The organism is Streptomyces sp. NPDC041968 (assembly GCF_055589025.1).
On the sequence record NZ_JBVJCB010000012.1, the window covers coordinates 108,088 to 220,966 of the forward strand.

Genomic DNA, 112,879 nt, shown 5'->3' on the forward strand with positions numbered 1-112,879 from the left:
GAGGCGCTCACCGCCGGTCCGCGCGCCGGCCGGCGGCGTCCTCGCGGGCAGCCGGGTCCTGGCGGGAGGCCGGGCCCTCGCGGGAGGCCGGAGCCTCGCGGGAGCCGGGGCCCGCGTCCTTGCGGGCGGTGCGGGCGGCCGCCACCTGACGGGGCCGGTGGGAGCGTTCGCTGGACCGGGACGGCTCGCCCGGCAGCTCGCGCACCCGGACCACCGCGCCCTCCGTGACCGGGGGCCCGGCGTCGTACTCCGGGAAGGCGGGGAAGGGCACGGTCACCACCAGGTCCAGGGACGGTTTCAGCTCGCCGCCGAGGGCGGACCAGATCTCCGCGAGGGAACGGGACTCCGTCTGGGTCCCCGCCACCGTCAGGGGCATGGACAGTTCCAGGGCCCGCAGGCCGGGCGGGAGTTCGGCGGGCGCCAGGACCTCGCGCGGCAGCAGCGTCGCCAGTACGGCGGACAGCAGCCGGTGCTCGTCCTGCGGGGTCTTCGTCCAGGCGGTCAGGAGGTACGACAGCTTGAACCAGCGCGGTGGCCGTCGGCGCCGTACCTCGATGTCCCGCTCGTCGCGCACCGACACCCGGCCGCTCTGCCGCCGGGCCACGTCCTCCCGGATGTCGTACAGGTACGCGTTGACCACCGGAGCGTTGCGCCGGGCCGCCCAGTCACGGGTGGGCGCCTCGAAGGACACGTCGATGCCCGAACCCGTCAGGGCCCCGCCGCCGAGGAGGCCCTTGAGGACCTCGTCCACCTCGTGGATCACCCGTGCGCTCCCGCCCTGCCGTCTCGCCCACCGCCCTGCGTCACCGATCGTGCCCCGGGCGCCGCCCGGCCCACAGGCGCACCAGGGACGGCGGCCGGGCACCCCGCACTGCCCGCGCGGCCCCAAGGGACCGCTTTCGCTTGCCCGTTCGGTCAGATGTAGCCTTCCCGCAGGGCATAGGCCACGGCGTGCGCGCGGTTGCGCAGATGGAGCCGGGTGGTGAGTCCGTGCATGACGTTCTTGACGGTCCGTTCGGAGTAGGACAGCTTGCCGGCGATCTCACCGGTGTCGAGGCCCTCGGCGACCAGTCGCAGGACGTCCACCTCGCGGGGTGCGAGCCCCAGCGAGGGGGCGCCGGGGCGGCCCGCCGCGCCCCGGTGCAGCGTGCCCACCTGGCTGATGAGCCGGCCGAGCAGGTCGGCGGGCAGGTCCCCGTCACCGCGGGCGGCGGCCAGCACCGCCTGCACCAGCCGGTGGGCGGTGGCCTCGTGCCGCCAGACGATGGCGCCCACGCCGCACTCGACGACGTCCAGCAGTTCGCTCTCCCGGATCGTGCCGACCACCAGCACGGCACGCGCGCCCTCGCTGCGCACGAGTCGGCGAAGCCGGGTGAGCGTCGCCTCGTCGAGCGTGTCCGCGATGAGGAGGGCCACCGTGCCGGGGCCGGACTCCTCGCGCAGGTCGATCTCCGGGTGGCGGCGCAACTGGCTGACCGCGCCCTCACGGCTGATCGGGTCCGGAGCGGACACCGCCACCGGGACGCGCCGGTCGGTGACACCGGCGGTCCCGCCGGCGCCGAGGGCGGACGTGGTGATGGTCCGGGGTGAGTTGAGCAACCGTTTCCCCCTGTTCAGAAGCCCGCCGTCCGGCGTGGACCGGGGGCGGATGAGCATCTTCCACACTTCTGGGACTGTTGGGGCGAGCGCAATCGTGGAGGACCACGAGGCGCACCACGAGACCAGCGCGGCCGGTGCGGCGGGCGGGTCACCGGGTGGGCGTCGCAGCAGGTCAGCGCCGTGGCGCAAGAGCGGGGGAGGGCCCGCGGTGCGGGTGAGGTGGGCCACTTCACACCACCAAGGGACCGTATGGCACGTCTCACCCACCGGGGGAGCATCATCCAGCACGGGAGGCAGCGATGACCGGACCGCTCCGCGAACGCGACGACGCTCTCGCGCTGCTCGCGGCCGAGACCGAACGAGCCCGGGCCGGCACCGGCGCCCTCGTCCTGCTGCGCGGTGCCACCGGCACCGGCCGGACCGCCGTCCTGGAGGCCGCCGCCCGGCACGCCGCCGACCGCGGCCTGCGGGTGCTGCGGGCCCGCTGCTCGCCCGAGGACACCGGGGTGCCGCTCGCGACGGTCCTGCATCTGCTGGGCCCGGTGGCGGAGTTCACGGACCTGGCGCCCGGCGGCGACGACCGCGGCAGCGCGGCCCGGCTGTGGCGGCTGCTGCGTTCGTACGCGGACGAGGGGCCCCTGATGCTGGCCGTGGACGACGTCCACCTGGCCGACGACTCCTCACGCCGCTGGCTGGTCGAGGCCGCCCGGCGCGTGGACCGATTACCGGTGCTGCTGGTGGTCACCGAGCGCAGCCAGTACGACATCGACCCGCGGCCCGCCGGGCTCACCCAGGCCCTGTCCCCCTCCCTCGTGCGCACCCACACCCTCGGCCCGCTCTCCGACGCGGCGGCGGCCGCCCTGGTCCGCGCCGCCTTCCCCGCGGCCGGCGCGCGCTGGACGGCGGAGTGTGTACGGGCGGGCGCCGGCAGCCCCCTCCTGCTGCACGCCCTCCTCGACGACCTGCGCGGCATCCCGCCCACCGAGGGCGACTCGCACGGTGGGGGCGACCCTTGGGTCGGGGGTGACGTGCAGGCCAGGGGCGGTCCGTACGCCGGGGGCGACATGCGCGCCGCCGGGGATGCGTACGCCGGAGGCGACCCGTATGCCGATGGTGACGTGCGCGCCACCGGGGGCGATTCGCACGCCGGGGACGACGTGCGCGCCACGGGGGGCGATTCGCACGCCGGGGACGACGTGCGCGCCGCCGGAGGCGATTCGCACGCCGGGGGCGACGTGCCCGCCGCAGACGATCCGCGCGCCGGGGGCGGCCCGCACGCCGGGCGTGTCCCGCCCGCCCGGGGTGTCCCGTCGCTGCCCGACAGCTCGGCCGCGCTGTACCCGGGGGCCTACCCGGCGGCCGTCTCCTGGTGGCTGAACAGCGCCGGTGACGCCACCGCCGACGTGGCCCGTTGCCTCGCGACGCTGGAGCAGGCCTGGCCGCCGGGCCGTCGGGACGCCCCGCCCGCTCCGCCGGCCGCACGCGCAGCGGCCCGCCCCGCTCCACCGCCCCCGGGCGGCGGTTCCGTCCCCGCGTCCGAGCACCCGCCCCCGTACCCGCATCGCACCGACCGCGACCGGGACGCCGGAGGCGCGGGCGGCGAGCCGCACGCGCGGCACCACCTGCTCGCCGAGGCGGCCGGCGCCGACCCGGCCCGGGTCGCCGGGTGGCTCGCCGCCATGACCCGGCTGGGCCTCCTGCGCCCGGACGCCACCGGTCAACCCCGATACGCGCACCCGCTGCTGCGCGACGCCGTGCTCACCGGCTGGCCGAGGTCCCGGCGGGAGGCGGCGCACCGGGTCGCGGCGGAGGCGATGCTGCGCCGCGGCGACCGGGTCGAGGCGGTCGCCCGGCACCTCCTGCGGACGCCGGCCGTCGGCCTGCCCTGGGCACTGCGCGTCCTGCGCGACGCGGTCACGGTCGCCGTGCACGACGCCCGGCCCGACGACGCCGTCGGCTATCTGCGCCGGGTGCTGGACGAACCGCTGCCGGACGACCTCCGCCAGCGGCTGCTGACCGAACTGGGGTCACTGGAGTACGCGTCGGCCGACACCCCGGCGGCCATCGCGCGGCTCGCCGAGGCGCAGCACCTGCCGGCCGACCCCCGCAACCGGGTCCGGACCGCCGTGGCCCTCGGCACCGCCCTGGCCGGCCGCGGCGAGATCCGTACCGCCATGGAGGTGCTGCGCCGCACGGAGGGCCGGCTCTCCGGCCACCCCGGCCTCACCCGCACCGTGCAGACCGCCGTCGCGCTGCTGTCCGACCAGGACCTGGCGACCCGTCAGGAGGTGTACCGGTCGCTGTGCGAGGCCGGCGCGCGGTCCCCGGAGATGCTGGGCACCGCCGGACAGGCCCTGCTCGTGCGGTACGCGGCGACGGCCGCGCTGATCTCGGCCGAGGAGGCGATGACCCGCCTGCGGGCCCTGCTGGCGCAGCCCACCGACCCGCTCGCCGAGCCCTTCCTGCTGGGCACGGCCGCCGCGGTCGCCCAGTGGGCCGACGAACTCGACGAGGCGGACCGGCTCGTGGAGCGCGGCCTCGCCGGGCAGCACCCCGCCCTGCTCCACCCGATGCAGCACGCGCTCCTCAACACCCGCGCGGACATCGCCGGGGCCCGCGGGGACCACGCCCGGCTGCTCGCCGCCGATGGCGAACCGGGGGGCCCGACGCCGTTCCGCACCGGCCCCTCCAACCGGGACGCCCACGTCCTGATGGCGCTCGTGCACACCGGCCGCACCGAAGAGGCGCGGCGCTTCGCCGACCGGTTCGACCTGCGCGCGGTGCCGGAGAACTGGGAGCTGAACCGCTTCCTGTACGCCCGCGGCGTGCTGCGCGCCGCCACCGGCGACCCGGCGGGCGCGCTCCACGACTTCCTGGAGTGCGGACGGCGCCAGACCGCCCGCGAGGTCGTCAGCCCGGTCGTCACCCCGTGGCGGACGGCGGTCGCGGAGTGCCGGCTGGCGCTGGGCGGCGGTCAGGAGGCGCTGGCCCTGGCCACGGAGGAACTGCGGCTGGCCCGCGTGTGGGACACCCCCCGCACGGTGGGCCGCGCCCTGCGCGTGCTGGGCACCGCGACCGGTGGGCGACGCGGTCTGGAGCTGGCCGAGGAAGCCGTACGGACGCTGCGGAAGGCGCCCGCCGACGCCGACATGGAGCTGATCCCGGCGCTGCTCGCCCAGGGCCGTCAGCTCACCGCCGCCGGGGAACGCGGCCGGGCCCGCGACTGCCTGCGCGAGGCGGCGGAGCTGGCCGAACGCAAGGGCGCCCAGCGGCTGCTCACCCTGGTCGGAGAGGCGCTGCGCGCAGGCGGCGCCCGGGGCCCGGCGACGGCCCGGACCGGCTCGGGCGCACTGACCGGCAGCGAGCGCCGTATCGCCGAACTGGCCGCCGACGGCCGTACGAACACGGAGATCGCCGACCTGCTGCACCTGGCCCGGCGCACCGTGGAGACCCACCTGACCAGCACGTACCGCAAGCTGCGGATACGCCGCAGGACGGAGCTGCCGGACGCGCTGGGCCAAGGCCGGAGCCGCGCCGCGCCCCCCGCTCCCCCCGACGACGCCGGTCCCGCCGACCGCGCTCAGGAGTGACGAGCAGCCACCCCACGCGTCACCCCGTCCGCAGCAGCCGTCCGATCTCCAGCTGCGGGGTCTCCAGCGGGTCGCCGTCCTCCACGTTCCACAGGCTGTTCTGCAGGACGCGGCCGAGGGACCAGGCGCGGGCCCGTTCCCGGTCCAGGCCGAGGACGTCGGTCATGGCGTCGAAGCGCCACCGCGTCTCCGCCGGGTCGTAACGGTTGTCGAGCGCCGGCAGCAGGTCGAAACCGGGGTCGCCGGCCAGCGGCTTGGGGTCGATGGCGAGCCAGGGCGCGCGGTCGGAGCCGAGGACGTTCTCGTAGTGCAGGTCCCAGTGCAGCAGCCGGTCACCGGGCTGGTCCGCGACCTCGCGCAGGGCGGCGGCGCAGTCGGCGACCAGGCGCCGGTCCGCCGGGTCCGGGATGCGGTCGAGGGCCCACCGCGTCCGCTCCAGCATGCCCCGCGCGATGTCGCCGAGGCGGCGCACGCCGGGCGGCGCGGGGGTGGCGGTGAGGTGGGCGAGCAGCCGGGCGAGGGCGAGGACCGCCTCGCGGGAGTCCTCGACGTGGGCGAGCGTCCGGTGCGGGTCCAGTCGTTCCAGGAGCATGGTGCCGGTGGCCGCGTCGTGGTCGAGCAGCCGCACCGCCCCGTCCCCGTCCCACCGCCGCAGGGCCACGGGCTCCCCCTCGGTCTCCTCGTCGAGGAGCTGGAGCTTCAGCGCCGCCGGTGTGCCGTCGCGGCGCACGACGGGCAGCACCAGCGCCGCCCAGCCGTGCATGGACGGTCCGTCAAGACGGAGTTCCCAGCGGTCCAGGAAACCGGCCGCCAGCGCGGGCAGCCCCGCGACGAAGGCGCGGCCCGCCTCCCCGTTGTACTTCGCCTGTGACACAGCCAGCGCTTGCGGTACGTCGATCACATCGGCCGACGCTACCGGGGACACGGCACGGCGGGCACGCGATATTCGGCTCCCCGCTGCTCCCGACGCCCTCGGCGGGGCGAAGCCGATGGTTCTCAGGCCACCGGTTCCGGCACCGGCCGGTCGGCCGGGGCGCCGTGGCCCGGGGCCTTGGCGGTCACCAGCAGGCCCGCCACCAGGCCCGCCACCAGCATGATGCCGGCGGCCACCCAGATGGCGACGGTGTAGCCGTGGACGACGCCCTCCCGTACCACCTGCGCCCGCCCGGACGGGTCGGCGAGGTGGGAGGTGATGTAGGACGCGCTGGTGCTGGTCGCGATCGTGTTCAGCAGCGCCGTGCCGATCGAGCCGCCCACCTGCTGCGAGGTGTTGACCGTCGCCGAGGTGACGCCGGAGTCCCGCGGGGCGACCCCGGCGGTGGCGGTGGAGAAGACCGGCATGAAGGTCAGGCCCATGCCGAGACCCATCAGCAGCAGGGCGGGCAGGATCTCGGTGGCGTACCGGGAGTCCACCGTGAGCTGCGTGAGGATCACCATGCCGCCGGAGGCGAGGAGCATGCCGGGGACCATCAGCATGCGCGGGCCCACGCGGCGCAGCAGCCGGGCCGAGATCTGGGTGGACCCCACGACGATCGCGGCGGTCATCGGCAGGAACGCCAGACCGGTCTTCACGGGGGAGTAGCGGAGGATCTCCTGGAGGTAGTAGGTCATGAAGAGGAACAGCCCGAACATGCCGATGACGGCGAGCATCATCGTCAGGAAGCAGCCGGCCCGGTTGCGGTCGCGGACGATGTGCAGCGGCAGCAGCGGGCTCGGGGCGCGGGTCTGCCACCACACGAAGACCGTTAGCAGCACGATCCCCGCCGCGAACAGCGCCAGCACCAGCGGGTCGGTCCAGCCGCGGGGCTGCGCCTCGCTGAGGCCGTAGACGAGGACGACCAGGCCGCCGCAGCCGAGGAGCACGCCCGGCACGTCGAGGCGGGCGCCGGTGTGGCCGGGGCGGTCGTGCAGCAGCACCAGGGCGCCGACGACGGCGGCGACGGCGATGGGGACGTTGACGTACAGGCACCAGCGCCAGTTCAGGTACTCCGTGAGCACACCGCCGACGATGAACCCGACGGCCGCGCCGCTGCCGGCCAGCGCGCCGTAGATGCCGAAGGCCTTGCCGCGTTCCCTCGGGTCGGTGAAGGTCGTCGTCAGCAGGGAGAGCGCGGACGGCGCGAGGAGGGCCGCGAACACGCCCTGCAGGGCCCGCGCGCCGAACAGCATCGCCGGGGTGGTCGCGGCGCCGCCGAGCGCCGAGGCGGCGGCGAAGCCGATCAGCCCGATGACGAAGGTGCGTTTGCGGCCCACCAGGTCCGCCACCCGGCCGCCGAGCAGCAGCAGACCGCCGAAGGCGAGGGTGTAGGCCGTGATCACCCACTGCCGGTTGCCGTCGGACATGTCCAGGTCGCGCTGGGCCGAGGGCAGCGCGATGTTCACGATGGTCGCGTCGAGGACGACCATCAGCTGTGCCAGGGCGATCACGACCAACCCCCACCAACGGCGGGGGTCGGAGTGCGTGGGCGCGGCCGGCTCACCTGTCCGGGGGCCACTCATCTGGCCAGAAGACCATGAATCGGGGCATACCGCATCCTGTTGAGGTGGCACCGTCCGGCGGCTCGTGGGCCGGGTTGTCAGTGGCGGGGTGCAGCATGGGGCCATGGCGAGGAGAGCGGTGGGCGGCGGCGGTACGGCGAAGGTACGGGCGGCGCTCCGCCCCGAGCTGCGGCTGCCGCCGCTGGAGCCGTACGACGGCGGCGGGCTGGAGGCGGACGGGGACTACGACGGGCTGGAGTTCCGGGAGCGCGACCTCGCCGGGCAGGACGGCGCGGGCGCCCGCTTCATGGACTGCGCGCTGACCGGGTGCGCGCTGGACGAGACGTCCCTGACCCGGGCCCGGGTGCTCGACTCGGTCCTCACCGGCGTCCGGGGCGTCGGTACGCGGCTGTCCGAGGCGACGCTGCGCGACGTCGAGCTGGTCGACGCCCGCCTGGGCGGCACCCAGCTGCACGGTGCCGTGCTGGAGCGGGTCCTGGTCCGCGGCGGCAAGATCGACTATCTGAACCTGCGCCGGTCCCGGCTCAAGGACGTCGTCTTCGAGGGCTGCGTCCTGGTGGAGCCGGACTTCGGGGGCGCCCGCCTGGAGCGGGTCGAGTTCGTGGACTGCGCCCTCAAGGGGGCGGACTTCAGCGCGGCGGCCCTCACCGACGTCGACCTGCGCGGCGCGTCCCCGCTGGAGCTGACCCGGGGCGTGGACCGGCTCTCGGGCGCGGTGATCAGCCCCGCCCAGCTCCTGGACCTGGCGCCGGTGCTGGCGGCGGAGCTGGGCGTGCGGGTGGTCGCGGACGAGTAGGGGCGCCGCCGGGGCAGCCCGCCGCCCGCTCCCCGGCCGTCAGGAGACCCGCGGGAAGCGGGCCTGGAGGGTCCAGATCGCCGGGTTCTCCGCCAGGTCGTCGTGCAGGTCGACGAGGTCCGCGAGCAGGTCGTGCAGGAAGTCCCGCGCCTCCCGGCGCAGCTCCGCGTGGGAGAAGGACAGCGGCGGCTCGGTCGCCGGCAGCCACTCCGCCTCGATGTCGACCCAGCCGAAGCGGCGCTCGAAGAGCAGGCGGTCGGTGGACTCGGTGAAGTCCAGCTCCGCCCGCTGCGGCCGGGCCGCCCGGGAGCCCGCCGGGTCCCGGTCGACGCGCTCCACGATGTCGCACAGCGCCCAGGCGAAGTCGAGCACGGGCACCCATCCCCAGGCTGTGGACAGCTCCCGGTCCGCCTCGGTGTCCGCGAGGTACACGTCCCCGCAGAACAGGTCGTGCCGCAGGGCGCGCACGTCCGCCCGGCGGTAGTCCGTCTGCGGCGGGTCGGGGAAGCGGTTGGAGAGGGCGTAGCCGATGTCGAGCACGCAGGTGATGGTGTCACGGCGGCCGGGCAGCGCGCCGCCGCGGGCCGGTCCGGCCGCCCCGGGCGTCGGATAGGTTGCCCCCGTGATCCTCGGCCGCCTCCCGCTCACCCCCGACCGGGACATCCCGGGCCCCCTGCTCACCGAGCTGACCGCCCTGTACGTCTCCCACCGCGCCTTCCACGCGCTGAGCGGCGACTTCCCCGACCCGGACGACATCCGTCCGGAGCAGGTGGCGGCGGCGCTGGCCGAGGAGCTGGCGCGGCCGGGTGCCGAGGTGCTGCTCGCCCGGGACGCGGGCCGGCTGGTCGGGTGCGCGGTCACGCTCGCCCGGCATCCCGACCCGGCCGACCCGGACCCGTGGATCGGGCTCCTGATGGTGGACGCGGGCCTGCGACGGCAGGGGTACGGCAGACGGCTCGCCTCCCTCGTCGAGGACCGCTTCCGCGCCGACGGCCGCACCGCCGTGCGGCTGGCCGTCCTGGACGGCCACACCGACGCGCTCGCCTTCTGGACCGCCCTCGGCTACACGGTCGTCGACCACCGCCCGGACCTGGGTCGCGGCCGCCCCTGCGCGGTGCTGCGCAAACCGCTGGACGGCCCGCGCGAACCGCTGGACGGGCCGGCCCGCACCCCGCGCCGCGCCGCCCGCGTGGCGGTGCTCGACCCCGAGGGCGCGGTCTTCCTCTTCCGGTACGACAACGTCGAGGTCGGCGTGCACTGGGCGATGCCCGGCGGCGGCCTGGAGGCGGACGAGGGTCCGCGCGAGGGTGCCCTGCGCGAGCTGCGCGAGGAGACCGGCTGGACCGACCTGGAAACCGGCCCGCTGCTCTGCACCTGGGAACACGACTTCACCCACCTGAGCGTCGGCCCCGTCCGGCAGCACGAGCACGTCTACGTCGCCCGGGGCCCGCGCCGCGAACCGACCGGCCCCGGTCTCGCCGCCGCCCACGCCGCGGACGGCATCCTCACCTGGCGCTGGTGGACCCGGAAGGAACTCGCCGGGGCCCCCGAGCCGCTCTGGCCCCCGGACCTGGCCCGGCTGCTCGACGCGTTCGACCGCTCGGGCGCGTCGGAGGACTGAGGCGGCCGACCGGGAGGAGGTGCCCCACGGCTCACGGGCTGTCCGGCCTGCCGTCCCCGTACAGCCAGTCCTCCCAGATCTCCGCGAAGTCCTCGTCCGGCGCCGACTTCTCCACGTACGCCGTGAAGTCCGCGGTGTCCGCGTTGCCGTGGCGGTGGGCTGCGGCCCAGCCCCGCAGCAGGGCCGGGAAGGCGTCGTCGCCGACCGTCTCGCGGATCTTGTGCAGCACCATCGCGCCGCGCTGGTAGACGGGGCTCGCGGAGATGTGCTCGGCGTCGGGCGGGTCCGCGGGCGGGAAGGCCCAGACCGATTCGTTGGCGTCCTCGTCGGGGTAGTAGGAACCCTCGTAGAGCGCGTCGAAGGTCTCCTGCGCGGTGTCGCCGCCCTCGTCCTCCTCCCACAGCCACTCGGCGTAGGTGGCGAAACCCTCGTTGAGCCACATGTCCCGCCAGCTCTTCGGGCTGACGGAGTTCCCGTACCACTGGTGGGCGAGTTCGTGGACGAGCAGGACGGTGTCGGGGGCGCCCGGGAAGTAGGGGCGGTTCTGGGTCTCCAGGGCGTATCCGGCGTCCTCCACGCGGTCCACGATCGCGCCGGTGGAGGAGAAGGGGTACGGGCCGAAGTTCTCCCGCGCCCACGCCATGACCTCGGGGATCCGCCCCAGTACCTCGCGGCTCGCGGCGGCCTGCTGCGGGTCGACCGCCGTGTACACCGGCAGACCGTCGTCCGTGGTGGAACGGCCGGTCTCCCAGTCGCCGACGGCGACGGTGACGACGTGGCTCGACATCGGCTCGGCGGAGTGCCAGGTGGACGTCGTACGGCCGTCCCGCGTCGTCTCGTCCGTCAGCTCGCCGTTGGAGACCACCCCGAAGCCCTCCGGAACGGTCACCGCGAGGTCGTACGCGGCCTTGTCGGAGGGGTGGTGGCTGCCCGGGAACCAGGCCATCGAACCCGTCGGCTGACCGAGCGCGACGGCGCCGTCCTCGGTGGGCAGCCAGCCCTCCTCGGAGCCGTCGGGATCGGTGATCGTCACGGGCTCGCCGGAGTAGCGGACGGTCACCCGGAACGTCTCCCCGTCGCGCAGCTCGTCCGCCGGCCGGACGGTCAGTTCCTGCCCGGCCCGGTTGAAGCGGGCGGCCCGGCCCTCGACGGCGACCTTCTCGACGTCCAGGCCCTTGAGGTCCAGGTTGAAGGCCGACAGGTCCCGGGTCGCGCGGGCGGTGATCGTCGCGGTGCCGTCGAGGTGCTCGGCGTCCGGGTCGTAGGCCAGGGTCAGGTCGTAGTGGCCGACGTCGTAGCCGCTGTTGCCCGCCTTCGGATAGTAGGGGTCCCGCACGCCCGAGCCACCGGGAGTGCCCTCGACCGAGCCGCCACCGCTGCACGCCGCGAGGGCGGTGACGGTGGCGGCGGCGACGAGCAGACGGGCGGTGCGCACGTCGTGATCCTATGGGGCGTTTCACGTGAAACGCCCGTTGGGCCCGGCTGTTGACCCCGCCGCCGGCTCGGCTGCCGGGCCGGCGGCAGGGGAGCGGGTCCCCGCTGCGTCTAGTTCAGGGCCGCCGCGCCCGCCTGCGCGAACCTCTCGTCCAGGGCGCCGGACGGCGCACCCGCCACGCCGATGCCGGCGATCGGCGCCTTGTCGACGGTCACCGGGACGCCACCGCCCAGGAACAGCGTGCCCGGAATGTCCTTCAGGTTCGGCGCGTTCTCCAGACGGCCCTCCAGCTCGCTGGTCGGGGCGTTCCAGGAGACGGCGGTGAACGCCTTCCTCTCGGCCGACTCGTACGACTGCGGGCCGGCGCCGTCACCGCGCATCGTCAGGATCGTGTTGCCGTTGCGGTCGACGACCGCGACCGTGATCCGCTGGCCCTCCTTCTTGGCGGCCCTCAGCGCGGCCTGCGCCGCCTCGGTCGCGGCGTCGATCGTCAGGTGGGTGGAGGTGGTGGTGTCGCGCTTGCCGGCCGCGGCGGCGGGAGCGGCGGCCATGGCCGCGTCACGGGCGGCGTCCGGCGCGGAGGCGTTCGCCGCCACGGTGCCGAAGGTGCCGGCCGCGACGGCGGCGAGGACGGTGCTGCCGGTGGCGATGCGGGCGCGTCGCGAGAGCGTCTTCTTCATGGTGGTCTGCTCCTGGTGTCGGGTGGGTCGGGGCCACGGGCGGTCCGAGCCGGTCGGGTCCGGTCGGGTCCGGTCGGGGCCGAGGGTTCCGGTTCGGACGGAGGGTGCCGGTCGGGACGGAGGGTGCCGGGCCGAGGTGGTCGGGCCGCCTCCTTCCGCCGCTCTCCACCCTCCGCCCCGCACCGGGGGAGCACGGTCGCCGGTCCGGCTCCTCCCGGGCGACGGAACGGGCGACGGCGGGGTCGTCCGATCGGCTGACCCGGAGACCCCCCACAGAGGGCACCATGGAAGTGTTCGCGCAGCTCAGCGGTCACCTACGACACGTTGGGGGGTGACAGGACCGGAAGGAGGGGCGCGGGATGACCAAGCCGTACGACCCGGACACCCGGTGGCTCGGCGCCGTGATGCACGCGGCGTTCCTCCTGCTGCTCGGCGGCGCGCTGGCCCGCTTCCTGCTGCGCCACCCCGGCGAGCCTCGCACCCCGTGGGTCCTCGCCCTGTCCCTGGCCCTCGCGGTGCTGCACCTGCTCGGGCCCGCGCTGAGCGGCCCGACCCCGCGGCCGACCCCGCGGCGCCTGGTCTGGCTGGGCGCGGTGGTGGCGGTCTGGATGGTGCTGGTCGTCCTCGCGCCGAGCTTCTCCTGGTGCGCGGTGCCCCTCTTCTACACCGGTCTGCGCACCCTCCCGGCCCGGGCGGCGCTGGTGCTGGTGACCGTCCTGACGGTCTTCGTCGTGGCCGCCCAGCTCCGGCTCGCCGGGCGTTTCGATCCGAACCTGCTGCTCGCGCCGCCCGCCGTCGCCGCCATCGCCGCGGCCGTGTTCCTGCACACCGAGCGGCAGACGGCCCGGCAGCGCGCCCTGATCGACGACCTGATCCGCACCCGCCGCGAACTCGCCGCCTCCGAGCGCCGCGAGGGCACCCTCGCCGAACGCCAGCGGCTGTCCATGGAGATCCACGACACCCTCGCCCAGGGGCTGTCCAGCCAGCGCATGCTGCTCCAGGCGGCCGAGCGGGTCTGGGAGTCCGATCCGGGCAAGGCCCGCACCCACGTCCGGGGCGCCGCCGCCGTCGCCGAGCACAACCTGGCCGAGGCCCGCCGCTTCGTCCACGACCTCGCCCCGGCCGACCTCGCCCGCGGCGGCGGCCTGGAGGCGGCGCTGCGCACCCTGGCCGCGCGGGAGTCCGGCGACCACCTCACCGTCCGCGTCCACGTCGACGGCGGCACCCGCCTCCCGCCGCTGCCCGATCGCGTCCAGTCGGCCCTGCTGCGCATCGCCCAGGGCGCCCTGGCCAACGTCCGGGAACACGCGGGCGCCTCCACCGCGGCGCTCACCCTCACCCTCCTCGACGACCAGGCCGTCCTGGACGTCACCGACGACGGGCACGGGTTCGACCCGGCCGCCCTGCCCGAGACCCCCGCCGGGGTGCGCGGACACGGGCTGCCCGCGATGCACGCCAGGCTGCGCCAGCTCGGCGGCACGCTCACGGTCGAGTCCGCCCCGGGCGAGGGCACCGCCCTGTCCGCCGCCGTGCCCCTGGAAACACCCCGGACCGACCCCGCCGACCCGCAGGAGGCACCCCGATGACCGACCCGGCCGGCCCCGGCCCCGCCCCGGCCCCCGTGCGCATCCTGGTCTGCGACGACCACGTCGTCGTACGGGCCGGGCTGCTCGCCCTGCTCGACAGCGCCCCCGGCATCGAGGTGGCCGGCGAGGCGGGCACCGGTGAGGAGGCCCTCGCGCTCGCCGCGCGGCTGGCGCCGGACGTGGTGCTGATGGACCTTCAGCTCGGCGAGGGCATCGACGGCGTGGAGACCACCCGCCGCCTCACGGCCGGCCCGGGCGCGACGCCGCACGTGCTGGTCCTGACCACGTACGACACCGACGCCGACATCACCCGCGCCATCGAGGCGGGTGCGACCGGGTACCTGCTCAAGGCCGAACGCCCCGAGGAGCTGTTCGCCGCCATCCACGCCGCCGCCCAGGGCCGCACGTCCCTGTCCGGGCCCGTCGCCAGCCGGGTCATGGCCAACCTGCGCAGTCCCCGCCCCTCGCTCACCGACCGCGAACGCGACATCCTCGCCCAGCTCGCCACCGGCCTCGGCAACCGGGAGATCGCCCGGGCCCTGTTCATCAGCGAGGCCACGGTCAAGACCCATCTGCGCCGCGTCTACGACAAGCTGGGCGTCGAGACCCGCGCGGGCGCGGTCGCCGTGGCCAAGGAGCGGCGCCTGCTGCCGTGACACCCCGCCCTTCGGACCGGGCCGCCCCGTCACCGGGCACGCCGAAGGCCCCCCGACGCACGACCGGGGGGCCTTCGTACGGAACGCACGGGCGAGTGAACGTCAGACGTTCACACCGAAGTCCTGGGCGATGCCCACGAGGCCCGAGGCGTAGCCCTGGCCGACGGCGCGGAACTTCCACTCGGCGCCGTTGCGGTACAGCTCGCCGAAGACCATGGCGGTCTCGGTGGCCGCGTCCTCGGACAGGTCGTAGCGCGCGATCTCGGCGCCGCCGGCCTGGTTGACGATGCGGATGTAGGCGTTGCGCACCTGGCCGAAGTTCTGCGAGCGGTTCTCCGCGTCGTAGATCGACACCGGGAAGACGATCTTCTCGATGTCGGCCGGCAGACCGGCGAGGTTGACGTTGATCGCCTCGTCGTCGCCCGCGCCCTCGCCGGTGCGGTTGTCACCGGTGTGGACGATGGTGTTGTCCGGCGTCTGCTTGTTGTTGAAGAACACGAAGTGGGCGTCGGAGTAGACCTTGCCCTGCGTGTTGACCGCGATCGCGGAGGCGTCGAGGTCGAAGTCGGTACCGGTGGTGGTGCGGACGTCCCAGCCGAGGCCCACGGTGACGTCGGTCAGGCCCGGTGCCTCCTTGGTGAGCGAGACGTTGCCACCCTTGGACAGGCTTACAGCCATTGTTGGGAGTCCCTTCCCTCGTTTACGTACGGCAAGAAAGCTACAGCTACCCCCATCAACGACGAGAGGGGTGCGCAAGGTTCCTGCTCTCTTTACTTTCTTTACCGAGTGACCGAGGCCGAGGATATTCGGGTGACGTGGACCGCACGGGGACGGGAACATGGACGGCATGTCCGGTCCCCATGTCATCCGCGGCTCCGTCTCCCTGCCCGAGGCCGAGCTCGTCTGGCGTTTCTCGCGCTCCTCGGGGCCCGGCGGGCAGCACGTGAACACCACGGACACGGCGGTGGAGCTCCGCTTCGACCTGGCGCGCACCGAGGCGCTGCCCGAGGTGTGGAAGCGGCGGGCGCTGGAGCGGCTGGCCGGACGTCTGACCGACGGCGTCGTCACCGTCCGCGCCTCCGAGCACCGCTCCCAGTGGCGCAACCGCGAGACCGCCGCGGTCCGCCTGGCCGCCCTCCTCGCCGAGGCCACCGCGCCCCCGCCCAAGCCGCGCAGACCGACCCGCATCCCACGCGGCATCAACGAGCGCCGGCTGCGGGAGAAGAAGCAGCGCTCCCAGACCAAGCAGGGCCGTTCCCCGAAGAGCTGGGACTAGCCCGGCGGCGGGCAGCGGGCGGCGGCTACCGGTCCAGCGCCAGCACGCCCACCGTCTCCCCCTCGCTCGTCTCCCCGTTGGGGTGGAAGCCGAGGCCCAGGTAGAAGCCCTCCGGGCCGTGCGGACCGGTGTGCCAGGTCACGTAGCACTCCTGGCCGCCGCGGCGGCGGACCTCCGCGGCCACCGACTCCACGGCGAAGCGCCCGTAGCCCCGGCCCTGTTCCCCGGCCGCGATGTTCAGCCGCCACAGTCCGGACCGCCGGACACGGCCGTCCCCGTACCAGTCGATGTCCAGGAAGGCCATGAGGAAGCCGACGGGACGGTCCCCGTCCACGATCAGCCGCGGCCAGGCGACGTCGGCGTGCGCGTAGGCCTCCGCCAGGGACTTCACCACCGGCGAGACGGCGAACTCCTGCTCCGGGCGCACCCGGATGTCCAGGGCTGCCTCGATGTTCGCGGGAGTGATCTCCTCCAGGCGGAGCGTGCTGCTCGTCATGCGCGCACCCTAGGCGGGTGTCCCGCGCCGGACGAACGAATTACGTGCTACCCCAACTGCCGGTAGCGCCCCTTGAAGTACGCCAGCGGCCCCCCGTCCGCGCTCGGCAGCGAGGCGGTCAGCACCCGGCCGATCACCAGGGTGTGGTCCCCGGCCGGCACCCGCTGCTCGGTACGGCACTCCAGCGTGGCCAGGGCCCCGCCCACCAGGGGCACCCCGGTCGCCTCGCCGCGCCGGTAGGGGATGTCCGCGAAGAGCAGCCGGTCGCTGACGCGGCCCTTCATGGCGAACCGTCCGGCGATGTGGCGCTGGCTCTCGGAGAGCACGGAGACCCCCCACAGCGGCTGTTCGTCCAGCAGGTCGTCCATGCGGGAGCCCTCGCGCAGGCTCACGAGCACCAGCGGCGGGTCCAGCGACACCGACATGAAGGCGGTGGCCGTCATCCCGACGTCCTCGCCGCGCGGCGCCTGCGGGTCGTCGGGGTCCAGCGGCGACTCCTGGGCGGTCACCAGGACCACACCCGAGGCCAGCCGGGACATGGCGGCACGGAACTCGTCGTTGCTCACCCCCTCAGCATGCCCGGCGGCCGGTGACGGCAGCGGCAACCCGGTGGACGTGAGGGGCGCGGGGGACGTGAGGGAGGGAGTGTTCGGCACCCCGCCACGCTAATCTCCGGGCCGTCGGCGCGGCATCGGGCCCCGGTCCGAACCGGGACCTAGGACCACGGAAGGAGAGCCCGCGGAGGTCTCGGGGGAGACGTGCGCATACCTACAAACTTTGCGTTCAGTAAACGCACAGGGAAAACGCAGAAACCCCACTCAATTGTTCATCTTTCGCTGTGACTTGAGTCACAAGGAGCGGTAATTGTTGACCCTGTGTACCGAGTGGGGAGCGCGCTGTGATTCAGTGGCGGAGAACCTGCAAGGGCACCATCAGTGAAGGCGCCGAAGGGAACCCTTGATTCGCTGCGAGGTCTCGGGGGGAGGGCGAGCATGGAGACCGAGTCGGAGCCCTACGTCCGTCTTGCGTCCCTGCGGCAGCTGCACCAGGTCATGGCCGACATGAACAAGGCCCGCAGCCTGGCGGACACCCTGCAGGCCGTCGCCGACGGCGTCGTCCAGGCCCTCGGGTACGAGCTGGCGTGCGTCAACCTGGTCCGGCCCGACGGTGACCTCGTCGTCGCCGCCTTCTCCGGCAACCAGGCCGCCGAGGCGCTGATCACCGGCCGGGCGGGCTCCCGCGAGTCCTGGGACCGCCGCCTGAACATGGGCGAGCAGTGGGGCGACCTGATCTTCATACCCCACACCGAGGGCTGGATCCTCGACGACGACGACGTCCCGCAGTGGTACACCGACGGGCCCGCCCCCCGCTTCGAGGACGAGTGGCACCCCTCGGACCGTCTCTTCGCCCCGATGTACGCGCCCGGCCCGCAGGGCGGCGGCAACAGCGGCGAGCTGATCGGCGTCCTGTCCGTGGACCGGCCGCGCAACGGCCGCCGGCCCGGCGCCTGGGGCCGCGAGGCTTTGCAGATGTACGCGTTCCAGGCCGCCATCGCGATCAGCAACGCCCGGCTCCGCTCCAACATGCAGCGCGCCCTGGTCCGCCTGGAGCGCGACCAGCAGGCCCTCAGGGCCAGCGAGGAGAGCTTCCGGCAGGCCTTCGAGTACGCCCCCTCCGGCATGGCCATCGCCGAGATGGGCGGCGACCAGCACGGCCGCATCCTCAGGACCAACGACGCGCTCTGCCGCCTGCTGGGCCGTCCCGCCTCCGCGATGCGCCGCTACGCCTTCTCCGACCTCGTCCACCCCGAGGACATCGGCACGCTGCTGCGGACCTCCGCCGAGGGCGGCCGGGCCGAGCTGCGCCTGGGCCGCCGCGACGGCACCTACGTCTGGGTCTCGCTGCGCAACAGCGTCGTCGCCGACGCCGCCGACGGGCCGCGCTTCCTGCTCACGCACGTCGAGGACATAGAGGAGCGCAAGCGCCGCGAGCTGCAGCTCGCCCACCGCGCCTCCCACGACTCCCTCACCGGCCTGCCGAACTCCGCCGAGCTGCGCTCCCGCCTCTCCGCCCGGCTGTGCCGGCGCCCGCAGTCCTCGCACGCGGCCGTGGTCGACGCCATGGACGCGGCCTACGGCCACCCCGCCGTGACCGACTCCGGCGGCCACACCTTCGACTTCGGCGCGACGCCCGAGCCCTACGGCGCCTACGACCACCACGTGCACGCCGTCGCGCCCGCGGACGGCCGGGACGACGGCACCAAGGGGCTCGCGGTCCTCTTCTGCGACCTGGACGGCTTCAAGTCGATCAACGACCGGTTCGGGCACAACGCCGGTGACGCCGTGCTCATCGAGGTCGCCCGCAGGCTCAGCGGCGGCGTCCGCGACGGCGACACGGTGGCCCGGCTCGGCGGCGACGAGTTCGTGATCCTCGCCAACGGGCTCGGCCTGGCCGACGCCCAGGACCTCGCCGTACGGCTGCGCAACGAGATCATCCAGCCGATCCGGGCCGAGGGACGGGCCGTGCGCGTGGGGGCCAGTTTCGGCATCGGATGGGCGCACTGCGGCATGACGGCGGACGAGGTGCTGAAGTCAGCTGACGAACGGATGTACGTCGAGAAACGATCTCGTCCCAAACAACATCGCCGAGCCGGATGATCGCCAGGTCAGAGCGTTGATGCGGTCTGAGTCACCCGTTCGGGTCAGTCGGAGCGGGTAGGCTCGCCCTCTCACACCCATACCGCACACGCACCGCATCTGGTTAGGAGACCAAGGGATGACGCCCGGCAACAACGGCGCGAGCACGCCCGAGGACGACGACCCCTTCGGCTACCTCTACGCCGACGGGCAGGCCAACGGAGCCCAGCCGCCCTCCGGTGGCTACGGCTACCCGAACTCCGTCAACCGGGTGCGTCCCGTCGGCGCACGGCAGTACGGGGCACCGCAGGGCCAGGCCGCCCAGACCGCCGCCTACGGCCAGGCGGCCCCGCAGCAGCAGGGCGCCTACGGCCGGTCGAACGCGCACTACGCCGCGCCGGAGACCTTCCCCGGCGGCGGTGCCCCCACCGCCCCGCAGCAGTCGGCGCACGGCGGGGGCGGCGGACGCCGCGGTCCCAACACCAAGGGCCTGCTGATCGGCGCGGTCGCCGTCGTCGCCGCGGTCGTCATCGGCATCGCCGTGGCCATGACCAGCAGCGGCTCGGACGACGACAAGGGCGGCGACGAGGCGGGCGGCGGCACGGCCCCCACCCAGTCCCAGACCACCGACCCGAGCCCGTCGTCGAGCGAGGGCGCCGAGGACGAGGTGAAGCTGCCGTCGATCGACGCGAAGGCGCTGCGGTTGTCGCCCGGCGTGACCACGGCCTCCGACATCGAGGGCGCCCGCTCCGACGGCGGCGTCTACGTGGGCAATCTCAACCAGCCCGGCGCCTCGGTCACCTGGACCGTGGACGGCATCCCCGAGGACGGCCTCTACACCCTCTTCGCGGGCTACAGCGCGGCCGGTGAGGACCAGTCGATGACCCTGACGGTCAACGGCAAGGCGTTCGGCAGCAAGCTGAACCTGGGCAACTTCGCGAACGCCGAGGACGGCGACTTCGCCAAGGGCTGGACCAAGACCTACGCCTGGCCCACCCTCAACAAGGGCACCAACACCATCTCGCTGTCCTGCGCCGATGGTGACAAGTGCAACGTCCTCTTGGACCAATTCTCCTTGAAGCAGGGGAAGGTGAAGGATTAACGAGATCGTGCACGGTAAACGGTGAGACGTGAAACTTGCCTTGATCAGGGCCAGGCGGAAGGGAACTCGACGAGTGCGGTCGCTGAACTCGTCGGAGAGGTCGGCCCTGGAGGCAGGAGCGAAACGCCCAACTTTCGTTGACCGACTCCTGGCCACGCCGGTCCAGCTTCATGGCGTCCTCCATGGCGTGCTGGCCTGCAGCTTCGATGTAGACCGCTCTATGAATCCCTGGGCCATCATTCAGGTGGTGCGGTCTCTGCTCGCCATGGAGGCTGCACTCTCAGTCCCGACGTGATGCTGCGATCTCTGGCCGGAATCGTCTAGGCGCGAGCGAAACGACCGGCATCATCGATGGAACACGGCGGGATCGCCGTAGTAGTTGCCCCTCAAGATGAGCGAAGATGCGTTCGGCGAGGGCCCGTAATTGTTGTAATCGCGGTCGAACCACTGGTTCTCTACGAGTTGTCCGCAGGAGTGGTACTACGGCAGTGGAAAGTGGCGCCACCGCGTACAGGACCAAGCGAGGCTCCTCGGGCGAAGCGTTGTGCGTAGACAACGCCACCGCGACGATCAGGAGCCTCGCCTCGTCATGCCACCCTGCTGTCCTGCTTCATCATCCCTGCAGGGCCGATTGGAAGGTGTTCAGCCAGGTTGAAGTGGGCTAGGCCCATTTGGTGCATGAGTTCAGCATGGTGCCCCCCTCAAACCTTGCTACCTGCACGCCCATCTCGTGAAGTCCACGGTCGTCGTACGCCGTGGTGCTCCATTCCTTGGTGGTGCCAGCGCCGCTGGTGTTCTTGCGCCAGGACCAATTGACCCGCTTACCGTCGTATTGCTGGCTGATGACTCTGATCTGGACGTGATGTCCGTCAGAGGATGTGTCCGTAAGGTCAATCGATATGCCTACATTGGCCCCGGGATTGGACCAGTTCGTTATGCTGATGCTGCCAGAGGCTCCGGTGGTTGAGCAAGCGACGTATTCGCTGGCGTTAGCGGGGGCCGCGCTGATTGCCGTTGCCGCGAGTGCAGCGATCGTTGCGATTGCCGCTCCGAGCTTCTTCTTCAAGATTTCCCCTCCGTTGGTTCAACTTGGAGGTGACTCTAGGTGGGTGAGCTGGTCAACTCAACGCTCGATTCGGAATTCGCTGTCGGACTGGCTTGAATGGTGCTCTTCGAAAGTCAGGGAAACATTCCCGGCGACGCGGTCCAGCAGCTCCTCGTACGCCCCCCGGTCGAACTCGCCCGCCACCGGTGACAGCACCGTCGCCGCCGACAGGGCGACCGCGCGGGCCAGGCGGTCCGGCCAGGGGAGGTGCTCGACCAGGCCCGACAGCAGGCCCGCGACCGCCGAGTCGCCCGCGCCGGTCGGGTTGCCGCGGACGTGGGCGGGCGGGGCGGCGCGCCAGCGGCCCTCCGGGGTCACCGCGAGCAGCCCCTCCGCGCCGAGCGAGGCGACCACGGACCGGGCACCGCGCCGCCGGGCGGCCTGGGTGGCCCGCAGCGGTTCGTGCGAGCCGGTCAGCTCGGCCAGTTCGTCGGCGTTCGGCTTGATCAGGTCCGGGCGGGCGGCGACCCCCCGGCGCAGCGGCTCCCCGCTGGTGTCCAGCAGCACCGGCACGCCCGCCGCGCGGGCGGTGCGCACCAGACCGGCGTAGGCGCCCACCGGGACGCCCGGGGGCAGGCTGCCGCAGAGGGCCACGGCCGAGGCGGCGGCGACCAGGGGCCCGTACGCCTCCTGGAAGGCGTCCCACTCGGCGCGGGTGACGGCCGGGCCCGGTTCGTTGAGCTGGGTGGTGTCGCCGGTGCGCTCGTCGACGACGGCTATGGTGCGCCGGGTGGCCCCGGCGACGGGCACGAGCGCGTCCGTCACCCCGCGCACACCGGTGAGCCCCGCGCGCACGACGTCCCCGGTGCCGCCGCCCGCGAAGCCGGTGACCGTCACCTCGTGGCCCAGGGCCGCCAGCACCCGGGCCACGTTCAGCCCCTTGCCGCCGGGGCGCTCCGTCACCGCGGTGACCCGGTGGGAGGCGTGCGGCCGCAGGCCCGGGACGCGGTAGGTGATGTCGAGAGCGGTGTTCAGCGTGACGGTGAGGATCACCCGGGCCGGCCTCCCCCGATCGTCTGCGGCTTTCCGTGCGCCCCCGGCGACGTGCTCCGGGGGACACGATCATGCCAAACGGACGGCGGTGCGCCCAGCCCCCGGTCCGGCCATCGGGCGCCGGTCCGGGAGCGTACGGGGGGACGGATCAGCCCAGTTGGGGATCGACCACCCATGCGCCGCGTCGCATCACGCCCACCAGGTCGAACGCGGCGTCCAGGACCACCAGGTCGGCGTCCTTGCCGGGCTCCAGGGAGCCGATCCGGTCGTCCATGCCGAGCAGCCGCGCCGGGTTGGCGGAGATCGCCGCGACGACGTCCTCGACGGGCAGCCCGTCCACCGTCACCGCGCGCTTGAAGGCACGGTCCTGGGTGAGCGTGGAACCCGCGATCGAGCCGCCCTCCACCAGCCGGGCCACGCCGTCCGCCACCTCGACCTCCAACGGGCCGAGCAGGTAGCGGCCGTCGCCGAAGCCGGCCGCGTCCATCGCGTCGGTGATGAAGGCGACCCGGGCGGCGCCCGCGTGGTGGAAGGCCAGCTGGAGCGCGGCCGGGTGCAGGTGGGTGCCGTCGTTGATCAGCTCGACGGTGATCCGTTCGTCCTCCAGCAGCGCCGCGATCGGGCCGGGGGCGCGGTGGCCGAGCGGCGGCATCGCGTTGAACAGGTGCGTGGCGACCGTGGCGCCCGCGTCGATGGCCTGGAGCGTCTGCTCGTACGTCGCGTCGGTGTGCCCGACCGCCGCGATCACGCCGTGCTCCGCGAGCAGCCGTACGGAGTCCAGTCCGCCCGGCAGCTCGGTGGCCAGCGTCATCATCTTCGCGTGCCCGTGCGCGGCGTCGACGAGCTTGCGGACCTCGGCCGGGTCGGGGTCGCGCAGCAGCTGCTCGTCGTGCGCGCCCTTGCGGCACGGGGAGATGAACGGCCCCTCGAAGTGGATGCCCGCGATGTCGCCCTGCTGGGCGAGTTCGGCGAGCATCCCGGCGTGCCGGGCGAGGAAGTCCAGGTCACCGGTGACGGCCGAGGCGACCACCGTGGTGGTGCCGTGCCGGCGGTGGGTGGCGACGCCCTTCAGGACGTCCTCGGCGGTGCCGCCGGCGAACGACGCTCCGCCACCCCCGTGGTTGTGGAGGTCGACGAAGCCCGGGACCACCCAGTGGCCCGACAGGTCGACGACCTCGGCCTCGGGGGAGGCGGCGGAGGCGATCCGCGTGCCGTCGACGATCACGCGGCCGTCGTCCACGGTCCCGGTGGGCAGTACCACCCGGGCACCGGCGAGAACCTTGCTTGGGGCCATCAGGTGGTTACCTCCGGGGGAGTCGCGGTCGTCGGGGTGGTGCCGTTCGGGTCGGTGCCGAGCAGGTCCCAGGCCATCAGCCCGGCACCCAGGCAGCCGGCGGTGTCTCCCAGCGCGGCGGGGACGATCTCCGGCAGCTTCTGGAAGGTGACGCGCCGCCCCACGGCCTCCCGCAGCGGTGTGAACAAGGTTTCCCCCGCCTCGGCCAGGCCGCCACCGATGATCAGGACCCGCGGGTCCAGCAGAGTGAGCGCGGTGACCAGTCCGTCGGCGAGCGCGTCCACGGCGTCCTGCCACACGGCGAGTGCGCGGGCGTCCCCCGAGGCGACGGCCTTGGCGCAGTCGGCGGCGTCCGCGCCCGGGTCCCCGCAGGCCTCGGCCCACGCCTGGCTGACGGCCGACGCGGACGCGAACCGCTCCAGGCAGCCGCGCTGCCCGCACGGGCACGGGGTGCCGCCGGGGCGCACGACGACATGGCCGATCTCGCCGGCGAAGCCGTGGGCGCCCGACTCGACCCGGCCGTCGATGCCGATGGCGCCCGCGATGCCGGTGCCCAGCGGCACGAACAGGAACCGGTCCGCGCCGCGGCCGGCGCCGATCCTCCCCTCGGCGAGCCCGCCGGTGCGCACGTCGTGGCCCAGGGCGACCGGGATGGAGCCGAGCCGTTCGGCGAGCAGCGTCCGCAGGGGCACGTCGCGCCAGCCCAGGTTGGCCGCGTAGACGGCGGTGCCATGCTCCTCGTCGACGATGCCGGGGACGGCGACCCCCGCCGCAAGGGCGGGCTCGCCGAAGCGGTCGGCGCCGTGGGCGCGCAGTTCGGCGGCGAAGTCCAGGATGCCGGCGATCACCGCCTCGGGCCCGCGGTCGCGGCCGGTGGCCCGGCGGGCCTCGTGGAGCAGCTCGCCCCCCGGTCCCGCGAGGGCGGCCTTCATCCCGGTGCCGCCCACATCGAGGGCGATGACATGTCTCACGGGGACAGTGTGGCCCGTCGACCCGGGAGAGGTCTAGTCCACTGCCGTGGTGTAGACCTTGATCCGTTAAACGGACAAGCGAACAAGCGCGTGCGTGTGATCGACGAACGCCGGCAGGGTTGGGGAATCAGGGTGCAGCGGCACAGGACAGGAACGGTCGCGGCGGTGTCCGCGCTGGGCATGGTGGCGGTCCTCGGCGGCTGCGGACTCACCGGTGACTCCGGCGAGGTGACGCTGAGGCTGGTCGCCGCCGACTACGGCGACAGCGAGGCCAACGGCTCGAAGGAGTACTGGGACGAGCTGGCCAAGGCCTACGAGGCCAAGCACCCCGACGTGACCGTGGACGTCACCGTCCACTCCTGGAACGACGTCGACCGCGAGGTCCGCGAGATGGTCGACGCCGGTGAGGCGCCCGACCTGGCGCAGATCGGCGCCTACTCCGACTACGCGGACAAGGACCTGCTGTACCGGGCCGACGACGTGCTCTCCATCCCGGTCCAGGCCGACTTCGTCTCCCAGCTCGCCGGCGCGGGCCAGGTCAACGGCGTCCAGTACGGGCTGCCCTTCGCCGCCTCCACGCGCGTGCTCTTCTACAACAAGACCCTCTTCAACGAGGCCGGCATCACGCCCCCCAAGAGCTGGGACGACCTCGCGGACGCCGCCGAGGCGCTGAAGGCGGAGGGCGTGAAGTACCCGTACGCGCTGCCGCTGGGCCCGGAGGAGGCGCAGGCCGAGACCATGCAGTGGATGCTCAGCGGCGACGGCGGCTACACCGACGACGTGGGCACCTACTCCGTCGACTCGCCGCAGAACGTCACCACCTTCACCTGGCTCCGGGACGAACTGGTCGGCAAGGGCCTCACCGGCCCGGTCGCCCCCGGCAAGCTGAACCGCGCCGCCGCCTTCGCCGCCTTCGCGAACGGCGAGGTCGGCATGCTCAACGGGCACCCCTCGCTGATGAAGATGGCGTCCGACAAGGGCGTGAAGTACGGCATGGTGACCACCCCCGGCGCCGAGGGCGAGAGCCGGAACACGCTCGGCGTCACCGACTGGATGACCGCCTTCAAGGCGGGCGGCCACCAGGAGGAGATCGGCGACTTCCTCGACTTCGTCTACAGCGACGAGAACGTCCTCGACTTCTCCCGCCGCTACGACCTGCTGCCGGTGACCACCTCCGCGTCCCAGGTCATGAGCACCGCGGAGGAGGACAAGGCCCTGCGGCCCTTCCTGGACGAGCTGCTGCTCTCGGAGCTGTACCCGGTCGGCAAGACCTCCTGGGCCTCGGTCAGCGCGGACGTCAAGAAGCTCATCGGCCAGGCGGTCGCCCCCGGCAACAGCCCGTCGGAGGTGCTCGGCCGGATCCAGGCGACGGCGATGCGGGCGGGCAGCGCGGAGTAGCGGGGCTGTCGGTGGCGGGCGCTACGGTGCCGTACATGGACCTGGGACGGCTCGGACAGAGGGAGCGGAACATCCTCGCGCTGGAGCGCCGCGGCTTTCCCGGCCCCGGCGCGAAGGAGCGGGCGATCCGCGAGGAACTGGGCCTGGCCCCCGTCCGCTACTACCAGCTCCTCAACGCCCTCCTGGACGACCCCCGCGCCCTGGCCGCCGACCCGGTGACGGTCAACCGCCTGCGCCGGGTGCGCGAGACGCGGCGCGGGGAGCGGTAGGCCACCGGCCGGACGCACGGGCCGGAGCACCGGCCGGATGCGCGGGACAGGCGTGCGGTGCGGGTCCGCGGGATAGGTTCGCGGTATGGGCAGCCACCAGGAATCCACCCGAGACGACTCGCCGGACCACCTGCCGACGCCCGCGACGGAGGCCGGACGTGCGGGGCTCGACGCCCTGCTCGCCCGCCCCGCCCGCGCGGTCGTCGCGCTCGACTTCGACGGCACCCTCGCGCCGATCGTGCCCGACCCCGACCGGGCCCGCGCCCACCCGGACGCCGTACCGGCGCTCGCGGCCCTCGCGCCGAGGGTCGCCTCCGTCGCGGTGATCACCGGCCGCCCGGCCGAGGTCGCCGTCCGCCACGGCGGCTTCGCCGACGCCCCGGGCCTGGAGCACCTCGTCGTCCTCGGCCACTACGGCGCCGAGCGCTGGGACGCCGCCACCGGCACCCTCACCGCACCCGAACCGCACCCCGGCGTCGCCGCCGTCCGCGCCGAGCTGCCGGAGCTGCTGGAGCGGTCCGGCGCCGGGCCGGGCACCTGGGTCGAGGAGAAGGGCCACGCCGTCGCCGTCCACACCCGCCGCGCCCCCGACCCGCAGGCGGCCTTCGACGCGCTGCGCGCCCCGCTCACCGGCCTGGCCGCCCGCCACGGACTGATCGTCGAGCCGGGCCGCATGGTCCTGGAGCTGCGCCCGCCCGGCATGGACAAGGGCGCCGCGCTGCGGGCACACGCCCGGGACGTCGGCGCCGAGACCGTCGTCTACGCCGGCGACGACCTCGGCGACCTCCCCGCCTTCGCGGCCGTCGACGCCCTGCGCGCGGAGGGCACCCCCGGCCTGCTGGTGTGCAGCGGCAGCGACGAGGTCCCCGACCTCAGGAAGCGGGCGGACGTGGTGGTGGACGGCCCGGCGGGAGTCGTACGGCTGCTGCGCGCCCTGGCGGACCGGCTGGCCTGAACCACGGCCCCCCTGCACGGAGAGGCCGAAAGCGGGTGCGGGGAGTCTCCCCGCACCCGCTCCCCGCATCCGCTTCCGCGAGACCCGCCGGTCACCCGGTGGTCAGGACCTCAGCGCGTCCAGCTGCTCCAGGAACCACCGCGCCGGAGGCAGCGCCGTGCCCGCCGCGGCCAGCCGCTTCGACCGCTCCGCCCGCTCCCCGGCACCCACCGACAACGCCTCGTGCAGCGCCCGGGCCGTCCCCGACACGTCGTACGGATTCACCACCAGCGCGTCCTCGCCCAGCTCCTCGTACGCCCCCGCCTCCCGCGACAGCACCAGCACGCACCCCTCGTCGGAGACGACCGGCACCTCCTTGGCGACGAGGTTCATGCCGTCCCTGATCGGGTTGACCAGGGCCACGTCGGCCAGCCGGTACGCCGCCAGCGACCGCGCGAAGTCGTCCTTCACGTGCAGCACGACCGGCGTCCACCCCGCCGTCCCGAACTCCACGTTGATCGACTCCGCCACCCGCTGCACCTCCGCGGTGTAGTCCCGGTACACGGCGAGGTCCTGCCGCGACGGGTAGGCGAACGCCACGTGCACGACCCGCTCGCGCCACTCGGGCCGGTCGGTGAGCAGCTGCCGGTAGGCCAGCATCCCCCGCACGATGTTCTTGGACAGCTCGGTCCGGTCCACCCGCACGATCGTCCGGCGTCCCTCGCCGATCTCCGCCCGCAGCGCGGCCATCCGCTCGTCCACGTCGGCCTCGTGCGACCGCTTGCGCAGGAAGTCCGCGTCCGCGCCCAGCCCGTGCACGCCGATCTCGGTGCCGCCGGTCCCGCCCACCAGCGCGTCGCAGCACGCGGTGAACGCGTCGGCCCAGCGCCGGGTGAGGAACCCGAGCCGGTCGGCGCCCAGCATGCCGCGCAGCACCTGCTCGGCGATGTCGTCCGGCAGCATCCGGAAGTAGTCCACCGGCGCCCACGGCGTGTGCGAGAAGTGGCCGATGCGCAGGTCGGGCCGGAGCGCGCGGAGCATCCCCGGCACCAGCGTCAGGTGGTAGTCCTGCACGATCGCGACCGCGCCCTCGGCGGCCTCCTCGGCCAGCGCCTCGGCGAAGGCCCGGTTGTACGCCTCGTAGGAGGCCCACTGGCGCCGGAACTCCGCGTCGAAGACGGGTTCCACGGGCGTCTGGTACAGCATGTGGTGCACGAACCACAGCACGGAGTTCGCGATCCCGTTGTACGCGTCCGCGTGCACGTCGGCCGGCACGTCCAGCATCCGCACGCCGTCCTCGCCCACCCCGCGCCGCACCGCCTCGCGGTCGCCGTCGCTCAGGGCGGAGCACACCCACAGCGCCCCCGCGTCCGGCCCGATGGCCGACAGTCCCGAGACCAGCCCGCCACCCCCGCGTTTCGCGTGCAGCGAGCCGTCCTCGCGCACCTCGTACGAGACGGGCCCCCGATTGGAGGCGACCAGCACCTGAGCAGCACCGAACCTTGAAGCCATACGCCTCAACCTAGCCCGGCCCCCGAACCCTCAAACGTGGACCGCCGGCCCTTCGGCGCGCGTCCGGCCGAGATTCACGCCACCCTCCGGGCCGCGTACTCCGCGATCTCCGTCATGGGGGGCCGTTCCTCCGTGTCCACGGTGTACGTGCGCGGCTCGAAACCGGCGGGGCCCCGCTCGAACTGGGTGAGGGCCGGCCGGACCAGGTGGCCGCGGGCCAGCCGCAGCTGGGCGGTGCGGTAGATCGCCGCGGACATCCGGCCCAGGGCCTGGCCGTCCTGGTGGCGGTGCCTGCGGACCCCGACGTCGACCTGCGCCAGGCCGTCCAGGCCCACCAGGTGCAGGGCGTCGACCAGCATGCCCAGCTCGACGCCGTACCCGACGGGGAAGGGCAGCCGTTCGAGCAGCGAGCGGCGGGCCGCGTACTCGCCGCCCAGCGGCTGGACGAAGCCGGCCAGCCGCGGCCAGTGCATGTTGAGCAGCGGGCGGGCCATCAGCTCGGTGACCCGGCCGCCCTGTCCGGGAGCCGCGCCGAGCGGACGGTCGTACATGGCCTTGACGAGGTGCACGTCCGGGTCGGTGAGCAGCGGGCCCACGATCCCGGAGACGAAGTCGGCCGAGAACTCCCGCAGGTCGGCGTCGACGAAGCAGACGATGTCGCCGCCGGTGACCAGCAGCGAGCGCCACAGCACCTCGCCCTTGCCGGGGACGGCCGGGATGCGCGGGAGGATCGCGTCGCGGTGCACGACCCGGGCGCCCGCCGCCGCGGCCACCGCCGACGTCCGGTCGCGCGACCCGGAGTCCACGACGACGACCTCGTCGACGAGCGGGTCGCGCCCCATCAGCTCCCGCCGGATCACCGTGACGATGTCGCCGACCGTCGCCTCCTCGTCCAGCGCGGGGAGCACCACGCTCACCGTCTGCCCGGTGGCGTGCTTGGCGGTCAGCAGCTGCTGGACGGGCCGGTCCGTCACGGACCAGGAGCGTGCGCCCAGCCAGCGCTCGACTTCTTCCAGCACGGTCGGTGGCTCCTCTGTGATCCATCTCGCGGTACGGACGACTGTCTCGACCGCCCTGGCCTTCGGTTACAGTCTTGAACAACGCGTGGGACCACCGCATGCCGGGGTCGCCGCGCGCACCGCACAACAATCGAATACCGCTCATCCAGAGGGGCAGAGGGATACGGCCCGTTGAAGCCCCGGCAACCCTCCAGTCGGTTCTTGTCACGCAGACGTGGCGAGGCTCCCGGCTAGGGAAGGTGCCAAATCCGTCTCACGGCGAGATGCGTCGTGAGGAAGATGAGGAGAAAGGGCCTCGCCTCCATGGCTGTGCAGACCGCCGAAAGCACCACCACCCCCTCCGCCGCCCCCGCCGGCTCCGTCGATCTGGGCCCCGCCGCGGCGCTCTCCTGTCGCGAGTGCGGTCACCGCGTGCCGCTCGGCCCGGTCTTCGCCTGCGAGGAGTGTTTCGGCCCGCTGGAGATCGCCTACGACTTCTCGGCCTACGACACCGAGGAGCTGCGCAAGCGCATCGAGGCGGGCCCCGCGAACATCTGGCGGTACGCCCCGCTGCTGCCCGTCCCCGCCGACGTGGCCGACAAGCCGAACATCAACCCGGGCTGGACCAAGCTCGTCAAGGCCGACAACCTCGCCCGCGAGCTGGGCGTCACCGGCGGCCTCTACGTCAAGGACGACTCCGGCAACCCGACGCACTCCTTCAAGGACCGTGTCGTCGCCCAGGCCATCGAGGCCGCCCGCGCCTTCGGCTTCACCACCCTCTCCTGCTCCTCCACCGGCAACCTCGCGGGTGCCGTCGGCGCCGCCGCCGCCCGCGCCGGCTTCCGCTCCTGCGTGTTCATCCCGCACGACCTGGAACAGGGCAAGGTCGTCATGGCCGCTGTCTACGGCGGAGAGCTCGTCGGCATCGAGGGCAACTACGACGACGTGAACCGCTTCTGCTCCGAGCTGATCGGCGACCCGGCGGGCGAGGGCTGGGGCTTCGTCAACGTCAACCTGCGGCCGTACTACGCCGAGGGCTCCAAGACGCTGGCCTACGAGATCTGCGAGCAGCTCGGCTGGCGGCTGCCCGACCAGCTCGTGGTCCCGATCGCCTCCGGCTCCCAGCTCACGAAGATCGACAAGGGGCTGCAGGAGCTGATCAGGCTCGGTCTCGTCGAGGACCGGCCGTACAAGATCTTCGGCGCCCAGGCCGCCGGCTGCTCGCCGGTGTCCACCGCCTACAAGGCCGGCCACGACGTCGTACGCCCGCAGAAGCCGGACACCATCGCCAAGTCCCTCGCGATCGGCAACCCGGCCGACGGGCCGTACGTCCTGGACATCGCGCGCCGCACCGGCGGTGCCGTCGAGGACGTGACGGACGAGCAGGTCGTCGACGCCATCAAGCTGCTCGCCCGCACCGAGGGCATCTTCGCGGAGACGGCGGGCGGCGTGACGGTCGGCGTCACCAGGAAGCTGATCGAGGACGGCGTCCTGGACCCGTCGCTCACCACCGTCGTCCTCAACACCGGCGACGGCCTGAAGACGCTGGACGCGGTGGCCGGCACCGGACTCACCACCACCATCCGCCCGAACCTGGACTCCTTCCGAGAGGCTGGCCTCGCATGAGCGTGACCGTTCGCATCCCCACCATCCTGCGCACCTACACCGGTGGACAGGCCGAGGTCGCCGCCGACGGTGCGAACCTCGGTGAGGTCATCGCCGACCTGGAGAAGAACCACACCGGCATCGCCGCCCGCGTCCTGGACGACCAGGGCAAGCTGCGCCGCTTCGTCAACGTCTACGTCAACGACGACGACGTCCGCTTCGAGCAGGGCCTGGAGACCGCCACCCCCGACGGCGCGGGCGTCTCCATCATCCCGGCGGTCGCCGGCGGCTGACCCGCCTCGTCGTTACCATCGGTAATTGAGGTAACGCAGCGTTCATCGAATTGCCCCCTCCGTGAGAGAAGCGGAGGGGGCAATTCCATGGGATTGAGCGCGGTAGAGTTGGGGAACGCGCTCCCGACCCAAAGATCGGGAATCCCGAATTCCTGCCCGGCGCCCGACAAGATGTAGCCAAAGTGTGGGCGTATTTCGCGGCTTTTGTGCCCTTTGCGTGCCCCGACTTGACCCGAATTCAGGCGAATTCTCGCCACATTGCGGACCTGGTGCGTCCAGATTTCTCGTCCGATTGACCTGTTGCAGACGGCAGTTGGACAGATACATTCAGCCGCGGTCGACGCGTTCCGGCGCACGCCCCCAGTCGTGGGGGGCGAGGTCTGACCCGGGTCCGCGAAGTGCGGATCTGTGCAAGGGCCAGTAATAGGGGAGTTAGGCATGGCTCAGGGCACCGTCAAGTGGTTCAACGCGGAGAAGGGGTACGGCTTCATCGCGGTCGACGGTGGTGCGGATGTTTTCGTCCACTACAGCGCGATTCAGATGGACGGTTACCGCACCCTCGAAGAAGGCCAGCGGGTCGAGTTCGAGATCTCGCAGGGTCAGAAGGGCCCGCAGGCCGACATGGTTCGCCTCAGCGCCTGAGACGTCCGGCCACCGCAAGCGAACGGTTCTTCTCCGAAGGGCCCGCACCTCGGTCGAGGTGCGGGCCCTTCGGCTTGCCCGCGCCGGGCCGCACCGGTGTTCGCCGGGGGCTGAGCGGCCGGGCCGATCCCCCGAAGGCGCTTGCACTCGATGGGGGCGAGTGCTAATCATTGGCGTTAGCACTCTGAAGGTGAGAGTGACAACGAAGGACCGGGTCGGTGAGGCCCGCAGGCCGGGTGGGGAAGGAACCACAAGGCCGGCGAGCCGTCCGTCGCGGGCGCGGGCGCGGTCCGAAGGAATCACCCCCAGTCCTGGAGGGACCACTTCACATGGCCAAGATCATCGCGTTCGACGAGGAGGCACGGCGCGGCCTCGAGCGCGGCATGAACCAGCTCGCGGACGCCGTCAAGGTGACGCTCGGCCCCAAGGGCCGCAACGTCGTCCTCGAGAAGAAGTGGGGCGCCCCCACGATCACCAACGATGGTGTCTCCATCGCCAAGGAGATCGAGCTCGAGGACCCGTACGAGAAGATCGGCGCCGAGCTGGTCAAGGAAGTCGCCAAGAAGACGGACGACGTCGCCGGTGACGGTACGACCACCGCGACCGTTCTCGCCCAGGCCCTGGTCAAGGAAGGCCTGCGCAACGTCGCGGCCGGCGCCAACCCGATGGCCCTGAAGCGCGGCATCGAGAAGGCCGTCGAGGCCGTCTCCGCCGCCCTGCTGGAGCAGGCGAAGGACGTCGAGACCAAGGAGCAGATCGCCTCCACGGCCTCCATCTCCGCCGCCGACACCCAGATCGGCGAGCTGATCGCCGAGGCCATGGACAAGGTCGGCAAGGAAGGCGTCATCACCGTCGAGGAGTCCCAGACCTTCGGTCTGGAGCTGGAGCTCACCGAGGGTATGCGCTTCGACAAGGGCTACATCTCGGCGTACTTCGCCACCGACATGGAGCGTATGGAGGCGTCGCTCGACGACCCGTACATCCTGATCGCCAACTCCAAGATCGGCAACGTCAAGGACCTGCTGCCGCTCCTGGAGAAGGTCATGCAGTCGGGCAAGCCGCTGCTGATCATCGCCGAGGACGTCGAGGGCGAGGCCCTGTCGACCCTGGTCGTCAACAAGATCCGCGGCACCTTCAAGTCCGTCGCCGTCAAGGCCCCGGGCTTCGGCGACCGCCGCAAGGCCATGCTCGGCGACATCGCCATCCTCACGGGTGGCGAGGTCATCTCCGAGGAGGTCGGCCTCAAGCTGGAGAACGCGACCCTGGACCTCCTGGGCCGCGCCCGCAAGGTCGTCATCACCAAGGACGAGACCACCATCGTCGACGGCGCCGGCTCGACCGACCAGGTCAACGGCCGCGTCAACCAGATCCGCGCCGAGATCGAGAACAGCGACTCGGACTACGACCGCGAGAAGCTCCAGGAGCGCCTGGCGAAGCTGGCCGGCGGCGTGGCCGTCATCAAGGCCGGTGCCGCCACCGAGGTCGAGCTCAAGGAGCGCAAGCACCGCATCGAGGACGCCGTTCGCAACGCGAAGGCGGCCGTCGAGGAGGGCATCGTCGCCGGTGGTGGCGTGGCCCTGCTCCAGGCCTCCCAGGTCTTCGAGAAGCTGGAGCTGACGGGTGACGAGGCGACCGGCGCCAACGCCGTGAAGCTCGCCCTGGAGGCCCCGCTGAAGCAGATCGCCGTCAACGGTGGTCTCGAGGGCGGCGTCGTCGTGGAGAAGGTCCGCAACCTCACCGTCGGCCACGGCCTGAACGCCGCGACCGGTGAGTACGTCGACATGATCGCCGAAGGCATCATCGACCCGGCGAAGGTGACCCGCTCTGCCCTGCAGAACGCCGCCTCCATCGCCGCGCTGTTCCTCACCACCGAGGCCGTCATCGCCGACAAGCCGGAGAAGGCCGCCGCGGGCGGCGCCCCGGGCGGCATGCCGGGCGGTGACATGGACTTCTGATCGGCTCCGGTCGATCAACCGTCCTACGGACCGAGGGCGGCACTCCCCGACAGGGGGTGCCGCCCTCGGGCGTTTTCCGCTCCCGACCCCTCCCGGGCAGATGTGACCTGGACCACTCCTGACGGCCCGTCGGAATGCGGACGACGAGCGGGCCTGTTGGCGCCGGTGGGTGCATGCGCATGCACATACTGACCGGTACCCCCCAAGGAGCCCCCACGTGACCGTCACCGCCTCCGACACCGCCTCGCGCGCCGCGCAGGTCCTCGCCCGGCCCGTCACCGTCAACGGCCTGACCGTGCCGAACCGGATCGCCATGGCCCCGATGACCCGGATGTTCTCCCCGGGCGGCGTCCCCGGTCCCGACGTGGCCTCCTACTACGCCCGCCGCGCCGCAGCCGGGGTCGGTCTGATCGTCACCGAGGGCACCTACGTCGGCCACGCCTCCGCCGGGCAGAGCGACCGCGTGCCGCGCTTCCACGGCGAGGAGCAGCTGGCCGGCTGGGCGAAGGTGGCCGAGGCGGTACACGCGGCGGGCGGCACGATCGTGCCGCAGCTGTGGCACATCGGCATGGTCCGCAAGCAGGGCGAGCCCCCCTTCCCCGACGCGCCCGCCGTCGGACCGTCCGGCCTGCGCATCGGCGAGGACGAGGTCACCGGCACGGCGATGACGCAGCGCGACCTGGACGACGTGATCGGCGCCTTCGCCGAGGCCGCGGCCGCCGCCGAGCGCATCGGCCTCGACGGCGTGGAGATCCACGGCGCCCACGGCTACCTCGTCGACCAGTTCCTGTGGGCCGGCACCAACCGCCGCACCGACGCCTACGGCGGCGACCCCGTCTCCCGCACCCGGTTCGCCGCCGAGATCGTGGCCGCCGTGCGCGACGCGGTCTCGCCCGCCTTCCCCGTCATCTTCCGCTACTCGCAGTGGAAGCAGGAGGCCTACGCCGCCCGTCTCGCCGAGACGCCCGAGGAGCTGGAGGCGATCCTCGCCCCGCTCGCCTCGGCCGGCGTCGACGCCTTCCACGCCTCCACCCGCCGCTACTGGCGCCCGGAGTTCGACGGCTCCGACCTCAACCTGGCCGGCTGGACCAAGAAGCTGACGGGCAGGCCCGCCATCACCGTCGGCTCGGTCGGCCTCGACGGAGACTTCACCAAGTCCTTCCTGGGCGAGGGCGCCCCTGTGGGCAGCCTCGACAACCTCCTCGACCGCATGGAGCGCGACGAGTTCGACCTCGTCGCCGTCGGCCGTGCGCTGCTCCAGGACCCCCAGTGGGCCGAGAAGGTCCTCGCCGGCCGCTTCGACGCGCTCGCCCCGTACGACGCGGCGTCGATCAAGACCCTCAGCTGAGCGCCGTGCGCACCACGGCGTAGGGTCCGTGAATCACCAACTGGCGTACGGCCTGCGGTAACCAGTGAGGAGTGACCGATGAGCACGACCGGACCCGTGGTGCGCACCGTCAGCGGCGCGGTGCGCGGACAGACCTCGGACGGCCTGACCCTCTTCCGCGGCATCCCCTTCGCCGAGGCCCCGGTCGGGCCGGCCAGGTTCGCCGCCCCGCGCCCCGCCCGCCCCTGGGACGGCACCCGCGACGCGTACGCCTTCGGCCCGCCGCCCCCGCAGGACCTGGGCCTGGCGGGCCCGGCCGGCACCCACTCCGGGGGCGACGACTGGCTGACGGTCAACGTCTGGACCCCCGAGCCCGACCCGGCCGCCCGCCGCCCGGTGATGGTGTGGATCTACGGCGGTGCCTACAAGCTCGGCCACTCCGGCAGCCCCGGCTACGACGCCCGCCGCATAGCCGTCGACGGCGACCTCGTCGTCGTCACCTTCAACTACCGCGTCGGCATGGAGGGCTTCGCCCACATCGAGGGCGCCCCCGCCAACCGGGGCCTGCTCGACCAGGTGGCCGCGCTGGAGTGGGTGCGGGACAACATCACCGCGTTCGGCGGCGACCCGGAGCGGGTGACCGTCTTCGGCGAGTCGGCGGGCGCCGGATCCGTCGCCTCCCTGCTGGCCATGGACCGCGCGGCCGGCCTCTTCCGGCGGGCCGTTGCGCAGAGCGTGCCGGGCACCTTCTTCTCCGCCGAACTCGCCCGTGACATCGGCACCGCCCTGGCCGCCGAGCTCGGCCTGCGCCCCACCGTCGCCGACCTGGCGGCCGTCGACCCCGATCAGCTGGTCAAGGCGGGGCAGTCCCTCGCCCCGAAGATGCCCGGCCAGGTGGCCCGCTGGGGCCAGGCCGCGCCCACCGTCACCCCGTACTCGCCGGTCGTCGACGGCGAGGTGCTGCGGGTCACGCCGTGGCAGGCGCTGGCGTCCGGCGCGTCCCGGGACGTCGACCTGGTCGTCGGCCACAACCGCGACGAGAACCGCCTGTTCACCGCGATGGCGGGCAAGCTCGGCCGGATCGGCGACGAACGGGCGAGCGCCGCCCTCGCCCTGTACGCGCCGGGCGGCGAGGCGGCCTACCGGGCCGCGTACCCCGACGCGTCCGCGAACGACCTGTACGAACGCGTCCAGACGGACTGGCTGTTCGGCATGCCGTCGCTGCACCTGGCCGAGGCGCACCTCGCGGGCGGTGGCCGGGCGCACGTCTACGAGCTGACCTGGGCGGCCCCGGGCAGCGGCGGTGCCTTCGGCGCCTGTCACGCCCTGGACGTCCCCCTCCTCTTCGGCACCTTCGAGGCGGACCTGGGACTGCTGCTCTTCGCCGGCGCGGAACCGTCCTCCGAGGCGCTGGCCCTGTCGTCCCGTTTCCGCTCCGCATGGACGGCGTTCGCGCGCACCGGCGACCCGGGCTGGCCGGCGTACGACACCGAGCGGCGCCTGGTCCAGGTCCTGGACGCGGAGCCGGCCGTCGTGCCGTACCCGGAGGAGACGTCGCGTCGCCTGTGGGAGGGGTACGAGTTCGCGGCGCTGCCGCTCGTCCACGGGGCCTGAGGCCTCCGACGGGGAGGAGGGCCCACCCGCCGTCCGGGCGAAGCTCGCCACGGACCCCCGGCCGGGCGGACGGGGTGCCCGAGGGGTCGCCGCGGTGGTGGCCTTCCTCGCCTCGGCTCAGAGGCCGCCCATCGGCTCGACGTCCACCCGCACCGGCGTCCCCCACACCCGCAGCACCTCGTAGTCCGTGAACTCGTGGACGAGCCGGTACGCCCTCGCCGCGCGGGGCGCGCGCAGTTGGGCCGCGATGTACAGCTCGGCCTCGCGGCGGTCGCGGCGCGGGGTGCCGCACAGCTGCCACGCCTGCCCGTTCCACAGCTCGGGCAGCCAGCGCTGCTGGGGCTGCGGCCGGTCGCCGCGCGTCCCGTACCGGGACGGGACCGGCTCGGTGGGCCGCGCGGGCAGCGGGCCGCCGTTGTACTCGGCGCGGCGGGCGGCGCGGCGCCGGGTCTCGCAGAGCAGGCAGAGATCGGGGGCGGCCTGGTCCACCGGCCCGTTCGGGTGCTCGGGGCAGCGGGTGCTGGGAGCCGCCGTCGTGACACTCTCCTCCAGCTGGTCCAGCGCGCGCTTCAGGTCGGCGCGGACCTCGTGCAGCTTGGCGTCCGGCGTGTCGGCGGTGAGGGCCTCGCCGTGCTCACCGAGGAGACGCAGGGCGCGGCCCAGGGCGGTCAGCTGGGCGTGGTTCATGCTCCCCAGCGTCGCACACGGCGCGGCCGGCGCCCTCGTCCAGACCGAAGAAGTACGTCGCCGCGAACCCGACCACGTACCCGGTGAGCAGCCCGCCCCCGTACACCCCCGCCGTCGCCGCCCAGCCCCCGCCGCCCGCCAGGAGCGGGAACAGCGCCCAGCCGGACGGGCCGATCGCCGTCGCCCCCACCTCGGTGCCGAGCATCGCGAACAGGCCGACGAAGGCGCCGCCCGCCGCTCCGCCCACGCAGGCGGTGAGGAAGGGGCGGCCGAGGGGCAGGGAGACGCCGTAGATCAGGGGTTCGCCGACGCCCAGCAGGCCGGCGGGGAGCGCCGACCTGATCGTCGTCCGCAGGGACGTGTCGTGGCGCAGCCGGACGTAGACCGCCGCGGCCGCGCCGACCTGGCCGGCCCCGGCCATGGCCAGCAGGGGCAGCAGGACGGTGTGGCCCTGCTGCTCGATGAGGGTCGTGTGCAGGGGGATGAGGGCCTGGTGCAGGCCCAGCATCACCAGGGGGAGGAAGAGGCCGCCGAGGACGAGGCCCGCCAGGGCGCCCGTCGTCGCCAGCAGCCAGGTCGCGGCGGCGCCGACGGCCGTGGCGACCTCGCCGGCCGCGTACATGAGGACGTACAGGGTGACCAGGCCGGGGACCAGGACCGTCAGGGTGGGGGTGAGCAGGACGTCCAGGGTGCCGGGGAACCGGTCGCGGCACCACTTCTCGACCCGGGTGCCCAGCAGGGCCGCCGCCAGCGCCCCGAGGACGCCGCCCTGGCCGGGGGCGAGCGCGGCGCCGAACACGGTCACCTTCGCGACGCCCGGGTAGACGACGACGGCGGCGACCGCGCCGCCCAGCACGGGCGTGCCGCCGAACTCCTTGGCCGTGTTGTGGCCGACGAACACCGCGATCAGCGCCATGAACCCGGAGGCGACGGCGGTCAGGGCGGGGGTGAGGCCGGGCAGCAGCCCCAGGTTGCTGAGCAGGCCGCCGACGCCCGCGACGATCCCGCAGCCGATCAGCGCCGGGATGAGCGGGACGAAGATGTCCGCGACGCGGCGCAGGGCCGTCCGCAGAGGCGTCGCGGCCCGCTCCCGCTGACGCTCCTTCAGCGCGGCGCCGCGCCGGGCGAGGACGTCGGCCGTGCCGCCGCCCCCGGCCGCCAGCAGTGTCTCGAACGCCTCCGTCACCCGCCCGACCACCCCGGGGCCCAGCACCACCTGGTACGAGTCGCCGTCCTCCACGACCCCGAGCACACCGGGCAGGGCGCGCAGCGCCTCGTCCTCCACCCGGGACCGGTCGGCCAGGCCCAGGCGCAGGCGGGTCATGCAGTGGGCGACGGAGACGACGTTGGCGCGGCCGCCGACCAGGGGGAGCAGCGCGGCGGCCGTGGAGTGGGGGTCCTTGTGCACCCCCCGAGCGTGCGGTCAGCCCCGTCCGGTCGCCAGCGCGGCGCGCAGGTGGCCGCCGGAGTCCTCCAGAAGGCGGGCGGCCGTCGGGCCGTCCACGTCGGCCAGCAGGGTCAGGATCGCGTGCTTGACCTCACCGCCGGTGGCGGTCAGGGCGCGCTCGATCTCGTCGTCGGCGGCTCCGGTGGCCAGCGCGACGATCCGGCGGGAGCGGGCGCGCAGCTTCTCGTTGGAGGCGCGCACGTCCACCATCAGGTTCCCGAAGGTCTTGCCGAGACGGATCATCGTGATCGTCGACAGCATGTTCAGGACCAGCTTCTGCGCCGTGCCGGCCTTCAGGCGGGTCGACCCGGTGATCAGCTCGGGACCGGTGACGACCTCGATGCCGTGCTCGGCGGCGGCCGCCAGGGCACTGCCCCGGTTGCAGGCGAGGCCCACGGTCAGGGCGCCGAGCGCGCGGGCGTGCTCGACGGCGCCGACGGCGTACGGGGTGCGGCCGGAGGCGGAGACGCCGACCACCGCGTCGTCGGCGGTGAGACCGAGGGCGTCCAGGTCGGCACGGGCCAGCTCGGCCGAGTCCTCGGCGCCCTCGACGGAGTTGACCATGGCCTCCGGGCCGCCCGCGATGAGGCCGACGACCTGTCCGGGGGCGGTGTTGAAGGTGGGCGGGCACTCCGAGGCGTCCAGCACGCCGAGGCGGCCTGCCGTGCCGGCGCCCGCGTAGACCAGCCGTCCGCCGCGCGCCATCCGGGCGGCCACCGCGTCGATCGCGGCGGCGATCTCGGGCAGCCGCTCGGCGACGGCGGAGGGCACGGTCAGGTCCTCGCCGTTCATCGTCCGCGCGATGTCCAGCGTGGCCAGCTGGTCGATCTCGGCCAGCTCGGGCCGGAACGCCTCGGTGGCCAGGGTCTCCAACTGGGAGCGGAGTTCGGGGTGGTGGGGGGTGGAAGTCATCAGGAAGCGGCTCTTTCCGACGTCGGTCTCTGTACTGCCCCAGGGCGCGGGACGTAGCGATGTGCGGCTCCGCCGCGCGGGCGCGACCGGCCCCGACGGACCCGCGGCCGCCCACGAGGATCAAGCCCTACGGTCTCCCGCGCGACCCTCCGTGTCGATGCGCGAGCGCCTCGTAGGACGCCGCCAGCGCCGGTGCCGCCGACTCGTACGTCCGCTGCGCCACGCCCACGAACAGACAGTCCACCACCAGCAGCTGACTGGTCCGGGACGACATCGCCGCCGGCCGCAGCTCGCTCTCCCGCGACGTGGACGTGGTCAGTACGTGGTCGGCGTACTGCGTGACGGGGCTGTCGGGGCGGCCGGTGATGGCGACGGTCGTCGCGCCGCGTTCGAAGGCCACCCGCAGCGGCTCGATGACGTCCCCCGTCGACCCGGAGTGGGTGATCGCGAGGGCGACGTCCCCGGCGCGCAGCTGCACCGCGTTGGTGACGGCGAGGTGCGGGTCGCCGGGGGCGTGCGCCATCAGCCCTATCCGCAGCAGCTTCTGGGTGAGGTCCTGGGCGACCAGGCCGGAGGCGCCGATGCCGTACACGTCGGTGCGGCGGGCGGCGGCCAGCGCGGTGACGGCCGCGCCGAGCTGGACGGTGTCCAGTCCGGCGGCGGTGTCGGCGAGGGTCTGCTGCTCGTCGTAGGCCAGCTTGGCGACGACGTCGGCCATCGGGTCGTCGACCGCGATGTCGGTCGTGATGGCGGGCGCGCGGCCGGACTGCTGCTGGGCGGCGAGTCCGGCGAGCGCGAGGCGCAGATCGCGGTAGCCGGGGTAGCCGAGGAGCCGGGCCGTGCGGACGACGGTCGCCTCGCTGGTGCCGGTGAGCTCGGCGAGGCCGGTGACCGTGAGGGCCGCGCAGCCGGCCGGGTCGTTCGCGACGGCCTCGGCGACCCGCTGCATGGACCGCGTCATCGAGGGCGCCAGCGTGCGCACCTTGGCCGCGAGGGCACCGGGCGCGGGCGGTGTGCCGCCGCTTCCGGCACCGCGACGGCCGGCGGACGCGGTGCCGCCCGCCGCCCTGCCGCCCGGACTGCCGAAAGTTTCCTTCACTTCATCGGTCACTCATGAAAGATATTTTCGTTTCGGTCCGCGGGTCAAGAGTGCGCACAATGGGTGCATGGACCCCATCAGCCCCCTGGAGCAGACGCTGCATGCCGCGCGCGCCCTCGTCCTCGCCGACCTGGTGGCGGGCCAGGTCGCCGAGCCCGACGTCGTGTCGCTGGTCGAGGAGTCCGTCGCGCAGCGCCGCTGGTGGGTCGAGCAGTGGCCCGAGGGCGCGGAGTTCGTCGCCGGGCTGGTCGCCCAGGACGTGCAGGACGCCCTGCTGGAGCGGTACGGCCGCTGGCCGCTGTGCCCGGTGTGCGGCTCGGGCGACCCGCACGCGCTGGACGTGGAGCCGGAGCTGGGTCCCGACCCGCACTGGGTCTGCGGCAAGGCGGGCGTGAAGGTCGCGGCGGTCGGCTCGCTGGGCGTCGGCGCGCCCGAGTCGTGAGGCCGGGCCGGTGACCGTCTACATCGACCCGCCGACCTGGCCCGGCCACGGCCGGATGTGGTCGCACCTCGTCAGCGACGTCTCCTACGCCGAACTCCACGCGTTCGCCGAGACCCTGGGCGTGCCGCGTCGCGCCTTCGACCGCGACCACTACGACCTCCCCGCCCAGCGGTACGCCGACGCCGTGTCCGCCGGGGCGCTGGAGGTCAGCAGCCGCGAGGTGGTGCGGCTGCTGCACGGTGCGGGGCTGCGGCGCCGGAAGGGCGGGGCTCAGTCGCGCAGCTCGTAGGCGAGCAGCTTCTCGTCCTCGGCGACCAGGCGGTAGCCGGCGCGGGTGACGACGGCCTGCGAGCGGACGTTGTCCCGGTCGATCTTCGCGAGGAGGGTGGTGCCGCCCTCACGGGCCGGCGGCCAGGCCGACAGTGCGCGCAGCGCCTCGGTGGCGTAGCCCTGGCCGCGGGCGTCCTCCGCGAGGTCGTAGCCGATCTCGGCCCGGCCCTCCTCGTCCGGCGGCCCGTGGAAGCCCATGGCGCCGACCGCGCGGCCGTCCTCGACCCGCACGAGCACGAACACGCCCCACTCCGGCCGGTGCACCCCCGCCTCGTACGCCTTCCACAGCAGTCCGGCGCCCTCCCGTGTGCCCTGGAAGGGCCCGCTGTCGGTCCACACGAAGCCACCGTCGCCACCGGCCGCCAGATCGGCGGCCGAGGCCGGGGTGAGGCCCACGAGGGTGAGCCGTCCGGCGGGCAGGGTCAGGTTGTTCTTCCAGCGCCACTCGGTCAGCGGGGCACGCCCCGGCAGCTCGCCGCGCCCGGTGGCCCACAGCAGGGTGCGCCAGGGGTCGGTGCCGGGCTGGACGTGCGGGAAGATCCGGGCGAGGACGTCGGCGCACAGGGCGGCGGGCGGCTCGTACGCCAGGCCGAGGCCCTCGGCGATGTCGTGCGTGTGCACCAGCACCTCGGTGATCCCCATCGCCGCGAACCCCTCGCGGTCCGCGCTGCGGAAGGGGAACGGGTGGAAGGCGCGGACCTCGCGCGGGGTGGTGCGGACGGTGGCGGCGAGCAGGGCGCCGGTCGTCCCGATCACCTGGAGCACGCCCTCGTTGCCGGTGCCCTCGTCCAGGGTGAGCTCGAAGGGCACGTAGGCCTCGGTGGCGCGTCCGGCCAGCTGGCCCGCGTAGGCGATGAGGTCGCCCGCGACGTGCTCCGCCGTGTACCGGCAGCTCCACTCCAGCCGGCCGGCCCGCGCCCCCTCCCAGTCCCGGTCCGTCACCGTCCGCAGCAGCGCGACGGCGCCCGCGACGGCCTCCTCCACCTGTTCCCCGCCCATGGTCCGCATGCCGGGCAGGCTACGGTGCGCGGCCCCCGCCGGGCGACAGCATTTCCAGCTCGCCGGTCAGGTTGTACCGGGCGGTCGCCTCCCACGCGCGCCGCCCGTGCGGGGTGTGGAACAGCCGGGGCAGGGCGAGGAGTTGGCGGAGCACCGCGGCGCGCCCCTCGCGGAAGGCGTCGTCCGGCACGAAGTGGTACTCCTCGCGCACGGCCGCCGTGTACGCGGCGTACGCCGACGGCGGCGAGGCCAGCACGGCCAGGTCGGCGTCGCACAGCACCTGCCCGTCCCGGTCGTCGCCGGCCGGGGCGTGGGTGACGGTGAGCCGCACCAGCCGGACCACCTCGGCGGTCCTGGCCGCCGGCACGCCCGCCTCGGTCAACGCCCGTTCGGCCAGGCGGGCCGACCGCTCCTCGTTCTCGGACCGCTCGGGCCGGTACACCGCGTCGTGGAACCACGCGGCCAGCCGGACCGCGGCCGGGTCGGCCGCGTACTCCTCCAGCACGTCGACGTGGTCCAGGACCGCGGTCAGGTGGGCGAGCGTGTGGTACCGCCGCTGGGGCTCGGACCACCGGCGCAGCAGGTCGTCCGCGTACCGGTCCGGGTCGGGATGACCGGCGCCCTCGCGGGCCGGGAGGAGGGCGTGCAGCCAGCGGGAGCGCAGGGCGTCGAGGTCGGCCATGGCGGCCATTCTTCCAGCGGGGCCGGACCGCCGGGCCGGTCCGTGCGGTCCGGGTCCGTGCGGTCCGGGGCCCGTGGTGTCCGAAGTCCGTGGTGTCCGGGACCCGTGCTGCTGACCTCGGAGCGGGGCCGCGCCTACCGTGGGGCCATGACGACTCCTGCAGACGTGCACGACGTACGCGACCCCGAGCGGCCCGGACGGCTGCTGGCCCTCGAGCGGGACGAGCTGGTGCCGCTGCTGCGCTCCCGGGCGGACGGGGACTTCGCGCTGCCGGTGGCCGCGTGCCCGGGGTGGACCGTGCGGGACGTGCTGGCGCACTGCTCCGCCGCGCTGGTCCGGGTGGTGGAGAACCGCTTCGAGGACGGCGTCTTCTCCCCGGAGTCCAACGACCGGGACATCGCCGAGCGCGCCGACTGGACCCCTGCCCGGGTCGTCGACGAGCTGGAGCGGGGGATGACGGAAGCCGGTCCGGTGATCGCCCGCGCCGACGGTGCGCTGGACGGGATCGCGCTGGGGGAGTGGGTGCACGCGGGCGACGTGCGGGACGCCCTCGGCGAGCCGGGGGCGTACGCGGGGCGCGGGCTGCCGGAGGCGCTGGCGCTGCTCGGCTCCCTCACCCGCGACCGCGGCCACGTCCCGCTCCACGCCGACCTCGACGACGTGGACGAGCCGCTGAAGCTGGGCGCGGTGAGCGGCGAGCGGCCGCCGGGGCGGTACATCGGGGACGCCGCGACCCTCGTACGGCTGTACGCCGGCCGGCCCGTGCACGACACGGCCGGCGCGGACGGCGCGGCCGGGTACGAGCTGGCCGGGGTGCGGGCGGCGGAGCTGAACCTCTTCGGCGGCTGAGCGGGCCGAGGCGGGCCGAGGCGGGCCGAGCGGTCGAGCGGCCGGTGCCGAGCGCCGGTGCCGAGCGGCCGGCGTCGAGCGCTGAGCGGGCGCGTGTGCGGGGGTGAGGGGGAGCCCGGCCCGGCCGTCTGGGCGTAGTCTTGGATTGGACTAGACCTGTAGCAGGCCGACGAATGGGGTCCCATGAGCAAGCGTGCAGTCCTGGAGGTGATCGCTCTCGACGTCGAGGACGCGGTCGCCGCCCAGGCCGGAGGCGCGGATCGCCTCGAACTGGTCACCGACATGGCGGCCGACGGCCTCACCCCGTCGTCCGCGACGGTCGCCGCGATCCGCGGGGCCGTCGACATCGACCTGCGGGTGATGCTGCGGCTCGCGGACGGGTTCGCCGCCGGGGACGTCGAGCGGCTGGTGCGGCTCGCCGCGGAGATGCGGGAGGCCGGGGCCACGCAGTTCGTGCTCGGCTTCCTCGACGCGCACGGCGACGTGGACCTCGTCGCCGTGGAGCGGGTCGCCGGGGCGCTGGACGGGTGCCCATGGACCTTCCACCGCGCGATCGACCGCGCCGCCGACCGGGACGCCCTGCGCAAGCAGCTCGCGGACTTCCCGGGGCTGGACACCTACCTGACCGCCGGGTCGGCGGCCGGGGTGGACGACGGGCTGCCCGTCCTGCTCGCCGAGGCGCGGCGGCGGGGCGAGCCGGGGTACGAGCAGCGGCTGCTGGTCGGTGGCGGTCTGCGGCTGGACCACGTACCGGGTCTGCGGGACGCCGGGATCGACGGCTTCCACATCGGCGGCGCGGCGCGGCCCTCCGGGTGGACCGGCCCCGTGTCCGCGCAGGCCGTGGCGCGGTGGCGCCGGGCACTGGACGCCTAGGGCCTGTCCCTCCCGCACCCCCGCGGCCGGGGGTGGTGGTCGTGCCGCCCCGGTGGCACGGCCGTCCGCCGCCGGGGCGGCTGCGCGGGCACGGTACGGCGCTACCGGGCCAGCTGCGCGGGCAGGTCCGTGCCGTGGGTCACGATCAGGCCCGATACCGCGCGGGTCAGCGCCACGTACAGCCGCCGCAGCCCGGTCCGCTCGTCCGGCTCGCCGTCGACCACCGCCCGCGGCTCGTCCAGGACCACGTAGTCGTACTCCAGGCCCTTGGCCAGGGAGGCCGGGACCAGGGTCAGGCGGGTGGCGCGCGTGGTCTCCTCGCCGGGCCCCACGAAGCCGAGCCCGGCCGCCCCGAGGGCCGCCGCCAGCTCCGGCACCCGCGCGTCGGCGGCGATCAGGCCGACCGAACCCTCCCGTTCCAGCAGCTCGCGGCAGGCCGCCAGCACGTCCGCCGTGCCCGCCGTGCCCGGCGACGTCGGGCGGATGTCGAAGAAGCCCGGGTTCTCGCGGATCGACGCCACCGGCGTCAGGCCCGGCGCGATGTGCGGCAGCAGCCGGGAGGCGTACGCGATCACGTCCGTCGGCACCCGGAAACCGGCCGTCAGCTCCTCCACCACGGCTTCGCCCTTGCCCAGGTGGGCCAGCGCCTCGGACCAGCTGCGGGTCGCCCACGGCGTGGTCCCCTGCGCCAGGTCCCCGAGGACGGTCGCCGAACCGGTGGTGCAGCGCCGGCCCACCGCGCGGTACTGCATGGGGGACAGGTCCTGCGCCTCGTCGAGCACCACGTGCCCGAGGGAGTGGGTGCGCTCGACCAGATCGGTGGCCTCGTCGATCAGCACGGCGTCGGCGGCCGACCACCTGGCCGCCCGCACCGAGCGGGCCGGCTTCACCCACAGCACCGCCTTGCGCTCCTCCTCGGTGAGGACACCCGCGGAGTGCTCCGCGAGGAAATCCGCGTCCGACAGGAGGCGCAGGACCAGCTTCGCGGGCTCCACCTGCGGCCAGACCTGCTTCACCAGCGCCTTAACGGCGGCGTTGCGGGCCACCGCGTTCTGCACCCGGTCGTCCGGCGCCTCGCCGGCCCGCTCCATCTGCACCAGCACCGAGTGCGCGATCCGCTGGGGAAGGGCCTCGCGGGCGGCCCCGTAGCGGATGTCGCGGGCCAGCAGCTCGCGGACGATCTCCTCCAGCTCGTACGCCGCCACCCGCCAGCGCCGCGAGCCGCGCACCACGACGACGCCCTCGGTGGGCAGGGTGACGTGCGAGTAGAGGGCCCGGCGCAGCACCTCCGCCATCCGCGCGTCGCCCTTGACCACCGCCGTCGCCGCCTCGTCCGCGCCCCGCACCTCGACGTGGGCCACCAGGTCGTCGACGGTGGCCTGGCGGACCGTCAGCTCGCCGAGGGCGGGGAGCACCTGCTCGATGTAGTGCAGGAAGGACCGGTTCGGCCCGATGACCAGGGTGCCGGTGCGGGCGAGGCGCTCGCGGTGCGCGTAGAGGAGGTAGGCGACCCGGTGCAGGCCGACGGCGGTCTTCCCGGTGCCGGGGCCGCCCTGCACACAGACCGAGCCGGACAGTCCGGCGCGCACGATCTCGTCCTGCTCGGGCTGGATGGTCGCCACGATGTCGCGCATCGGACCGACGCGGGGCCGCTCGATCTCCCGCTGGAGCAGCCGGCTGGTGACCGCAGCCTCCGCCGGGTCGGACAGGTGCTCGTCCTCGTACGCCGTCAGCTCGCCGCCGGTGTAGCCGAAGCGGCGGCGCAGCGCGATGTCCATCGGGTCCTTCTTCGACGCCCGGTAGAACGGCTGCGACACCGGCGCCCGCCAGTCGATCACCATCGGGTCGCCGTCCGCGTCGTGCACGTGCCGGCGCCCGATGTAGAAGCTCTCCCCCTCCGCGCCCTCGGCCCCTTCCGCGCCCGGGGAGTGCAGGTAGTCGAGCCGGCCGAAGAACAGCGGGGTGTCGCTGAGGTCGGCGAGCGCCTTGATGCGCTCCTCGATCTGGCTCTCCAGCACCGCGGCGTTGACCCAGTTCGCGGTGACGTCGGTGATGTCGAGGGCCTCCACGTCGGCGCGCATGGCACGCAGGGCGGCACGGGACGCGGCGAGGTGCGAGCGCTCGCGGGTCAGGGGGTCGTCGTGGGCGGGCGTGGACAAGGGAGTGCCTCCGGGTGACCGTCGTGGGCTGGGGCGCGGGTGCGCGCGAGGGGCCGACCGGTTTCCGTCCGGAGGGCGGCACTCCGCGAGGGAGGCGGGCAAGAGCGGAGAGTGTAGGGGAGCGGGGACCGCGGGGGCCAACCGTTTTCCCGGCCCCGGCCCCGGCCCGGCGTGCCACCGACCTGCGCCCCGCCCCGCCGCGCCGCGCCCCGCCCCCCCCTCGTCCCCTAGGGGACGCGCCCTCCTGCCCGAGGGTGCCGGGTCCCCCTGAAGGGGGACGGTTCGGGCGACGGGGTTGGGTCCATGGACCGATGCCGGACCGGGGTCGGCGGTCGCACCATGGAGACATGAGCGCAGCAACCATCTCCCCCGCCCCGGCACCGGGCCGCGCGTCCGGTGCCACGCCCGTGGCCGGCAGCCACCGGCACCGGCTCGGTGACGCCCTGCGCGCCGTCAGGGTGTTCGCGGGCGCCGCCTTCGACGTGGTCGTGCTCGGCGAGTACGGCGAGGAGGCCGGTGTCCGCCGCAGGTGAGCGCCCCGGGAGCCGGACCCGGCGTCAGCTCTCGGTCAGCAGCTCGTCCGCGTCCATGATCCGGTACGCGTAGCCCTGCTCCGCCAGGAAGCGCTGGCGGTGCGCGGCGAAGTCCTGGTCGAGCGTGTCGCGCGCGACCACGGAGTAGAAGTGCGCCTGGTGGCCGTCGGACTTCGGGCGCAGCACCCGCCCGAGACGCTGCGCCTCCTCCTGCCGGGACCCGAAGGTGCCCGACACCTGGATGGCGACCGTGGCCTCCGGCAGGTCGATGGAGAAGTTCGCGACCTTCGACACCACGAGGACGCTGATCTCGCCCTGGCGGAAGGACTCGAAGAGCTTCTCCCGCTGGGCGTTGGACGTCTCGCCCTTGATGACCGGCGCCCCCAGGTGCTCACCCAGCTCGTCGAGCTGGTCGATGTACTGGCCGATGACGAGGATCTGCTGCCCGGCGAAGCGCCGGACGATCGCCTCCGTCACCTTCCGCTTGGTCGCGGTCGTCGCACAGAAGCGGTACTTCTCCTCCGTCTCGGCGGTGGCGTACGCGAGCCGCTCGGAGTCCGTGAGGTTGACCCGGACCTCCACGCAGTCGGCGGGCGCGATGTAGCCCTGCGCCTCGATCTCCTTCCACGGCGCGTCGAACCGCTTCGGGCCGATCAGGGAGAACACGTCCGACTCGCGGCCGTCCTCGCGCACCAGCGTCGCGGTCAGGCCGAGCCGCCGCCGCGCCTGGAGGTCGGCGGTGAACTTGAAGACCGGCGCCGGCAGCAGGTGCACCTCGTCGTAGACGATCAGGCCCCAGTCCCGGGAGTCGAACAGCTCCAGGTGCGGGTAGACGCCCTTGCGGCGGGTCGTCAGCACCTGGTACGTCGCGATGGTGACGGGCCGGATCTCCTTCCTCGTCCCGCTGTACTCGCCGATCTCGTCCTCGGTGAGGGAGGTCCGCTTCACCAGCTCGTGCTTCCACTGCCGGGCGGAGACGGTGTTGGTCACCAGGATCAGCGTCGTCGACTTGGCCTGCGCCATCGAACCGGCCCCGACCAGGGTCTTGCCCGCGCCGCAGGGCAGCACCACGACGCCGCTGCCGCCGTGCCAGAAGTTCTCCACCGCCTGCTTCTGGTACGGGCGCAGCGCCCAGCCGTCCTCGGCCAGCTCGATCGGGTGCGCCTCGCCGTCGACGTACCCGGCGAGGTCCTCGGCGGGCCAGCCCAGCTTCAGCAGCGTCTGCTTGATCTGCCCGCGCTCGGAGGGGTGCACGGCCACCGTGTCCGGGTCGATGCGGTTGCCGACCAGCGGCGCGATCCGCTTCGACTTCAGGACCTCCTCCAGCACCGGGCGGTCCGTGGTCGTCAGGACCAGCCCGTGCGCCGGGTGCTTGGAGAGGGTGAGGCGGCCGTAGCGGTCCATGGTCTCGGCGATGTCGACGAGCAGCGCGTGCGGCACCGGGTAGCGGCTGTACTCGACGAGCGCGTCCACGACCTGCTCGGCGTCGTGGCCCGCCGCCCGCGCGTTCCACAGGCCCAGCGGGGTCACCCGGTAGGTGTGGATGTGCTCCGGCGCCCGCTCCAGTTCGGCGAACGGCGCGATGGCCCGACGGCATTCGCCGGCCTGCTCGTGGTCGACTTCGAGGAGCAGGGTCTTGTCGGACTGGACGATCAGCGGACCATTCACGGGCGGCACCCTTTCGCGCGCTACGGCCGACCGCGACGGGACGGATCGGCCAAACATCCAGTGTGCCTGATCGCGCGGACCGGCTACCTGAGACTGATGTTGTTGATCAGCGGTCCCTCGACGGTGACACCCTCCGTGAGCAGGGGTTCGACGCCGGCGACCGGCAGGGGCAGCGGCAGCGCGGTGGCCTCGGGGGCGAGCGCCCCGAACAGCGCGGCGGCGGTGATCAGGGCGGCGACGGAGACGGCGACGGCGGAACGGGTGGCGGAGCGGCAGGGATCGGCGGGCTTGGCGCGCATGCGGGTCCTTTCGGGGAGACCGGGAGACCGGCGGGGGAGGGGGAGGAGATCCGGAGCGGGCCGGGCCCAGGGGACTGGGACCCGGCCCGCCGAAGGGGACGCCGAACGCCCGGATCAGAGGGTGACGCCTCCGCCGAGGTCGATGCCGATCGCCGCGGCCTCGGCGGCGAACGCCGCGACCAGGGCGGCGGTGGAGGTCAGGACGGTGGCGACGCGACGAACGGCACGCATCAGGTGGTTCCTTTCGGTTCGGTTCAGGACAACCGGTGGCTGCCCGAGCGCCGAAAGTTCGATGCGGATTATGAAAAAAGCTCCCTCGCAGGTGCTAATCACCCGGCGTGGCGTGCATGAACCGGCCCGTACGCTCGAAAGAGGGGCCCTTCACAGCGCGTCGTCGACGAGTTCGGCCACGCCGGTGATCCGGTGCAGCGGGTACGTGCGCACCTCGTCCGCCGTGTGGTCGTACGCCGTGACGAAGCCGCCCTCGACCCGGATCGGGGCCACGACCCGCTGGCTGGCGGCGCCCTCGGCGTTCACGTAGCCGATCCACAGCGCCTCGCCGGTCATGACCGCCGCCTGCATGGTGGCGAGGGTCTCGGCGGCGCCGGTGCGGGGCAGCTCGCCCGCGGCCGGTGCCCCGCCCTCACCGGGTCCCGGCTTGCGCGGGGCGGTCGAGGCCAGGTCACCGGCCCGGACGGCGCGGATGGCCGCCGTCAGCAGCGTGTCGTCGGGGACCGGCGGGCCCTCCGGGACCGGTACCGGGGGCGTACGCGGCGGAGTGCGGTGGGCGTCGGCCCGGGCGATCAGCACGTCACCCGCGGCGGACTCCGCGGCCGGCGCGAAGCCGATCGCCCGCAGCCCCTCCAGCAGCGCCGCCGGGTCGGCCTGCGCGGCCAGCACGGTCGGTGCGAGACGGCGCAGCCCCAGGCCGGCGGCCCGCTTGTCGGCGAGGATCTCGTCCAGCGTGGCGTCGTCGTCGCAGCGCACGTACGCCGAGGCGGCGCCCACCCGCAGCAGCCCGTGCCGCCGGGCCACGTCGTCGATCAGGTACGTGAGCGGCTGCGGCACCGGCGTGCGGGAGTGCCGGGCGAGGACGGCGTGCAGGTCCGCGGCGGTCCGCCCCGCGTCCAGCGCGCGGCGCACCGAACCCGGCGTGAACCGGTACACGGTCGCCCCGCCCTTGGACTCCACGTCCGCGAGCACCCCCAGCAGGTCGGCCAGCGGACGCTCCAGCGGGCCCGGCGCCACCGCCGTCAGATCGGCCTGGAGCAGCACGTGGTTCAGCGGTTCGGGGAAGAGCGGTGCGATCAGCCGGGCGGCGGCCGCGGTGGCGGCGGCCTGTTCGGCGGGCGTCGCGGGAAGCGGTGAGGGAAGGGCGCGGTGGTGGACGGGGAGCTTGTCGCCGGGCCCCTCGGACTCCGCGGCCTCCGGCGCCGGACGCACCGGCTCGGGCGCCCCGATCAGGGCCCGTCCGGGCGCCGCCAGCGCACCGCGCCCGGTGACGCCCAGCAGCTCCGCCTCGGACAGCGTCCACCGGGCGAGCCTGCTGCGCAGGTCCTCCTCACGCGGCTCCCGTGTCTCCCGCTGCGGTCCGCGCAGGGGGCGTTCCCAGCGCAGCCGCGCCAGCACCGACTCCTCGGTGGGCGAGGCGCCCTCGGGCAGCCCGGCGAGCAGCGCCAGCACCCGCTGCCGTACCTCCGGCGCCGCCGAACGGTCCAGGTTCGGCCCCAGCGCCGAGAGCGTACGGTCCTTCGCGTCCCGCCCGCCGACCACACCCGGGGTGCGCGTGGCCGTCAGCCACGCCTCGGCCAGCCCCGCCCACCGCTCGGCGGTGGGCAGCTCCCGCCACTCGTCGTAGGCCGGCGTCGCCGCGTACCGCTCGTCGGCCTGGCCGTCCGCGGCGATCAGCCCCGCCGCGTAGGCCAGTTCGACCCAGAAGGCGGCCACCGGCTCGGTCACGTCCAGGGCGACGGCCGTCCGCTTCAGGTCCCGCACGCTCAGCCCGCCGGCCCGCAGCACCGCCGGGCCGCCCTCGTCCCATTCCTTGAGCAGTTCCTCGACGGTCGCCAGCGCCGCCAGGGCCTGCCCGGCCGCGGTGGCGTCCACGACCCGCGGACGGTGCGCCGCCGCGGCCTCCACCGGCGGCGGCACCGGCTCGGGCGCGCGGTGCGCGCGCCCCTCCCGCAGGTGCAGGGCGACCTCGCGGGGCAGGACGACCGTGCCCGGCGCGGTCGGCAGCAGCAGGCCGCGGTCGAGCAGCGCCCGCAGGTGCGGCGCGGGATCGTGGGTGACCTGGCCGTACGGCGGCCCCCACACCAGCCGGGCCAGCACCTCCCGGGACTCCTCGGGCAGCGCGGCGAGCAGCTCCGTCATCCGCGGCCGGTCGGTGAAGAGGGTGCCGAGCGCGGACACGGCGGAGACCGAGTCGTGGGTCGAGGGCAGACCGACGGCGGCGAGGAGTTCCTGGATCCGGCCCGGCGACATCCCCGCCGTCGCCTCCCGCACGGTGGGGCCGAGCCCGGTGGGCGACGGATGCTGCGGGGAGGGCGCGAGCAGCTCGCGAGCGGTGCGCACCAGCCGCAACCGGTCGTCGGCGCCCCACACCAGCGCCTGTTCGCGCAGCACGGCCAGGGACCGGGGCAGGGCTGCGGCGACGGCCGGGTCGGTCGCGGGCCCGGGGTCGCCCGCCATGAGCCGGAGCAGCTCGTCGTAGGGCGCCGGGTCCGCGGCCACGGCCAGCGCCTCCGCCGTCTGCAACGCGAACCGGTCCAGCCGCTCCAGCGCCCGCACGACCGAGGCGCGGGTGGCGGCCCGGGTGGCGAGCTGGGTGAGGTCCGTGGGCACGGGGGTGATGAGGTCGGGACGGCTGCGCAGGAGGGCGGCCAGCGAAGCGTCGTCCCTGACGCGGAGCGCCTCCGCGAGGGACCGGGGGGTCGCGGACTTCTCCTCGGTGCTCATCCGGCCCACGGTAGCGGGTGGGTACGACGGTGGGGCGGCGTGTGCGCCGGTGCCGTGCGCGGGGTGTCCGCCCCGCGCGCGAGGATTGGGTACCTTCGTCCCGCGGGATACCGGCGGCACACCACAACACACCGCCCCGGAGGGGTTCGTGGGGATCGAGAGCGACCAGGTCGTCTACGAGTATCTGAGCCGCGTCGGCGACGTGGCCCAGCAACGGCAGCTGCCGTCGGCCACCCGGATGCGGCTGGTCTCCGAGCTGCGCGACGAGATCGACCGGCGCCGCGCCGGCACCACCGTCGACAGCCCCGCGGCCGTCCGCCGCATCCTGGACCGGCTGGGCAGCCCCGACGACGTCGTCGGCGCGGCCGGGGGCACGAGCGGTGCCCCGCAGTCCCCGGCGCCGCCGCCCACCGCGGTGCCCGTGCAGCGGGAGGGCCGGCAGCGGGAGGGCGAGCGGCGCGGGACGGAGCGGCTCAAGGGGCTGCGGCGCGCCGCCGCCCCGCGCCCCCGCCCGGCCGGGTCCGAGGCCGGACCGGCCCCCGCGCCGGCCCCCGCATCGCCGCACCTGGCGAGCGCCCACGAACTGGGGGAGAGCGCCGTGGGCCGGCAGGACTGGTGGCGGGTGGACAACGGCCCCTTCGGGGGCGTGGGCGACAGCGTGCCGGGATTCGTCGGCGGTGTGGAGATCCCGGAGCTGCTCAAACCGCCGCCGAGGGAGGGGGACGAGGCCGGCAAGGCGCCCCGGGCCGCCGACGGGCCCCTCGGGAAAGCGGCCGTGGAGGCGGCCGCGGAGCCTGCCGAGCCGGTCGCCGGGAAGCCGGGCCGCGCCGCGCGCCGGCACCTGCGCCGACTGTGGCCCGAGGGCGGCCGGCCCAACCCCCTGCTGCTGCTCGCCGCGGCCCTGCTGATCGCCGGTGCCGTGCTGGGCAGCCTCGTCCCGCTGGGCCTGGGCTGGCTGATCGCCTACCTCTCCCGCCGCCTCACCCCCGCCCAGACCAAGTGGGCGGTCCTGGGGCTGCCCGGCACGGTCGCCGCCGCCGGCGTCGTCTGGCTGTGGGGCCGCGCGGAGGGCCGCTGGGGCGACCCGATCGCCGAGGGCCGCATGAACGACGCCGTCACCGACACCTGGCCCTGGGTGCTGCGCACCGCCGCCGTCGCCACCGCCCTCTACCTCCTGTGGCGCTCCCGCCGCCCCCGGGGCTGACCCGGGACCGTCCGGCCGGCGCGGCGACGGCGCCCGGCACAATGGGCCCCATGGCCTCCTCGACCCGCCCCGCGCCCACCGTCGGCTTCGATCTCGACATGACGCTGATCGACTCGCGGCCCGGCATCCACGCCTGCTACCGCGCGCTCACCGAGCGGACCGGGACGTACGTCGACGCCGACCTGGCCGTGACGCGGCTCGGGCCGCCGCTGGAGGAGGAGCTGGCCCACTGGTTCCCGGCCGAGGAGATCGCGGCCACCGCCGAGCTGTACCGCGCGATGTACCCCACGTACGCCGTCGCCGCCACGCCCGCGCTGCCCGGCGCCCGGGAGTCGGTCGAGGCGGTGCGGGCGGCCGGCGGACGGGCCCTCGTCGTCACCGCGAAGTACGAGCCCAACGCCAAGCTGCACCTGGCGCACCTCGGCATCGAGCCGGACGCCGTCGTCGGCGACCTGTGGGCCGAGCAGAAGGCCGTGGCGCTGCGCGAGCACGGCGCGCACGTGTACGTCGGCGACCACCTCGGCGACGTCCGCGGCGCGCGCGCCGCCGGCGCCCACTCCGTGGCCGTGGCCAGCGGCCCGTGCAGCGCCGAGGAGCTGCGCGCGGCCGGCGCCGACGTCGTCCTCGCCGACCTCACGGAGTTCCCGGCGTGGCTCGCCGGCTACCGCGACGGCGACGGGCCGGCCCCGGCGCGCGCCTGACGCCGGCCCGCCGCGATCGACCGGAACACCCCCGCGCCGGCGATCAGGAAGCCCACTCCCATCAGCATGCTCAGCAGGAACATGAAGGTGGGGAAGGGCGTCGTCCCCAGCAGCAGCGGGGCCACCGTGACCAGGGTGGCCACGGTGCCGACGAGGAAGACGATCGCACCGGCGCGGATCAGTCGGTCACCGGGCGCGGCGGAATTCGTTTGGGTTTGTTCACGCACTCGACCAGGGTAGTTCCCAGGCCTGGGGAACGACCGGGGGACGTCTTGTCACCGGCCCGAACCCCATTAGCCTTGGTACCGGCGGGTCCGGACGACCCGCCCAAGTGCTATCAGAAGCCGTTTTCCGAGCAGTTTCCCGACGAGTACGAGGACGAGGACAGACGTGCCCACCGGCAAGGTCAAGTGGTTCAACAGTGAGAAGGGCTTCGGCTTTCTCTCCCGTGACGACGGCGGTGACGTCTTCGTCCATTCCTCGGTCCTCCCCGCCGGAGTCGAGGCCCTGAAGCCGGGGCAGCGCGTGGAGTTCGGCGTGGTCGCCGGGCAGCGCGGCGATCAGGCCCTGTCCCTGACCCTGCTGGACCCGGCGCCCTCGGTCGCGGCCGCGCAGCGCAAGAAGCCCGACGAACTGGCCTCCATCGTCCAGGACCTGACGACGCTCCTGGAGAACATCACCCCGATGCTGGAGCGGGGCCGCTACCCCGAGAAGACCGCCGGCAAGAAGATCGCCGGCCTGCTCCGCGCGGTGGCCGACCAGCTGGACGTCTGACCCCCCGCCGCTCGCCCGTCCTTCACACCTCACGTCTCACGTCTCACGGAAACGCCAGCGCGTCCGGGCCGAGGGCCGGTACCAGTCCCTCGGCCGCCGCGCGCGTCAGCAGGCCGCGGATCGCCGCGTACCCGTCCTCGCCGAGGTCGGCCGTGAACTCGTTGACGTAGAGCCCGATGTGCTGGTCGGCGACGGCCGGGTCCATCTCCTGGGCGTGCGCCATGACGTAGGGCCGGGAGGCCTCCGGGTCGTCCCAGGCCGCCCGCACCGAGGCACGGACCGAGTCGGCCAGGTGCGTCAGCGTCCCCGCGCCGAGCGACCGCTTGGCGATGATCGCGCCGAGCGGGATGGGCAGCCCGGTGGTCTCCTCCCAGTGCTCGCCCATGTCGGCGAGCTTGTGCAGCCCGTAGTTCCGGTACGTGAAGCGCGCCTCGTGGATCACGAGTCCCGCGTCGACCTTCCCGTCCCGCACGGCCGGCATGATCTCGTGGAACGGCATCACCACGATCTCGCCGACCCCGCCCGGCACGGTGTCCGCCGCCCACAGCCGGAACAGCAGGTACGCCGTCGACGTCTCGCTCGGCACCGCGACCGTGCGCCCGCGGAGGTCGGCGTCCGCCTCCCGGGTCAGCACCAGCGGCCCGCAGCCCCGGCCCAGCGCACCGCCGCAGGGCAGCAGGGCGTACTCGTCGAGGACGTACGGCAGCACGGCGTACGACACCTTCAGCACGTCGAACTCACCGCGCTCGGCCATGCCGTTGGTGAGGTCGATGTCCGCGAACGTCACGTCGAGGGCGGGTGCCCCGGCGACGCGGCCGTGCGCGAGGGCGTCGAAGACGAAGGTGTCGTTCGGGCAGGGGGAGTAGGCGATCTGCAAGGTCTCAGCGCTCATGGGGGTTCCAACTCCTGAGGACGGGTGCGAGCTTCCCGAAGGCGTCCGTCAGCGCCGTCAGCGCCTCCGCGATGCGCCAGGCGGCGCGGTCGCGCGGGCCGACCGGATTGGAGACGGCGCGCAGTTCCAGCACGGGCACCCCGTGCGCGGTGGCGGCCTCGGCGACGCCGAAGCCCTCCATGGCCTCGGCCAGGGCCCGCGGGTGGCGGGCGCGCAGCAGTGCGGCGCGTTCGGCGGTGCCGGTGACGGTGGACCCGGTCAGGACGGTGCCGGTGCGGGCCCCGGTAGCGGCGGCGACGGCGCTCACGAGGCCGGCGGGCGGGTGGTGGGTGACGGTGCCGAAGCCGAGGTCGGTCACCGGCAGGAATCCGTCGGCGGTCTCGGCGCCCAGGTCGGCCGCGGTGATCTCGTCGGCGACGACGAGCGAGCCCACGGGCGCGTCCGGTGCGAAGCCGCCGCCGATCCCGGCCGAGACGACCAGGTCGTAGGGCGCGGAGTCGAGGGCCGCCGCGGTCAGGGCGGCGGCGGTCGACGCGGCGGCGAGGGCGGGGCCGACGCCGGCGGCCAGGAGGTCCCAGCCGCCCGGGAGCCGGTGCAGGACCGTGCCGGGCCGGGGCACCTGCACGGCCGCTTCGGGGCCCGTCTCCGGGAACGCCCGAGCCACCGCGTCCCGTTCGACGGGGACCGCGGTGGCCACGAGAACACGCACGGAGGACGTGGTCAGTCGTCCTTCTTCAGCTTGAAGGACCACAGACCGGTGGCCTCCTCGCTGGCGTCCTTGCCGTCGCCGGCCTTGATGGTGACGAGCGTCGAGTCGCCCTGGGCGCCGTACTGCTCGTTGAAGAAGACGCTGCCCGGCACCGTGCGGTAGGTGTTGTCCGTGTCGTCGGTCAGCTGCTGACCGTTCATCAGGATCGTCCAGCGCTGGTCGGCGACCTCCGGGTCCACACCGAAGCGCACCGTGTCGTCGGCGCCGACCGTGATGGACTTGACGTCGTCGTCCTGGAGGCACTTCTGGATCTCGGCGTTCTCCAGGGCCTTGTCGTGCCCGCCGCAGGTGGCCTCGGAGCTGACCGAGTCACTGCCGACCGTGACGGTGCCCATGGGCGTCGGCTTGTCACAGGCTGACAACAGGAGCAGTCCGGCGGATACGGCGCCGGCGGCGGCGACGGCGCGGCGGCGTCGCACTACGCCGTGTCCGATAGCGGCGGTGCCGCGGGGCAACGTGGTCATGGGCGAAGGCTATACGGCGCTTGTCGCCCGCTCCCCACCTGGGTACGGCGTGGCGTGGTCACGCCACCCTCGGCCGGGCCCGTCCCCCGCGCCGGGCCGAGCCGATCAGCCCCCGTACGGTCGTCAGCCACCCGGCGGCGATGATCGCCGCGGCCACCGACAGACCCAGCGTCCCGTTCAGCGGCAGCACGATCCCGACCGCCCCGCCGAACACCCAGGAGACCTGGAGCAGCGTCTCCGAGCGCGCGAACGCCGAGGTGCGGACCTGCTCGGGCACGTCCCGCTGGAGCAGCGCGTCCAGGGACAGCTTGGCCAGCGCCTGCGCGAACCCCGCCACCGCGGCCAGGCAGGCCACCAGGACGGTGCTGAAGAACACCGCGGCCGTGACCGCCGCGCCCAGCACCACCGCGACGACCGTCACGATGATGACCTCCGGCGCCCGCGAGCGCAGCCACGCCCCGACCGCCGTGCCCAGCGCGTTGCCCGCGCCCGCCGCCACGCCCACGATGCCCAGCGACACGGCCGCGCTCTGCCCGGACAGCGGGTGCACCCGCAGCAGGAAGGCCAGGAAGAAGATCAGGAAGCCGGTCAGGCAGCGGATCGCGGCGTTGGCGGCCAGCGCGTGCGTCACCGCCGGACCCACCGTGCGCAGCCCGGGGCGCTTGACCGGCTTGCGGTGCGGGCCGTGCAGGTGCCGCTCGTCCGCGGCGAGCAGCGCCCGGTCCTCGCCCCGCGCCGAGTCGACCTTCGGCGGCAGCGTGAACGACAGCACGGTCCCCGCGACGAAGATCACGAAAGCGCCGTACAGCGGCCAGCGCGGCCCGACCTGCTGGAGGCCGGCCGCGACCGGCGCGGCGACCCCGGTGGCCAGCAGCCCGCACAGCGTGACCCGCGAGTTGGCCTTCACCAGGGAGAAGCCGGGCGGCAGCAGCCGCGGCACGACGGCGCTTCTGACCACGCCGTACGCCTTCGAGGCGACCAGCACACCGAGCGCCGCCGGATACATCCCGATGCTCCCGCTGACCACCGCCCCCGAGAGCACCAGCGCGAGCAGCGCCCGGGCACCCATCGCGACGGCCATCGCGGCCCGGCGGCCGTGCGGCAGGCGGTCCAGCAGCGGCCCGATCACCGGCGCGAGGAGGGTGAAGGGGGCCATGGTGATGGCCAGGTAGAGCGCGACCCGGCCGCGCGCCTCGTCGGTGGGGACGGAGAAGAAGACGGTGGAGGCCAGGGCCACGGTGATCATGACGTCGCCGGCGCCGTTCACCCCGTGCAGCTCGATCAGCTTGCCGAGGCCGGACTCGCCGGCGCCGTGCGCGTGCGTCGCCTTGCGGATGCCGCGCGCGGTACCCGTCACCGGCAGGCGCAGCGCCCGGCCGACCGCACGGAACCGGGAGCCGGGGCCGCGCTCCCGGCTCCCGCCCTTGAACTCAGTCCGTGCGGCTGCCACCCCGTCATAGTGCCCCGAGAGCGGGGGCTATAGCGTCGATACGGCGCGGATGGCGGTGATCGAGTCGGGTGACACCACCGGGGAACGCGGTACCGTACACCGCCGAAACTCCCGTCGGTGTAGGCCCAGCGCACATGAGCAGGTAGCGTGCCTAGCGCGCCGTGGCGAACGCTCTCGGCCGCGCGCCTTACGGCCATCCCGCAGAATGGATGGAGTAGGTGTGCCCGAGCGCGATCGGGCGCGGACGTCGACGCGGTCCACAGGTCCGCTCCGTTCGCCCCTCGCAGGCAGCGGCGCACTCGTGAGACGGCGTATGGAGAGAAGCGATACCTGTGAGCGCAGCGACAACGCGAAGCCGCACCCCTGACCGTCTGTGCGCCGAGGCCGTCGACCTCGCCCGCGCCGCAGCCGAGGAGGCCGCCGCCCCCGGCGTCGTCGGCGAGCACGAGGGGACGGTGTCGGAGGGCGACCGGGTCGTCACCCACTTCTTCGCCTGCAAGGAACTCGGGTACCGCGGCTGGCGCTGGGCCGTGACCGTGGCCCGCGCCTCCCGCGCCAAGATCGTCACGGTGGACGAGGCGGTGCTGCTGCCCGGCCCCGACGCCCTCCTCGCGCCCGAGTGGGTGCCCTGGAGCGAGCGCCTGCGCCCCGGCGACATGGGCCCCGGCGACCTGCTGCCCACCGACGCCGAGGACCTGCGGCTGGAGCCCGGCTGGACCGGCGAGGACGAGCCGCCGCCCAACTCCGTCGTCTCCCACGAGATGGCCGACCTGGTCGAGGCCGAGGACGCCGAGGTCGCCGCCGGGCCCCCGGCCGAGCTGTCCACCGTCCCGGCCCGCGGCACGATCTCGGCGGTCGCCGAGGAACTGGGCCTGCGCCGCACCCGGGTCCTGTCCCGGTACGGGCTGCACGTCGCCGCCGACCGCTGGGAGGACTCCTACGGCCCGAAGACCCCGATGGCCCAGGCTGCCCCCGCCTCCTGCGTGAGCTGCGGCTTCCTGGCCCGCATCGGCGGCTCGCTGGGACAGGCCTTCGGCGTGTGCGCCAACGAGTTCTCCCCGGCGGACGGCCGGGTCGTGTCGCTGGCCTACGGGTGCGGGGGGCACTCCGAGGCGGCGGTGATGCCGAGGCCGCCGCAGCCGGCTCCGCCGGTGATCGACGAGACGCGGGTCGACCCGTTCCCGCTGCGCCCGGCGGCGGATTCCGGATCGGTCCCCCCGGCCGAGGACGAGGCGTCGGCGGACCTGGGGCACTCGTAGGGCGGCGGCCCCCCCCGGGGCTCCCGAGGGCCCCGGCCCGGCGTCCGGACCGGTGGGGCCGGGTCCTCGCGGTACCTTCGTGGCCCGTCGATGAGGAGAGTCACCGTGAGCATGTTCGTGCAGCCTGCCTCCGAGGGCGCCGATCCGTTCGGCACGGCACGTCTGCGGCGCGGGGTGCTGGACGCCTGGGCGACGAGCCCCGCCCGGTTCCGTGAGGACGCCAACGCGGAGGAGGATCTCGTCCTCGGCGGCTACCGCGACCGGCTGGTCGTCGAACTCGCGCAGAACGCCGCCGACGCCGCCGCCCGCGCCGGCGTGCCCGGCCGGCTCCGGCTCACCCTGCGCGACGGCGTCCTCGTCGCCGCCAACACCGGCGCCCCGCTGGACGCGACCGGCGTCGAGTCGCTGTCCACCCTGCGCGCCTCCGCCAAACGGGACGCCGGGGACAGCGCGGTCGGCCGGTTCGGTGTCGGCTTCGCCGCCGTCCTGGCCGTCACCGACGAGCCCGCCGTCGTGGGCCTGCACGGCGGGGTGCGCTGGTCCCTGGCCGAGGCGCGCGGCCTGGCCGCCGACACCGCCCTGCACAGCCCCGGCCTCGGCGACGAGGTCCGGCGGCGCGACGGGCACGTCCCGCTGCTGCGGCTGCCGTTCCCCGCCGAGGGCAGCGCCCCCGGCCCGTACGACACGGCCGTCATCCTCCCGCTGCGCGACACGGCCGCCGCCGACCTCGCTGAGCGGCTCCTGCACGCCGTGGACGACGCCCTGCTCCTCGCCCTGCCGGGTCTCGAGGAGGTCGTCGTCGAGGTGGCGGACGACGTGCGCACGCTCTCCCGCCGCACCGAGGGCCCGCTGACCGTCGTCGAGGACTCCCGGGAGGGCACCACCCGCTGGCGCACCGCCGCCGCGCACGGCCCGCTCACCCCCGACCTCCTCGCCGACCGGCCGGTCGAGGAGCGGCTGCGTCCGCACTGGTCGGTGACCTGGGCGGTGCCCGTGGACGCCGACGGCGCTCCCGCACGCCCCCGCACCAGCCCCGTCGTGCACGCCCCCACCCCGAGCGACGAGCCCCTGGGCGTGCCGGCCCTGCTCATCGCCTCCTTCCCGCTGGACTCCACCCGCCGGCACGCCGCGCGCGGCCCGCTGACGGACTTCCTGACGGAGCGGGCGGCGGACGCCTACGCCGGGCTGCTCGACGACTGGCGGCCGGTCGGCGCCGGCCTGATCGACCTGGTTCCCGGCCCGCTGGGCAAGGGCGAGCTGGACGGCGTGCTGCGGCAGGCGATCCTTCAGCGGCTGCCGCGCACCTCCTTCCTGCCGCCCGCCGTCGAGCCGCGCGAGGACGACCCCGACCTGCCCGAGTCCCTGCGGCCCCGCGACGCCGAGGTGGTCGAGGGCGCGGGCGCCGACACCGTGCGGGTCCTCGCGGAGGTGCTGCCGACGCTGCTGCCCGCCGGCCTGGAGCGCCGCGCGGAACTGCGCGCGCTGGGCGTGGCCCGGGTGCCGCTGACCGACGCGATCGACCGGCTGGCCGGGCTGGAGAAGGACCCTGGCTGGTGGCGGCGGCTCTACGACAGCCTCGCCGGGGTCGACCCGGACCGGCTGACGGGGTTGCCGGTGCCGCTCGCCGGGGGCACCTCCCAGGCTTTCGGCACTGGCGGAAGCCGGACGACCATCGGACCCCGGCAGGTGCTCCTGCCCTCCGCGGACGCCGCGTCCCTCGACCCCGAGGTCCTCACCCGTCTCGGCCTGAAGGTCGTCCACCCGGACGCCGCCCACGGGCTCCTGGAGAAGCTCGGCGCCCTCCCGGCCACCCCGCGAGCCGTGCTCACCACCCCGCAGGTACGGGCCGCCGTCGCCGCGTCCCTGGCGGACGAGGGCGGCGCGAACTGGGAGGAGGACACCCTCGACGCCGACGAACTGGCCGACACGGTCCTCGGCCTGGTCCGCGACGCCGGGCTCGACCCCGGGGACGAGCCCTGGCTCGGCGCGCTCGCCCTGCCCGACGAGGACGGCGAGTTGTCCCCGGCGTGCGAACTCGTCTTCCCCGGCGGCCCGTTCGCCGAGGTCATGCGCGCGGACGAACTCGCCGCCGTGGACGCGGAGCTGGCACGGAAGTGGGGGCCGGAGCCCCTGGCGGCCTGCGGCGTGCTCCACACCTTCGCCCTGGTGCGGGCGACCGACGTCGTGCTCGACCCCGACGAACTGGAGCCCCGCGAGGGCGACTTCGCCGAGCCGGACGACGCGGGCCTGCTGGACGCCGTGGACGTGTGGAGCGAGGACGTCCTCGACCGCTTCCCGGATTCCCCCGTGCCCCCGGTCGCCACCGAGATCGTCGCCGTGCGCGACCTGGACCTCGTGGACGACGACCGGTGGCCCGAGGCCCTCGCCCTGCTGTCGCGGCCGCCGCTGCGCGACGCGCTCGTGCAGCCCGTGCGCGTCCTCCTGCACGACGGCACGCACGAGGTCGTCCGGCCGTACACCGCGTGGTGGCTGCGCGGGCACCCGGTGCTCGGCGGGCGGCGCCCGGCGGGTCTGCGCGCGGCGGGCGGCGACCCGTTGCTGCGAGGCCTGTACGACGAGACCGACGCCACCGGTTTCGAGGACGAGCAGGTGCTGCGGGCGCTGGGCGTGCGCACGTCGGTCGCCGCCCTCCTCGACGAGCCCGGTGGCGGGGCCGAGCTGCTGGACCGCCTCGCCGACCCGGACCGTCCGGTCACGGCCGCCCAACTGCACGCCCTGTACGGCGCGCTGGCCGAGCTGGACCCGGAGCAGGTGACCCTCCCGGACGAGGTGCGGGCCGTGGTCGACGGACGCGTGGAGGTGGTGGACGCCGCCGACGCCGTGGTGGTCGACTCGCCGGACCTGCTGCCGTTCACGTCGGGTGTGCCGCTGCTGCCCGTGCGGCCGGCCCGTGCCGCCGAGCTGGCGGAGCTGTTCCAGGTGCGGCGGCTGAGCGAGTCGGTCACCGGCCGGGTGCACTCCGAGGGCGTCGAGCACGACGTGCCGGAGCCGGTGCGGGTGCTGCTGGGGGCGCGGACCCCGGCGTCGTACGTGGAGCACGAGGAGCTGGTCGTCGACGGCGTGGAGGTCGACTGGCGGCTGGCGGACGACGGCACGCTGCACGCGGCGACCCTGGAGGGCGTCGCCGCGGGGCTCGCCTGGGCGGCGGGGCAGTGGCCGCGGCGGTTCGAGGTGGCGGCGCTGCTGGAGGACGAGTCGCGCACGGAGGAACTGGCCCGGGACCGCTGGTTCGACTGAGGTAGCTCCGAGAACAGGTGAACGGTCGAGGGGGAAACGTCCTCGGTGCGCTCTTGTGAGCGCACCGAGGACGTCCAGGGGCGAGATGCTCACGCTTTTCGGGAAGACCTCACATCGGAAGCCGCCGGTCGACCCACCGCCACGCCAGCTCCAGCACGCCCGCCGCCACCGCCGCGATGCCGACGGCGGCCCACGGCATCGTCACGCCCACCAGCTTCAGCGCGAAGAAGTCCTGGAGCCACGGCACCGCCAGCACCACCAGGAAGCCCGCGCCCATCGCCGCCACCAGCACCACGCGCCACCAGGTGTAGGGGCGGGCGATGATCGCCAGCACCCACATCGAGATCAGGAACAGGGTCAGTGTCGCCACGCTGGTCTCCGCGTCCAGCGCCCCCGGCCCGGAGTAGTGCTGCCGGGCCACGAGGTACGTCACGAAGGTCGCCGTGGCGGCCACCACCCCGCCCGGGACGGCGTAGCGCATCACCCGCCGCACGAAGTGGGGCTTGGCCCGCTCCTTGTTCGGGGCGAGCGCCAGGAAGAAGGCCGGGACGCCGATGGTCAGCGTGGAGAGCAGGGTGAGGTGCCGGGGCAGGAACGGGTACTCGACCTGGGAGCAGACCACCAGGATCGCCAGCAGCACCGAGTAGACGGTCTTCACCAGGAACAGGGTCGCGACCCGGGTGATGTTGCCGATGACCCGGCGGCCCTCGGCCACCACCGACGGCAGCGTGGCGAAGCTGTTGTTGAGCAGCACGATCTGCGCGACGGCCCGGGTGGCCTCCGAGCCCGAGCCCATCGCCACCCCGATGTCGGCGTCCTTCAGCGCCAGGACGTCGTTGACCCCGTCGCCGGTCATCGCGACCGTGTGGCCGCGTGACTGGAGGGCGCCCACCATGTCCCGCTTCTGCTGCGGGGTGACCCGCCCGAAGACCGTGCCCTCGTCGAGCGCCCCGGCCATCTCCTCCCGTCCGGCGGGCAGCCGGCGCGCGTCGACGGTGGTGCCGGACAGCCCCAGCTTGGCGGCGACCGCCCCGACCGACACCGCGTTGTCGCCGGAGATGACCTTGGCGCGGACGTCCTGGTCGGCGAAGTAGCGCAGGGTGTCGGCGGCGTCCGGACGCAGCCGCTGCTCCAGGACGACCAGGGCGACGGGCGTGGCGCCCTCGGCCACCTCGGGGTCGTCGAGCGCGCGGACGGCGCGGGCGAGCAGCAGGACCCGCAGCCCCCGCTCGTTGAGCCGCACCGTCTCGGCGAGGGCCGGGGCGTCCTCGGCGAGCAGCACGTCGGGTGCACCCAGCAGCCAGGTGCCGGAGGTTCTGTCGCCCTCGCCGAAGGTGGCGCCGCTGTACTTGCGGGCGGAGGAGAACGGCAGCGACTCCGTGCAGCGCCACTCCTCGGCGGGTTCGGCGGCCGGGTAGGTGTCGATGATCGCCTGAAGGGACGCGTTCGGGCGCGGGTCGGACGCGCCGAGGGCGCCGAGCACCGTGCGCACGTACCGCTCGTCGGCGCCGTCGAGGGTGCGCAGCTCGGTGACGTCCATGCCGCCCTCGGTGAGGGTGCCGGTCTTGTCCAGGCAGACGGTGTCGACGCGGGCCAGGCCCTCGATGGCGGGCAGTTCCTGGACGAGGCACTGCTTGCGGCCGAGCCGGATCACGCCGATCGCGAAGGCGACGGAGGTGAGCAGGACCAGGCCCTCCGGCACCATGGGCACGATGCCGCCGACCGTCCGCGCGATCGAGTCGTCCAGCGCGTCGTCCTTGGCGAGCAGCTGGCTGAGGATCAGGCCGGTCGCGGTCGGGACCATCATCCAGGTGACGTACTTCAGGATGGTGGAGATGCCGGAGCGCAGTTCGGACTGGACCAGGGTGAAACGGGAGGCCTCCTCGGCGAGCTGCGCGGCGTACGCCTCCCGCCCGACCTTCGTCGCCTGGAACGCGCCGCCGCCGGCGACCACGAAGCTGCCGGACATGACCTGGTCCCCCGGCTGCTTGACGACCGGGTCGGCCTCGCCGGTCAGCAGCGACTCGTCGATCTCCAGCCCGTCCGCCTCGACGCACACCCCGTCGACGACGACCTTGTCCCCGGGCCCGATCTCGATGACGTCGTCGAGCACGATCTCCGAGGTGCCGATCTCGGCCGCCGCCCCGTCCCGCCGCACGGTCGGCCGTGCTTCGCCGATGACGGCCAGGGAGTCGAGGGTCTTCTTCGCCCGCCACTCCTGGATGATCCCGATGCCGGTGTTGGCGAGGATCACGAAGCCGAAGAGGCTGTCCTGGATCGGCGCCACGAACAGCATGATCACCCAGAGCACGCCGATGATGGCGTTGAAGCGGGTGAAGACGTTGGCGCGGACGATGTCGGTCAGCGAGCGGCTGCTGCGCACCGGCACGTCGTTGACCTGACCGCGCGCGACCCGTTCGGCGACACCGGCCGCCGTCAGCCCGGTGGCCGGTGTGGGGGCGTGGACGGAGTGCGCGGGGGCGAGTCCCTCGTCCGCGTCGAGATGCGTCATGCGTTCGACGGTACGTGCCGTTTTGGGGCGCCACCCGCCGAATGCGCGGAAGATCCGACCGGGGGAGGAGGGGCACGCCGCCGAGTGGTGCCGTAGTACTACGAGGCCGCCACGAGACCCGTACCGCGGACCGCCCGGGTGCGGGTCAGGCGGCGTCCCGCTCGGCCCGCCGGAGCGCGGCGTCGCGCTTGCGCACGTACCAGATGCCGATCAGTCCGAGCCCGGCTCCGGCCAGGCAGGTCCACACCCACCAGGCGTGGCCGCGCTCGTCGAACCAGCCGTAGAAGGGAAGCTGCACGAGGAAGAGGACGAACCAGAGGACGGTGCCGCCGACGACGGTCGGGACGACGGGGCCCTCCAGGGGTGGCGGCGCCTCGTGCGTGGGTGTCCACTTCTTCATGCGTACAGCTTACGAGGAGGGCACCGGACGGGTGACGGCGCGGCGCCACCGGGGTCTACGCGCGGAGATAGCGATCCGTGCCTCATACCTTCATACTGAATTCGTTTGTCTCTGACCACTTTCATTCGTAGGAAACACCAATAAGGCCGTGGGGGAACCTGTTGGTGATGAGGTCCACGCATGCCCACCTCGGCCTCCGCCAAGGTCCCCCCGTCCCCCGGGTCGCCCGAAGACCGGCAGCCCCCGCAGAACGCGCTCGACCGCTACTTCAGGATCTCCGAGCGCGGCAGCACGCTGCCGCGCGAGATCCGCGGCGGTCTGGCCACCTTCTTCGCGATGGCCTACATCATCGTGCTGAACCCGATCATCCTGGGCAGCGCGAAGGACATGTACGGCCACCAGCTCGACAACGGTCAGCTGGTCACCGCGACCGCGCTGACGGCGGCGTTCACCACGCTCCTGATGGGTGTCATCGGCAACGTGCCCATCGCCCTGGCCGCCGGCCTCGGCGTGAACTCCGTGGTCGCCCTCCAGCTCGCCCCGCGGATGTCCTGGCCGGACGCCATGGGCATGGTGGTGCTGGCCGGATTCGTCGTGATGCTGCTGGTCGCCACCGGCCTGCGCGAGCGCGTGATGAACGCCGTGCCCTACGGCCTGCGCAAGGCCATCGCCATCGGTATCGGCCTGTTCATCATGCTGATCGGGCTCGTCGACTCCGGGTTCGTGACCCGGATGCCGGACGCCGCCCAGACCACCGTCCCGCTCCAGCTGGGCACCGGCGGTCACCTGCTGGGCTGGCCGGTGCTGGTCTTCGCCCTCGGGGTGCTGCTCACCCTGGCCCTGATCGTCCGCAGGACGCCCGGTGCGATCCTGATCTCCATCGTGGTGATGACCGTCGTCGCGATGATCATCAACGCGATCGCCGACATCCCCTCCTGGGGTCTGACCACCCCGGAGTGGCCCGGCAACCCCGTCGCCACCCCCGACTTCGGTCTGGTCGGTGAGGTCAGCCTGTTCGGCGGCTTCGAGAAGGTCGGCGTGCTGACCGGCGTGCTGTTCGTCTTCACCGTCCTGCTCTCGTGCTTCTTCGACGCGATGGGCACGATCATGGCCGTCGGCGACGAGGCGAAGCTGACCGACGGCGAGGGCCAGATGCCGGGCATCAACAAGGTCCTGTTCGTCGACGGCATCGCGGTCGCCGCGGGCGGCGCCAGCTCCGCGTCGGCGACGACCTGCTTCGTGGAGTCCACGGCGGGCGTCGGCGAGGGCGCGCGCACCGGCTTCGCGAACATCGTCAGCGGCGCGCTCTTCGCCGTCGCCCTGTTCCTCACGCCGGTCGCCACGATGGTGCCGTCCCAGGCGGCCACCCCGGCACTGGTCGCGGTCGGCTTCCTCATCCTGGCCGGCTCCATCAGGGAGATCGACTGGAGCGACTTCACCATCGCCGTCCCGGCCTTCGTGACGATGCTGATGATGCCGTTCAGCTACTCGATCACCAACGGCATCGGCATGGGCTTCATCACCTTCTCGGTGCTGCGCCTGGCGGCCGGACGGGGCCGGGAGGTGCCGGTCACCATGTACGCGGTGTCGGCGGTCTTCGCCTTCTACTACCTGATGCCGGCCCTGGGTCTCACCTGACCGGTGGGGTTCAGGTGACCCCGTAGAACCGTTCCGTCTCCTCCACGGCGGACTGGAACCGCTCGTCGAAGTCATCCCGAATGAGCGTCCGGACGACATAGTCCTGGACGCTCATTCCCCTTTTCGCCGCATGGTCCCGGAGCCGGTCGAGCAGCTCCCCGTCCATCCGCAGGCTGAGCACGCTGGTCCCCATGCGGACGAGGGTCGCCCTCGTCGGCCGGGTGATGCTCCGATTTCCGTACACGGCTCACTCGTACGGGTGAACTGCCGGTTTCAGTGGCGGGTGTCACGGGCACGCGGGCGGTTGTGCGGTGGTACTTCGCCAGACTAATGAGTTACGCTAAGGAACATGCCGGACCTCAAGCATGGCGACGACGCCGCCGCCGTGAACTCCCTGCGCTCCGCCGTGATGCGGCTGTCCCGTCGCCTCAAGCACCAGCGGGTCGACGAGTCGCTCAGCCCCACCGAGATGTCGGTGCTCGGCACCCTGTCCAACTGCGGCAGTGCGACCCCGGGCGAGCTCGCCCGCAAGGAACACGTCCAGCCGCCCTCGATGACCCGCATCGTGGCGCTGCTGGAGGCCAAGGGACTGGTCCGGCTGGAGCCGCATCCGGAGGACCGGCGCCAGAAGGTCGTGACGCAGACCGAGCAGGCCGTGGTCATGCTCGAGGAGAGCCGCCGCAAGCGGAACGCGTTCCTGGCCACGCTGGTCGAGGGCCTCGACGAGGACGAGTGGGCGAAACTGCGCGCCGCCGCCCCCGTGCTGGAGAAGCTCGCCCACCTGTAAGCGGCGCAGACGAGGAGGCGAACCCTTTGAGTACGGGACCCGGAGCAGCTTCCGCCCCCGCACCTGACGGCCACGACGAGACGCCCACCCCCGACGCCCCCCGCAAGACATCGATGTTCGCCTCCCTGAAGGTCAGGAACTACCGCCTGTTCTTCGCGGGCCAGGTCGTCTCCAACATCGGCACCTGGATGCAGCGCATCGCCCAGGACTGGCTGGTCCTCAGCCTCACCGGCTCCTCGGCGGCCGTCGGCATCACCACGGCCCTCCAGTTCCTGCCGATGCTGCTCTTCGGCCTCTACGGCGGAGTCCTCGTCGACCGCCTGCGCAAGCGCCCCACGCTGCTGGTCACCCAGTCCGCGATGGCCCTGACCGCGCTCTTCCTCGCCGTCCTCACCCTGACCGGCCACGTCCAGGTCTGGCACGTCTACCTCGCCGCCTTCGCGATGGGCCTGGCCACCGTCGTGGACAACCCGGCCCGCCAGTCCTTCGTCTCCGAGCTGGTCGGCCGGGACCAGCTGCAGAACGCGGTGAGCCTGAACTCGGCCAACTTCCAGTCCGCCCGGCTGGTCGGCCCGGCCGTCGCCGGCCTGATGATCACCGGCGTGGGCACCGGCTGGGCCTTCCTCGCCAACGGCCTCTCCTTCGTCGCGCCGCTCAGCTGCCTGCTGCTGATGCGCGCCCGCGAACTGCACGCCGTCCAGCGCGCCCCGCGCGGCAAGGGCCAGCTGCGCGAAGGGCTGCACTACGTCGCCGGGCGCCCCGAGCTGATCTGGACCATCGTGCTGGTCGGCTTCATCGGCACCTTCGGCTTCAACTTCCCGGTCTTCCTGTCCGCCTTCGCCGACGACGTCTTCGACGCGGGCGCCGGCGCCTACAGCCTCTTCAACACCCTCATGGCCGTCGGCTCGGTGACCGGCGCCCTGCTCGCCGCCCGGCGCGGCACGGCCCGGCTGCGCATCCTGATCGCGGCGGCGCTGGGCTTCGGCGCCCTGGAGATCGCGGCGGCGACGGCACCGGAGCTGTGGCTGTTCGCGCTGCTGATGGTCCCGATAGGCGTCTTCAGCATGACGGTCAACGTCACCGCCAACACCAGCATCCAGATGTCCACCGACCCGGCCATGCGGGGCCGCGTCATGGCCCTGTACATGATGGTGTTCCTGGGCGGTTCCCCGGTCGGCGCCCCGATCGTCGGCTGGGTCACCGACACCTACGGCGCCCGGGTCGGCTTCGCCGCCGGAGGGGCCGTGGCCGCCCTCGCCGCGCTCGTGATCGGCCTGGTCCTGGCCCGCGTGGGCAACCTGCGCCTGTCGGTCGGCTGGCACCGCGGTCACCCGCAGGTGCGCTTCGTGCCGCGGGAGCGCCGGGAGGAACTGGCGCCGGCGGCGTAGGCGTCCTTCCTGGGTCCGTAGTCGTTGGCGGCGGTGTCCTCGGAGACGACCTCGGCGACGAACTCGACGCCCGGGACGGTGCCTGTGCCGTCGGCGAGGGCCACCACGTCCGAGGCGAACCCGTTGAGCCGGCCCGGATGGTCGATGCGCACGTCCGACCGCAGGCGCCTGAGAGGGTACCGGGAGCGGAGCTGCTCGATGATGGCCATGGTGATGTCCCAGTGGGTGTCCCACTGCGGCCGGAGGAAGATGTGGCCGCCGACGATCTCGCACTTGTAGCAGCCCTCAGGGACGGGCAGTTTTCACGGCTGTCCTGCCTCCTTGGACGGAAACAGTCGCTCGGTACAACGACATGCACGGCGCCGGAGTCATGCCGGGCAGACTGTGGCCCATGAGACTGTTCGCCGCCGTACTGCCCCCCGAGGACGTCACCGCCGCGCTCGCCGCCGAGGTGGCCGCGCTGCGGGAGCTGCCCGGCGCGGACGGGCTGCGCTGGACCGGCCGCCCCGGCTGGCACTTCACGCTCGCCTTCTACGGTGAGGTCGACGACGACCTCGTACCCGACCTGTCGGCCCGGCTGGAGCGGGCGGCGCACCGCACCGCCCCCTTCCCACTGGCGCTGCGCGGCGGCGGTCAGTTCGGGCACGGGCGGGCCCTGTGGACGGGAGCCGAGGGTGACGTGGCCACGCTGCGGCTGCTCGCGGACCGTGCGGAGTCGGCGGGGCGGAAGGCAGGCGTCGAGATGGGCGGGCACCGGCGCTACACGCCCCACCTGACGGTCGCCCGCAGCAGGGAGGCGTTCGAGGTGCGGCCGTACGTCGAGGCCCTGGACGGCTTCACCGGACCCGCCTGGACCGTGACGGAGCTGGCCCTGGTGCGCAGCAACCTGCCCGGGTCCGGCGTACCGGGCGAGCAGCCCCGTTACGAGGCGGTCGGCCGCTGGCCGCTCGGCGCCTCCGGTTAGGGTCGGGGGCGTGGACCCGAAGACCCGTAACCGGATCATGGCCGGTGTACTCGTGCTGATGCTCGTCGTAGTGGCGGTGGCGGCGGCCCTCGGCTGAGCGGCCGTGCGGCGACCGCCGCCCCGCGCGCACCGCTACCAGGCGAAGGCCTCCGGCGTGGGCCCCGGTCCCGGGAAGATCTCGTCCAGCCCGGTCAGCAGCTCCTCCGACAGCTCCAGCTCCACGGCCCGCAGCGCCGACGCGAGCTGCTCCGCGGTGCGCGGACCGACGATGGGGCCGGTCACGCCGGGCCGGGTCAGCAACCAGGCCAGCGCGGCCTCGCCGGGCTCGACGCCGTGCTTGTCGAGCAGGTCCTCGTAGGCCTGGATCTGCGACCGCTTCGCGGGGTCGGCCAGGGTGTCGGCGGCCCGGCCGGAGGCACGGCGCCCGCCCTGGACCTCCTTGCGGATGACGCCCCCGAGCAGCCCGCCGTGCAGCGGCGACCACGGGATGACACCGAGCCCGTAGTCCCGCGCGGCCGGGATGACCTCCATCTCGGCCCGGCGCTCGGCCAGGTTGTACAGGCACTGCTCGCTGACCAGGCCGATGGTGCCGCCGCGCCGGGCGGCGGCCTCGTTGGCCTGGGCGATCTTGTAGCCGGGGAAGTTGGACGAACCCGCGTAGAGGATCTTGCCCTGCTGGACCAGCGTGTCGATGGCCTGCCAGATCTCGTCGAACCCGGTGGCCCGGTCGATGTGGTGGAACTGGTACAGGTCGATGTGGTCGGTCCGCAGCCGCTTCAGGCTGGCGTCGACCGCCCGCCGGATGTTCACGGCGGACAGCTTGTCGTGGTTGGGCCACGCTTCGCCGTCGGCGCCCATGTTGCCGTAGACCTTGGTGGCGAGGACGGTCCGGTCGCGCCGGTCGCCGCCCTGGGCGAACCAGTTGCCGATGATCTCCTCGGTACGGCCCTTGTTCTCGCCCCAGCCGTACACGTTGGCGGTGTCGAAGAAGTTGATGCCGGCGTCCAGCGCCGCGTCCATGATGGCGTGACTGTCGGCCTCGTCGGTCTGCGGACCGAAGTTCATGGTGCCGAGGACGAGTCGGCTGACCTTGAGTCCCGTGCGTCCGAGCTGCGTGTACTCCATGGTCCCCAAGCCAACGACTTGGAGTGCGCTCCAGGCAAGCGGGTCCGGTGCGCCGGTCGGGTCGCGGGCGGTCCTGCGGAGTGCCTACGGGGCGGCGCGGTAGGGACCGCCCAGGCCCCAGGCCTCGTGCATCGCGTCCGCGAAGGCGCCCGCGATGCCGTGTTCGCCGCGCTCGTTGGGGTGGGTGCCGTCGTAGGTGTCCTTGTGGAAGTCGTACGACGCGGGCGGCGGGACGAGCAGCAGCGGGGAGTCCGCCTCGTCGAGGTCGGCCAGCGTCTTCGCGAGGAGTTCGTTGAAGCGGGCGACCTGCTCGGCGAAGGGCGCGTCGGTGTCCGCGCGGATGTTGTGGAGCACCGGCATCACGGCGACGCGGAGGTGCGGGTTCGCCGCGCGCGCGTCCGTCACGAAGCTCCGGACGTTGTCGGCGGTCTGCTCCGCGTTCGTGTAGAAGCCGAGGTCGATGAGGCCCAGGGAGACCAGGAGCACGTCCGCGCGGCAGGACCGTACCGTCCCGCCGATGAGCGGGGTCATGTGATGCCAGCCCTCGCCCCAGCCGGCCAGGTGCGCGCGGGGGAAGTCGGGCTCGGCGTAGGCCTGCGAGGTGGGCGCGTCCGTGGACGGGTCGTGCAGCGCCTCGCGCGGGCCGACGAACGTGAAGGGGCCGCCGTACGTGTCGCGCAGGTGTCGCCACAGCCGGTGGCGCCACGTGTGCTCGCCGGCGCTCCCTATCGTCATGGAGTCTCCGACGAACATGAACCTGAGCATCCGCTCATCATGGACGATCGGCCCGGCCGACGCGATGTGAGCCCGACCACGCAGCGTGACCCCCGGCATGAACACCCGCGCGGGATGGCAGGCTTGGCGCATGCGCCGACCCTTCGCCCTCCTCGTCTCGGCCCTCCTCGTGGGCGCGTTCGCCGTGCCCGCCTCCGCAGCCGACGACGGCGACGAGGGGTTCACGATCGAGGACCCGAGGATCACCGAGTCGAGCGGACTCGCCGCCTCCCGCCTCCACCCCGGCGTCTACTGGACGCACAACGACCAGGACAACGGGCCCTACCTGTACGCGGTGGACGGCGGCACGGGGAAGACCGTCGCCCGCGTCGCGCTCTCCGGCGTCGGCACGCCGCGGGACATCGAGGCGATCTCCATCGGGCCCGGCAACAGGATCTTCGTCGGGGACATCGGCGACAACCTCGGCGGCACCTGGCCGTACGTGTGGGTCTACGAGCTGCCCGAGCCCACGGAGCTGAAGGACCGGACGGTCAGGGCGACGCAGTACGTGGTGAAGTACGCGGACGGCGCCCGGGACGCGGAGTCGCTCGCCGTGCACCCGAAGACCGGACGGGTCTACATCATCGACAAGAACGAGGACGGCGGGCACCTCTACGAGGGCCCGGCGAAGCTCTCCGCGTCCGGCACCAACGTCTTCCGGCGCGCGGCCCCCGTAGAGCTGTGGGCCACCGACGCCGCCTTCTCCCCGGACGGCGAGCGGCTCGCGGTGCGGGGCTACCTCGGAGGCCTCTGGTACGACTGGAACGGCGGGAAGATCCAGCGCAAGGGGCGGATCAGCGTGCCCCTCGGCCAGGGTGAGTCCGCCACCTACACCGCCGACGGCGAGAAGCTGCTGCTCGGCATGGAGGGGGTCCGGAGCCCGGTGCGGGCCCAGGACGCGCCCGGGGGCGGCGGGGGCGGGGACTCGTCCTCCTCCTCGGGAGGGTCGGCCGCCTCCGGTGACGACGGCTCCGGCACGGGCACGCTGAAGGTCGGGGCGCTCGGGCTGGTCGTCGCGTGCGCGGTCCTGTTCGGGCTACGCAGGCTGGTCCGGCGCCGCTGAGCCGGGTGCCGCTGGGCCGGGGGCCGCTGAGCCCGCCGCCGTGGCGCGCGCGGCCACCAGGACCTCCAGCCCGTCCAGGATGCGCTGGAGGCCGAACTCGAAGTGGTCGAAGCCGGGGCCGAAGGTGTCCTCGGAGAGAGAGGCCAGCACCGGGTAGCGCCCGCTGGTCATGACCTTCTCCAGCACCGGCTGCTGGGCGGCCCAGAACTGGGCGTCCGTCAGCCCGGAACTGCGCTCGGCCTCCTCCTGGTACACCTGCGTGCGGGCGGCCCCGACGACGTACCCGTCGAGCATGATGATCACCGACAGGAGTTCGGGGTCGGTCAGGCCCATCGGCTTGATCCGGGTGAGCACCTTCTCCATGCCGTCCAGGGCGCTCGGGCCGAGCACGGGACGGGACTGGTTGACGTTCAGCAGCCAGGTGTGGCGTCGGTGGAGGGCGAGGGCGGAGCGGCCGAGCGCCTCCAGCGTCGAACGCCAGCCGCCGTCGCCGTAGTCGCCGGGGTCCTCGGAGGTGCGCTGCACGCGGTCCAGCATCAGGTCGAGCAGTTCGGCCTTGCCGGGGACGTAGCGGTACAGGGACATCGTGCCGGTGCCGAGGTCGGTGGCGATCCGGCGCATGGAGACGGCGGCGAGCCCCTCCCGGTCGGCGATCTCGACGGCGGCTTCCACGATCCGCTCCAGCGTCAGCCCCGGCTTCGGCCCGCGGCTCGGCCGCCGGCCGGTGTCCCACAACAGTTCGATGGTGCGGCCGATGTCGCCGCTGCCGCTGGTCTCCGTGCCGCTCGCCATGGGGTCAGTCTAGGTCCGCGGAAATAAATTGGGTACGGTGTACGCGCATTCGGGTACGGTGTACTCAGTTGGTGAGCGAGAGGGGGACCCATGGGTGACGGACACGCGGTACGGGCCGAGGGGCTGGAGAAGCGGTACGGCGAGAAGCGTGCGCTCGACGGCTTCGACCTGGCCGTCCGGGAGGGCACCGTGCACGGCCTGCTGGGGCCGAACGGCGCCGGGAAGACCACCGCCGTGCGCATCCTGTCCACACTGATCAGGCTGGACGGCGGACGGGCCGAGGTGGCGGGTCTGGACGTCACCCGCCGGCCGCGCGAGGTGCGGGCCCGGATCGGCCTCACCGGGCAGTACGCGGCCGTGGACGAGGTGCTCACCGGCCGGCAGAACCTGGAGATGTTCGGGCGCCTGTTCCACCTGGGCGGCCGGCGGGCCCGGGCCCGCGCCGTCGAGCTGCTGGAGCAGTTCGACCTGACCGACGCCGCCGACCGGGGCGTCGGCAAGTACAGCGGCGGCATGCGGCGCCGTCTCGACCTCGCCGCCTCGATGATCCTCGCCCCCTCCGTCCTGTTCCTGGACGAACCGACGACGGGCCTCGACCCCCGCAGCCGCGGCGAGGTCTGGGACTCGGTCCGGGCGCTGGTGGCGAGCGGCACCACCGTGCTGCTGACCACGCAGTACCTGGAGGAGGCCGACAGGCTGGCCTCCCGCATCACCGTCATCGACCAGGGCCGGGCCATCGCCGACGACACCCCGGACGGGCTGAAGAACCTGATCGGCGGCGACCGCGTCGAGGTCGTGGTGGCCGAGCGGGCCGACATCCCGAGGGTGGTGAAGGTCGTCGCGCGGGTCTGCGAGGGCGAACCGGAGGCCGACGAGGAGGCGCTGCGCGTGCACGCCCCGGTCACCGACCGGGTGTCCGCGCTGACCGAGGTGGCGCGGACCCTCCAGGACGAGGGCGTCGGCGTGGAGGACATCGGGCTGCGCAGGCCGAGCCTCGACGACGTGTTCCTGCGCCTGACCGGGCACCGCACGGACCGCGCCGCCCGTACCGAGAAGGAGGCGGTGGCATGAGCGCCCTCGACCCGACGACGGCCCCGCGCGAACGCGGGCGGCTGTACTGGCTGTTCGCCGACTGCGGCAACATCGTGCGCCGCGGCCTGACGCACTACCAGCGCCAGCCCGTCAACATCGCCTGGCAGCTGGGCTTCCCGATCCTGTCCGTCCTCCTCTACGGCTATGTCTTCGGCAGTGCGATGACCGTGCCGGGCGGCGGGGACTACAAGGACTTCCTGATGCCGGGCATGTTCGTGATGACCATGGCGTTCGGCTTCATCAACACCGCCACCGTCGTCGTCTACGACTCGACCAAGGGCGTCATCGACCGGTTCCGGTCCATGCCGATGTCCTCCTCCGCCGTGGTCGCGGGGCGCGGCGTGACCGACCTCGTGATCGCCTGCGCCGAGCTGGCGATCATGATGCTGACGGCGCTGGCCATGGGCTGGCGGCCGGACGGCGGCTGGGGCTTCCTGGCGGCGTTCGCGCTGCTGCTGTGGCTGCGGTTCGCGCTGATCTGGATCGGGGTGTGGCTGGGCCTGCTGGTCCCGAACCCGGAGGCGGCCGGCGGTCTGTTCGCGGTGGCGTTCCCGCTGACGATGATCTCCAGCATCTTCGTCGCCCCGCAGCTCATGCCCGACTGGCTGGGTTGGGTGGCCGCCTGGAACCCGATCTCCTCCACGGCGGCGGCCGCCCGCGAGCTGTTCGGCACACCGGTCGGCGGCGGCGACTCGTGGGTCGAGCAGCACGCGGTGCTGATGGCGTGCGTGTGGCCGGTGGTCCTGACGGCGATCTTCCTGCCGTTGGCGGTACGGCGGTTCCAACGCCTCAGCAGGTAAGGGCCCGGGGAACGGGGAACGCGGAGGGGCGCCCGGCGGATGTCCGCCGGGCGCCCCTCGTCGTCCTGCGCGGGCGACCGCTACAGCTTCTCGATCACGTAGTCGACGCACTTGGTGAGCGCCTCGACGTCCGCGGGGTCGATCGCCGGGAACATCGCCACCCGCAGCTGGTTGCGGCCGAGCTTGCGGTACGGCTCGGTGTCGACGATGCCGTTGGCGCGCAGCACCTTGGCGACGGCGGCGGCGTCGACCTCGTCCGTGAAGTCGATCGTGCCGATGACCTGCGAGCGCTTGGCCGGGTCGGTGACGAACGGGTTCGCGAACTTCACGTCCTCCGCCCAGCCGTACAGCGTGCGCGCGGAGGTCGCCGTGCGGCGGACGGTGAAGTCCAGGCCGCCCTGGCCGTTCATCCACTCCAGCTGCTCGCCCAGCAGGAACAGCGTGGCGAGCGCCGGGGTGTTGTACGTCTGGTTCTTGCGCGAGTTGTCGATCGCGGTCGGCAGCGAGAAGAACTCCGGGACGTGCCGGCCGCTCGCGTGGATCCGCTCGGCGCGCTCGATCGCGGCGGGGGAGAAGACGCCGATCCACAGGCCGCCGTCCGAGGCGAACGACTTCTGCGGGGCGAAGTAGTAGACGTCGGTCTCGGCGATGTCCACGGGCAGGCCGCCGGCGCCGGAGGTGGCGTCGACCAGCACGAGGGAGCCCTCGTCGGCACCGGCGACGCGCTTGATCGGCATGGCGACGCCGGTCGAGGTCTCGTTGTGCGTGAAGGCGTAGACGTCCACGCCGGCCTCGGCGCGCGCCTCGGGGTGCGTGCCCGGGTCGGAGGCGACGACCGTCGGCTCGGCCAGCCACGGGGCGAGCTTGGCCGCCTTGGCGAACTTGGAGGAGAACTCGCCGAAGCTCAGGTGCTGCGACTTGTTCTCGATCAGGCCGTGGGTCGCGACGTCCCAGAACGCGGTGGAGCCGCCGTTGCCGAGGATCACCTCGTAGCCGTCGGGGAGCTGGAACAGCTCGCGGATGCCCTCACGGACCTTGCCGACCAGGTTCTTGACCGGGGCCTGGCGGTGGGAGGTGCCGAGGAGGGACGTACCGGTGGCGGCCAGGGCGTCCAGCGCCTCCACCCGCACCTTGGAGGGACCCGCGCCGAATCGACCGTCCGCGGGCTTGATGTCAGCAGGAATCTGGATCTCAGCCACGTGCCGGAGGGTATCTCCTCGGCGAAACCGGACGGCGACATGTCCGTCCGATGAGACGAGATCTCCGCCTTGCGGACCTGTACGGAGCTACGACGGCCCATCCTGGACGCATGACCGATCTGGAGGCAGCACTGCGCGGAGCCGTCCGGGGCGAGGTCGCCTTCGACGTCACCTCGCGCGCCCTGACGACGATGGACGCGTCCAACTACCGCAGGGTCCCGCTCGGCGTGGTGGCGCCGAGGGACGCCGACGACGTGGCGGCGGTGCTGGCGGTGTGCCGGGAGCACGCGGTGCCGGTCGTGGCGCGTGGCGGGGGCACGTCGATCGCGGGGCAGGCGACGGGCACCGGGGTCGTGCTGGACTTCACCCGGCACATGAACCGGCTGGTCTCGCTCGACCCCGCGGCGCGCACGGCCGTCGTCCAGCCGGGTCTGGTCCTAGACCGCCTCCAGGAGGCCGTGGCCCCGCACGGCCTGCGTTTCGGCCCCGACCCGTCCACGCACAGCCGGTGCACGCTCGGCGGGATGATCGGCAACAACTCGTGCGGCTCCCACTCGGTGGCCTGGGGCACCACGGCCGACAGCGTGGACGAGCTGACGGTGCTCACCGCGCGGGGCCGGTCGCTGCGGCTCGGGCAGGGCTGGGCCGGGGCGCCGCAGGGCCTGCGGGAGCTGGTCGACGGCGAACTGGCGCGGCTGCGCACCGGTTTCCCGGACCTCCCCCGCCGGATCTCCGGTTACGCGCTGGACGCGCTGCTGCCGGAGCGGGGCGCGGACGTGGCCCGCTCCTTCTGCGGCTCGGAGGGCACGCTGGGCGTGCTGACGGAGGCGGTGGTGCGGTTGGTGGAGGCGCCGCGGGCGCGTGCGCTGGCGGTGCTGGGCTACGCGGACGAGGCCGGGGCGGCGGAGGCGGCGGCGGGGCTGCTGCCGCTCGGGCCGCTGACGGTGGAGGGCATGGCGGTGGACCTCGTGCCGTCGACGCGGGGGCTGCCGCGGGGCGGGGCGTGGCTGTTCGTCGAGACCGGCGGCGACACGGAGGCCGAGGCGCGGGCGCGGGCGGAGGCGGTCGTGCGGGCGGCGGACGTCGTGGACGCCCTGGTGGTGGCCGACCCGGCCGGGCAGCGGGCCCTGTGGCGGGTCCGGGAGGACGCGAGCGGCAGGGCGACCCGGATGCCCGGGGGCTCGGAGGCGTGGCCCGGCTGGGAGGACTGCGCGGTGCCGCCGGCCCGGCTCGGCGCCTATCTGCGGGACTTCCGGGGCCTGTTGACCGCTCACGGCCTGCGGGGCACGCCGTACGGGCACTTCGGGGACGGCTGCATCCACGTGCGCATCGACTTCGACCTGCTGACGACGGCCGGAGTCGCCCGTTTCCGCCGCTTCTCGGAGGAGCTGGCGGACGTCGTCGTGGCACACGGCGGCTCCCTCTCCGGAGAGCACGGGGACGGGCAGGCGCGGGCGGAACTGCTGCCGAGGATGTACGGCGAGGAGACGGTGGCCCTCTTCGAGCGGGCGAAGGCCGTCTGGGACCCGGACGACCTCCTCAACCCCGGGATGCTGGTCCGCCCGGCGCCGCTGGACGGAAACCTCCGCTTCTCCGTCCTGACCCGCGAACCGGTGGACGTGGCCTTCGGCTATCCCGCCGACGGCGGCGACTTCTCGGCCGCCGTGCGCCGCTGCGTCGGGGTGGCCAAGTGCCGTACGACGTCGTCGGCGGGGTCCTCGGTGATGTGCCCGTCCTTCCGGGCCACCGGCGAGGAGGAGCACTCGACGCGCGGTCGTGCCCGCCTGCTGCACGAGATGCTCGCCGGCGAGCTGGTCACCGACGGCTGGCGGTCGACGGAGGTCCGGGACGCCCTCGACCTCTGCCTGTCCTGCAAGGGCTGCCGCTCCGACTGCCCCGTCGAGGTCGACATGGCCACGTACAAGGCGGAGTTCCTGCACCACCACTACGCCGGGCGCCGCCGCCCGGCCGCCCACTACGCGCTGGGGTGGCTGCCGATGTGGCTGCGCTGGGCGTCCCACGCGCGACTGGCGCCGGTCGTCAACGCGCTGTCCGCCGTGGGGCCGCTCGCGGCGGTGGCGAAGCGGCTGGGCGGGATCGCGGGGGAGCGGGACGTGCCGCGGCTGGCGGGGGAGACGTTCAGCCGGTGGTGGCGGGGGCGGCCCGCCTCGACGGGCGGCGGCGACCTGGTGGTCCTGTGGCCCGACACCTTCACCGAGCACCTCTCGCCGTCGGTGGGCCGGGCGGCGGTGCGGGTGCTGGAGGCGGCGGGACTGCGGGTGGCGCTGCCGCCGACCCTCGCGGGAGGCGCCCTCGCGGACGGCCGCACGCGGGCGGCGACCGCCCTGCTCACCGCCCGCAGGGGCCGGGTCTGCTGCGGCCTGACGTACGTGTCCACGGGCCAGCTGGACCGCGCCCGCGCGGTGCTGCGCCGCACGCTGGACCTGATGGCGCCGGTGCTGGAGACCTCCGCGCCGGTCGTCGTCCTGGAGCCGAGCTGCGCCGCGGCCCTCCGCACGGACCTGCCCGAGCTGCTCCACGACGACCCCCGCGCGGCCCGCCTCGCCGCCCGCGTGGTGACCTTCGCGGAGGCCCTGGAACGCCACGCCCCCGAATGGGCCCCGCCCGCCCTGGACGTCCCGGCGGTCGGCCAGACCCACTGTCACCAGCACGCGGTCCTGGGTGACGCGGCCGACCGCCGCCTGCGCGAGGCGGCCGGCCTGAGCGGCGAGCTGAGCGGCGGCTGCTGCGGACTCGCGGGCAACTTCGGTTTCGAGGCCGGCCACTACGAGGTCTCGGTCGCCTGCGCCGAGGACCAGCTCCTCCCGGCGCTGCGCGAGGCACCGCAGGGGTCGTTGCTCCTGGCCGACGGCTACTCGTGCCGGACCCAGCTGGAACAGCTGGCGGGAGCGCGGGCACGGCACCTGGCGGAGGCACTGGCGGAGGGGTTGGAGGGGTCCTGATGGGCGGGGTGCAGATCCGCTCCGGGTGCTCTGTGTGCGCTCAGTTGAGCGTGTGCAGCCTCCGTCCCCGGCGCTCGGCCACCCGCAGCGCATCGCCCGTCTGACCGAGCCTCACCCCGAGCTGCCGCCGGTGAGTTCGGGCACGGGCCTGGCCCGGGTGATCAGTGCGCCCGCCAGATCGTCAGATCCGCGGTGACGAAGCCGATGTCCGGGATCGCGGTCGACTTGGTCTGGATGACCAGCAGTGCGATGTCGCCGTCGGGGTGCCTGACGCAGATCTCGGACCCGGCCGCCGCCGTGGCCAGCGGGAGGCGGCGGCCGTCGTCCTCGGCGGTCCGCCGGCGGCACGTCTCGTACGTGGCGCCCGGATCGCCGTACAGCTGGCTGAGCACACTGGTGTCGCTCTCCAGTTCGCAGCCCGTCTCGGTGCAGTCGAAGCGGATGTCACCCTCGCGGTCCCCGCGTTCCTTTCCGGTGCGGATGCTCAGGGAGTTCTCGCCGGTCAGCATCGGGGGGTAGTAGGCGTGGGCACGCGGCGCCCCGGCCTCCCCGGCGGGGGTCCGGTCGGACGGCGTGGACCCGCCGGTCGGCGCCGACCCGGGCACCGCGGCTCCGGAGGCCTTCGCCCCTTCCGCCACCGGTCCGGGCGTCACGGAGGCGGATGCGGAGGCGGAGGCGGCCGTGTCCCCGTCACGGCCCCGGTCGCCGTCGACGTCGAACGCGTCCCGCACCGTCCACGCCGCCGCGATCAGCAGCCCGGCCGCGGCCAGGGCGGAGGCCCCGGCCAGCGCGGCGCGCCCGCGGCGGGAGCGCCGGCCCTCGGGGCCGGCCTGCGGGCGCGGCACGGACGGCCCGTGCGGAGCGGCCCACGGCTGCGGAGCCGTCCAGGGACGTGTGCGGGCCGTGGCCGGGACCGGGTGCGCCGCGGCCGGAACGGGGGCCGGGGACGGTGCCGTGGGCGGCGGCGGTACCGACACCTCGGGGCCGGCCACCTCCCGCCAGACCGCCGGACCGGCACCCGCCTCGGCATCCCGCCCCAACTCCTGCCGGCACCGCTCGACGACCTCCGCCGGGGTGGCCCGTTCTCCGGGGGCGGCGGCGAGGCAGCGGGCGATCAGCGGGCGCAGCGGTTCGGGCAGCCCGGACAGGTCGGGTTCGGAGTGCACGATCCGGTACAGGACGCTGACCCCGGGGCCGTCGCCGTAGAGCGGCCGGCCCAGGGCGGCGAACGCGGCCGTCTGCCCGAGCGCGAAGACGTCGGTCGCCGCCGTGACGTCTCCCCCGGCCGCCTGCTCGGGGGCCATGTACTGAGGGGTGCCGATGGTGGCGCCCGTCGCGGTGTGCGCGGTGCTGTCGGCGGCGACCGCGATGCCGAAGTCGATGACACGGGGGCCGTCGGAGGCCAGCAGGACGTTGGACGGCTTGAGGTCCCGGTGCACGATCCCCGCACCGTGGATGGCCTGCAGCGCCTCGGCCACCCCCGCCATCAGCCACAGCACCGCCGGCACCGGCAGCGGTCCGCTCCGGGCGACGACGTCCGACAGGGCGGGCCCCGGCACGTACAGCGTGGCCAGCCAGGGGGGTGTGCCGTCCGCGTCGGCGTCGATCAGCTCGGCGGTGTAGGCGCCCTTCACCCTGCGGGCCGACTTGATCTCCCGGCCGAAGCGCCGCCGGAACGCCGGGTCGTCGGCCAGTTCGGACCGGACGACCTTGAGGGCCACCGGTCGTCCGCCCCGGGTGTACGACAGGTACACCCGGCCCATGCCGCCCGCCCCGAGCCTGGCCGCGAGGCGGTAACCGGCCACCGAGCGTGGATCGTCGTCCCGCAACGCCTGGAAGACCTCGGCCGTGTGGTTCACCGGTTCCCTCCCCCGTGATCCCGATGAGCTGACCAGCACCGCAGCTTATGTGCTGCGGGTGGCGGACCGCCCCGCAGGGGAGGGCCGGGCTTCGGGCCCGGACTCCGGGGCGGGACCGGGCTCCGGACGGGAGGGACCCCGCGGCCTACGGCAGATCCGGGAGCGCCTTGGCCCGCCCGCGCCCCACCTGGGTCCGCACCGCTCCCATGCTGGCCACGATGACCAGCGCGATGGCGGCGGACTGGGTCGCGGTCAGGGCCTGGTCGAGGATGAGGAAGCCGGCCGCCGCGGCGATGGCGGGCTCCAGGCTCATGAGGATCGCGAAGGTCGGCGCGGGCAGCCGGCGCAGGGCGAGGAGTTCGAGGGTGTACGGCAGCACGGAGGAGAGCAGGGCGACCCCGGCGCCCAGCGCCAGCGTCACCGGGTCGATCAGCTCGGCGCCGGACTCGGCGATGCCCAGCGGAAGGAACAGCACCGCCCCGACCGCCATCGCGAGGGCCAGCCCGTCGGCCTGCGGGAAGCGCCGCCCGGTGCGCGCGCTGAACACGATGTACGCCGCCCACATGACGCCCGCCCCGAGCGCGAAGGCGGCACCGGCCGGGTCGAGGCTGTCGAAGCCGCCGCCGCTGAGCAGGAAGACGCCGGCCAGGGCGAGCGCGGCCCAGACCAGGTTCACCGCGCGACGGGAGGCGAAGACCGAGAGCGCGAGCGGGCCGAGCACCTCCAGGGTGACGGCCGGGCCGAGGGGGATGCGGTCGACGGCCTGGTAGAAGAGGCCGTTCATCCCGGCCATGGCGATGCCGAAGACGACGACCGTGCCCCAGTCGGCCCGCGAGTGCCCGCGCAGCCGCGGCCGGCAGATCAGGAGCAGTACGACGGCGGCCACGACCAGCCGCAGCGTCACCACGCCCAGCGCCCCGGCCCGCGGCATCAGGCTCACCGCCAGCGCGGCGCCGAACTGCACGGACAGGCCGCCGGCGAGGACGAGCCCGACGGGGCCGAGGGCACCGAACCGGCCGCCGTCGGCCGGGGCGCCGCCCGGCGCGGACGCGGGACCGGCGGCGGACGCCTGGCCGGCGGCTCCCGCTGCCTCGGGGCCCGCCATGGAGGCGGCCGGGGCGGGGGTGCCGGGGGTGGCGCTGGGGGTACTCACGAGGGCTCCGGGACGGTCTGCGGATCGGTTTCGTTCATCGTGCTGTACGGCACGGTCCACAGTAGTGGACTCGGTCAGGCGCGTATACCTGCCATGCAACTGTCGCGGGCGGGGAACGGGACTGTCAACGCACTTCCACCGGCTGGGACGGGGTTCACCGGTCGGGCCCGCGCGCCGACCGGGTAGCGTCCACCGCGTGAGACGACTCCTCGCCCGCCTGTGGCGCCTGCTGCGCCCGGTGCAGAGCCGCGTGATGTGGCTGCTGCACACGAAGTACGTGGTCGGTGTCACCGGCGTCGTGCGCGACGACGAGGGGCGGGTCCTGCTGCTGAAGCACCGGATGTGGCCGCCGGGCCGCCAGTGGGGCCTGCCGAGCGGCTTCGCGCGCAAGGGCGAGGACTTCCGGCACACCGTGGTGCGCGAGGTCAGGGAGGAGACGAACCTCGACGTCGAGGTGGGCCGCCTGGTCATGCTCAACAGCGGCCTGCGCACCCGCCTGGAGGTGGCCTACGAGGCCCGGCTGGTCGGCGGTGACCTGCGGATCGACCCGTTCGAGATCCTGGAGGCCCGCTGGTGCCGCCCGGACGACCTCCCCGAGGACGTCCAGCCGGTGTGCCGCCCGCTGGTGCGGGGCGAGACGGCGCCCTGAATCGCCGGGCCGGTGGTGTCGAGGATCGTCGGGCCGGTGGTGTCGAAGCTTCCGCGCTCCAATCCTCGTCCTCGCGGGCGGCGCGGACACGGTGCGCCAGTACCCCGGGGCCGGGCTCATCGACGGACTCCAACCGCACGGGGTGCCGGCGCTCCTCGGCGACGGGCTGCGGCTCCCCGGGGGCGGGCGCCGTCCGGCGCGGTCTCGAACCCGTCCGGGCGGTCCCCACGCCCCTGGCCCCCACCTGAAGTACCGGTTCGGGAAGTGACCGGGGCGGAGCGGGCGTACGGTCGGAACCGAGCGGAGCCGTACCGAGGAGGACTTCCGATGCGCAGCGTGACCTACTCGATGGGCGCCTCGCTCGACGGTTACATCGTCGGGCCGGACGGCGGCTTCGACTGGACGGCACCCGACAGGGACGTCTTCCGCTTCTGGATCGACGAGATCCGGCAGGTCGACGTCCACCTGATGGGGCGGCGGCTGTACGAGACGATGCTGTACTGGGAGACCGCCGAGCAGGACGCGTCGCTCGATGACGACGGGCTCGAATGGGCCGCGCTCTGGAATCCGCTCCCCAAGGTGGTGTTCTCCACCACGCTGTCGGCCGTGCGAGGCAACGCCCGTCTGGCCACGGACAGCGTCGCGGAGGAGATCCGGCGGCTGCGGGCCGAGCCGGGCGAGGGCGAGATCGCGATCGGCGGCGCGACCCTCGCCGCCGAGGCGGCCGCGTCGGGCCTGATCGACGAGTACCGGGTCATGGTCCACCCGGTGCTGGTCGGCGGTGGCGTCCCCTACTTCCCCCGGGACGAACGCAGGGTGGATCTCGACCTCGTCGAGACGCGCACCTTCAACTCGAAGATCGTCCACCTCCGCTACCGCGTGGCGCGCCGAGCGACGTCCTGAGCGCCCGGCACGGGAGGCGTTCCCCCCCGGCGGGTGAGGCCCGAGAGGGGCCCACGCCTCCTCGAACAAAATCATGCATGCGCGCTTGATTGTTCCGACCCCCACTGCCATGCTCCTCACCACACCGCGCCGCACACCGCCGTGCCCGAGGGGAGCGTCCGTGTCCGATCCCACGCCCGTGATCGACGACCTGCGCGAGGAGAGCGGGGAACTCGACGCGCTGGTCGCGCGGCTCAGCCCCGGGGAGTGGCGGCTGGCCACCCCCGCGCCCCGCTGGACGATCGCCCACCAGATCGCGCACCTGGCCTGGACCGACCGGGCCGCCCTGCTCGCCGTCACCGACGAGAAGGGCTTCGCCGACCTGGTCGAGCAGGCCCTCGCCGCGCCCGACCGGTACGTCGACGACGGCGCCGACGAAGGCGCCCGGCAGGCCCCCGCCGAGCTGCTGGCCGGCTGGCGGGAAGGGCGTGCCGCCCTCGACGGGGCGCTGCGCGAGGCGCCCCCCGGCGCCCGCTTCCCCTGGTACGGCCCGCCCATGGCCGCCGCCTCCATGGCCACCGCCCGTCTGATGGAGACCTGGGCCCACGGCCTCGACATCGCCGACGCCCTCGGTGTCACCCGGCCGCCCACCGACCGGCTGCGGCACATCGCCCGCATCGGCGTCCGCGCCCGGGACTTCGCCCACGCGGCCCACGGCCGCACCCCGCCCGCCGAGCCGTTCCGCGTCGAACTCACCGGCCCCGGCGGCGACCTGTGGACGTACGGCCCCGAGGACGCCCGCCAGCGGGTCACCGGCCCCGCCCTCGACTTCTGCCTCCTCGCGACCCAGCGCGCCCACCGCGCCGACCTCGCCCTGCGGGCCGAGGGCCCGGACGCCGACCGCTGGCTGGACATCGCCCAGGCCTTCGCGGGGCCGCCCGGAGCGGGCAGGCCGCCGAAGGGGGCCGGCCGGTGAGCGTGCTCCGCGTCGGCAACGCCTCGGGCTTCTACGGCGACCGTTTCGACGCCATGCGGGAGATGCTCACCGACGGTCCGCTGGACGTCCTGACCGGTGACTACCTCGCCGAGCTGACCATGCTGATCCTCGGCCGCGACCGGCTGAAGGACCCGGCCGCCGGGTACGCGCGCACCTTCCTGCGGCAACTGGAGGAGTGCCTCGGCCTCGCCCACGAGCGGGGCGTCAGGATCGTCGCGAACGCCGGCGGACTCAACCCGGCCGGACTCGCCGACGCCGTCCGCACGCTGGCCGGCCGGCTCGGCCTCCCCGTGCGGGTCGCGCACGTCGAGGGCGACGACCGCACCACCGCCCACCCGGGCAGCCTCACCGCCCACGCCTACCTCGGCGGCTTCGGCATCGCCCGGTGCCTGAGCGAGGGCGCCGACGTGGTCGTCACCGGACGGGTCACCGACGCCGCCCTGGTCACCGGCCCCGCCGCCGCGCACTTCGGCTGGGCGCCCACGGATTACGACCGGCTGGCGGGCGCGGTCGTCGCCGGACACGTCCTGGAGTGCGGGGCGCAGGCGACCGGCGGCAACTACGCGTTCTTCGAGGAACGCGCCGGGGACCTCCGGCGCCCCGGCTTCCCCCTCGCCGAACTGCACGCCGACGGCACCTCGGTCATCACCAAGCACCCCGGCACCGGCGGCTTCGTCGACGTCGGCACGGTCACCGCCCAGCTGCTCTACGAGACGGGTGGCGCCCGGTACGCGGGACCCGACGTCACCGCCCGGCTGGACACCGTACGGCTCACCCAGGACGGACCGGACCGGGTTCGGATCGACGGGGTGCGCGGCGAGGCCCCGCCGCCCACGCTCAAGGTCGGCCTGAGCCGCCTCGGCGGCTTCCGCAACGAGGTCGCCTTCGTGCTCACCGGCCTCGGTGTCGAGGCCAAGGCCGCGCTGGTGCGGGAGCAGATGGCACCCGCCCTGGGCAAGGTCGCCGACGTCCGCTGGGACCTCGTGCGCACCGACCGGCCCGACGCCCCGACCGAGGAGACGGCGAGCGCCCTGCTCAGGCTCGTCGTCCGCGACGCGGACCAGCGGGCCGTGGGGCGGGCGCTGAGCGGCGCCGCCGTCGAGCTGGCCCTCGCCAGCTACCCCGGCTTCCACGTGCTCGCGCCGCCCGGCAAGGGGGCGCCCTACGGGGTCTTCGAGGAGGACCGCGTCCCGCAGGGCGCCGTCGGTCAGGTGGCCGTCCTCCACGACGGGCGCCGGGCCGAGGTGGCGCCGCCCCGGGAGACCGCCGCCCTGGACGCCGTACCGGAACCGCCCCTGCCCGAGCCGCTTCCGCCGGGGCCCGTACGCCGGGCCGCCCTCGGGCTCGTCGCCGGGGCCCGCAGCGGCGACAAGGGCGGCAACGCCAACGTCGGCGTGTGGGTCCGGACCGACGAGGCCTGGCGCTGGCTCGCGCACGAGCTGACCGCCGACCGGTTCCGGGAGCTGATCCCCGAGGCCCGCGACCTGCCCGTCACCCGGCACGCGCTGCCCGCCCTGCGCGCCCTCAACTTCGTCGTCGAGGGCATCCTCGGCGAGGGAGTCGCCGCCCAGGCCCGCTTCGACCCGCAGGCCAAGGCGCTCGGCGAATGGCTGCGCGCCCGCCACCTGGACATCCCGGAGGTACTCCTGTGACGGTCCTGCCCTCGGCCCTGGACCCGGCCGCCCCGGACCACCGGGCCCACCGCGAGGCGATGCTGGGCAAGCTCGCCGAGTTGGACGCCGAGCACGCCAAGGCCCTCGCGGGCGGCGGCGAGAAGTACGTCGCCCGGCACCGGGGGCGGGGCAAGCTCCTCGCCCGCGAGCGCATCGAGCTGCTCCTCGACCCCGACACGCCCTTCCTGGAGCTGTCCCCGCTGGCGGCCTGGGGCAGCGAGTACACCGTCGGCGCCTCCCTGGTCACGGGCATCGGCACCATCGAGGGCGTGGAGTGTCTGATCACCGCCAACGACCCGACCGTGCGCGGCGGTGCCAGCAATCCCTGGTCGCTGAAGAAGGCCCTGCGCGCCAACGACATCGCCCTCGCCAACCGGCTGCCCTGCGTCAGCCTGGTCGAGTCCGGCGGCGCCGACCTGCCGTCCCAGAAGGAGATCTTCATCCCCGGCGGCGCGATCTTCCGCGACCTGACGCGGCTGTCGGCGGCCGGCATCCCGACCGTCGCCGTCGTGTTCGGCAACTCCACGGCGGGCGGCGCCTACATCCCGGGCATGTCCGACCACGTGATCATGGTCAAGGAGCGGGCGAAGGTGTTCCTCGGCGGGCCGCCGCTGGTCAAGATGGCCACCGGCGAGGAGAGCGACGACGAGTCGCTGGGCGGCGCCGAGATGCACGCGCGCACCTCCGGTCTCGCCGACTACTTCGCCGTGGACGAACCGGACGCCCTGCGCCGGGCCCGCAGGGTCGTCGCCCGGCTCAACCACCGCAAGGCACACCCCGATCCGCCGGTCGCCGAGCCGCCGAAGTACGACCCGGAGGAACTCCTCGGCATCGTCCCCGGCGACCTCAAGGTCCCCTTCGACCCGCGCGAGGTGATCGCCCGGATCGTCGACGCCTCCGACTTCGACGAGTTCAAGCCGCTCTACGGGACGAGCCTGGTCACCGGCTGGGCGGCGCTGCACGGCTACCCCGTGGGCATCCTCGCCAACGCCCAGGGGGTCCTCTTCAGCGAGGAGTCGCAGAAGGCGGCCCAGTTCATCCAGCTCGCCAACCAGCGGGACGTCCCGCTCCTGTTCCTGCACAACACCACCGGCTACATGGTCGGCAGGGAGTACGAGCAGGGCGGCATCATCAAGCACGGCGCGATGATGATCAACGCCGTCTCCAACTCCCGCGTCCCCCACCTGTCCGTCCTGATGGGGGCGTCCTACGGCGCCGGCCACTACGGCATGTGCGGCCGGGCCTACGACCCGCGCTTCCTCTTCGCCTGGCCCAGCGCCAAGTCCGCCGTCATGGGCCCCCAGCAGCTCGCCGGCGTGCTCTCCATCGTCGCCCGCCAGTCCGCCGCCGCGAAGGGGCAGCCCTACGACGACGAGGGCGACGCGGCGCTGCGCGCCATGGTGGAGCAGCAGATCGAGTCCGAGTCGCTGCCCATGTTCCTGTCCGGGCGGCTCTACGACGACGGCGTCATCGACCCGCGCGACACCCGCACCGTCCTCGGCCTGTGCCTGTCGGCCGTCCACACCGCGCCCTACCAGGGGGCGCGCGGTGGCTTCGGCGTCTTCCGGATGTGAGGGAACCACTGTGACCAGCGAGGAGCACCCTGTGATCCGCACCGTCCTCGTCGCCAACCGGGGCGAGATCGCCTGCCGGATCTTCCGCACCTGCCGCGAGGCGGGCATCCGGACGGTCGCCGTGCACTCCGACGCCGACGAGAACGCCCTCCACGCGCGCGTGGCGGACGCGGCCGTCCGCCTGCCGGGCACCGCCTCTGCCGACACGTACCTGCGCGGCGACCTGATCGTGAAGGCCGCGCTCGCCGCCGGCGCCGACGCCGTGCACCCCGGCTACGGCTTCCTCTCCGAGAGCGCCGGCTTCGCGCGGGCCGTCACCGACGCGGGCCTGACCTGGATCGGGCCGCCGCCGGAGGCGATCGAGGCGATGGCGTCCAAGACCCGTGCCAAGGAACTGATGGGCATCGCCCCCCTCGGCGAGGTCACCGAGGCCGACCTGCCGGTGCTGGTGAAGGCGGCGGCCGGCGGCGGCGGGCGCGGCATGCGCGTCGTACGGCGGCTCGCCGACCTCGACGCCGAACTGACCGCCGCCCGCGCGGAGGCGGCGAGCGCCTTCGGCGACGGCGAGGTCTTCGTCGAGCCGTACGTGGAGGACGGGCGCCACGTCGAGGTGCAGATCCTCGCCGACACCCACGGCACGGTGTGGGTGCTCGGCACCCGCGACTGCTCCCTCCAGCGCCGCCACCAGAAGGTGATCGAGGAGGCCCCGGCCCCCGGCCTGGACGCCTCCCTCACCCGGGACCTGCACGAGCAGGCCGTCCGCGCCGCCCGCGCCGTGCACTACACCGGGGCCGGGACCGTCGAGTTCCTCGTCGCCGACGGCCACGCGCACTTCCTGGAGATGAACGCCCGCCTGCAGGTCGAACACCCCGTCACGGAGGCGGTGTTCGGCATCGACCTGGTCGCCCTCCAGCTCCGCGTCGCCGAGGGCCACGCCCTGGGGAGCGAGCCGCCGCCCCCGCGCGGCCACGCCGTCGAGGCCCGCCTGTACGCCGAGGACCCGGCGCACGGGTGGGCGCCGCAGACCGGCCGCCTGCACCGCCTCGCCGTCCCGGACGGCATCCGCCTGGACACCGGCTACACCGACGGCGACGACATCGGCGTCCACTACGACCCGATGCTGGCCAAGCTCGTCGCCCACGCGGCCACCCGCGCGGAGGCCGTCCGGCGGCTCGCCGGGGCCCTGGAACGGGCGGCGATCCACGGCCCGGTCACCAACCGGGACCTGCTCGTCCGCTCCCTGCGCCACGAGGAGTTCACCTCCGCCCGCATGGACACCGGCTTCTACGCACGCCACTTGACCGCCCTCACCGAGCCCGCCCCCGACCCCCTCGCCCCGCTGGCCGCCGCCCTCGCCGACGCGAGCGCCCGCGCGGGCCGCTTCGGTGGCTGGCGCAACCTGCCCTCGGCGCCCCAGGTCAAGCGGTACGCCCTGGCCGGCGAGGAACACGAGGTCCGCTACCACCACACCCGCGCGGGCCTCACCGCGGAAGGCGTACGCGTGGTGCGGGCCGACGCCCGCTCCGTCGTCCTCGAGACCGACGGCGTACGGCGCCGCTTCGAGATCGCCCGCTACGGCGACACCGTCCACGTCGGCTCCACCACCCTCACCGCCCTGCCCCGCTTCCCCGACCCCGCCGCCGAGCACGCCCCCGGCTCCCTCCTCGCCCCCATGCCCGGCACGGTCGCCCGCGTCGCCGAGGGCGTGACGGAGGGTGCACGCGTGGAGGCGGGCCAGCCCCTGCTCTGGCTGGAGGCGATGAAGATGGAACACCGGATCACCGCCCCGGCCGACGGCACCCTGACGACCTTGAAGGTCGTCCCCGGCCAGCAGGTCACGGTCGGCTCGCTCCTGGCGGTGGTGCAGGAGACCTAGGGGCGCGGGACTGCATGGAACATGCGGCTGCGCCGCGTGAGCGCGACAAGCCACGACGAATCCCGCACCCGACCCGAAGGAGCACAGAGATGACCCCCCTCCTCGAATCCGAAGAGCACACGTCCCTCCGCGCAGCGGTATCCGCCTTCGCCCGGAGCCACCCCCGCTCCGACAACCGGCAGTTCTGGCAGGAGGCCGCCAAGCTCGGCTACATAGGCGTCAACCTGCCCGAGGCCTACGGCGGGGGAGGCGGCGGCATCACCGAACTCTCCCTCGTCCTGGAGGAGATGGGCGCCGCCGGCAACCCCCTCCTCATGATGATCGTCTCCCCGGCGATCTGCGGCACCGTCATCGCCCGCTTCGGCACCGAGGCCCAGAAGCGGGAGTGGCTCCCGGCGCTCGCCGACGGCAGCCGCCTGATGGCCTTCGGCATCACCGAACCCGACGCCGGCTCCAACAGCCACCGCATCACCACCACCGCCCGCCGCGACGGCACCGACTGGCTCCTCACCGGCCGCAAGGTCTTCATCAGCGGCGTCGACATCGCCGACGCCACCCTGATCGTCGGCCGCACGGAGGACGCCCGCACCGGCCGGCTCAAGCCCTGCCTGTTCATCGTCCCCCGCGACACCCCCGGCTTCGAGCGACGGCAGCTCGACATGGAACTGAACGCCGAGGAGAAGCAGTTCGAGCTGACCCTCGACGACGTGCGGCTGCCCGCCGAGGCCCTCGTCGGCGACGAGGACGCCGGCCTGCTCCAGCTCTTCGCCGGCCTCAACCCCGAGCGCGTGATGACCGCCGCCTTCGGTATCGGCATGGGCCGCTACGCGCTGACCCGCGCCCTGGACTACGCCCGCGAACGCACCGTGTGGAAGACCCCGATCGGCGTCCACCAGGCCATCGCCCACCCCCTCGCCCAGGCCCACATCGAGCTGGAACTGGCCCGTCTGATGACGCAGAAGGCCGCCCACCTCTACGACGCCGGTGACGACACGGCCGCCGGCGAGGCCGCCAACATGGCCAAGTACGCGGCCGGCGAGGCCTGCGTGAAGGCCGTCGACCAGGCCGTGCACACCCTCGGCGGCAACGGCCTCACCCGCGAGTTCGGGCTCGCCCGGCTGATCACGGCGGCGCGCGTGGCCCGGATCGCGCCGGTGAGCCGCGAGATGATCCTCAACTACGTGTCCCACCAGACCCTCGGCCTGCCCAAGTCGTACTAGCCCGCCCTGGAGGAACCGTGTTCCGCAGCCAGTACGCAGCCGTCCCGCCCGTCGACCTGCCCATCCACGACGCGGTCCTCGGCCGGGCCGCCGCCTTCGGGAACACCCCGGCGCTGATCGACGGCACCGACGGCACCACCCTCACCTACGAGCAGGTCGACCGGTTCCACCGGCGGGTCAGCGCCGCCCTCGCCGAGGCCGGCGTCGGCAAGGGCGACGTCCTCGCCCTGCACAGCCCCAACACCGTCGCCTTCCCCCTCGCCTTCTACGCCGCCACCCGCGCCGGCGCCTCCGTCACCACCGTGCACCCGCTCGCCACCGCCGAGGAGTTCGCGGGGCAGCTCGGGGACTCACGGGCCCGCTGGATCGTCACCGTCTCACCCCTGCTGGACACCGCCCGCCGGGCCGCCGCACTCGCGGGCGGCGTCCAGGAGATCTTCGTCTGCGACAGCGCCCCCGGGCACCGCTCGCTCGCCGACATGCTGGCCTCGACCGCACCCGAACCCTCCGTCACCCTCGACCCCTCCGAGGACATCGCCGCGCTGCCCTACTCCTCGGGCACCACCGGCACCCCCAAGGGCGTGATGCTCACCCACCGGCAGATCGCCACCAACCTCGCCCAGCTCGAACCCCTGGTGCCCGCCGGCCCCGGCGAACGCATCCTGGCCGTCCTGCCGTTCTTCCACATCTACGGGCTCACGGCCCTCATGAACGCCCCGCTGCGGCTCGGCGCCACCGTCGTCGTCCTGCCCCGCTTCGACCTGGAGCAGTTCCTCGCGGCCATCCAGAACCACCGCATCACCGGCCTGTACGTCGCCCCGCCGATCGTCCTCGCCCTCGCCAAGCACCCCCTCGTCGCCGACTACGACCTCTCCTCCCTCACGTACGTCCTCAGCGCCGCCGCCCCCCTGGACGCGCAGCTCGCCGCCGCCTGCTCGCGGCGGCTCGGTCTGCCGCCCGTCGGCCAGGCGTACGGCATGACCGAACTGTCCCCGGGCACCCACGTCGTCCCCCTGGACGCCATGGGCGACGCACCGCCCGGCACCGTCGGCCGGCTCGTCGCCGGCACCGAGATGCGCATCGTCTCCCTCGACGACTCCGGCAAGGACCTCGGCGTCGGGGAGTCCGGCGAGATCCTGATCCGCGGGCCCCAGGTCATGAAGGGCTACCTCGGCCGCCCCGACGCCACCGCCGCCCTCATCGACGAGGACGGCTGGCTGCACACCGGGGACGTCGGGCACGTGGACGCCGACGGTTGGTTGTACGTCGTCGACCGCGTCAAGGAACTGATCAAGTACAAGGGCTTCCAGGTGGCCCCCGCCGAACTCGAAGCCCTCCTGCTCACCCACCCCGGCGTCGCCGACGCGGCCGTCGTCGGCGCCCACGACGACGACGGCAACGAGATACCGCACGCCCACGTGGTGCGCCGGCCGACCGCGCCCGACCTCTCGGAGAGCGAGATCATGCTGTACGTCGCCGAGCGCGTCGCTCCCTACAAACGCGTCCGCCGGGTCACCTTCGTCGAAGGCGTCCCCCGGTCCGCCAGCGGCAAGATCCTCCGCCGGGAACTGCGAGGCAGCCGGTGACCGCGCTCGGCCGCTCCCGCGCACGCGGCGTTGCGACCCTCACCCTCGACTCCCCGCACACCCGCAACGCCCTCTCGGCGGCCCTCGTCACCGACCTGGCCGCCGCCCTCACCGACGCCGGACGCGACCCGGACGTCCGCGCCGTCGTCCTCACCCACACCGGCAACACCTTCAGCGCCGGCGCCGACCTGCGCGACCCGCCCGACCCGGACGCCCTGGTCGGCCTGGTCCGCGGCATCGTCGAACTGCCCAAGCCGGTCGTCGCCCGCGTCACCGGACACGTCCGCGCGGGCGGCCTCGGCCTGCTCGCGGCCTGCGACATCGCGGGCGCCTCCACCGACTCGACGTTCGCCTTCACCGAGGTCCGCATCGGCGTGGCCCCCGCCGTGATCTCCCTGCCCCTGCTGCCCCGCACCGACCCCCGCGCCCTCGCCCGCTACTACCTCACAGGCGAGCGCTTCGACGCCGCCGAGGCCGCCCGGATCGGCCTGGTCACGGCGGCGGGCGACGACGTGGACGCCGTACTGGAACCCGTCCTGGACGGTGTGCGCCGCGCCTCACCGCAGGCGCTGACCGAGACGAAACGGCTGCTCACGGCTAGGGTGCTGGAGGCCTTCGACCGGGACGCGGCCCAGCTGGCCGCGCTCTCGGCCCGGCTGTTCGCCTCCCCGCAGGCCCGCGAGGGGATGACGGCCTTCCTCGAACGACGGGATCCGGAATGGGTGGTGTGAGCGGCGCCGTGGGCACGGCCGGCGCGGAGCGTGTTCCCAAGCAGGACCGCAGCCGGGCCACCCGGCAGCGGCTCCTGGAAGCGGCCGTGGCCTGCCTCGCCGAACGCGGCTGGGCGGGCTCCACGGTCTCCGTCGTCGCCGAACGCGCGGGTGTCACCCGCGGCGCCGCCCAGCACCACTTCCCGACCCGCGAGGACCTCTTCACGGCCGCCGTGGAGTACGTGGCGGAGGAACGCTCCGGCGCCCTGCGCGCGCTGTTCCCCGAGGGCACGGCGGCCGACGACCGCCGGGCCGTCGTCTCGGCCCTGGTCGACCTCTACACCGGCCCCCTGTTCCGGGCCGCCCTGCACCTGTGGGTCGCCGCCTCCGACGAGGAGCAGCTGCGGGGCCGGGTGACCGAGCTGGAGGCCCGCGTCGGCCGCGAGAGCCACCGCATCGCCGTCGAACTCCTCGGCGCCGACGAGACCCGCCCCGGCGTCCGCGAGACCGTCCAGGGCCTCCTCGACATGGCCCGCGGCCTGGGCCTGGCCACCCTCCTCACCGACGACGCGGCCCGTCGGCGACGGGTGGTCGACCAGTGGGCGCGGCTGCTGGACGAGGCGCTGGGCTGAGCCGTCCCGTCCCTCAGGGGCTGAGCCGCTCCACCCGCCAGCCCCCGTCCGCCTCCGCCACGTACCGGAGCCGGTCGTGCAGCCGGTTCTCCCGCCCCTGCCAGAACTCCACCTCCCGCGGCACCACCCGGAACCCGCCCCAGTGCGGCGGCACCGGCACCTGCTCGCCCTCCGGATACCGCGCGGCCAGCTCCGCGTACGCGGCGTCCAGGGCGTCCCGCCCGGTCACCACGGACGACTGGACACTGGCCCAGGCCCCCAGCTGGGAGCCGTGGGGCCGGGTGCGGAAGTACGCGGCGGTCTCGTCCCGCCCGGTACGCTCCGCGACGCCCGTGACGATCACCTGCCGGGCCATCGGATGCCAGGGGAACAGCAGCGAGACCTGCGGGTTCTCCGCCAGCTCGCGCGCCTTGCGGGAGCCGTAGTTGGTGTAGAAGACGAACCCCTGCTCGTCGAAGTGCTTCAGCAGCACCGTGCGGGAGCTGGGCCGCCCCCGCGCGTCGGCCGTCGAGACGACCACGGCGTTCGGCTCGAAGAGCCCGCCCTCGGTCGCGGCCTGCCGGAACCAGCGCGCGAACTGCTCGACGGGCGTGGCGGCCAGCTCGGTCTCGGCGAGTCCGTCGGCCCGGTACTGCTTGCGCATCGAGGGGAGATCGAAGGGAGCGGCGTCGCGATCGGTCACGCCGCCATCCTGCCGTACCGGCGATGTTCTTGGTCACTGCGTGGCACTGAGTGCCGCACCCCCTCCCCAAGCGTGTCACTCGGGGATATCGTGCTTGCTCCCGCTCCGGTCGGATGAACGCCGACCGTACGGGGCATCACAGGGGTGACCGCCAGGACCGCGAGTCGTCGACACGACCGTGGATCCGAGGGACCGAGCGTCCACGGGGGCGCCGCACCGCCTCCGCACCGGTCGCCACACATCACGATCACGAGGAGCCGCTGATGTCCGACTTCGTACCCGGGCTCGAGGGAGTCGTCGCGTTCGAGACGGAGATCGCCGAACCCGACAAGGAGGGCGGCGCGCTGCGCTACCGCGGCGTCGACATCGAGGACCTCGTCGGCCACGTCTCCTTCGGCAACGTATGGGGTCTGCTCGTCGACGGCGCCTTCAACCCCGGTCTGCCGCCCGCCGAGCCCTTCCCGATCCCCGTCCACTCCGGCGACATCCGCGTCGACGTCCAGTCCGCCCTCGCCATGCTCGCCCCCGTCTGGGGCCTCAAACCCCTCCTCGACATCGACGCCGAGCAGGCCCGCGCGGACCTCGCCCGCGCCGCCGTCATGGCCCTGTCCTACGTCGCCCAGTCCGCCCGCGGCCAGGGCCTGCCCATGGTCCCGCAGCGCGAGATAGACAAGGCCGGCTCCGTCGTCGAACGCTTCATGATCCGCTGGCGCGGCGAACCCGACCCCAAGCACGTCGCCGCCGTCGACGCCTACTGGACCTCGGCCGCCGAGCACGGCATGAACGCCTCCACCTTCACCGCCCGCGTCATCGCCTCCACCGGCGCCGACGTGGCCGCGGCCCTCTCCGGAGCGGTGGGTGCCATGTCCGGCCCGCTGCACGGCGGCGCCCCCTCGCGTGTCCTGCACATGATCGAGGAGATCGAGCGCACCGGCGACGCGGAGGCCTACGTCAGGAAGACCCTCGACGCGGGCGAACGCCTCATGGGCTTCGGCCACCGCGTCTACCGCGCCGAGGACCCCCGCGCCCGCGTCCTGCGCCGCACCGCCCGCGAACTGGGCGCGCCGCGCTTCGAGGTCGCCGAGGCCCTGGAGAAGGCCGCCCTGACCGAACTCCACGCCCGCCGCCCCGACCGGGTGCTGGCCACCAACGTCGAGTTCTGGGCCGCCATCATCCTGGACTTCGCCGAGGTCCCGGCCCACATGTTCACCTCGATGTTCACCTGCGCCCGCACCGCCGGCTGGTCGGCGCACATCCTGGAGCAGAAGCGCACCGGCCGCCTGGTCCGCCCCTCCGCCCGCTACGTCGGCCCCGGACCCCGCGATCCGCGCGACATCGAGGGGTACGCCGGCATCGCGCACTGACCCGCGAACGCAGACGACCCGCGAGTCTGGTTCCTCCAGTGGAGGAGCCGGCCGGACGTACCGGCGACTCGCGGGTCGGGTGACTGCTGGGATTGGGCCGGCTGCACGCGTCTGTCACGCGCTGGTCCGGCACCGCACTCCGTGTGGTGACGGGCCGCTAGCCCGCAGCCACCTCACGCGTCCGGTTCTCATACATCTGCCGAACCACCTCCCTTCTCGTGTACCGCACAGCCTAGGAACCGGTCGGCGTCCGATCAATCGGTTTTCACGGTCGATTCGCCGGCGGTCTCCCATGGACGCGTCCGCGCTGGTCACCTACCGTTCGGCGCATGACACAGCGACAGGGGGAGCCGTCGGTCCCGGGGCTGCGGGTCGAGGCCGTGGACGGGGTCGCCATGGTGGAGGAGTGGCGGCACGTCCACAACGTGACCGTGCCGCCCGCGGCGATGAGTCCGGACCAGGCGCGGGAGCGCGCCGGGCGGTACCGGCTGGAGAACGCCTACCTCGGGGACGTGCTCGTCGGCTGCTCCACCGTGCGGCCGCCCCAGGGGGAGGAGCGGGTGGCGACCGTGATCGCCCGGGTCCTGCCCGGCCACCGCGGCCGCGGGATCGGTTCGGCGCTCTACGCGTCGGGGATGGCGCACGCGCGCGCCCTCGGTGCCGGGGCGGTGGAGACCGTGGTGCTGGCCGCGAACACCGAGGGGCTGAGGTTCGCCGAGGCGCGCGGGTTCGTGGAACGCGAGCGGTACGTGCTGGACGGCGAGAGCGACGAATGGGTCGATCTGCGGCTCGCCCGACGCCCCGCATGACGGGGGCGTATGCCGAGTTTCCGCAGTACAACGATTTTCGCAATCTTGTGGGAACTCGGTGTGTGCTGCATCACGTTCGAGTTGAATGAAGGCCAGTGAAGGCCAGTGAGCGAGCCGACGTACCGTACGGCGGACGCAGCCTGCAGGGGGTCCAGGTGAGTGCTTCCCGGAGTAGTGGGATCACCGACGAGCTGGGGCCGGACGAGCCGGAGCAGCCCGAGCGGGACGGCGCGGACCTGTTGGCCGCGCTGCTCGACGGCATGGACGCGGCCCTGTGCGCCTTCGACGGGGACGGGGTCGTCACCCATTGGAACCGGGAGGCGGAGCGCATCCTGGGCTGGACCGCGGCCGAGGCCGTGGGGCGGCAGGGCTTCGCGGGCTGGGCCGTGCGCCGGGCGGACGCCGGTGAGGTCGAGCAGCGGCTGCTGTCCGCGATGCGGGCGCCGGGCCGGCAGGTGCACGAGTTCGCGCTGCTGACCAAGGACGGCGGGCGGGTGCTGGTGCGCACCCAGTCCGCGGCCGTACGCGGCCCCGACGGCCGGCCCGCGGGGGTGTACTGCGCGTTCAGCGAGGTGCACGCCCAGATCGACCTGGAGCGTTCCATCGCGCTGAGCGAGGCCCTCCTGGAGGACGCGAGCTGGGGCGTGGTGCTGGTGGACGTGGATCTGCGGCCCGCCGTGGTGAACGCCCACGCGGCCCGGGCGCTGGGCGCCGGGCGTACGTCGGTGCTGGGCCGGCCGCTCGGCGACCTGCTCGCCCAGGGCGTGGAGGAGCTGGAGAGCGCGCTGACGCACGTGCTGGCGGAAGGGACGCCGCCGGGGCCCGCCGAGGTCTGGGTGAGCGTGCGCACCGCGGAGGGCGAGCGGCGCCGGTGCTGGCGCAGCGGCTTCGTGCGGCTGGCGTCGCCGCTGGCGGAGGAGCCGGTGCCGCTGGGTGTCGGCTGGCTGTTCCAGGACGTCACGGAGTCGAAGCAGGTCGAACAGGACGCGGCGCTGCTGCGGTTCCGGGCCAACCAGCTGCACCGCGCGGCGCGGGCGGCGGCCGAGTGCGAGGACCCGGCGGAGGCGGCGGTCGTCCACCTGGACTTCGCGCTCGCCGGGTTCGCCGACCACGCGCTGGTCGACCGGATCGTGGGCGGCGTGGCGGACACCGACGCCGACCCGGCGCAGCCGGTCCGGCTGGTCCGGGTGGCGGCCACGCCGTCCGGTGCGCCGGGACCGAGCGTGCCGGCCGGGACGACCGGGATGCCGGTGCGCTACGGCGCGAGCCACCCGGCGGTGCAGTGCGTGGAGCGGGCGGGTTCGGTGCGGGCCAGTGCCGGTGTGCGGGCGGTGCCGGCCGAGCGGGTGCGTGAGTGGGCGGCGGCCCGGCAGTGGCCGGCGGACACGGTGCACGGCCTGTGCGCGGTGCTGCGCAGCCGGGGCCGGACGCTGGGCGTCGTGACGTTCCTGCGGGGCTCGGGGCGGAGCGCGTTCGAGCGGTCCGACGCGATGTACGCCGAGGACGTGGCCGTGCGCATCGCGGCGGTGCTGGACCTGGCCGGTGCGGTGGGGAAGCGGTAGCGGAGGCGGCGCCTGTGCCGCCCGGGCGGGCGGGTCAGCGTCGGTAGAAGATCCGGTCGCGGTACTGGTCCAGTACCCGCTCGTTCCACTCGGGGCCGCCGTCCACGTTGCCGGAGCGCAGCAGGGGCGGTTCGATGCCCCGGTCGGCGAGGGCGGTGGCGGCCGTGGCCGTGATGGCCTGCATCAGGGCGCTGGTGACGACCGTGGAGGCGGGGGCGAAGGGCGCCGGGACGGTGTCGAGCGTGAGTTCCGCGTCGCCGACGGCGATCTTGGAGTCGAGCACGATGTCGCAGTGGTCCTTGAGGAAGGTGCCGGAGGAGTGCCGTGACGTGGTCTCGGCGGCGTAGGCCACCGAGGTCACGCCGATGACCCGCACCCCCAGCGCGCGGGCGTTCTGGGCCATCTCCACGGGCAGGGCGTTGCGCCCGGAGAGGGAGATGACGACCAGGGCGTCGCCCTCGCGCAGGGGCGAGGAGTCCAGCACCACGCCGGCGAGGCCGCCGACGCGTTCCAGGGCGGAGCCGAGGGTGGCGGGCATGACGTCGACGCCGACGACGCCGGGCACGGCGAGCAGGTTCATCAGGGCGAGCCCGCCGGCGCGGTAGACGGTGTCCTGGGCGGCGAGCGAGGAGTGACCGGCGCCGAAGGCGAAGAGCCGCCCACCGTTCTGCACGGTGTCGGCGAGCAGCGTGCCGGCCGCCTCGATGGCGTCGGCCTCCTCGTCGCGGACGCGTCGCAGGAGGTCGATCGCGGCGTCGATGAACTGGCCGGCCGGCTTGCGGTCGCTCATGCGGGACCCCTTAGGTGTGGCTGTGTCGCGGATCACCGTGCGGTCTGGACCACTGCGGTGTCAATACGGTGTCGGGGACGCCCGCCCGGGCCGCCGGGGCCCGGCTTTCCGCGGTGAGGCACGGTTGTCGGTGGTATGCGTCAGAATTGAATTCCAGGGCCAGCGCACGCGCCGGTGGGCCGTAGCCTCCGGCAATCTCATCAAGGGGCACGAATGTCCGGACTGATCGACACCACGGAGATGTATCTCCGCACCATCCTGGAGCTGGAGGAGGAAGGTGTGGTCCCGATGCGCGCCCGGATCGCCGAGCGGCTCGACCAGAGCGGTCCGACGGTCAGCCAGACGGTGGCGCGGATGGAGCGCGACGGTCTGGTGTCCGTGGCGGCCGACCGGCACCTGGAGCTGACCGACGAGGGCCGTCGGCTGGCCACCCGCGTGATGCGCAAGCACCGGCTGGCGGAGTGCCTGCTCGTCGACGTGATCGGCCTGGAGTGGGAGCAGGTGCACGCCGAGGCGTGTCGCTGGGAGCACGTGATGAGCGAGGCCGTGGAGCGCCGCGTGCTGGAGCTGCTGCGCCACCCGACCGAGTCGCCGTACGGGAACCCGATCCCGGGCCTGGAGGAGCTGGGCGAGACGGACGGAGCGGACCCGTTCCTGGACGAGGGCATGGTCTCGCTCGCCGACCTGGACCCGGGCCTGGAGGGCAAGACGGTCGTCGTGCGCCGGATCGGGGAGCCGATCCAGACGGACGCGCAGCTGATGTACACGCTGCGCCGGGCGGGTGTGCGGCCCGGCTCGGTGGTGAGCGTCACGGAGTCGGCGGGCGGGGTGCTGGTGGGCAGCGGCGGCGAGGCGGCGGAGCTGGAGTCGGAGGTCGCCTCCCACGTGTTCGTCGCCAAGCGCTGAAGACCGGCCGGCCGGGTCCCGTCCGTCGCGGGGCGTTCCGGCCACGGGTGTGATCCCGTCGTTTCCGGGAGCCGGTGAGCCGAATCGCAGCGCCCGGCGGCGTCGCGTGCAAGGCTGGGCGCGAGGCATATGACGTTGAGGGGCTCTGGGCCGTGTGCCGACAGCGATGTCGCCCGGCCGGGGAGGGGGAGGGTGTGACGGAGAGACGGAGAGGGCCCCGGCGCCGTGTGGCGCCGGGGCCTGTCCTCCCCTGTGCTGACCCGGAGCCCCGAGCTCTCAGGGTCAATCCCCTCGGACCGTTTTCCCCGAGCGGTCCGCCTCCCGTTGAAGATCTCCCCTGGGCGGCGACGATCAATCCCTGAGGGGTGTCACTCGAATGAGGGGTGTTGCTCAGCGAGACGGCCTCTTCGAATGGGCATTCGATACTCTGCGGACGTCGGACGGCCGCGCACGCGACGGCGGTCACGGCGAGCAGGACAGGCACGGCAGGCAGGACACGGTTCACAGGACCGGCCGGCCCGGCAGGGGCGGGCGGTCCGAGCGGAGCTTGGGGGGTGCCAGGACCTATGGCGCGGCGCATCGACGTGACCGGCGCGGGCGGCGTACGCCTCGCGGCCTGGGAGTTCGGCGACCCTCCCAAGACCGGCGGGCCCTACGACACGGCCCTCGAAGACACGGCTCTCGGACACACGGCTCTCGGTGGCACGGCCTCCGGTGGCGCGGACGGGAGCGGCGGCGCCCTGTCGCGCACGCCCTCCGGGCCCTCCGCCCCCGGCACGGGTGACCTGCCGGGTGTGTTGTTGCTCCACGGTCTGATGGGCCGCGCCTCGCACTGGGCCCCCACCGCCCGCTGGCTCTCCGCCCGGCACCGGGCCGTCGCCCTCGACCAGCGCGGACACGGCCGCAGCGACAAGCCCCCGCGCGGCGCCTACACCCGGGAGGCCTACGTCGAGGACGTCGAGGCCGCCCTGGAGCAGCTCGGTCTCGGCCCGGCCGTCCTGATCGGCCACGCCATGGGCGCGTTGACCGCCTGGCAGCTCGCCGCGAAACGCCCCGACCTGGTCCGCGGCCTGATCATCTGCGACATGCGGGCGTCGGCGCTCGGCGCCGCCTCGCAGCACACCTGGACCGAGTGGTTCCGCGCCTGGCCCGTCCCCTTCGCCACACTCGCGGACGTGCGCAAGTGGTTCGGCGAGGACGACCCGTGGGTTGAGCGGCCCAACCCGGCCCGGGGCGAGTTCTACGTCGAGGTGATGGCCGAGTCCCCGGACGGCTGGCGGCCCGTCTTCGAACCGGAGCAGATGCTCAGGTCCCGGGAGACGTGGGTCTACGACGCCCACTGGGAGGAGCTGGCCCAGGTCCGCTGCCCGACCCTGGTCGTCCGCGGCCTCGACGGCGAGCTGGGCCGCGCGGAGGCGCAGGAGATGGTCCGCGTGCTCCCGCGCGGCCAGTACGCGGAGGTCGCCGACGCCGGCCATCTCGTCCACTACGACCAGCCGGAGGCGTGGCGGGCGGCCATCGAGCCGTTCCTGGACGCCCTCAGGGAGTCCTGACCCGGGCGCCGGCGGGGGAGGGCGGCCGGCGTCAGCCTTGCTTGCCGTCCTTCCCGTGGTGCGTGGCGCGGGCGGCGACTGCCCTAACGGTCCCTGCCGCAGGCGTACGCCAGCGGTGAGATCAGCTCCTCCACGTCCGGCAGCCACCGGTTCGCCGGGGTGGGCCGGCACGCCCACTGCACGGCCCCCCGCGTCCCGTACCGCGTGGGCGGGGCGGCCACGAAGGTGCCCTCGCCCAGCGCGGTCAGGTCGAGGGACGACGGCGACCATCCCAGCCGCCGCACGAGGTCCGGCATCTTGGCCGCGGCACCCGGGAGGACGAAGAACCGCATCCGCCGGTCCGGCGTCAGCGTCACCGGGCCGAGCGTCAGCTCCATCCGCTCCATCCGGGCCAGCGCCAGGAAACCCGCGGTCTCGGGCACGTCGATCGCGTCGAACGTCCGCCCGGTGGGCAGCAGGATCGACGCCGTCGGCTGCTTCTGCCACATACGCCGGGCGACGGTGGCGCTGCCCGTCGCCTGGGTCGCCCAGTCCTCGCGCGCCGGGTGCGCGCCCGGGGCGGCGCACGCCGGGTCCCCGCAGGAGCAGCGCTGCACCCCGTCGGCGGCTTCGAGCCAGGTGCCGGGGAACACGTCCCAGTGGCGCTCCTCGGCGTAGCGTACGGCGGTCTCCAGCAGCGATGCACCGCGCTGCTGGGGGATCTGAGCGGCTTCGGTGCCCGGGATGGTCTCTTCCACGTGGAACTCAACTCCCGCGCCCACCCCGGGTTACGGGGGCCCGCCCGTCTCCCGCGCCGGCCCTCCCGAGGCGTGCCCGCCGGGCCCCGCCCCGCCCTTTGCGCCGGGGAGGAGCACCGATTCCGCACCTGGGGCGCATGGGTGCATGTTCGGGGGCGCGCGGGAGGATCCACCGCGGGAGCTGGGTAGCCACGTCTGGGGCCGGCGGCGGCCGTTGCCCCGGCAATCCTCGCAAGCTTCGCAAGTCTCGCATTGTCGGCACATCGACGGGGCATTGATCTTCACGGCCGGATCCATCGGTCCGCCGGGACAGCACCGATACCGCATGACACCGCAAGAGACCGCATGGGGGTTACGCCATGGCCGCAAGGCCTCTCGTCGCGCGGCAGCCGAACGAACGACTGCAGGCGCTCATTCAGGAAGCGGGCTGCTCGAACGCGGGCCTCGCCCGCCGGGTCAACGTGTGCGGGGTCGAGCACGGACTCGACCTGCGGTACGACAAGACCTCCGTGGCCCGCTGGCTGCGCGGACAGCAACCGCGGGGCCGGGCACCGGCGATCATCGCCGAGGCGCTCGGACGCAAGCTCGGCCGCACGGTCACGATCGACGAGATCGGCATGGCCAACGGCAAGAACCTCGCGTCGGGTGTCGGCCTCCAGTTCTCGCCGACGGTACTGGGCGCCATCGAGCAGGTCTGCGAGCTGTGGCGCAGTGACGTCGGCCGCCGGGACTTCCTGTCCGGTTCCTCCGTCGCCGCCTCCGCGCTCGTCGAACCGAGCCGGGACTGGCTGATCTCCGCCCCCGACTCGCAGGTCTCGCGCTCGGCCGGGCCGCGGGTGGGGCCCTCCGACGTGGCGGCCGTGCGGGCGATGACGCAGGCGCTGGTGGACCTGGACCACCAGTACGGCAGCGGGCACGTGCGCCCGGTGGTCGTGCACTACCTGAACAGCGTCGTCTCCGGGCTGCTCGCGGGCTCCTACCGGGAGGCGGTCGGACGGGAGTTGTTCGCCACGGTCGCCCGATTGACCGAACTGGCCGGATACATGGCCGTCGACACCGGGCAACCGGGGCTCGCCCAGCGGTACTACATCCAGTCGCTGCGGCTCGCGCAGGCGGCCGGCGACCGCGGGTACGGCGGGTACGTCCTCGCCGCGTCCATGAGTCACCTGGCCGCTCAGCTCGGCAACCCGCGCGAGATCGCGCAGTTGGCGCGCGCGGCGCAGGAGGGCGCGCGGGGGCGGGTGACACCGCGGGCGGAGGCGATGTTCCACGCGGCCGAGGCCCGCGGCCACGCGCTCCTCGGCGACGTGCGGGCCGCCCACACGGCGGCCGGACGGGCGGTCGCCGCGATGGACGCGGCCGACGCGTCCTCCGGGGACGACCCCGTGTGGATCGCGCACTTCGACGAGGCCTATCTCGCCGACGAGTTGGCCCACTGCCACCGGGACCTCGGGCAGGCCGACGCCGCGGCGCGGTACGCGCGGGAGTCCCTGGACGGGCACCCCGAGTCACGGGCGCGCAGGCGGGCCATCGGGCATGTGCTGCTGGCCACCGCCCAGGTGCAGCAGCGGGAGATCGAACAGGCCTGCACCACCGCGACGAAGGCGGTGGAACTCCTGGAGACGCTCCGCTCGAACCGGGGCGCCGAGTACCTGGACGACTTCCAGGCGCGGCTGGAACCGTACCGGGAGGAGGCGGTGGTGAGGGAGTTCGGGGCGCGGCTCGACCTCCAGCCCGCGGCGTGAACGCGAGGGCCGCGCGCACGTGAACTCACGGGAAACGGCGGCACGGTGAGCGCGAGCCACCGTGAACAGCGTGCCGCGGCCCGGTTTTGTTACTGCTGTCACAGGGAAGGAGTCCACGCCCCATGCGGCGTGGCAGTGGGCTCCGGGGACCCGGTAGCGTGAGCCGACGATTCCGAAGGTCCCCCATTCGTAGGAGTCCCGGTGACGCAGAGTGGACAGGGCGAGGAGCCCTCGGCGCGACCCGCGCGCGAAGGCATCGTGCTGCCCTCCGACGGTGGCGAGCCGCTGCTGCCGGGCCTGGCAGGCACAGGTGCCGGCCCGGCCGGCCGGCCCGTGCCCCCCTCGGCGCCGCCCGGCGGCCAGGCCTGGGACCGGCCGTGGGGTCCCGATCAGCAGCAGGGCCCGGCGCAGGACCAGGGCTGGCCGACGCCGGCCGGAGCCCAGCCCTGGGACTCCGGGCGGCCGGAGACCGCCCAGCCGCCCGCCGCGCACGGCTGGCCCGCGCAGGACGGCCCGGGCCGGTCGCCCGGCGCCCTGCCGCCCCAGGCGGGCCCCGGCCCGCTCCCCCCGGAGGGCGCGCAGGCCCCGGCGGCGTACGGCGCCCCGGCCTCGGCCTACGGCGGCCAGGTTCCGGGTGCGTACGGTGACCAGGCGAGCGGCCAGGGCGCGGGTGCGTACGGTGAGCAGGTTCCGGGTGCGTACGGCGACCAGGGCTACGGCGCGGGGTCCTCGTACCCGCAGCAGGGTCAGGGGGCCGGGTCCCGGGCGCCGCAGCAGCAGTCCGCACCGCTGCCGTCGGCCGACGAGGGGCTCACCCAGTTCCTGCCGCCGGTCGGGACACCCGCGGACGAGGGCGCGACGCAGTACATACCCCCCGTGGGACCGGGGGCGCTGCCTCCGGAGAGACCCGCGCAGACGCACGCCCGGCACGGCCGGCCCGACGCCGAGTCGACGCAGTTCCTCGGCCGGGCCCCGCAGCACTACCCGACGCAGGACGCGGCCGGACACCGGCCCGCCCCCGCGGCGCCCGCCCCGCACCCCGACGCCGAGGCCACGCAGTACATCGCCCCCGTGCCCGGCGGCCCCGCGCCGGCCCCCTACGGAGCGCCCGGCGGTGAGGAGAACCGCCAGCCGCCCGCCGAGTTCGACAACCTCTTCCGCAGCGGGCCCGGCGCCGACAGCCCGGCCTCGTCCACCCAGCAGATGCCCCGCTTCGACGAGCCGCAGCCGCCGCGCCCCGGCGACCGGTCCGGGTACGCCCCCCAGGGCCCCGGCGGTGGCGGCGGCGGCAGGCGGCGCGGGAACGAGGACGGCGGCGGCCGCGGCGGCCGCGGCGGCCGCGGTGGACGGACGGGTTCCCGGCTGCCGCTCCTGGCGGCCGTGGGGGTCGGCATCGCCGTCGTCGGCGTCGGGGCCGGCGCGATGATGGCGGGCGGGGGCGGCGAGGAGGACACCGGCGGCAACCAGACCGTGTCCGCCACCGCCCCGGCCTCCGCCTCCGCGTCCGCCTCCGCCTCCGCGTCGCCGTCCGCGGACCCGGTCCGGCAGCAGGCCGTCGAGCTGGACAAGCTGCTGGCCCACAGCGGCAACAGCCGGTCCGCGGTGATCAACGCCGTGGGCGACGTGAAGACCTGCGACAACCTGCCCCAGGCGGCCAAGGACCTCCGTGAGGCCGCCAAACAGCGCACCGGGCTGGTCACCAGCCTCTCCCGGCTGAGCGTGGACAAGCTGCCCCGGCACTCCGAGCTGACCACCGCCCTCACCAAGGCGTGGCAGGCCTCGGCGTCGGCCGACAACCACTACGCGGCCTGGGCCGACCAGACGGCCGGCAAGAACGGCTGCAAGAAGGGCAAGCCCCGCTCCAGCCCGGGGGCCGGCAACCGGGAGAGCGGCACGGCGAGCAAGGAGAAGGCGAAGGCCGCCAAGCTCTGGAACGCCATCGCCAAGGAGTACGGCCTGACGGAACGCCAGCCCACCCAGCTGTGACGGCCCCCGGCCCCCGCCTCCGGGCGCCGGGCCGGGCGGTTCGCTCAGGCCACGTCGGCGTTCTGCAGGGTGCGGGTGGTGTCCAGGGTGCCCTGGCGGGCCGAGACGAGCCGGCCCTCGCGTACGACCTGCAGCGACACCTCGGTGTTGACCAGGCGCGGGAAGCCGACCGAGGCCAGCTTGTCCGCGAACGTCCACCGGAGCGGCGGCGTGAGACCGCCCGTGCCGATCTCCAGCCCGCCGTCCAGGGCCCGCCGGACGGTGTCGGCGCCGACCTCGCCGTCACCGAGGGACTCGACCACCTTCCTGAGGACGGTGTACGCGATGTACGTGGTCTGCACCCCGGCGTCCGCCGCGTCGACGTCGTTGTCGCCGAACGCCTGCTCCTTGATCACCTTCTTCATCCCGGCCCAGGCGGGGTCGCTCACCGACGGGTACCAGCCGGTGACGTACGCCCCCTCGTAGGGCCCGGACTCCCCGCCGCTCGCGTTGATCGTGGTCTGGTCGACGCTGCCGAGCACGGTCGCGGTCCGCACCTCGGGGTGGTCCTCGCGGGCCCGGCGGAAGGAGTCCATGAAGATGCCCGTGCGGTCCCCGAGAACGGGCACCACGCACCCCCGGTCCGACGAGTCGGCGGTCGCCCACCGCAGTGCCTGCTCGGACTGGCCGCCGTACTCGGTGGCGTCCTCCGCCGCCCGCTGGTCGTGGGCGTGCTCGTGACCGCCCGAGGCGAGCCCGGAGTCGAGCAGCACGGGCAGCTCGTCGCCCGCGATGGTGTCGGGCCGGACGAGGGTGACCGGCCCGCAGGAGCCGGCGAGGGCGCTGCCGAGGCCGGCCAGCAGCGCGGGCTGGCCCCCGTTGACCGGGTAGGACAGCGGGCTGGTGAACTCCGTGTTGGTGATGCCGTAGCCGCCGATGTAGGGGATTCCGGCGCCCTCCAGCACGGGGAGGAAGGAGTCGGCGTGCTGGCTGTAGGAGCCGACGACCGCGACCGCGTTCTCCTTGACCGCGAGGCGGGCGCACTTCGCGGCGGTCACGCTGTCGTTGTGGTCGTTGCAGGTCAGGACGTTGAGCTTGCGTCCGCCGAACCCGCCCTGGGCGTTGACGGAGCGGGCGTAGGCCCGGGCGAAGGCGGGCATGCCGGGCTTGTTGGTCGCGCCCGTGTCCTGGGGCGCCCAGGTCATGACGGTGATCGGGTCGTCGTCCCCGGAACCCCCCGTGGTACCGGGGACGACCCCGCAGCCGACGGCGAGCGACGCGCACGCCACCAGCGCGCCCGCGGACAGGACACCGGTGCGGGATGTCCGGGAGCGGCCGCGGAGGCCGCGGAGGAAGGTGCTGCGGGTGGGTCGCCTGCCGGTCATGTGCCCGCACGATTCCGTCACACGGCTAACCTGGAAGTGACCTGCGGTCAACGCATGGTGACACCGGGGTGAATTGCGGGGGCCGGTGAGGCGTGGAGGAGGGGGAACGTACGATCGATGACCGTGCAAGGTTCGGAGAACTCTTCCCGTCGCGGCCGCCGCTCCTCCACCATGGGCGGCATGCCACTCAACGACATGCCGTGGTGGCGCTGGCGCAGCCAGGTGCGCTCCGCGCTGCACATGCTCTCCGCCCCCGCCTTCCAGCGGGACGTCTGGCTCGCCGGTGTGGACGGCTACGGTGACGTCACGGACGCGGTCTACCGGCTGGTGGAGGACACCTGGCTGGACCACTGGTCCGCCGAGAAGTACGTGGGCACGGTCTTCCGGGACTCGCAGGAGGCGGCGCTCGTGGACACCGCCGTGCTGCGGGTGCTGCGGATCATGCACCAGGTGGGGCCGGACGCGCCGGTGACCGCCTACCTCGAACACCCCGACTGGCCGGAGGCGGTCCGGGCGGCGCGCGACGCGCACGTGCGGCTGGCCACCAGCGACGGCGAGGACCCGGAGGCGGAGCCGCGCACGCTGGAGCTGCTGCGCCTCCTGACCCGGTCCGCCTGAGCGGGCACCCGGGCCCCTCCCGCGGGCCCGCAAGGTCCGGCCGCGTGGCGCCCGGGTCCGCCTGGCGGGACGCCACTCGGCCCCGCGGCCCGGATATGGGACCCTGTCCTGCATGAATGAGCCGTCCCCCGCCGCCGTCCCGCCGGCCGCCGCCCCGGCCGACCAGTACGTCCTGACCCTGTCCTGTCCGGACAAGCAGGGCATCGTGCACGCCGTGTCCAGCTACCTGTTCATGACCGGCTGCAACATCGAGGACAGCCAGCAGTTCGGCGACCACGACACGGGACTGTTCTTCATGCGCGTCCACTTCTCGGCCGAGGCGCCGGTGACCGTGGACAAGCTGCGCGCCAGCTTCACGGCGATCGGGGACGCCTTCCACATGGACTGGCAGATCAACCGGGCCGACGAGAAGATGCGCGTCGTGCTCATGGTCAGCAAGTTCGGGCACTGCCTGAACGACCTGCTCTTCCGGGCCCGGATCGGTGCGCTGCCGGTGGAGATCGCCGCAGTGGTGTCCAATCACACCGACTTCGCCGAGCTGGTGGGTTCCTACGACATCCCCTTCCACCACATCCCCGTGACACGGGACACCAAGGCGGAGGCGGAGGCGCGCGTCCTGGAGATCGTGCGCGAGGAGAACGTCGAACTCGTCGTGCTGGCCCGTTACATGCAGGTCCTCTCCGACGACCTCTGCAAGCAGCTCAGCGGCCGGATCATCAACATCCACCACTCCTTCCTGCCGAGCTTCAAGGGCGCCAAGCCGTACCACCAGGCGCACGCCCGGGGCGTCAAGCTGATCGGGGCGACGGCGCACTACGTGACGGCCGACCTCGACGAGGGGCCGATCATCGAGCAGGAGGTCGAGCGGGTCGGGCACGACGTCACGCCGGACCAGCTGGTCGCCGTCGGGCGGGACGTGGAGTGCCAGGCACTGGCCCGGGCCGTGAAGTGGCACGCGGAGCGGCGGATCCTCCTCAACGGGCGCCGCACGGTCGTCTTCGCCTAGGGCCGCGGGGGCGGCGATCCGCTCCTACATCCTGCTCAGGCTCGCCGCGGCGAACAGCACGTCCCTGATCGCCTCGCGGTCCCCCAGCTGCCCCGCCGCGGCGTCCGCCGGAGGCACGTGGCCCGCGGCCAGCCGGCAGAACTCCACGCCGTCCAGCGCCACATGGGCCACCTCGTGGTCGGCGGAGCCCTGCGCGCCCGGGGAGTCGAGCGGGATGAGCCACTCCCCGCCGCCCGAACCCTCGATCTCCAGGCGCAGGCTGCGCCCCGGCTCCCCCGCGGTCACCAGGCGCGGGCGGGCGGCCGGCGAGGCCAGCCCGTCCCGGCGACGGGCCGCGAGGACGTCCGGCAGCATCCTGGCCGCCAGGTCGATCATGCGGTGCAGATGACGCGCGGCGGGCGGCTCGTACGGGTAGTCCACCGCCTCGGCGATGTCCTCCGCGTGCACCCAGCACTCGAAGGCGCGGTCCAGCATGGCGTCGTGCAGCGGCAGTTCGAAGTCGCCGTAGGACACCGGCATCCGGCCTGCCTCGCCGGTGAACGACACGGTTTGTACGATGCCGTGGCTCTGCTCGCGCCAGGGTGCCCGCACCGCGCGGGTGGGCGGGTAGTGCGACGCCCGCCAGTACGCCTCGGTGCGGCCGGCCGGGGCGGCGGAGGGCGCGGCGACGTCGCCCAGCGGGTCGGCGAGACCCAGGGCGACCGCGACCAGGCCGTCGACGCTCAGCAGGTGCGCGATGACCCCGGCGACGGTGGTACGGCGGCTCGCGGCGCCGTCGGCCTCGTACCAGCGCAGCCGGACCGGCGCGTGCCACTCGGCGTCGCCGATGTCCTGGAGCAGCGCGTCCAGCCGTGCCGTCTCGGCGTCGTAGGGCGTCGCCCACTCGGGCACCGGGATGCGCGGCGGGCGCCGTTCCAGGCAGGCCCCCAGGACGCGGGTGCGCAGGGCGGGGTCCAGGTCGAGGCTCTCCGGGCGTTGCAGCAGTCCGACGGCCTCGCGCAGCCGCAGCGCCTCCTCGGCACAGGGGTCGCACTCGCCGAGGTGCTCCTCGACGGCGGCCGCCTCCTCCGCCGAGCAGGCCGCCAGCGCCCACGCGCCGAGCAGGGACGTCAGCACCTGGTGCTCCAGCGCGACCGGCCCGCCCGGCACCGCGTCGGGCAGCGCCCGCCCACTGTCCTCGACGGACACCCGGGGGAGCGGTATCCGCGCCGGGGAGGCGTCGCCGCCGGGTCGGCCGGGGTCGGCGGGGTTGCCGGGGGCGACGGGGGCGTCGCGCTCTGTGCGATGGCCGGGGTCTCCCGGACCTCCCGCGACCCCGGCATCGGCCCGGTGCCCGTCCGTGCCGGGGCCGTGCCGGCTCGCGGGGCTGCCGTGGGGGTGCGGCTGCCCGGGATCTTCGGTGTTCTCGGTGTTCCCGGTGTTCTCGTTCTCGTCGTGGGTGCCGTGCGCGTCCCTCATGCGGCGCCTCCGTATCCCGGCGGCGCCCCCGGTGCCCCCGGGGAGGCGGCGTCCCGGGCGGTGGAGAGGAGCTGGAGGCCGAGGCGGAGGCGGCGGCGGGCCTCGTCCTCCGTGACGCCGAGGTCGACGGCGGTCTGGCGGTAGTCGCGGCGCTGGAAGTAGGCCAGCTCCAGGGCGGCACGCAGCGGGGCCGGCATGGACTGGACGATGTAGTCGGCGCGGGCGGCGACCGAGGCGTGGCGCACCCTGCTCTCCAGCTCCTCGGTGGTCCCGGTGCCGCTGCGGGCCAGGGCGGCCGTCTCGGTGGCCCGCAGCCGCTGCACGGCCAGGCGGTGCGCCAGCGTGGCCACCCAGGTGCGCAGCGGGCCCTGCCGGGGGTCGTAGGCGTCCGGATGCTCCCA

At 73.9% G+C, this 112,879-nt stretch carries 100 protein-coding genes, 1 pseudogene and 1 riboswitch (1 of these 102 cut by a window edge); of the genes and pseudogenes, 54 read left to right on the top strand and 47 right to left on the bottom strand.

What is annotated here, in order from left to right; genetic code table 11:
* Positions 1-7: 7 nt before the first annotated feature.
* Both ACZ6EG_RS27230 and ACZ6EG_RS27235 read right to left on the bottom strand, forming a co-directional pair.
* On the bottom strand, positions 8-763 hold the full coding sequence (locus ACZ6EG_RS27230; protein WP_391971280.1) for a Pvc16 family protein: 756 nt from the start codon (positions 761-763) through the stop codon (positions 8-10).
* A 152-nt stretch (positions 764-915) separates the two neighbouring features.
* Positions 916-1,599, bottom strand: coding sequence for a helix-turn-helix transcriptional regulator (locus ACZ6EG_RS27235; protein WP_391971279.1), 684 nt, complete (start codon positions 1,597-1,599; stop codon positions 916-918).
* 299 nt (positions 1,600-1,898) lie between these two features.
* Here ACZ6EG_RS27235 and ACZ6EG_RS27240 point away from each other — a divergent pair, with 299 nt between their 5' ends.
* A complete protein-coding gene (locus ACZ6EG_RS27240) occupies positions 1,899-5,189 on the top strand; it encodes a helix-turn-helix transcriptional regulator (RefSeq protein WP_469608356.1) in 3,291 nt (1,096 codons plus the stop codon).
* Between the two features lie 19 nt (positions 5,190-5,208).
* On the opposite strand, the gene ACZ6EG_RS27245 is transcribed toward ACZ6EG_RS27240, so the two are convergent.
* On the bottom strand, positions 5,209-6,114 hold the full coding sequence (locus tag ACZ6EG_RS27245) for an aminoglycoside phosphotransferase family protein (protein ID WP_391971277.1): 906 nt from the start codon (positions 6,112-6,114) through the stop codon (positions 5,209-5,211).
* 71 nt (positions 6,115-6,185) lie between these two features.
* On the bottom strand, positions 6,186-7,688 hold the full coding sequence (locus ACZ6EG_RS27250) for an MFS transporter (protein WP_469608359.1): 1,503 nt from the start codon (positions 7,686-7,688) through the stop codon (positions 6,186-6,188).
* 103 nt (positions 7,689-7,791) lie between these two features.
* On the opposite strand from ACZ6EG_RS27250, the gene ACZ6EG_RS27255 reads away from it, so the two are divergent.
* On the top strand, positions 7,792-8,484 hold the full coding sequence (locus ACZ6EG_RS27255) for a pentapeptide repeat-containing protein (protein WP_391971275.1): 693 nt from the start codon (positions 7,792-7,794) through the stop codon (positions 8,482-8,484).
* 39 nt (positions 8,485-8,523) lie between these two features.
* Here ACZ6EG_RS27255 and ACZ6EG_RS27260 read toward each other — a convergent pair whose 3' ends face one another.
* Positions 8,524-9,024: a hypothetical protein gene (locus ACZ6EG_RS27260; protein ID WP_356608491.1), complete on the bottom strand. Its 501-nt coding sequence runs from the start codon at positions 9,022-9,024 to the stop codon at positions 8,524-8,526.
* Positions 9,025-9,106: 82 nt separating this feature from the next.
* On the opposite strand from ACZ6EG_RS27260, the gene ACZ6EG_RS27265 reads away from it, so the two are divergent.
* A complete protein-coding gene (locus tag ACZ6EG_RS27265; RefSeq protein WP_391971274.1) occupies positions 9,107-10,105 on the top strand; it encodes a bifunctional GNAT family N-acetyltransferase/NUDIX hydrolase in 999 nt (332 codons plus the stop codon).
* A 31-nt stretch (positions 10,106-10,136) separates the two neighbouring features.
* Here ACZ6EG_RS27265 and ACZ6EG_RS27270 read toward each other — a convergent pair whose 3' ends face one another.
* Both ACZ6EG_RS27270 and ACZ6EG_RS27275 read right to left on the bottom strand, forming a co-directional pair.
* The gene (locus ACZ6EG_RS27270; RefSeq protein ID WP_469608366.1) at positions 10,137-11,540 is read right to left on the bottom strand and encodes a M1 family metallopeptidase; all 1,404 of its coding nucleotides are present in this window, start codon (positions 11,538-11,540) and stop codon (positions 10,137-10,139) included.
* A gap of 110 nt (positions 11,541-11,650) precedes the next feature.
* On the bottom strand, positions 11,651-12,220 hold the full coding sequence (locus ACZ6EG_RS27275; RefSeq protein ID WP_391971272.1) for a GlcG/HbpS family heme-binding protein: 570 nt from the start codon (positions 12,218-12,220) through the stop codon (positions 11,651-11,653).
* 359 nt (positions 12,221-12,579) lie between these two features.
* On the opposite strand from ACZ6EG_RS27275, the gene ACZ6EG_RS27280 reads away from it, so the two are divergent.
* Together ACZ6EG_RS27280 and ACZ6EG_RS27285 are read left to right on the top strand one after the other, a co-directional pair.
* Positions 12,580-13,806: a sensor histidine kinase gene (locus ACZ6EG_RS27280; RefSeq protein ID WP_469608370.1), complete on the top strand. Its 1,227-nt coding sequence runs from the start codon at positions 12,580-12,582 to the stop codon at positions 13,804-13,806.
* The gene (locus ACZ6EG_RS27285) at positions 13,803-14,462 is read left to right on the top strand and encodes a response regulator (protein ID WP_391971270.1); all 660 of its coding nucleotides are present in this window, start codon (positions 13,803-13,805) and stop codon (positions 14,460-14,462) included. Before ACZ6EG_RS27280 ends, ACZ6EG_RS27285 begins: the two co-directional genes overlap by 4 nt.
* 102 nt (positions 14,463-14,564) lie before the next feature.
* Here the strand turns inward: ACZ6EG_RS27285 and ACZ6EG_RS27290 are convergent, their stop codons facing one another.
* A complete protein-coding gene (locus ACZ6EG_RS27290) occupies positions 14,565-15,140 on the bottom strand; it encodes a TerD family protein (RefSeq protein WP_053133088.1) in 576 nt (191 codons plus the stop codon).
* Positions 15,141-15,300: 160 nt separating this feature from the next.
* Here ACZ6EG_RS27290 and arfB point away from each other — a divergent pair, with 160 nt between their 5' ends.
* Positions 15,301-15,738, top strand: a complete 438-nt coding sequence (gene arfB / locus ACZ6EG_RS27295; protein WP_383644361.1) for an alternative ribosome rescue aminoacyl-tRNA hydrolase ArfB — start codon at positions 15,301-15,303, stop codon at positions 15,736-15,738.
* A gap of 25 nt (positions 15,739-15,763) precedes the next feature.
* Here arfB and ACZ6EG_RS27300 read toward each other — a convergent pair whose 3' ends face one another.
* Positions 15,764-16,234, bottom strand: coding sequence for a GNAT family N-acetyltransferase (locus ACZ6EG_RS27300; RefSeq protein ID WP_391971269.1), 471 nt, complete (start codon positions 16,232-16,234; stop codon positions 15,764-15,766).
* A 47-nt stretch (positions 16,235-16,281) separates the two neighbouring features.
* Positions 16,282-16,890: a flavin reductase family protein gene (locus ACZ6EG_RS27305; RefSeq protein WP_391971268.1), complete on the bottom strand. Its 609-nt coding sequence runs from the start codon at positions 16,888-16,890 to the stop codon at positions 16,282-16,284.
* 336 nt (positions 16,891-17,226) lie between these two features.
* On the opposite strand from ACZ6EG_RS27305, the gene cdgB reads away from it, so the two are divergent.
* The gene (gene cdgB, locus ACZ6EG_RS27310; RefSeq protein ID WP_383644370.1) at positions 17,227-18,891 is read left to right on the top strand and encodes a diguanylate cyclase CdgB; all 1,665 of its coding nucleotides are present in this window, start codon (positions 17,227-17,229) and stop codon (positions 18,889-18,891) included.
* Between the two features lie 118 nt (positions 18,892-19,009).
* Positions 19,010-19,972 (top strand): carbohydrate-binding protein, encoded by a 963-nt coding sequence (locus ACZ6EG_RS27315; RefSeq protein ID WP_391971267.1) that lies wholly within the window; start codon positions 19,010-19,012, stop codon positions 19,970-19,972.
* A 661-nt stretch (positions 19,973-20,633) separates the two neighbouring features.
* Here ACZ6EG_RS27315 and ACZ6EG_RS27320 read toward each other — a convergent pair.
* The 4 genes from ACZ6EG_RS27320 to ACZ6EG_RS27335 all read right to left on the bottom strand — a co-directional run bounded on the left by ACZ6EG_RS27320 (position 20,634) and on the right by ACZ6EG_RS27335 (position 24,335).
* A complete protein-coding gene (locus tag ACZ6EG_RS27320) occupies positions 20,634-21,038 on the bottom strand; it encodes a hypothetical protein (protein ID WP_391971266.1) in 405 nt (134 codons plus the stop codon).
* Positions 21,039-21,095: 57 nt separating this feature from the next.
* Positions 21,096-22,070, bottom strand: a complete 975-nt coding sequence (locus ACZ6EG_RS27325; RefSeq protein ID WP_391971265.1) for a 1-phosphofructokinase family hexose kinase — start codon at positions 22,068-22,070, stop codon at positions 21,096-21,098.
* Between the two features lie 148 nt (positions 22,071-22,218).
* Entirely contained in the window at positions 22,219-23,364 is a 1,146-nt protein-coding gene (nagA, locus tag ACZ6EG_RS27330) for an N-acetylglucosamine-6-phosphate deacetylase (RefSeq protein WP_469608379.1), read from the bottom strand.
* The gene (locus ACZ6EG_RS27335) at positions 23,364-24,335 is read right to left on the bottom strand and encodes an ROK family protein (protein ID WP_391971263.1); all 972 of its coding nucleotides are present in this window, start codon (positions 24,333-24,335) and stop codon (positions 23,364-23,366) included. The genes nagA and ACZ6EG_RS27335 overlap by 1 nt, the downstream gene beginning before the upstream one ends.
* 132 nt (positions 24,336-24,467) lie before the next feature.
* On the opposite strand from ACZ6EG_RS27335, the gene ACZ6EG_RS27340 reads away from it, so the two are divergent.
* The 3 genes from ACZ6EG_RS27340 (at position 24,468) to otsB (ending at position 26,957) form a co-directional block, all read left to right on the top strand.
* A complete protein-coding gene (locus ACZ6EG_RS27340; RefSeq protein WP_469608382.1) occupies positions 24,468-25,733 on the top strand; it encodes an ABC transporter substrate-binding protein in 1,266 nt (421 codons plus the stop codon).
* A 35-nt stretch (positions 25,734-25,768) separates the two neighbouring features.
* Positions 25,769-26,002, top strand: a complete 234-nt coding sequence (locus tag ACZ6EG_RS27345; RefSeq protein WP_356608463.1) for a DUF3263 domain-containing protein — start codon at positions 25,769-25,771, stop codon at positions 26,000-26,002.
* Between the two features lie 85 nt (positions 26,003-26,087).
* On the top strand, positions 26,088-26,957 hold the full coding sequence (otsB, locus tag ACZ6EG_RS27350) for a trehalose-phosphatase (RefSeq protein ID WP_469608386.1): 870 nt from the start codon (positions 26,088-26,090) through the stop codon (positions 26,955-26,957).
* 102 nt (positions 26,958-27,059) lie between these two features.
* Here the strand turns inward: otsB and ACZ6EG_RS27355 are convergent, their stop codons facing one another.
* Both ACZ6EG_RS27355 and ACZ6EG_RS27360 read right to left on the bottom strand, forming a co-directional pair.
* Positions 27,060-28,448: an alpha,alpha-trehalose-phosphate synthase (UDP-forming) gene (locus ACZ6EG_RS27355; RefSeq protein WP_391971261.1), complete on the bottom strand. Its 1,389-nt coding sequence runs from the start codon at positions 28,446-28,448 to the stop codon at positions 27,060-27,062.
* 74 nt (positions 28,449-28,522) lie between these two features.
* Positions 28,523-29,467, bottom strand: a complete 945-nt coding sequence (locus ACZ6EG_RS27360; protein WP_469608390.1) for a glucosyl-3-phosphoglycerate synthase — start codon at positions 29,465-29,467, stop codon at positions 28,523-28,525.
* A 138-nt stretch (positions 29,468-29,605) separates the two neighbouring features.
* Positions 29,606-29,753, top strand: a riboswitch (SAM riboswitch).
* A 17-nt stretch (positions 29,754-29,770) separates the two neighbouring features.
* Between ACZ6EG_RS27360 and thrC the strand changes: the two genes are divergently transcribed.
* From thrC to ACZ6EG_RS27390, 6 genes are all read left to right on the top strand, one after another.
* A complete protein-coding gene (thrC, locus tag ACZ6EG_RS27365; protein ID WP_391971259.1) occupies positions 29,771-31,072 on the top strand; it encodes a threonine synthase in 1,302 nt (433 codons plus the stop codon).
* Positions 31,069-31,344 (top strand): MoaD/ThiS family protein, encoded by a 276-nt coding sequence (locus tag ACZ6EG_RS27370; protein WP_062927577.1) that lies wholly within the window; start codon positions 31,069-31,071, stop codon positions 31,342-31,344. Before thrC ends, ACZ6EG_RS27370 begins: the two co-directional genes overlap by 4 nt.
* A 438-nt stretch (positions 31,345-31,782) precedes the next feature.
* Positions 31,783-31,986, top strand: coding sequence for a cold-shock protein (locus ACZ6EG_RS27375; protein WP_004929928.1), 204 nt, complete (start codon positions 31,783-31,785; stop codon positions 31,984-31,986).
* A gap of 329 nt (positions 31,987-32,315) precedes the next feature.
* A complete protein-coding gene (groL, locus tag ACZ6EG_RS27380) occupies positions 32,316-33,941 on the top strand; it encodes a chaperonin GroEL (protein WP_053133035.1) in 1,626 nt (541 codons plus the stop codon).
* Between the two features lie 217 nt (positions 33,942-34,158).
* Positions 34,159-35,289, top strand: a complete 1,131-nt coding sequence (locus tag ACZ6EG_RS27385) for an NADH:flavin oxidoreductase (protein WP_469608393.1) — start codon at positions 34,159-34,161, stop codon at positions 35,287-35,289.
* Between the two features lie 78 nt (positions 35,290-35,367).
* Positions 35,368-36,882 carry a carboxylesterase/lipase family protein gene (locus tag ACZ6EG_RS27390; RefSeq protein ID WP_469608395.1) on the top strand — a complete coding sequence of 505 codons (1,515 nt, stop codon included), beginning with the start codon at positions 35,368-35,370 and terminating at the stop codon, positions 36,880-36,882.
* A gap of 117 nt (positions 36,883-36,999) precedes the next feature.
* Here the strand turns inward: ACZ6EG_RS27390 and ACZ6EG_RS27395 are convergent, their stop codons facing one another.
* The 4 genes from ACZ6EG_RS27395 to ACZ6EG_RS27410 all read right to left on the bottom strand — a co-directional run bounded on the left by ACZ6EG_RS27395 (position 37,000) and on the right by ACZ6EG_RS27410 (position 41,039).
* Positions 37,000-37,569 carry a hypothetical protein gene (locus tag ACZ6EG_RS27395; RefSeq protein WP_391971256.1) on the bottom strand — a complete coding sequence of 190 codons (570 nt, stop codon included), beginning with the start codon at positions 37,567-37,569 and terminating at the stop codon, positions 37,000-37,002.
* Positions 37,517-38,977 carry a PTS transporter subunit EIIC gene (locus ACZ6EG_RS27400; protein ID WP_469608398.1) on the bottom strand — a complete coding sequence of 487 codons (1,461 nt, stop codon included), beginning with the start codon at positions 38,975-38,977 and terminating at the stop codon, positions 37,517-37,519. The genes ACZ6EG_RS27395 and ACZ6EG_RS27400 overlap by 53 nt, the downstream gene beginning before the upstream one ends.
* Positions 38,978-38,992: 15 nt before the next feature.
* The gene (murQ, locus tag ACZ6EG_RS27405) at positions 38,993-39,928 is read right to left on the bottom strand and encodes an N-acetylmuramic acid 6-phosphate etherase (protein ID WP_391971254.1); all 936 of its coding nucleotides are present in this window, start codon (positions 39,926-39,928) and stop codon (positions 38,993-38,995) included.
* A gap of 127 nt (positions 39,929-40,055) precedes the next feature.
* Positions 40,056-41,039 carry a MurR/RpiR family transcriptional regulator gene (locus ACZ6EG_RS27410; RefSeq protein ID WP_384695619.1) on the bottom strand — a complete coding sequence of 328 codons (984 nt, stop codon included), beginning with the start codon at positions 41,037-41,039 and terminating at the stop codon, positions 40,056-40,058.
* Between the two features lie 55 nt (positions 41,040-41,094).
* Here ACZ6EG_RS27410 and ACZ6EG_RS27415 point away from each other — a divergent pair, with 55 nt between their 5' ends.
* The gene (locus ACZ6EG_RS27415; RefSeq protein ID WP_391971253.1) at positions 41,095-41,469 is read left to right on the top strand and encodes a hypothetical protein; all 375 of its coding nucleotides are present in this window, start codon (positions 41,095-41,097) and stop codon (positions 41,467-41,469) included.
* Positions 41,470-41,479: 10 nt separating this feature from the next.
* Positions 41,480-41,758 carry a DUF4031 domain-containing protein gene (locus tag ACZ6EG_RS27420; protein WP_391971252.1) on the top strand — a complete coding sequence of 93 codons (279 nt, stop codon included), beginning with the start codon at positions 41,480-41,482 and terminating at the stop codon, positions 41,756-41,758.
* Here the strand turns inward: ACZ6EG_RS27420 and ACZ6EG_RS27425 are convergent.
* Together ACZ6EG_RS27425 and ACZ6EG_RS27430 are read right to left on the bottom strand one after the other, a co-directional pair.
* The gene (locus tag ACZ6EG_RS27425) at positions 41,740-42,807 is read right to left on the bottom strand and encodes a GNAT family N-acetyltransferase (RefSeq protein ID WP_469608404.1); all 1,068 of its coding nucleotides are present in this window, start codon (positions 42,805-42,807) and stop codon (positions 41,740-41,742) included. The two genes, ACZ6EG_RS27420 and ACZ6EG_RS27425, sit on opposite strands and share 19 nt — an antisense overlap.
* Before the next feature lie 10 nt (positions 42,808-42,817).
* Complete coding sequence (locus ACZ6EG_RS27430; protein WP_391971250.1) at positions 42,818-43,480, bottom strand: HD domain-containing protein; 663 nt, start codon at positions 43,478-43,480, stop codon at positions 42,818-42,820.
* A 147-nt stretch (positions 43,481-43,627) separates the two neighbouring features.
* Here ACZ6EG_RS27430 and ACZ6EG_RS27435 point away from each other — a divergent pair, with 147 nt between their 5' ends.
* Both ACZ6EG_RS27435 and ACZ6EG_RS27440 read left to right on the top strand, forming a co-directional pair.
* On the top strand, positions 43,628-44,329 hold the full coding sequence (locus ACZ6EG_RS27435) for a maleylpyruvate isomerase family mycothiol-dependent enzyme (RefSeq protein ID WP_391971249.1): 702 nt from the start codon (positions 43,628-43,630) through the stop codon (positions 44,327-44,329).
* A 183-nt stretch (positions 44,330-44,512) separates the two neighbouring features.
* The gene (locus ACZ6EG_RS27440) at positions 44,513-45,202 is read left to right on the top strand and encodes a copper homeostasis protein CutC (RefSeq protein ID WP_391971248.1); all 690 of its coding nucleotides are present in this window, start codon (positions 44,513-44,515) and stop codon (positions 45,200-45,202) included.
* Between the two features lie 101 nt (positions 45,203-45,303).
* On the opposite strand, the gene ACZ6EG_RS27445 is transcribed toward ACZ6EG_RS27440, so the two are convergent.
* The gene (locus ACZ6EG_RS27445) at positions 45,304-47,361 is read right to left on the bottom strand and encodes a HelD family protein (protein ID WP_391971247.1); all 2,058 of its coding nucleotides are present in this window, start codon (positions 47,359-47,361) and stop codon (positions 45,304-45,306) included.
* 347 nt (positions 47,362-47,708) lie between these two features.
* On the opposite strand from ACZ6EG_RS27445, the gene ACZ6EG_RS27450 reads away from it, so the two are divergent.
* Positions 47,709-47,894, top strand: a complete 186-nt coding sequence (locus ACZ6EG_RS27450) for a hypothetical protein (RefSeq protein WP_053132991.1) — start codon at positions 47,709-47,711, stop codon at positions 47,892-47,894.
* Positions 47,895-47,918: 24 nt separating this feature from the next.
* On the opposite strand, the gene ACZ6EG_RS27455 is transcribed toward ACZ6EG_RS27450, so the two are convergent.
* The 3 genes from ACZ6EG_RS27455 to ACZ6EG_RS27465 all read right to left on the bottom strand — a co-directional run bounded on the left by ACZ6EG_RS27455 (position 47,919) and on the right by ACZ6EG_RS27465 (position 52,819).
* Positions 47,919-49,562, bottom strand: coding sequence for a DNA repair helicase XPB (locus tag ACZ6EG_RS27455; RefSeq protein ID WP_391971246.1), 1,644 nt, complete (start codon positions 49,560-49,562; stop codon positions 47,919-47,921).
* An 83-nt stretch (positions 49,563-49,645) separates the two neighbouring features.
* Entirely contained in the window at positions 49,646-49,861 is a 216-nt protein-coding gene (locus ACZ6EG_RS27460; RefSeq protein ID WP_469608411.1) for a hypothetical protein, read from the bottom strand.
* 381 nt (positions 49,862-50,242) lie between these two features.
* Positions 50,243-52,819, bottom strand: a complete 2,577-nt coding sequence (locus tag ACZ6EG_RS27465) for a helicase C-terminal domain-containing protein (RefSeq protein WP_469608414.1) — start codon at positions 52,817-52,819, stop codon at positions 50,243-50,245.
* Between the two features lie 148 nt (positions 52,820-52,967).
* On the opposite strand from ACZ6EG_RS27465, the gene ACZ6EG_RS27470 reads away from it, so the two are divergent.
* Positions 52,968-54,023, top strand: coding sequence for a hypothetical protein (locus ACZ6EG_RS27470; RefSeq protein WP_469608417.1), 1,056 nt, complete (start codon positions 52,968-52,970; stop codon positions 54,021-54,023).
* 50 nt (positions 54,024-54,073) lie between these two features.
* Positions 54,074-54,724 (top strand): HAD family hydrolase, encoded by a 651-nt coding sequence (locus ACZ6EG_RS27475; RefSeq protein WP_391971242.1) that lies wholly within the window; start codon positions 54,074-54,076, stop codon positions 54,722-54,724.
* Here ACZ6EG_RS27475 and ACZ6EG_RS27480 read toward each other — a convergent pair.
* Entirely contained in the window at positions 54,685-54,951 is a 267-nt protein-coding gene (locus tag ACZ6EG_RS27480) for a hypothetical protein (RefSeq protein ID WP_356608412.1), read from the bottom strand. The two genes, ACZ6EG_RS27475 and ACZ6EG_RS27480, sit on opposite strands and share 40 nt — an antisense overlap.
* Before the next feature lie 163 nt (positions 54,952-55,114).
* Here ACZ6EG_RS27480 and ACZ6EG_RS27485 point away from each other — a divergent pair, with 163 nt between their 5' ends.
* Positions 55,115-55,498 carry a cold-shock protein gene (locus ACZ6EG_RS27485; RefSeq protein ID WP_053132946.1) on the top strand — a complete coding sequence of 128 codons (384 nt, stop codon included), beginning with the start codon at positions 55,115-55,117 and terminating at the stop codon, positions 55,496-55,498.
* Between the two features lie 43 nt (positions 55,499-55,541).
* Here the strand turns inward: ACZ6EG_RS27485 and ACZ6EG_RS27490 are convergent, their stop codons facing one another.
* The 4 genes from ACZ6EG_RS27490 to ACZ6EG_RS27505 are packed head-to-tail and all read right to left on the bottom strand — an operon-like array spanning position 55,542 to position 59,073.
* Positions 55,542-56,390, bottom strand: coding sequence for a 1,4-dihydroxy-6-naphthoate synthase (locus ACZ6EG_RS27490; protein WP_361015619.1), 849 nt, complete (start codon positions 56,388-56,390; stop codon positions 55,542-55,544).
* Positions 56,380-57,099, bottom strand: a complete 720-nt coding sequence (locus ACZ6EG_RS27495; RefSeq protein ID WP_469608422.1) for a futalosine hydrolase — start codon at positions 57,097-57,099, stop codon at positions 56,380-56,382. Before ACZ6EG_RS27495 ends, ACZ6EG_RS27490 begins: the two co-directional genes overlap by 11 nt.
* Positions 57,100-57,110: 11 nt before the next feature.
* Positions 57,111-57,623 carry a DUF2771 domain-containing protein gene (locus ACZ6EG_RS27500; RefSeq protein WP_356608406.1) on the bottom strand — a complete coding sequence of 171 codons (513 nt, stop codon included), beginning with the start codon at positions 57,621-57,623 and terminating at the stop codon, positions 57,111-57,113.
* A 58-nt stretch (positions 57,624-57,681) separates the two neighbouring features.
* Positions 57,682-59,073 (bottom strand): MFS transporter, encoded by a 1,392-nt coding sequence (locus ACZ6EG_RS27505; RefSeq protein WP_391971240.1) that lies wholly within the window; start codon positions 59,071-59,073, stop codon positions 57,682-57,684.
* A 332-nt stretch (positions 59,074-59,405) separates the two neighbouring features.
* Here ACZ6EG_RS27505 and ACZ6EG_RS27510 point away from each other — a divergent pair, with 332 nt between their 5' ends.
* Positions 59,406-60,332 carry a DUF3027 domain-containing protein gene (locus tag ACZ6EG_RS27510; protein ID WP_391971239.1) on the top strand — a complete coding sequence of 309 codons (927 nt, stop codon included), beginning with the start codon at positions 59,406-59,408 and terminating at the stop codon, positions 60,330-60,332.
* A 105-nt stretch (positions 60,333-60,437) separates the two neighbouring features.
* Positions 60,438-63,590: a sacsin N-terminal ATP-binding-like domain-containing protein gene (locus ACZ6EG_RS27515; protein WP_469608427.1), complete on the top strand. Its 3,153-nt coding sequence runs from the start codon at positions 60,438-60,440 to the stop codon at positions 63,588-63,590.
* 109 nt (positions 63,591-63,699) lie between these two features.
* On the opposite strand, the gene ACZ6EG_RS27520 is transcribed toward ACZ6EG_RS27515, so the two are convergent.
* Together ACZ6EG_RS27520 and ACZ6EG_RS27525 are read right to left on the bottom strand one after the other, a co-directional pair.
* The gene (locus ACZ6EG_RS27520; protein WP_391971237.1) at positions 63,700-66,102 is read right to left on the bottom strand and encodes an HAD-IC family P-type ATPase; all 2,403 of its coding nucleotides are present in this window, start codon (positions 66,100-66,102) and stop codon (positions 63,700-63,702) included.
* A 145-nt stretch (positions 66,103-66,247) separates the two neighbouring features.
* Positions 66,248-66,502 carry a DUF2530 domain-containing protein gene (locus tag ACZ6EG_RS27525; RefSeq protein ID WP_356608396.1) on the bottom strand — a complete coding sequence of 85 codons (255 nt, stop codon included), beginning with the start codon at positions 66,500-66,502 and terminating at the stop codon, positions 66,248-66,250.
* Positions 66,503-66,682: 180 nt separating this feature from the next.
* Here ACZ6EG_RS27525 and ACZ6EG_RS27530 point away from each other — a divergent pair, with 180 nt between their 5' ends.
* Entirely contained in the window at positions 66,683-68,140 is a 1,458-nt protein-coding gene (locus ACZ6EG_RS27530; RefSeq protein WP_391971236.1) for an NCS2 family permease, read from the top strand.
* A gap of 10 nt (positions 68,141-68,150) precedes the next feature.
* Here ACZ6EG_RS27530 and ACZ6EG_RS27535 read toward each other — a convergent pair whose 3' ends face one another.
* Positions 68,151-68,333 (bottom strand): hypothetical protein, encoded by a 183-nt coding sequence (locus ACZ6EG_RS27535; RefSeq protein ID WP_053142536.1) that lies wholly within the window; start codon positions 68,331-68,333, stop codon positions 68,151-68,153.
* 156 nt (positions 68,334-68,489) lie between these two features.
* Here ACZ6EG_RS27535 and ACZ6EG_RS27540 point away from each other — a divergent pair, with 156 nt between their 5' ends.
* Positions 68,490-68,927, top strand: a complete 438-nt coding sequence (locus ACZ6EG_RS27540; protein WP_217139705.1) for a MarR family winged helix-turn-helix transcriptional regulator — start codon at positions 68,490-68,492, stop codon at positions 68,925-68,927.
* Between the two features lie 26 nt (positions 68,928-68,953).
* Positions 68,954-70,315: an MFS transporter gene (locus tag ACZ6EG_RS27545; RefSeq protein WP_391971235.1), complete on the top strand. Its 1,362-nt coding sequence runs from the start codon at positions 68,954-68,956 to the stop codon at positions 70,313-70,315.
* Here ACZ6EG_RS27545 and ACZ6EG_RS27550 read toward each other — a convergent pair.
* A pseudogene (locus ACZ6EG_RS27550) lies at positions 70,306-70,614 on the bottom strand (Uma2 family endonuclease); the annotation flags it as partial. The gene ACZ6EG_RS27545 and the pseudogene ACZ6EG_RS27550 sit on opposite strands and share 10 nt — an antisense overlap.
* 92 nt (positions 70,615-70,706) lie before the next feature.
* Here ACZ6EG_RS27550 and thpR point away from each other — a divergent pair.
* Positions 70,707-71,279 carry an RNA 2',3'-cyclic phosphodiesterase gene (gene thpR, locus ACZ6EG_RS27555; protein WP_391971234.1) on the top strand — a complete coding sequence of 191 codons (573 nt, stop codon included), beginning with the start codon at positions 70,707-70,709 and terminating at the stop codon, positions 71,277-71,279.
* 132 nt (positions 71,280-71,411) lie between these two features.
* Here thpR and ACZ6EG_RS27560 read toward each other — a convergent pair whose 3' ends face one another.
* Positions 71,412-72,404, bottom strand: a complete 993-nt coding sequence (locus ACZ6EG_RS27560) for an aldo/keto reductase (protein ID WP_391971233.1) — start codon at positions 72,402-72,404, stop codon at positions 71,412-71,414.
* A gap of 84 nt (positions 72,405-72,488) precedes the next feature.
* Positions 72,489-73,169: a GDSL-type esterase/lipase family protein gene (locus ACZ6EG_RS27565; protein ID WP_469608435.1), complete on the bottom strand. Its 681-nt coding sequence runs from the start codon at positions 73,167-73,169 to the stop codon at positions 72,489-72,491.
* Positions 73,170-73,269: 100 nt separating this feature from the next.
* On the opposite strand from ACZ6EG_RS27565, the gene ACZ6EG_RS27570 reads away from it, so the two are divergent.
* Positions 73,270-74,241 carry a WD40 repeat domain-containing protein gene (locus ACZ6EG_RS27570; RefSeq protein ID WP_391971231.1) on the top strand — a complete coding sequence of 324 codons (972 nt, stop codon included), beginning with the start codon at positions 73,270-73,272 and terminating at the stop codon, positions 74,239-74,241.
* On the opposite strand, the gene ACZ6EG_RS27575 is transcribed toward ACZ6EG_RS27570, so the two are convergent.
* On the bottom strand, positions 74,215-75,033 hold the full coding sequence (locus ACZ6EG_RS27575; RefSeq protein WP_391971230.1) for a TetR/AcrR family transcriptional regulator: 819 nt from the start codon (positions 75,031-75,033) through the stop codon (positions 74,215-74,217). The two genes, ACZ6EG_RS27570 and ACZ6EG_RS27575, sit on opposite strands and share 27 nt — an antisense overlap.
* Positions 75,034-75,123: 90 nt before the next feature.
* On the opposite strand from ACZ6EG_RS27575, the gene ACZ6EG_RS27580 reads away from it, so the two are divergent.
* Complete coding sequence (locus ACZ6EG_RS27580; protein WP_469608441.1) at positions 75,124-76,104, top strand: ATP-binding cassette domain-containing protein; 981 nt, start codon at positions 75,124-75,126, stop codon at positions 76,102-76,104.
* Positions 76,101-76,925, top strand: coding sequence for an ABC transporter permease (locus ACZ6EG_RS27585; protein ID WP_391971228.1), 825 nt, complete (start codon positions 76,101-76,103; stop codon positions 76,923-76,925). Before ACZ6EG_RS27580 ends, ACZ6EG_RS27585 begins: the two co-directional genes overlap by 4 nt.
* Positions 76,926-77,005: 80 nt before the next feature.
* On the opposite strand, the gene serC is transcribed toward ACZ6EG_RS27585, so the two are convergent.
* Positions 77,006-78,124, bottom strand: coding sequence for a phosphoserine transaminase (serC, locus tag ACZ6EG_RS27590; protein WP_391971227.1), 1,119 nt, complete (start codon positions 78,122-78,124; stop codon positions 77,006-77,008).
* Positions 78,125-78,234: 110 nt separating this feature from the next.
* Between serC and ACZ6EG_RS27595 the strand changes: the two genes are divergently transcribed.
* The gene (locus ACZ6EG_RS27595; protein WP_469608446.1) at positions 78,235-81,087 is read left to right on the top strand and encodes an FAD-binding and (Fe-S)-binding domain-containing protein; all 2,853 of its coding nucleotides are present in this window, start codon (positions 78,235-78,237) and stop codon (positions 81,085-81,087) included.
* 161 nt (positions 81,088-81,248) lie between these two features.
* Here the strand turns inward: ACZ6EG_RS27595 and ACZ6EG_RS27600 are convergent, their stop codons facing one another.
* Together ACZ6EG_RS27600 and ACZ6EG_RS27605 are read right to left on the bottom strand one after the other, a co-directional pair.
* The gene (locus ACZ6EG_RS27600) at positions 81,249-82,946 is read right to left on the bottom strand and encodes a serine/threonine-protein kinase (RefSeq protein ID WP_469608449.1); all 1,698 of its coding nucleotides are present in this window, start codon (positions 82,944-82,946) and stop codon (positions 81,249-81,251) included.
* Between the two features lie 145 nt (positions 82,947-83,091).
* On the bottom strand, positions 83,092-84,099 hold the full coding sequence (locus ACZ6EG_RS27605) for an EamA family transporter (protein WP_391971224.1): 1,008 nt from the start codon (positions 84,097-84,099) through the stop codon (positions 83,092-83,094).
* A gap of 196 nt (positions 84,100-84,295) precedes the next feature.
* On the opposite strand from ACZ6EG_RS27605, the gene ACZ6EG_RS27610 reads away from it, so the two are divergent.
* From ACZ6EG_RS27610 to ACZ6EG_RS27655, 10 genes are all read left to right on the top strand, one after another.
* Positions 84,296-84,748, top strand: a complete 453-nt coding sequence (locus ACZ6EG_RS27610) for an NUDIX hydrolase (RefSeq protein WP_356608369.1) — start codon at positions 84,296-84,298, stop codon at positions 84,746-84,748.
* A gap of 327 nt (positions 84,749-85,075) precedes the next feature.
* The gene (locus ACZ6EG_RS27615) at positions 85,076-85,651 is read left to right on the top strand and encodes a dihydrofolate reductase family protein (protein WP_391971223.1); all 576 of its coding nucleotides are present in this window, start codon (positions 85,076-85,078) and stop codon (positions 85,649-85,651) included.
* Positions 85,652-85,811: 160 nt separating this feature from the next.
* Positions 85,812-86,606: a TIGR03084 family metal-binding protein gene (locus ACZ6EG_RS27620; RefSeq protein ID WP_391971222.1), complete on the top strand. Its 795-nt coding sequence runs from the start codon at positions 85,812-85,814 to the stop codon at positions 86,604-86,606.
* Positions 86,603-88,279 (top strand): acyclic terpene utilization AtuA family protein, encoded by a 1,677-nt coding sequence (locus ACZ6EG_RS27625; RefSeq protein ID WP_469608454.1) that lies wholly within the window; start codon positions 86,603-86,605, stop codon positions 88,277-88,279. Before ACZ6EG_RS27620 ends, ACZ6EG_RS27625 begins: the two co-directional genes overlap by 4 nt.
* Complete coding sequence (locus ACZ6EG_RS27630) at positions 88,276-89,874, top strand: acyl-CoA carboxylase subunit beta (protein WP_391971220.1); 1,599 nt, start codon at positions 88,276-88,278, stop codon at positions 89,872-89,874. The genes ACZ6EG_RS27625 and ACZ6EG_RS27630 overlap by 4 nt, the downstream gene beginning before the upstream one ends.
* 31 nt (positions 89,875-89,905) lie before the next feature.
* Positions 89,906-91,750: an acetyl/propionyl/methylcrotonyl-CoA carboxylase subunit alpha gene (locus ACZ6EG_RS27635; RefSeq protein ID WP_469608458.1), complete on the top strand. Its 1,845-nt coding sequence runs from the start codon at positions 89,906-89,908 to the stop codon at positions 91,748-91,750.
* 89 nt (positions 91,751-91,839) lie between these two features.
* On the top strand, positions 91,840-92,970 hold the full coding sequence (locus ACZ6EG_RS27640) for an acyl-CoA dehydrogenase family protein (RefSeq protein ID WP_469608461.1): 1,131 nt from the start codon (positions 91,840-91,842) through the stop codon (positions 92,968-92,970).
* Positions 92,971-92,987: 17 nt separating this feature from the next.
* On the top strand, positions 92,988-94,556 hold the full coding sequence (locus tag ACZ6EG_RS27645) for a 4-coumarate--CoA ligase family protein (RefSeq protein WP_469608464.1): 1,569 nt from the start codon (positions 92,988-92,990) through the stop codon (positions 94,554-94,556).
* Positions 94,553-95,287: an enoyl-CoA hydratase family protein gene (locus ACZ6EG_RS27650; protein ID WP_391971216.1), complete on the top strand. Its 735-nt coding sequence runs from the start codon at positions 94,553-94,555 to the stop codon at positions 95,285-95,287. Before ACZ6EG_RS27645 ends, ACZ6EG_RS27650 begins: the two co-directional genes overlap by 4 nt.
* Positions 95,275-95,898 carry a TetR/AcrR family transcriptional regulator gene (locus ACZ6EG_RS27655; protein ID WP_366766709.1) on the top strand — a complete coding sequence of 208 codons (624 nt, stop codon included), beginning with the start codon at positions 95,275-95,277 and terminating at the stop codon, positions 95,896-95,898. Before ACZ6EG_RS27650 ends, ACZ6EG_RS27655 begins: the two co-directional genes overlap by 13 nt.
* 13 nt (positions 95,899-95,911) lie before the next feature.
* Here the strand turns inward: ACZ6EG_RS27655 and pdxH are convergent, their stop codons facing one another.
* The gene (gene pdxH / locus ACZ6EG_RS27660; RefSeq protein ID WP_384695924.1) at positions 95,912-96,541 is read right to left on the bottom strand and encodes a pyridoxamine 5'-phosphate oxidase; all 630 of its coding nucleotides are present in this window, start codon (positions 96,539-96,541) and stop codon (positions 95,912-95,914) included.
* Between the two features lie 302 nt (positions 96,542-96,843).
* On the opposite strand from pdxH, the gene ACZ6EG_RS27665 reads away from it, so the two are divergent.
* The 3 genes from ACZ6EG_RS27665 to ACZ6EG_RS27675 all read left to right on the top strand — a co-directional run bounded on the left by ACZ6EG_RS27665 (position 96,844) and on the right by ACZ6EG_RS27675 (position 100,315).
* Positions 96,844-97,944, top strand: a complete 1,101-nt coding sequence (locus ACZ6EG_RS27665; RefSeq protein ID WP_391971215.1) for a citrate synthase 2 — start codon at positions 96,844-96,846, stop codon at positions 97,942-97,944.
* A gap of 329 nt (positions 97,945-98,273) precedes the next feature.
* Complete coding sequence (locus ACZ6EG_RS27670; RefSeq protein WP_469608469.1) at positions 98,274-98,753, top strand: GNAT family N-acetyltransferase; 480 nt, start codon at positions 98,274-98,276, stop codon at positions 98,751-98,753.
* 155 nt (positions 98,754-98,908) lie between these two features.
* Entirely contained in the window at positions 98,909-100,315 is a 1,407-nt protein-coding gene (locus tag ACZ6EG_RS27675; RefSeq protein WP_391971213.1) for a PAS domain-containing protein, read from the top strand.
* 34 nt (positions 100,316-100,349) lie between these two features.
* Here ACZ6EG_RS27675 and ACZ6EG_RS27680 read toward each other — a convergent pair whose 3' ends face one another.
* Positions 100,350-101,105 carry an SIS domain-containing protein gene (locus ACZ6EG_RS27680; protein ID WP_391971212.1) on the bottom strand — a complete coding sequence of 252 codons (756 nt, stop codon included), beginning with the start codon at positions 101,103-101,105 and terminating at the stop codon, positions 100,350-100,352.
* A 213-nt stretch (positions 101,106-101,318) separates the two neighbouring features.
* Here ACZ6EG_RS27680 and ACZ6EG_RS27685 point away from each other — a divergent pair, with 213 nt between their 5' ends.
* Together ACZ6EG_RS27685 and ACZ6EG_RS27690 are read left to right on the top strand one after the other, a co-directional pair.
* Positions 101,319-102,011 carry a metal-dependent transcriptional regulator gene (locus ACZ6EG_RS27685; RefSeq protein ID WP_356608343.1) on the top strand — a complete coding sequence of 231 codons (693 nt, stop codon included), beginning with the start codon at positions 101,319-101,321 and terminating at the stop codon, positions 102,009-102,011.
* 566 nt (positions 102,012-102,577) lie between these two features.
* Positions 102,578-103,564, top strand: a complete 987-nt coding sequence (locus tag ACZ6EG_RS27690) for an alpha/beta fold hydrolase (RefSeq protein ID WP_391971211.1) — start codon at positions 102,578-102,580, stop codon at positions 103,562-103,564.
* 83 nt (positions 103,565-103,647) lie between these two features.
* Here ACZ6EG_RS27690 and ACZ6EG_RS27695 read toward each other — a convergent pair whose 3' ends face one another.
* Positions 103,648-104,301, bottom strand: coding sequence for a bifunctional DNA primase/polymerase (locus ACZ6EG_RS27695; RefSeq protein WP_469608475.1), 654 nt, complete (start codon positions 104,299-104,301; stop codon positions 103,648-103,650).
* A gap of 359 nt (positions 104,302-104,660) precedes the next feature.
* Between ACZ6EG_RS27695 and ACZ6EG_RS27700 the strand changes: the two genes are divergently transcribed.
* Both ACZ6EG_RS27700 and ACZ6EG_RS27705 read left to right on the top strand, forming a co-directional pair.
* Positions 104,661-106,046, top strand: a complete 1,386-nt coding sequence (locus tag ACZ6EG_RS27700; protein ID WP_391971209.1) for a transcriptional regulator — start codon at positions 104,661-104,663, stop codon at positions 106,044-106,046.
* A gap of 201 nt (positions 106,047-106,247) precedes the next feature.
* Positions 106,248-108,032 carry a hypothetical protein gene (locus ACZ6EG_RS27705; RefSeq protein ID WP_469608479.1) on the top strand — a complete coding sequence of 595 codons (1,785 nt, stop codon included), beginning with the start codon at positions 106,248-106,250 and terminating at the stop codon, positions 108,030-108,032.
* A 44-nt stretch (positions 108,033-108,076) separates the two neighbouring features.
* Here ACZ6EG_RS27705 and ACZ6EG_RS27710 read toward each other — a convergent pair whose 3' ends face one another.
* Entirely contained in the window at positions 108,077-109,396 is a 1,320-nt protein-coding gene (locus ACZ6EG_RS27710; protein WP_469608482.1) for an ABC transporter substrate-binding protein, read from the bottom strand.
* 117 nt (positions 109,397-109,513) lie between these two features.
* Here ACZ6EG_RS27710 and ACZ6EG_RS27715 point away from each other — a divergent pair, with 117 nt between their 5' ends.
* The gene (locus tag ACZ6EG_RS27715) at positions 109,514-110,014 is read left to right on the top strand and encodes an SCO4402 family protein (RefSeq protein WP_391971206.1); all 501 of its coding nucleotides are present in this window, start codon (positions 109,514-109,516) and stop codon (positions 110,012-110,014) included.
* Between the two features lie 112 nt (positions 110,015-110,126).
* Positions 110,127-111,020, top strand: coding sequence for a formyltetrahydrofolate deformylase (purU, locus tag ACZ6EG_RS27720; RefSeq protein WP_383644605.1), 894 nt, complete (start codon positions 110,127-110,129; stop codon positions 111,018-111,020).
* Positions 111,021-111,044: 24 nt separating this feature from the next.
* Here the strand turns inward: purU and ACZ6EG_RS27725 are convergent, their stop codons facing one another.
* Positions 111,045-112,478: a collagen-like triple helix repeat-containing protein gene (locus tag ACZ6EG_RS27725; RefSeq protein ID WP_469608487.1), complete on the bottom strand. Its 1,434-nt coding sequence runs from the start codon at positions 112,476-112,478 to the stop codon at positions 111,045-111,047.
* Positions 112,475-112,879 carry the 3' portion of a sigma-70 family RNA polymerase sigma factor gene (locus ACZ6EG_RS27730; protein ID WP_361015559.1) on the bottom strand. Its footprint extends 186 nt past the window's final position, so only the last 405 of its 591 coding nucleotides appear in the window; the start codon falls outside the window, past its right edge; its stop codon occupies positions 112,475-112,477. Before ACZ6EG_RS27730 ends, ACZ6EG_RS27725 begins: the two co-directional genes overlap by 4 nt.

Coding starts and splice junctions, on each gene's coding strand:
- ACZ6EG_RS27240 (WP_469608356.1), top strand. CDS start 1,899: ATGACCGGACCGCTCCGCGAACGCGACGACGCTCTCGCGCTGCTCGCG.
- ACZ6EG_RS27250 (WP_469608359.1), bottom strand. CDS start 7,688: ATGAGTGGCCCCCGGACAGGTGAGCCGGCCGCGCCCACGCACTCCGAC.
- ACZ6EG_RS27255 (WP_391971275.1), top strand. CDS start 7,792: ATGGCGAGGAGAGCGGTGGGCGGCGGCGGTACGGCGAAGGTACGGGCG.
- ACZ6EG_RS27275 (WP_391971272.1), bottom strand. CDS start 12,220: ATGAAGAAGACGCTCTCGCGACGCGCCCGCATCGCCACCGGCAGCACC.
- ACZ6EG_RS27280 (WP_469608370.1), top strand. CDS start 12,580: ATGACCAAGCCGTACGACCCGGACACCCGGTGGCTCGGCGCCGTGATG.
- ACZ6EG_RS27285 (WP_391971270.1), top strand. CDS start 13,803: ATGACCGACCCGGCCGGCCCCGGCCCCGCCCCGGCCCCCGTGCGCATC.
- ACZ6EG_RS27290 (WP_053133088.1), bottom strand. CDS start 15,140: ATGGCTGTAAGCCTGTCCAAGGGTGGCAACGTCTCGCTCACCAAGGAG.
- arfB (WP_383644361.1), top strand. CDS start 15,301: ATGGACGGCATGTCCGGTCCCCATGTCATCCGCGGCTCCGTCTCCCTG.
- ACZ6EG_RS27300 (WP_391971269.1), bottom strand. CDS start 16,234: ATGACGAGCAGCACGCTCCGCCTGGAGGAGATCACTCCCGCGAACATC.
- cdgB (WP_383644370.1), top strand. CDS start 17,227: ATGGAGACCGAGTCGGAGCCCTACGTCCGTCTTGCGTCCCTGCGGCAG.
- ACZ6EG_RS27315 (WP_391971267.1), top strand. CDS start 19,010: ATGACGCCCGGCAACAACGGCGCGAGCACGCCCGAGGACGACGACCCC.
- nagA (WP_469608379.1), bottom strand. CDS start 23,364: ATGGCCCCAAGCAAGGTTCTCGCCGGTGCCCGGGTGGTACTGCCCACC.
- ACZ6EG_RS27345 (WP_356608463.1), top strand. CDS start 25,769: ATGGACCTGGGACGGCTCGGACAGAGGGAGCGGAACATCCTCGCGCTG.
- otsB (WP_469608386.1), top strand. CDS start 26,088: ATGGGCAGCCACCAGGAATCCACCCGAGACGACTCGCCGGACCACCTG.
- ACZ6EG_RS27355 (WP_391971261.1), bottom strand. CDS start 28,448: ATGGCTTCAAGGTTCGGTGCTGCTCAGGTGCTGGTCGCCTCCAATCGG.
- thrC (WP_391971259.1), top strand. CDS start 29,771: ATGGCTGTGCAGACCGCCGAAAGCACCACCACCCCCTCCGCCGCCCCC.
- ACZ6EG_RS27370 (WP_062927577.1), top strand. CDS start 31,069: ATGAGCGTGACCGTTCGCATCCCCACCATCCTGCGCACCTACACCGGT.
- ACZ6EG_RS27375 (WP_004929928.1), top strand. CDS start 31,783: ATGGCTCAGGGCACCGTCAAGTGGTTCAACGCGGAGAAGGGGTACGGC.
- groL (WP_053133035.1), top strand. CDS start 32,316: ATGGCCAAGATCATCGCGTTCGACGAGGAGGCACGGCGCGGCCTCGAG.
- ACZ6EG_RS27390 (WP_469608395.1), top strand. CDS start 35,368: ATGAGCACGACCGGACCCGTGGTGCGCACCGTCAGCGGCGCGGTGCGC.
- ACZ6EG_RS27395 (WP_391971256.1), bottom strand. CDS start 37,569: ATGAACCACGCCCAGCTGACCGCCCTGGGCCGCGCCCTGCGTCTCCTC.
- murQ (WP_391971254.1), bottom strand. CDS start 39,928: ATGACTTCCACCCCCCACCACCCCGAACTCCGCTCCCAGTTGGAGACC.
- ACZ6EG_RS27415 (WP_391971253.1), top strand. CDS start 41,095: ATGGACCCCATCAGCCCCCTGGAGCAGACGCTGCATGCCGCGCGCGCC.
- ACZ6EG_RS27425 (WP_469608404.1), bottom strand. CDS start 42,807: ATGCGGACCATGGGCGGGGAACAGGTGGAGGAGGCCGTCGCGGGCGCC.
- ACZ6EG_RS27430 (WP_391971250.1), bottom strand. CDS start 43,480: ATGGCCGACCTCGACGCCCTGCGCTCCCGCTGGCTGCACGCCCTCCTC.
- ACZ6EG_RS27435 (WP_391971249.1), top strand. CDS start 43,628: ATGACGACTCCTGCAGACGTGCACGACGTACGCGACCCCGAGCGGCCC.
- ACZ6EG_RS27440 (WP_391971248.1), top strand. CDS start 44,513: ATGAGCAAGCGTGCAGTCCTGGAGGTGATCGCTCTCGACGTCGAGGAC.
- ACZ6EG_RS27450 (WP_053132991.1), top strand. CDS start 47,709: ATGAGCGCAGCAACCATCTCCCCCGCCCCGGCACCGGGCCGCGCGTCC.
- ACZ6EG_RS27460 (WP_469608411.1), bottom strand. CDS start 49,861: ATGCGCGCCAAGCCCGCCGATCCCTGCCGCTCCGCCACCCGTTCCGCC.
- ACZ6EG_RS27465 (WP_469608414.1), bottom strand. CDS start 52,819: ATGAGCACCGAGGAGAAGTCCGCGACCCCCCGGTCCCTCGCGGAGGCG.
- ACZ6EG_RS27475 (WP_391971242.1), top strand. CDS start 54,074: ATGGCCTCCTCGACCCGCCCCGCGCCCACCGTCGGCTTCGATCTCGAC.
- ACZ6EG_RS27490 (WP_361015619.1), bottom strand. CDS start 56,390: ATGAGCGCTGAGACCTTGCAGATCGCCTACTCCCCCTGCCCGAACGAC.
- ACZ6EG_RS27500 (WP_356608406.1), bottom strand. CDS start 57,623: ATGACCACGTTGCCCCGCGGCACCGCCGCTATCGGACACGGCGTAGTG.
- ACZ6EG_RS27520 (WP_391971237.1), bottom strand. CDS start 66,102: ATGACGCATCTCGACGCGGACGAGGGACTCGCCCCCGCGCACTCCGTC.
- ACZ6EG_RS27525 (WP_356608396.1), bottom strand. CDS start 66,502: ATGAAGAAGTGGACACCCACGCACGAGGCGCCGCCACCCCTGGAGGGC.
- ACZ6EG_RS27530 (WP_391971236.1), top strand. CDS start 66,683: ATGCCCACCTCGGCCTCCGCCAAGGTCCCCCCGTCCCCCGGGTCGCCC.
- ACZ6EG_RS27535 (WP_053142536.1), bottom strand. CDS start 68,333: ATGGGGACCAGCGTGCTCAGCCTGCGGATGGACGGGGAGCTGCTCGAC.
- ACZ6EG_RS27540 (WP_217139705.1), top strand. CDS start 68,490: ATGCCGGACCTCAAGCATGGCGACGACGCCGCCGCCGTGAACTCCCTG.
- thpR (WP_391971234.1), top strand. CDS start 70,707: ATGAGACTGTTCGCCGCCGTACTGCCCCCCGAGGACGTCACCGCCGCG.
- ACZ6EG_RS27560 (WP_391971233.1), bottom strand. CDS start 72,404: ATGGAGTACACGCAGCTCGGACGCACGGGACTCAAGGTCAGCCGACTC.
- ACZ6EG_RS27565 (WP_469608435.1), bottom strand. CDS start 73,169: ATGCTCAGGTTCATGTTCGTCGGAGACTCCATGACGATAGGGAGCGCC.
- ACZ6EG_RS27570 (WP_391971231.1), top strand. CDS start 73,270: ATGCGCCGACCCTTCGCCCTCCTCGTCTCGGCCCTCCTCGTGGGCGCG.
- ACZ6EG_RS27575 (WP_391971230.1), bottom strand. CDS start 75,033: ATGGCGAGCGGCACGGAGACCAGCGGCAGCGGCGACATCGGCCGCACC.
- ACZ6EG_RS27580 (WP_469608441.1), top strand. CDS start 75,124: ATGGGTGACGGACACGCGGTACGGGCCGAGGGGCTGGAGAAGCGGTAC.
- ACZ6EG_RS27585 (WP_391971228.1), top strand. CDS start 76,101: ATGAGCGCCCTCGACCCGACGACGGCCCCGCGCGAACGCGGGCGGCTG.
- ACZ6EG_RS27595 (WP_469608446.1), top strand. CDS start 78,235: ATGACCGATCTGGAGGCAGCACTGCGCGGAGCCGTCCGGGGCGAGGTC.
- ACZ6EG_RS27615 (WP_391971223.1), top strand. CDS start 85,076: ATGCGCAGCGTGACCTACTCGATGGGCGCCTCGCTCGACGGTTACATC.
- ACZ6EG_RS27640 (WP_469608461.1), top strand. CDS start 91,840: ATGACCCCCCTCCTCGAATCCGAAGAGCACACGTCCCTCCGCGCAGCG.
- ACZ6EG_RS27655 (WP_366766709.1), top strand. CDS start 95,275: ATGGGTGGTGTGAGCGGCGCCGTGGGCACGGCCGGCGCGGAGCGTGTT.
- pdxH (WP_384695924.1), bottom strand. CDS start 96,541: ATGCGCAAGCAGTACCGGGCCGACGGACTCGCCGAGACCGAGCTGGCC.
- ACZ6EG_RS27665 (WP_391971215.1), top strand. CDS start 96,844: ATGTCCGACTTCGTACCCGGGCTCGAGGGAGTCGTCGCGTTCGAGACG.
- ACZ6EG_RS27670 (WP_469608469.1), top strand. CDS start 98,274: ATGACACAGCGACAGGGGGAGCCGTCGGTCCCGGGGCTGCGGGTCGAG.
- ACZ6EG_RS27680 (WP_391971212.1), bottom strand. CDS start 101,105: ATGAGCGACCGCAAGCCGGCCGGCCAGTTCATCGACGCCGCGATCGAC.
- ACZ6EG_RS27685 (WP_356608343.1), top strand. CDS start 101,319: ATGTCCGGACTGATCGACACCACGGAGATGTATCTCCGCACCATCCTG.
- ACZ6EG_RS27690 (WP_391971211.1), top strand. CDS start 102,578: ATGGCGCGGCGCATCGACGTGACCGGCGCGGGCGGCGTACGCCTCGCG.
- ACZ6EG_RS27700 (WP_391971209.1), top strand. CDS start 104,661: ATGGCCGCAAGGCCTCTCGTCGCGCGGCAGCCGAACGAACGACTGCAG.
- ACZ6EG_RS27710 (WP_469608482.1), bottom strand. CDS start 109,396: ATGACCGGCAGGCGACCCACCCGCAGCACCTTCCTCCGCGGCCTCCGC.
- ACZ6EG_RS27715 (WP_391971206.1), top strand. CDS start 109,514: ATGACCGTGCAAGGTTCGGAGAACTCTTCCCGTCGCGGCCGCCGCTCC.
- purU (WP_383644605.1), top strand. CDS start 110,127: ATGAATGAGCCGTCCCCCGCCGCCGTCCCGCCGGCCGCCGCCCCGGCC.
- ACZ6EG_RS27725 (WP_469608487.1), bottom strand. CDS start 112,478: ATGAGGGACGCGCACGGCACCCACGACGAGAACGAGAACACCGGGAAC.